This is a genomic window from Pseudonocardia humida (assembly GCF_023898865.1).
Taxonomy (GTDB): Bacteria; Actinomycetota; Actinomycetes; order Mycobacteriales; family Pseudonocardiaceae; genus Pseudonocardia; species Pseudonocardia humida.
Map to the genome: position 1 here is coordinate 1 of NZ_JAGSOV010000039.1, position 115,343 is coordinate 115,343.

General features: G+C 75.1%; 97 protein-coding genes and 2 pseudogenes (1 of these 99 running past the window's edge). 60 read left to right on the forward strand and 39 right to left on the reverse strand.

The window, feature by feature from the left end:
- Positions 1–80: 80 nt before the first annotated feature.
- Both KDL28_RS18150 and KDL28_RS18155 read right to left on the reverse strand, forming a co-directional pair.
- Positions 81–2,975: an FAD-binding and (Fe-S)-binding domain-containing protein gene (locus KDL28_RS18150; RefSeq protein ID WP_252440188.1), complete on the reverse strand. Its 2,895-nt coding sequence runs from the start codon at positions 2,973–2,975 to the stop codon at positions 81–83.
- Positions 2,972–4,135, reverse strand: a complete 1,164-nt coding sequence (locus tag KDL28_RS18155; RefSeq protein ID WP_252440190.1) for a pyridoxal-phosphate-dependent aminotransferase family protein — start codon at positions 4,133–4,135, stop codon at positions 2,972–2,974. The genes KDL28_RS18150 and KDL28_RS18155 overlap by 4 nt, the downstream gene beginning before the upstream one ends.
- 248 nt (positions 4,136–4,383) lie before the next feature.
- Here KDL28_RS18155 and KDL28_RS18160 point away from each other — a divergent pair, with 248 nt between their 5' ends.
- From KDL28_RS18160 to KDL28_RS18185, 6 genes are all read left to right on the forward strand, one after another.
- Positions 4,384–5,766, forward strand: coding sequence for an SLC13 family permease (locus tag KDL28_RS18160; RefSeq protein WP_252440192.1), 1,383 nt, complete (start codon positions 4,384–4,386; stop codon positions 5,764–5,766).
- Positions 5,757–6,977 (forward strand): CaiB/BaiF CoA transferase family protein, encoded by a 1,221-nt coding sequence (locus tag KDL28_RS18165; protein ID WP_252440194.1) that lies wholly within the window; start codon positions 5,757–5,759, stop codon positions 6,975–6,977. The genes KDL28_RS18160 and KDL28_RS18165 overlap by 10 nt, the downstream gene beginning before the upstream one ends.
- A complete protein-coding gene (locus KDL28_RS18170; RefSeq protein ID WP_252440196.1) occupies positions 6,974–7,744 on the forward strand; it encodes an enoyl-CoA hydratase/isomerase family protein in 771 nt (256 codons plus the stop codon). Before KDL28_RS18165 ends, KDL28_RS18170 begins: the two co-directional genes overlap by 4 nt.
- A gap of 42 nt (positions 7,745–7,786) precedes the next feature.
- On the forward strand, positions 7,787–8,566 hold the full coding sequence (locus tag KDL28_RS18175) for an IclR family transcriptional regulator (protein WP_252440198.1): 780 nt from the start codon (positions 7,787–7,789) through the stop codon (positions 8,564–8,566).
- A gap of 15 nt (positions 8,567–8,581) precedes the next feature.
- On the forward strand, positions 8,582–9,157 hold the full coding sequence (locus KDL28_RS18180; RefSeq protein WP_252440200.1) for a class I SAM-dependent methyltransferase: 576 nt from the start codon (positions 8,582–8,584) through the stop codon (positions 9,155–9,157).
- A 125-nt stretch (positions 9,158–9,282) separates the two neighbouring features.
- Positions 9,283–10,248 (forward strand): DUF368 domain-containing protein, encoded by a 966-nt coding sequence (locus tag KDL28_RS18185; RefSeq protein ID WP_252440202.1) that lies wholly within the window; start codon positions 9,283–9,285, stop codon positions 10,246–10,248.
- A 100-nt stretch (positions 10,249–10,348) separates the two neighbouring features.
- Here KDL28_RS18185 and KDL28_RS18190 read toward each other — a convergent pair whose 3' ends face one another.
- Positions 10,349–11,116, reverse strand: coding sequence for a MerR family transcriptional regulator (locus KDL28_RS18190; RefSeq protein WP_252440204.1), 768 nt, complete (start codon positions 11,114–11,116; stop codon positions 10,349–10,351).
- Positions 11,117–11,268: 152 nt separating this feature from the next.
- Here KDL28_RS18190 and KDL28_RS18195 point away from each other — a divergent pair, with 152 nt between their 5' ends.
- From KDL28_RS18195 to KDL28_RS18220, 6 genes are all read left to right on the forward strand, one after another.
- The gene (locus KDL28_RS18195; protein WP_252440206.1) at positions 11,269–12,093 is read left to right on the forward strand and encodes a mycofactocin-coupled SDR family oxidoreductase; all 825 of its coding nucleotides are present in this window, start codon (positions 11,269–11,271) and stop codon (positions 12,091–12,093) included.
- A 38-nt stretch (positions 12,094–12,131) separates the two neighbouring features.
- A complete protein-coding gene (locus KDL28_RS18200; RefSeq protein WP_252440208.1) occupies positions 12,132–12,968 on the forward strand; it encodes a mycofactocin-coupled SDR family oxidoreductase in 837 nt (278 codons plus the stop codon).
- 27 nt (positions 12,969–12,995) lie between these two features.
- The gene (locus tag KDL28_RS18205; protein WP_252440210.1) at positions 12,996–13,805 is read left to right on the forward strand and encodes a mycofactocin-coupled SDR family oxidoreductase; all 810 of its coding nucleotides are present in this window, start codon (positions 12,996–12,998) and stop codon (positions 13,803–13,805) included.
- Between the two features lie 3 nt (positions 13,806–13,808).
- Positions 13,809–14,765, forward strand: coding sequence for an AAA family ATPase (locus KDL28_RS18210; protein ID WP_252440212.1), 957 nt, complete (start codon positions 13,809–13,811; stop codon positions 14,763–14,765).
- Positions 14,766–14,893: 128 nt separating this feature from the next.
- Positions 14,894–15,751, forward strand: a complete 858-nt coding sequence (locus tag KDL28_RS18215) for a vWA domain-containing protein (protein WP_252440214.1) — start codon at positions 14,894–14,896, stop codon at positions 15,749–15,751.
- Between the two features lie 114 nt (positions 15,752–15,865).
- Positions 15,866–17,074, forward strand: coding sequence for a cytochrome P450 (locus KDL28_RS18220; protein ID WP_252440216.1), 1,209 nt, complete (start codon positions 15,866–15,868; stop codon positions 17,072–17,074).
- A 13-nt stretch (positions 17,075–17,087) separates the two neighbouring features.
- Here the strand turns inward: KDL28_RS18220 and KDL28_RS42140 are convergent, their stop codons facing one another.
- Positions 17,088–17,132 carry a hypothetical protein gene (locus KDL28_RS42140; protein ID WP_372497011.1) on the reverse strand — a complete coding sequence of 15 codons (45 nt, stop codon included), beginning with the start codon at positions 17,130–17,132 and terminating at the stop codon, positions 17,088–17,090.
- A 20-nt stretch (positions 17,133–17,152) separates the two neighbouring features.
- Between KDL28_RS42140 and KDL28_RS18225 the strand changes: the two genes are divergently transcribed.
- Both KDL28_RS18225 and KDL28_RS18230 read left to right on the forward strand, forming a co-directional pair.
- The gene (locus KDL28_RS18225) at positions 17,153–17,422 is read left to right on the forward strand and encodes a hypothetical protein (RefSeq protein ID WP_252440218.1); all 270 of its coding nucleotides are present in this window, start codon (positions 17,153–17,155) and stop codon (positions 17,420–17,422) included.
- Positions 17,419–17,583, forward strand: a complete 165-nt coding sequence (locus tag KDL28_RS18230; protein ID WP_252440219.1) for a hypothetical protein — start codon at positions 17,419–17,421, stop codon at positions 17,581–17,583. The genes KDL28_RS18225 and KDL28_RS18230 overlap by 4 nt, the downstream gene beginning before the upstream one ends.
- A 111-nt stretch (positions 17,584–17,694) precedes the next feature.
- Here the strand turns inward: KDL28_RS18230 and KDL28_RS18235 are convergent, their stop codons facing one another.
- Complete coding sequence (locus KDL28_RS18235) at positions 17,695–19,017, reverse strand: Nramp family divalent metal transporter (RefSeq protein WP_252440221.1); 1,323 nt, start codon at positions 19,015–19,017, stop codon at positions 17,695–17,697.
- A 195-nt stretch (positions 19,018–19,212) separates the two neighbouring features.
- Positions 19,213–20,124, reverse strand: a complete 912-nt coding sequence (locus tag KDL28_RS18240) for a dihydrodipicolinate synthase family protein (RefSeq protein WP_252440223.1) — start codon at positions 20,122–20,124, stop codon at positions 19,213–19,215.
- Positions 20,125–20,267: 143 nt separating this feature from the next.
- Between KDL28_RS18240 and KDL28_RS18245 the strand changes: the two genes are divergently transcribed.
- Entirely contained in the window at positions 20,268–21,305 is a 1,038-nt protein-coding gene (locus KDL28_RS18245; protein ID WP_252440225.1) for a LacI family DNA-binding transcriptional regulator, read from the forward strand.
- Between the two features lie 27 nt (positions 21,306–21,332).
- On the opposite strand, the gene KDL28_RS18250 is transcribed toward KDL28_RS18245, so the two are convergent.
- The 3 genes from KDL28_RS18250 to KDL28_RS18260 all read right to left on the reverse strand — a co-directional run bounded on the left by KDL28_RS18250 (position 21,333) and on the right by KDL28_RS18260 (position 24,388).
- Positions 21,333–22,190, reverse strand: a complete 858-nt coding sequence (locus KDL28_RS18250) for an MFS transporter (RefSeq protein WP_252440227.1) — start codon at positions 22,188–22,190, stop codon at positions 21,333–21,335.
- 62 nt (positions 22,191–22,252) lie between these two features.
- Entirely contained in the window at positions 22,253–23,674 is a 1,422-nt protein-coding gene (locus tag KDL28_RS18255; protein WP_252440229.1) for a CurL C-terminal domain-containing protein, read from the reverse strand.
- 201 nt (positions 23,675–23,875) lie between these two features.
- A complete protein-coding gene (locus KDL28_RS18260; RefSeq protein ID WP_252440231.1) occupies positions 23,876–24,388 on the reverse strand; it encodes a tautomerase family protein in 513 nt (170 codons plus the stop codon).
- A 91-nt stretch (positions 24,389–24,479) separates the two neighbouring features.
- Between KDL28_RS18260 and KDL28_RS18265 the strand changes: the two genes are divergently transcribed.
- A complete protein-coding gene (locus tag KDL28_RS18265; protein WP_252440233.1) occupies positions 24,480–24,998 on the forward strand; it encodes a winged helix-turn-helix transcriptional regulator in 519 nt (172 codons plus the stop codon).
- 323 nt (positions 24,999–25,321) lie between these two features.
- On the opposite strand, the gene KDL28_RS18270 is transcribed toward KDL28_RS18265, so the two are convergent.
- Entirely contained in the window at positions 25,322–25,654 is a 333-nt protein-coding gene (locus tag KDL28_RS18270) for a hypothetical protein (protein WP_252440235.1), read from the reverse strand.
- A gap of 67 nt (positions 25,655–25,721) precedes the next feature.
- Here KDL28_RS18270 and KDL28_RS18275 point away from each other — a divergent pair, with 67 nt between their 5' ends.
- The 4 genes from KDL28_RS18275 (at position 25,722) to KDL28_RS18290 (ending at position 29,336) form a co-directional block, all read left to right on the forward strand.
- Positions 25,722–25,907, forward strand: a complete 186-nt coding sequence (locus tag KDL28_RS18275; RefSeq protein ID WP_252440237.1) for a hypothetical protein — start codon at positions 25,722–25,724, stop codon at positions 25,905–25,907.
- Between the two features lie 3 nt (positions 25,908–25,910).
- The gene (locus tag KDL28_RS18280; protein WP_252440239.1) at positions 25,911–26,945 is read left to right on the forward strand and encodes a serine hydrolase domain-containing protein; all 1,035 of its coding nucleotides are present in this window, start codon (positions 25,911–25,913) and stop codon (positions 26,943–26,945) included.
- A 45-nt stretch (positions 26,946–26,990) separates the two neighbouring features.
- Positions 26,991–27,776: an alpha/beta hydrolase family protein gene (locus KDL28_RS18285; RefSeq protein ID WP_252440241.1), complete on the forward strand. Its 786-nt coding sequence runs from the start codon at positions 26,991–26,993 to the stop codon at positions 27,774–27,776.
- Between the two features lie 99 nt (positions 27,777–27,875).
- Positions 27,876–29,336 (forward strand): Nramp family divalent metal transporter, encoded by a 1,461-nt coding sequence (locus tag KDL28_RS18290; protein WP_252440243.1) that lies wholly within the window; start codon positions 27,876–27,878, stop codon positions 29,334–29,336.
- A gap of 167 nt (positions 29,337–29,503) precedes the next feature.
- Here KDL28_RS18290 and KDL28_RS18295 read toward each other — a convergent pair whose 3' ends face one another.
- From KDL28_RS18295 to KDL28_RS18315, 5 genes are all read right to left on the reverse strand, one after another.
- On the reverse strand, positions 29,504–30,208 hold the full coding sequence (locus tag KDL28_RS18295) for an RraA family protein (RefSeq protein ID WP_252440245.1): 705 nt from the start codon (positions 30,206–30,208) through the stop codon (positions 29,504–29,506).
- Between the two features lie 119 nt (positions 30,209–30,327).
- Positions 30,328–31,230: an aminoglycoside phosphotransferase family protein gene (locus tag KDL28_RS18300; RefSeq protein ID WP_252440247.1), complete on the reverse strand. Its 903-nt coding sequence runs from the start codon at positions 31,228–31,230 to the stop codon at positions 30,328–30,330.
- Between the two features lie 52 nt (positions 31,231–31,282).
- A complete protein-coding gene (locus KDL28_RS18305; RefSeq protein WP_252440249.1) occupies positions 31,283–32,170 on the reverse strand; it encodes a PfkB family carbohydrate kinase in 888 nt (295 codons plus the stop codon).
- A gap of 134 nt (positions 32,171–32,304) precedes the next feature.
- Positions 32,305–33,264, reverse strand: coding sequence for an ATP-binding protein (locus tag KDL28_RS18310; protein ID WP_252440251.1), 960 nt, complete (start codon positions 33,262–33,264; stop codon positions 32,305–32,307).
- Between the two features lie 5 nt (positions 33,265–33,269).
- Positions 33,270–34,172: an MEDS and STAS domain-containing protein gene (locus KDL28_RS18315; protein WP_252440253.1), complete on the reverse strand. Its 903-nt coding sequence runs from the start codon at positions 34,170–34,172 to the stop codon at positions 33,270–33,272.
- A 413-nt stretch (positions 34,173–34,585) separates the two neighbouring features.
- On the opposite strand from KDL28_RS18315, the gene KDL28_RS18320 reads away from it, so the two are divergent.
- Positions 34,586–35,758 carry a pyridoxal phosphate-dependent aminotransferase gene (locus KDL28_RS18320; RefSeq protein WP_252440255.1) on the forward strand — a complete coding sequence of 391 codons (1,173 nt, stop codon included), beginning with the start codon at positions 34,586–34,588 and terminating at the stop codon, positions 35,756–35,758.
- Between the two features lie 70 nt (positions 35,759–35,828).
- Here KDL28_RS18320 and KDL28_RS18325 read toward each other — a convergent pair whose 3' ends face one another.
- Complete coding sequence (locus KDL28_RS18325) at positions 35,829–36,020, reverse strand: hypothetical protein (RefSeq protein ID WP_252440257.1); 192 nt, start codon at positions 36,018–36,020, stop codon at positions 35,829–35,831.
- Positions 36,021–36,132: 112 nt separating this feature from the next.
- The gene (locus KDL28_RS18330; RefSeq protein ID WP_252440259.1) at positions 36,133–36,402 is read right to left on the reverse strand and encodes a hypothetical protein; all 270 of its coding nucleotides are present in this window, start codon (positions 36,400–36,402) and stop codon (positions 36,133–36,135) included.
- Positions 36,403–36,569: 167 nt separating this feature from the next.
- Here KDL28_RS18330 and KDL28_RS18335 point away from each other — a divergent pair, with 167 nt between their 5' ends.
- From KDL28_RS18335 to KDL28_RS18355, 5 genes are all read left to right on the forward strand, one after another.
- Positions 36,570–38,003 (forward strand): CHASE3 domain-containing protein, encoded by a 1,434-nt coding sequence (locus KDL28_RS18335; protein ID WP_252440261.1) that lies wholly within the window; start codon positions 36,570–36,572, stop codon positions 38,001–38,003.
- 22 nt (positions 38,004–38,025) lie between these two features.
- On the forward strand, positions 38,026–38,538 hold the full coding sequence (gene msrA / locus KDL28_RS18340) for a peptide-methionine (S)-S-oxide reductase MsrA (RefSeq protein WP_252440263.1): 513 nt from the start codon (positions 38,026–38,028) through the stop codon (positions 38,536–38,538).
- Positions 38,539–38,702: 164 nt separating this feature from the next.
- Positions 38,703–39,332: a tetratricopeptide repeat protein gene (locus KDL28_RS18345; protein ID WP_252440265.1), complete on the forward strand. Its 630-nt coding sequence runs from the start codon at positions 38,703–38,705 to the stop codon at positions 39,330–39,332.
- Between the two features lie 135 nt (positions 39,333–39,467).
- Complete coding sequence (locus KDL28_RS18350; protein WP_252440267.1) at positions 39,468–41,195, forward strand: PP2C family protein-serine/threonine phosphatase; 1,728 nt, start codon at positions 39,468–39,470, stop codon at positions 41,193–41,195.
- The gene (locus tag KDL28_RS18355; protein ID WP_252440269.1) at positions 41,173–41,505 is read left to right on the forward strand and encodes a hypothetical protein; all 333 of its coding nucleotides are present in this window, start codon (positions 41,173–41,175) and stop codon (positions 41,503–41,505) included. Before KDL28_RS18350 ends, KDL28_RS18355 begins: the two co-directional genes overlap by 23 nt.
- On the opposite strand, the gene KDL28_RS18360 is transcribed toward KDL28_RS18355, so the two are convergent.
- The 4 genes and pseudogenes from KDL28_RS18360 to KDL28_RS41560 all read right to left on the reverse strand — a co-directional run.
- Complete coding sequence (locus KDL28_RS18360; protein WP_252440271.1) at positions 41,492–42,604, reverse strand: MBL fold metallo-hydrolase; 1,113 nt, start codon at positions 42,602–42,604, stop codon at positions 41,492–41,494. The two genes, KDL28_RS18355 and KDL28_RS18360, sit on opposite strands and share 14 nt — an antisense overlap.
- Before the next feature lie 424 nt (positions 42,605–43,028).
- Positions 43,029–43,412 carry an ArsR/SmtB family transcription factor gene (locus tag KDL28_RS18365; RefSeq protein ID WP_252440273.1) on the reverse strand — a complete coding sequence of 128 codons (384 nt, stop codon included), beginning with the start codon at positions 43,410–43,412 and terminating at the stop codon, positions 43,029–43,031.
- Positions 43,402–43,833, reverse strand: a complete 432-nt coding sequence (locus KDL28_RS41555) for an SRPBCC domain-containing protein (protein ID WP_308216028.1) — start codon at positions 43,831–43,833, stop codon at positions 43,402–43,404. The genes KDL28_RS18365 and KDL28_RS41555 overlap by 11 nt, the downstream gene beginning before the upstream one ends.
- A gap of 477 nt (positions 43,834–44,310) precedes the next feature.
- Positions 44,311–44,490: pseudogene (locus KDL28_RS41560) on the reverse strand (TetR/AcrR family transcriptional regulator); the annotation flags it as partial.
- Positions 44,491–44,610: 120 nt separating this feature from the next.
- Between KDL28_RS41560 and KDL28_RS18375 the strand changes: the two are divergent.
- The gene (locus tag KDL28_RS18375) at positions 44,611–45,189 is read left to right on the forward strand and encodes a hypothetical protein (RefSeq protein WP_252440277.1); all 579 of its coding nucleotides are present in this window, start codon (positions 44,611–44,613) and stop codon (positions 45,187–45,189) included.
- Positions 45,190–45,196: 7 nt separating this feature from the next.
- Here KDL28_RS18375 and KDL28_RS18380 read toward each other — a convergent pair whose 3' ends face one another.
- Entirely contained in the window at positions 45,197–45,922 is a 726-nt protein-coding gene (locus tag KDL28_RS18380) for a response regulator (protein WP_252440279.1), read from the reverse strand.
- Complete coding sequence (locus tag KDL28_RS18385; RefSeq protein ID WP_252440281.1) at positions 45,919–47,505, reverse strand: sensor histidine kinase; 1,587 nt, start codon at positions 47,503–47,505, stop codon at positions 45,919–45,921. The genes KDL28_RS18380 and KDL28_RS18385 overlap by 4 nt, the downstream gene beginning before the upstream one ends.
- Before the next feature lie 139 nt (positions 47,506–47,644).
- Between KDL28_RS18385 and KDL28_RS18390 the strand changes: the two genes are divergently transcribed.
- Complete coding sequence (locus KDL28_RS18390; protein ID WP_252440282.1) at positions 47,645–49,045, forward strand: cation:dicarboxylate symporter family transporter; 1,401 nt, start codon at positions 47,645–47,647, stop codon at positions 49,043–49,045.
- A gap of 43 nt (positions 49,046–49,088) precedes the next feature.
- On the opposite strand, the gene KDL28_RS18395 is transcribed toward KDL28_RS18390, so the two are convergent.
- The 5 genes from KDL28_RS18395 to KDL28_RS18415 all read right to left on the reverse strand — a co-directional run bounded on the left by KDL28_RS18395 (position 49,089) and on the right by KDL28_RS18415 (position 54,068).
- Complete coding sequence (locus KDL28_RS18395) at positions 49,089–50,546, reverse strand: sensor histidine kinase (protein ID WP_252440283.1); 1,458 nt, start codon at positions 50,544–50,546, stop codon at positions 49,089–49,091.
- On the reverse strand, positions 50,543–51,253 hold the full coding sequence (locus KDL28_RS18400) for a response regulator transcription factor (RefSeq protein ID WP_252440285.1): 711 nt from the start codon (positions 51,251–51,253) through the stop codon (positions 50,543–50,545). The genes KDL28_RS18395 and KDL28_RS18400 overlap by 4 nt, the downstream gene beginning before the upstream one ends.
- A gap of 44 nt (positions 51,254–51,297) precedes the next feature.
- Complete coding sequence (locus tag KDL28_RS18405) at positions 51,298–52,080, reverse strand: ABC transporter permease (protein WP_252440286.1); 783 nt, start codon at positions 52,078–52,080, stop codon at positions 51,298–51,300.
- Positions 52,077–53,009, reverse strand: coding sequence for an ABC transporter ATP-binding protein (locus KDL28_RS18410; RefSeq protein ID WP_252440288.1), 933 nt, complete (start codon positions 53,007–53,009; stop codon positions 52,077–52,079). The genes KDL28_RS18405 and KDL28_RS18410 overlap by 4 nt, the downstream gene beginning before the upstream one ends.
- Positions 53,010–53,114: 105 nt before the next feature.
- Positions 53,115–54,068, reverse strand: a complete 954-nt coding sequence (locus KDL28_RS18415) for an EamA family transporter (protein ID WP_252440492.1) — start codon at positions 54,066–54,068, stop codon at positions 53,115–53,117.
- A gap of 75 nt (positions 54,069–54,143) precedes the next feature.
- Here KDL28_RS18415 and KDL28_RS18420 point away from each other — a divergent pair, with 75 nt between their 5' ends.
- From KDL28_RS18420 to KDL28_RS18450, 7 genes are all read left to right on the forward strand, one after another.
- A complete protein-coding gene (locus KDL28_RS18420; RefSeq protein WP_252440290.1) occupies positions 54,144–55,025 on the forward strand; it encodes a LysR family transcriptional regulator in 882 nt (293 codons plus the stop codon).
- A gap of 88 nt (positions 55,026–55,113) precedes the next feature.
- Positions 55,114–56,148, forward strand: a complete 1,035-nt coding sequence (locus tag KDL28_RS18425; protein ID WP_252440292.1) for a chemotaxis protein CheB — start codon at positions 55,114–55,116, stop codon at positions 56,146–56,148.
- Positions 56,149–56,227: 79 nt separating this feature from the next.
- The gene (locus KDL28_RS18430; protein ID WP_252440294.1) at positions 56,228–58,087 is read left to right on the forward strand and encodes a CheR family methyltransferase; all 1,860 of its coding nucleotides are present in this window, start codon (positions 56,228–56,230) and stop codon (positions 58,085–58,087) included.
- A gap of 82 nt (positions 58,088–58,169) precedes the next feature.
- On the forward strand, positions 58,170–58,931 hold the full coding sequence (locus KDL28_RS18435) for an ATP-binding protein (protein WP_252440296.1): 762 nt from the start codon (positions 58,170–58,172) through the stop codon (positions 58,929–58,931).
- Entirely contained in the window at positions 58,928–59,248 is a 321-nt protein-coding gene (locus KDL28_RS18440) for an STAS domain-containing protein (RefSeq protein ID WP_252440298.1), read from the forward strand. The genes KDL28_RS18435 and KDL28_RS18440 overlap by 4 nt, the downstream gene beginning before the upstream one ends.
- Before the next feature lie 270 nt (positions 59,249–59,518).
- Complete coding sequence (locus KDL28_RS18445; RefSeq protein WP_252440300.1) at positions 59,519–60,424, forward strand: Sco1979 family transcriptional regulator; 906 nt, start codon at positions 59,519–59,521, stop codon at positions 60,422–60,424.
- Between the two features lie 71 nt (positions 60,425–60,495).
- The gene (locus tag KDL28_RS18450) at positions 60,496–60,957 is read left to right on the forward strand and encodes a hypothetical protein (RefSeq protein ID WP_252440302.1); all 462 of its coding nucleotides are present in this window, start codon (positions 60,496–60,498) and stop codon (positions 60,955–60,957) included.
- Between the two features lie 6 nt (positions 60,958–60,963).
- Here KDL28_RS18450 and KDL28_RS18455 read toward each other — a convergent pair whose 3' ends face one another.
- Together KDL28_RS18455 and KDL28_RS18460 are read right to left on the reverse strand one after the other, a co-directional pair.
- Positions 60,964–61,161 (reverse strand): hypothetical protein, encoded by a 198-nt coding sequence (locus KDL28_RS18455; RefSeq protein ID WP_252440304.1) that lies wholly within the window; start codon positions 61,159–61,161, stop codon positions 60,964–60,966.
- A 38-nt stretch (positions 61,162–61,199) separates the two neighbouring features.
- Entirely contained in the window at positions 61,200–63,005 is a 1,806-nt protein-coding gene (locus KDL28_RS18460) for an ABC transporter ATP-binding protein (protein WP_305882219.1), read from the reverse strand.
- Positions 63,006–63,081: 76 nt separating this feature from the next.
- Here KDL28_RS18460 and KDL28_RS18465 point away from each other — a divergent pair, with 76 nt between their 5' ends.
- Positions 63,082–63,492: a MarR family winged helix-turn-helix transcriptional regulator gene (locus tag KDL28_RS18465; protein WP_252440306.1), complete on the forward strand. Its 411-nt coding sequence runs from the start codon at positions 63,082–63,084 to the stop codon at positions 63,490–63,492.
- A 316-nt stretch (positions 63,493–63,808) separates the two neighbouring features.
- Entirely contained in the window at positions 63,809–64,165 is a 357-nt protein-coding gene (locus KDL28_RS18470) for a histone-like nucleoid-structuring protein Lsr2 (RefSeq protein ID WP_252440308.1), read from the forward strand.
- Between the two features lie 64 nt (positions 64,166–64,229).
- Here KDL28_RS18470 and KDL28_RS18475 read toward each other — a convergent pair whose 3' ends face one another.
- Complete coding sequence (locus KDL28_RS18475; protein WP_252440310.1) at positions 64,230–64,865, reverse strand: NAD(P)-dependent oxidoreductase; 636 nt, start codon at positions 64,863–64,865, stop codon at positions 64,230–64,232.
- Between the two features lie 69 nt (positions 64,866–64,934).
- Between KDL28_RS18475 and KDL28_RS18480 the strand changes: the two genes are divergently transcribed.
- The gene (locus tag KDL28_RS18480; protein ID WP_252440312.1) at positions 64,935–65,300 is read left to right on the forward strand and encodes a winged helix-turn-helix transcriptional regulator; all 366 of its coding nucleotides are present in this window, start codon (positions 64,935–64,937) and stop codon (positions 65,298–65,300) included.
- Between the two features lie 10 nt (positions 65,301–65,310).
- On the opposite strand, the gene KDL28_RS18485 is transcribed toward KDL28_RS18480, so the two are convergent.
- Positions 65,311–66,435 carry a serine hydrolase domain-containing protein gene (locus tag KDL28_RS18485; protein WP_252440314.1) on the reverse strand — a complete coding sequence of 375 codons (1,125 nt, stop codon included), beginning with the start codon at positions 66,433–66,435 and terminating at the stop codon, positions 65,311–65,313.
- Positions 66,436–66,494: 59 nt separating this feature from the next.
- Between KDL28_RS18485 and KDL28_RS18490 the strand changes: the two genes are divergently transcribed.
- Positions 66,495–66,980 carry an NUDIX domain-containing protein gene (locus KDL28_RS18490; RefSeq protein WP_252440315.1) on the forward strand — a complete coding sequence of 162 codons (486 nt, stop codon included), beginning with the start codon at positions 66,495–66,497 and terminating at the stop codon, positions 66,978–66,980.
- Positions 66,981–67,003: 23 nt separating this feature from the next.
- Here KDL28_RS18490 and KDL28_RS18495 read toward each other — a convergent pair whose 3' ends face one another.
- Positions 67,004–68,026 carry a helix-turn-helix transcriptional regulator gene (locus KDL28_RS18495; protein WP_252440316.1) on the reverse strand — a complete coding sequence of 341 codons (1,023 nt, stop codon included), beginning with the start codon at positions 68,024–68,026 and terminating at the stop codon, positions 67,004–67,006.
- 113 nt (positions 68,027–68,139) lie between these two features.
- Between KDL28_RS18495 and KDL28_RS18500 the strand changes: the two genes are divergently transcribed.
- Positions 68,140–68,607: a VOC family protein gene (locus tag KDL28_RS18500; protein ID WP_252440317.1), complete on the forward strand. Its 468-nt coding sequence runs from the start codon at positions 68,140–68,142 to the stop codon at positions 68,605–68,607.
- 65 nt (positions 68,608–68,672) lie between these two features.
- Here the strand turns inward: KDL28_RS18500 and KDL28_RS18505 are convergent, their stop codons facing one another.
- Positions 68,673–69,008: a cupin domain-containing protein gene (locus tag KDL28_RS18505; protein ID WP_252440318.1), complete on the reverse strand. Its 336-nt coding sequence runs from the start codon at positions 69,006–69,008 to the stop codon at positions 68,673–68,675.
- A 554-nt stretch (positions 69,009–69,562) separates the two neighbouring features.
- Between KDL28_RS18505 and KDL28_RS18510 the strand changes: the two genes are divergently transcribed.
- The 9 genes from KDL28_RS18510 (at position 69,563) to KDL28_RS18550 (ending at position 80,620) form a co-directional block, all read left to right on the forward strand.
- On the forward strand, positions 69,563–70,060 hold the full coding sequence (locus KDL28_RS18510; protein WP_252440319.1) for a cysteine dioxygenase: 498 nt from the start codon (positions 69,563–69,565) through the stop codon (positions 70,058–70,060).
- A 319-nt stretch (positions 70,061–70,379) separates the two neighbouring features.
- Positions 70,380–71,318 carry an IS3 family transposase gene (locus KDL28_RS18515; RefSeq protein ID WP_252440321.1) on the forward strand — a complete coding sequence of 313 codons (939 nt, stop codon included), beginning with the start codon at positions 70,380–70,382 and terminating at the stop codon, positions 71,316–71,318.
- Between the two features lie 616 nt (positions 71,319–71,934).
- Positions 71,935–72,729, forward strand: coding sequence for a MaoC family dehydratase (locus KDL28_RS18520; protein ID WP_252440323.1), 795 nt, complete (start codon positions 71,935–71,937; stop codon positions 72,727–72,729).
- Positions 72,726–75,107, forward strand: coding sequence for a CaiB/BaiF CoA-transferase family protein (locus KDL28_RS18525; RefSeq protein WP_252440325.1), 2,382 nt, complete (start codon positions 72,726–72,728; stop codon positions 75,105–75,107). The genes KDL28_RS18520 and KDL28_RS18525 overlap by 4 nt, the downstream gene beginning before the upstream one ends.
- Entirely contained in the window at positions 75,104–76,153 is a 1,050-nt protein-coding gene (locus tag KDL28_RS18530; RefSeq protein ID WP_252440327.1) for an ABC transporter ATP-binding protein, read from the forward strand. Before KDL28_RS18525 ends, KDL28_RS18530 begins: the two co-directional genes overlap by 4 nt.
- Complete coding sequence (locus KDL28_RS18535; protein WP_252440329.1) at positions 76,150–77,154, forward strand: ABC transporter ATP-binding protein; 1,005 nt, start codon at positions 76,150–76,152, stop codon at positions 77,152–77,154. Before KDL28_RS18530 ends, KDL28_RS18535 begins: the two co-directional genes overlap by 4 nt.
- Before the next feature lie 41 nt (positions 77,155–77,195).
- Positions 77,196–78,758 carry an ABC transporter substrate-binding protein gene (locus tag KDL28_RS18540; RefSeq protein ID WP_252440331.1) on the forward strand — a complete coding sequence of 521 codons (1,563 nt, stop codon included), beginning with the start codon at positions 77,196–77,198 and terminating at the stop codon, positions 78,756–78,758.
- A gap of 12 nt (positions 78,759–78,770) precedes the next feature.
- Positions 78,771–79,715: an ABC transporter permease gene (locus tag KDL28_RS18545; RefSeq protein WP_252440333.1), complete on the forward strand. Its 945-nt coding sequence runs from the start codon at positions 78,771–78,773 to the stop codon at positions 79,713–79,715.
- Positions 79,715–80,620 (forward strand): ABC transporter permease, encoded by a 906-nt coding sequence (locus KDL28_RS18550; RefSeq protein ID WP_252440335.1) that lies wholly within the window; start codon positions 79,715–79,717, stop codon positions 80,618–80,620. Before KDL28_RS18545 ends, KDL28_RS18550 begins: the two co-directional genes overlap by 1 nt.
- A 3-nt stretch (positions 80,621–80,623) precedes the next feature.
- On the opposite strand, the gene KDL28_RS18555 is transcribed toward KDL28_RS18550, so the two are convergent.
- Complete coding sequence (locus tag KDL28_RS18555) at positions 80,624–81,937, reverse strand: FadR/GntR family transcriptional regulator (RefSeq protein ID WP_252440337.1); 1,314 nt, start codon at positions 81,935–81,937, stop codon at positions 80,624–80,626.
- A gap of 538 nt (positions 81,938–82,475) precedes the next feature.
- Positions 82,476–83,714, reverse strand: a complete 1,239-nt coding sequence (locus KDL28_RS18560) for an amidohydrolase (protein WP_252440338.1) — start codon at positions 83,712–83,714, stop codon at positions 82,476–82,478.
- 201 nt (positions 83,715–83,915) lie between these two features.
- Here KDL28_RS18560 and KDL28_RS18565 point away from each other — a divergent pair, with 201 nt between their 5' ends.
- Positions 83,916–84,320: a hypothetical protein gene (locus KDL28_RS18565; protein ID WP_252440340.1), complete on the forward strand. Its 405-nt coding sequence runs from the start codon at positions 83,916–83,918 to the stop codon at positions 84,318–84,320.
- Here KDL28_RS18565 and KDL28_RS18570 read toward each other — a convergent pair.
- The 3 genes from KDL28_RS18570 to KDL28_RS18580 all read right to left on the reverse strand — a co-directional run bounded on the left by KDL28_RS18570 (position 84,295) and on the right by KDL28_RS18580 (position 87,529).
- A complete protein-coding gene (locus KDL28_RS18570) occupies positions 84,295–85,152 on the reverse strand; it encodes a helix-turn-helix transcriptional regulator (RefSeq protein ID WP_252440342.1) in 858 nt (285 codons plus the stop codon). The genes KDL28_RS18565 and KDL28_RS18570 overlap by 26 nt on opposite strands.
- 69 nt (positions 85,153–85,221) lie before the next feature.
- The gene (locus KDL28_RS41565) at positions 85,222–86,520 is read right to left on the reverse strand and encodes a M24 family metallopeptidase (protein ID WP_252440344.1); all 1,299 of its coding nucleotides are present in this window, start codon (positions 86,518–86,520) and stop codon (positions 85,222–85,224) included.
- A gap of 28 nt (positions 86,521–86,548) precedes the next feature.
- Complete coding sequence (locus KDL28_RS18580) at positions 86,549–87,529, reverse strand: SDR family NAD(P)-dependent oxidoreductase (RefSeq protein ID WP_252440346.1); 981 nt, start codon at positions 87,527–87,529, stop codon at positions 86,549–86,551.
- A 168-nt stretch (positions 87,530–87,697) separates the two neighbouring features.
- On the opposite strand from KDL28_RS18580, the pseudogene KDL28_RS18585 reads away from it, so the two are divergent.
- The 10 genes and pseudogenes from KDL28_RS18585 to KDL28_RS18630 all read left to right on the forward strand — a co-directional run.
- Positions 87,698–87,955 (forward strand): annotated as a pseudogene (locus KDL28_RS18585) (transposase); the annotation flags it as partial.
- Positions 87,956–88,704: 749 nt separating this feature from the next.
- The gene (locus KDL28_RS18590; protein WP_252440348.1) at positions 88,705–88,929 is read left to right on the forward strand and encodes an MbtH family protein; all 225 of its coding nucleotides are present in this window, start codon (positions 88,705–88,707) and stop codon (positions 88,927–88,929) included.
- A gap of 66 nt (positions 88,930–88,995) precedes the next feature.
- The gene (locus tag KDL28_RS18595; protein WP_252440350.1) at positions 88,996–89,952 is read left to right on the forward strand and encodes a methionyl-tRNA formyltransferase; all 957 of its coding nucleotides are present in this window, start codon (positions 88,996–88,998) and stop codon (positions 89,950–89,952) included.
- A 121-nt stretch (positions 89,953–90,073) separates the two neighbouring features.
- A complete protein-coding gene (locus KDL28_RS18600; RefSeq protein ID WP_252440352.1) occupies positions 90,074–101,626 on the forward strand; it encodes a non-ribosomal peptide synthetase in 11,553 nt (3,850 codons plus the stop codon).
- 34 nt (positions 101,627–101,660) lie between these two features.
- The gene (locus KDL28_RS18605) at positions 101,661–103,016 is read left to right on the forward strand and encodes a salicylate synthase (RefSeq protein ID WP_252440354.1); all 1,356 of its coding nucleotides are present in this window, start codon (positions 101,661–101,663) and stop codon (positions 103,014–103,016) included.
- Positions 103,013–106,543, forward strand: a complete 3,531-nt coding sequence (locus KDL28_RS18610) for a non-ribosomal peptide synthetase (RefSeq protein WP_252440356.1) — start codon at positions 103,013–103,015, stop codon at positions 106,541–106,543. The genes KDL28_RS18605 and KDL28_RS18610 overlap by 4 nt, the downstream gene beginning before the upstream one ends.
- Complete coding sequence (locus KDL28_RS18615; protein WP_252440358.1) at positions 106,540–111,273, forward strand: non-ribosomal peptide synthetase; 4,734 nt, start codon at positions 106,540–106,542, stop codon at positions 111,271–111,273. The genes KDL28_RS18610 and KDL28_RS18615 overlap by 4 nt, the downstream gene beginning before the upstream one ends.
- Before the next feature lie 32 nt (positions 111,274–111,305).
- Positions 111,306–112,664: a lysine N(6)-hydroxylase/L-ornithine N(5)-oxygenase family protein gene (locus KDL28_RS18620; RefSeq protein ID WP_252440360.1), complete on the forward strand. Its 1,359-nt coding sequence runs from the start codon at positions 111,306–111,308 to the stop codon at positions 112,662–112,664.
- A complete protein-coding gene (locus KDL28_RS18625; protein WP_308216026.1) occupies positions 112,661–114,313 on the forward strand; it encodes a (2,3-dihydroxybenzoyl)adenylate synthase in 1,653 nt (550 codons plus the stop codon). Before KDL28_RS18620 ends, KDL28_RS18625 begins: the two co-directional genes overlap by 4 nt.
- Positions 114,310–115,343 carry the 5' portion of a methyltransferase gene (locus KDL28_RS18630; protein ID WP_252440362.1) on the forward strand. It continues 49 nt past the right edge of the window, so 1,034 of the gene's 1,083 nt are visible here — the first part of the coding sequence; it begins with the start codon at positions 114,310–114,312; the stop codon falls past the right edge of the window. The genes KDL28_RS18625 and KDL28_RS18630 overlap by 4 nt, the downstream gene beginning before the upstream one ends.

Below are 115,343 nucleotides of genomic sequence, written 5' to 3' on the forward strand. Positions count from 1 at the left end.
CCGCCCTGTGCTCCGCGCCCCGGGGGGGGCCCCCCCCCCCCCCCCCCCACCCCCCCCCCCCCCCCCCCCCCCGGGCCGGGTCAGGGGAGGAGGAGGGCGCGGATCAGCTCGACCGGGTGGTGGGCGCGGCGGGTGGTGCCGTGGGCGATCTGCTGGCGGCAGGAGACGCCGGTGGCGACGACGACCGTCGCCTCCGGTTCGGCGCGCACGGCGGGGAAGAGCCGGTCCTCGCCGACCCGCATCGACAGCTCGTAGTGCTCGGCCTCGAAGCCGAACGAGCCGGCCATGCCGCAGCACCCGGCGTCGAGCTCGACGACCTCGGCGCCGGGGACGCGCTCCAGCAGCGCGACGGTGGCGGCGGTGCCGACCTCGGCCTTCTGGTGGCAGTGGCCGTGGAACAGGATCCGCTTCCCGGCGGGCCAGGCGTCCTCGCGCAGCCGCAGCGAGCCGTCATCGATCGCCTCGACCAGCAGCTCGTCGACCAGCCTGGCGCGGGAGCCCACGTCGGCCACGCGCGGGTCGTCACCGAGCAGGGTGCGGTGCTCGGAGCCCAGCGTGAGCAGGCAGGACGGCTCGACGCCGACGATCGGGCCGGTCGTGCAGGCGAGCGCGTCGACCAGCCCGGAGGCCTGCTCGCGGGCCCGGTCCAGCAGGCCCTTGGAGAACGCCGCCCGCCCGCAGCACCCACCGCTCTCCAACCGCACGTCCCACCCGGCCCGCTCCAGCAGCTCGACCGCGGCGATGCCGATCGCCGGCTCGGTGAAGCTGGTGAACGAGTCGGCCAGCAGGGTCAGCGGACCGCGGGAGCCCGTGGCGGGGGAGGAGCGGCGGCGGAACCAGCGCGGCAGCGTGCGCCGGGCGAACACCGGCAGCGGGCGCTGCGGGGCGATGCCCAGTCGCCGTCCGATCAGCCCGCGCAGCGGGGGGAGCCTGCCGGGCAGGTTGGACAGCGGGGCGGTGGCCGCGCCGAGCCGGTTGAGCGCCCGGATGCCGGCGAACACCTTCGAGCGCGCGGGCACGCCGTGCGTGGCGTGCCGCTGGTGCAGGGCCTCGCTCTTGAGCGTGGCCATGTCCACGCCCAGCGGGCACTCGCTCGCGCACGCCTTGCACATCAGGCACAGGTCGAGCACCTCGTGCAGCCGCTCGTCGCCGAGCGCGGCCGCGGCGTCGGGTTCGGTGAGCGCCTTGACCAGGGCGTTGGCCCGGCCCCGGGTGGAGTCCTCCTCGCGGCGGGTGGCCATGTACGACGGGCACATCACCCCGGTGCCGCTCTTGCGGCACAGCCCGATGTTCATGCACCGGTCGGCGGCCCCGCGCATCCCGGACTCCCCGCCGCTGACCACGGTGAAGTCCAGCGCGGTGCGCAGCCGCCCCGGCGGGGGCAGCGCGGCGTCGCGCAGGTTGTCGGTCATCGAGGGCGCGTCGACGATCTTGCCGGGGTTGAGCCGGTCGTGCGGGTCGAAGATCCCCTTGACCCGGCGCATGGCCTCGTAGAGGTCGTCGCCGAACAGCCTGCGGTTGAACTCGCTGCGCGCCAGGCCGTCGCCGTGCTCGGAGGAGTTGGCCCCGCCGAACTCGGCGACCAGGTCGCGCACCTCCTCGGCGACCGCGCGCATCTTCGCCACCTCGTCGGGCCGGGTGAGGTCGACGAACGGGCGGATGTGCAGGCAGCCCACCGAGCAGTGGCCGTAGAAGCCGGCGCGCATGCCGTGGCGGTCGAGCACCGCGGCGAACCGGTCGGTGAACTCGACCAGCCGGGCCGGGTCGACCGCGGTGTCCTCGACGAAGGCCAGCGGCCGGTTCGCCCCGACGCTGGCCGCCATGAGCAGCCCGAGGCCGGCTTTGCGGACCTTGAGCAGCGCGCCCTGCTGGGCCGGGGTCTCGGCGAGCAGCGTGTGGTAGCCGTGGTCGTGCCGCTTCCACAGCGCGGTCAGCCGTTCCAGGGAGCCGGCCAGCTCGGCCGGGTCCTCCCCGCTGAACGAGACGAACAGCAGCGCGTCGGGGTCGTCGTGCAGGATCGCGCCGAGCGCGGCGTACTCGATCTTCTGCCGGGACAGGTCGAGGATCGTGCGGTCCATCAGCTCGACGGCGGCCGGGTCGCAGGCCAGCGCGTCGTCGGTGGCGGCGATGGCCGCGGCCGTGGAGCGGAAGTGCCCGACGGCGATGACGGTGTGCGCCGGCTTGGGCACCAGGCCGACCGTCGCCTCGGTGACGACGGCCAGCGTGCCCTCCGAGCCGACCACGAACGTCGCCAGGTCGAACGGGTCCCCGGAGTCCAGGGCGTCGGCGAGCCGGTCGAGCCGGTAGCCGCCGGCCCGGCGCCAGTACGACGGGAAGCCGGTCGCGATGGCCGCCCGGCTCGCCCCGACCAGCCGCGGCAGCTCCCGGTAGAGCGCCGCCTCCACCCCGGAGCCGCCCGCCCGCCGTTCCCGCTCCGCCGCGTCCACCGGCTCGAACCGCGCGGTGGAGGCGTCGGAGAGCACCACGTCGAGGGCGCGGACGTGGTCGATGGTCATGCCGTAGCGCACCGACCCGCTGCCCGCGGAGTTGTTGCCGATCATCCCGCCGAGCGTGGCCCGGTTCGCCGTGGAGGTGTCCGGACCGAACATCAGCCCGTGCGCGCTCGCGGCCCGGTTGAGCTGCTCCTGCACCACCCCGGGCTGCACCCGCGCGGTGCGCGCCCGCGGGTCGAGCTCGATGATCCGGTCCAGGTGCCGGGAGAAGTCGAGCACCACCGCGTCGGCGACGGTCTGCCCGGCCAGGCTGGTGGCCGCGCCGCGGGGCAGCACCGGGACGCCGTGCTCGGCGGCCAGCTCGAGCGCGGCGACCACGTCGCCGACGTGGCGGGGCGCGACCACCCCGCGCGGCACGATCGAGTACATGCTGGCGTCGCGGGAGTAGAGGTGGCGGGTGTAGTCGTCGAACAGGACCTCGCCCTCGATCCGCGCGTCCAGCGCCCGGGCGAGCTCGCTCACCCGGCGTCCCGCAGGTGCTCCAGCGCCACCTCGACCCCGCCGGGCTTGATCGGCACGCCGGCGAGCTGCAGGCCCATCTGCACCCCGGACAGCGTCCCGGCCAGGGACAGGTCGTTGAAGTGGCCCAGGTGCCCGATCCGGAAGACCGTGCCGGCCAGCTTGCCCAGCCCGCTGCCCAGCGACATGTCGAAGCGCTCCAGGACCACCCTGCGCACCTCGTCGGCGTTGTGGCCGGAGGGCAGCAGCACCGCGGTCAGCGAACCGCTGTACTCGCGCTCGTCGAGGCAGAGCACCTCCAGCCCCCACGCCCGCACGGCGGCCCTGGTCGCCGTCGCGTGGCGCTGGTGGCGGGCGAACACCGCGGGCAGGCCCTCCTCGGCGAGCATCGCGCAGGCCTCGCGCAGCCCGTAGAGCAGGTTCGTGGCCGGGGTGTAGGGGAAGAAGCCGCGCGCGTTGGACTCCAGGATGGGGTCCCAGTCGAAGTACGCGCTGGTCAAGCTGCCGCGATGGTCGAGGGCCTTGCGGCTGACCGCGTTGAAGCCCAGCCCGGGCGGGAGCATGAGCCCCTTCTGCGAGCCGGCCACGGTCACGTCGACGCCCCACTCGTCGTGGCGGTAGTCGATCGAGGCCAGCGAGGAGATCGTGTCGACCAGCAGCAGCGCCGGGTGCGCGGCCGCGTCGATGGCGGCGCGTACCTCGGGCACCCGGCTGGTGACGCCGGTCGAGGTCTCGTTGTGCACGACGCAGACCGCGGCGATCTCGTGGCCGGCATCGGCGTCGAGCCGCTCCCGCACGGCGGCCGGGTCGACGCCGCGGCGCCAGTCGCCGGGGATCACGTCGACCCGCAGCCCGTGCTTGGCGGCCAGCCCCGCCCACAGCGTGGAGAAGTGCCCGGTCTCGCCGATCAGGACCCGGTCGCCGGGGGAGAGCGTGTTGACCAGCGCCGCCTCCCAGGCCCCGGTCCCGGAGGCGGGGTAGATCACCACCGGGCCGGTCGTCCCGAAGACCGGTTTGACCGCGTCGAGCACCTCGGTGGTCAGCGCGGCGAACTCGGGGCCGCGGTGGTCGATGGTCGGCGCCGACATCGCCCGCAGGACCCGGTCCGGGACGTTGGTCGGGCCCGGGATCTGCAGGAAGTGCCGGCCTTCGTGGGTGACCACTGCCGCTCCGATCGTCGCGTGCGCGGATGTCGGGATGCGGAAGACATCTACCGCAGGGCGACCGACTCGTCCACTCGTGATCTGGCCGTGATGAAGGCCTGTGATCGAACGGCGGGGCCGATCGGAGCATTGACGGCCGATGTGACGCCAACCATACTCGGCGCCGAAATGGGTCTTCCGCATCCCGGAAGACGCGGAGCACCACGTCCCCTCCCGTCACCGCCTGCCGTGAGGAAGTGCGAATCCGAATGACCGTTCACGTGCTCGCGATCGTGGCCCTGGTCGCCGCGTTCGTCCTGGCCACGGTCCTGCCCATCAACCTCGGCGCGATCTCGCTGGTCGCCGCGTTCGTCGTCGGCATGTTCGTCCTGGAGGGCGATCCCGGCGACGTCGCCGACGGGATCTTCGACGGCTTCCCCGGCTCGCTGTTCGTGATCCTGGTCGGGGTCACGTTCCTGTTCGCGATCGCCCGCGCCAACGGCACCGTCGACTGGCTGGTGCACCAGGCCGTACGCGCGGTCGGCGGGCGGATCGCGCTCATCCCGTGGATCATGTTCGTGGTCACCGGGCTGCTCACGGCGTTCGGCGCGGTGGTGCCGGCCGCGGTGGCGATCATCGCCCCGATCGGGCTCGGCTTCGCCCTGCAGCACCGGATCAACCCGGTGCTCATGGGCCTGTCGATCATCAACGGGGCGAGCGCGGGCGGGTTCTCCCCGCTGGCCATCTTCGGCATCATCACCAACGGCGTCGTCGCCGAGAACGACCTGCCGGCCAACCCGCTGTTCCTGTTCCTGGGCAGCCTGGTCTTCAACGTCCTGCTCAACCTGGTGATGTTCTTCCTGTTCGGCGGCCGCGAGCTGCTGGGCAGGGTGGCCGACCCGGACGACCCGACCGACGAGCGCGAACCCGGAACGAAGGAGATCGCGGCCGGCGGCCCGGGAGCGGCCAAGGCCGCCGGGCAGCCCGGGAACGCGCGCACCACCGGGGCCACCGGCGCCGCGTTCACCGACCACGACGAAGGCAAGGTCACCACCCTCGACCTCAACCGCTCGCTCACCCTCGTCGCGCTGATCGGGCTGGCCGTGGGCGCGCTGGCCTTCCAGCTCGACGTCGGCCTGCTCGCCATCACCGCGGCCGTGCTGCTCTCGCTGCTGGCCCCGAACACCTACAAGGGTGCCGTCGCCCAGGTGGCCTGGCCGACCGTGCTGCTGATCTGCGGCATCGTCACCTACGTCAACCTGCTGCAGGAGATCGGCACCGTCGACTTCCTCGGCGAGCAGGTGGCGCGGATCGGCATCCCGCTGCTGGCCGCGCTGGTGATCTGCTACATCGGCGCGGCGGTCTCGGCGTTCGCCTCCACCACCGGCATCCTCGGCGCGCTCATCCCGCTGGCCGTGCCGTTCCTGCTGGCCGGCCAGGTCGGCGCGGTCGGGCTGATCACCGCGCTGGCGATCTCCTCGTCGGTGGTCGACTCGAGCCCCTTCTCCACCTCCGGTGCCCTCGTGACGGCCAACGCCCCGGAGGGACAGCGCGACTACGTCTACCGCAGGCTGATGCGATGGGGCTTCTCGATGGTGCTGATCGCGCCGCCGGTGACCTGGCTGCTGCTGGTGGTCCCGGGGTGGCTGTAGCGCCCCGGCCCGGGGCGCTGGCCGGGCTCACCGTCCTGGAGGTCGGGGTCTTCATGGCGGCCCCGTTCGCCACCATGCAGCTCGCCGACCTCGGCGCCCGGGTGATCAAGGTGGAGAACCCGGCCGGACCCGACCCCACCCGGACCACCGGCCCCTTCCTGCAGGACCCGGACGGCCACCGGCACAGCTCGCCGTTCGCCCGGCTCAACCGCAACAAGGAGTCGGTGGCGCTCGACCTGAAGTCCGACGCAGGCCGCTCGGCCTTCCTCCGGTTGGCCGCCCGGGCCGACGCGCTGGTGGAGAACCTGCGCCCGGGCGCCCTGCGCCGGCTGGGCCTGGGCCCCGACGAGCTGGCCGAGGTCAACCCCGGGCTGGTGTACGCCTCGGCGTCCGGGTTCGGCCAGGACGGCCCGCTGGCCGCGCTGCCCGGGCTGGACATCATGGCCCAGGCCCGGTCCGGGCTGATGAGCATCACCGGCACCCCCGACGGCGACCCGGTCAAGATCGGCGTGCCCATCTGCGACCTGGTCAGCGGCCTCTACACGGCGCTGGCGGTGGTCAGCGCGCTGCGCGCCCGCGACCGCGACGGCGCGGGCCAGAGCGTCGACGTCTCGCTGCTGGAGTCGGGGGTGTCGCTGGCGGTGTGGGAGGCCGGGAAGTACCTGGCGACCGGGGAGGTCGGGCGCCCGCTCGGCTCGGCGCACCAGACCCAGGCCCCCTACCAGGCGGTGCGCTGCGCCGACGGCTTCGTGACCCTCGGCGCGATCACCCCGAAGACCTGGGACGGCCTGTGCACCGCGCTCGACCTTCCCGCCCTGCGCGACGACCCCCGCTACCGCGACTCGTCCTCCCGCCACGCCCTGCGCGCGGAGCTGATCCCGGCGATCGAGGCGGCCACCGCTACCCGCGCCCGCGCCGAGGTCGTCGCCGCGCTGGAGGCCGCCGGCGTGCCGTGCGCGCCGATCGAGGACTACGGGCAGGTCTTCACCGACGGGCACCTGCGCGAGCGCGACTACTTCTGGGACGCCGAGCACCCCGACCTCGGCCCGGTGCGCCAGCTCGGCTCCCCGATGCGGCTGTCGGGCACACCCGCCCGGCGCGGCCCGGCCGGTCCGGTGCTCGGCGCCGACACCCGCGCCGTGCTCACCGAGGTGGGCGCGTCGCCGGAGGAGATCGACGCTGCCCTGGCGGCCCTGGCGGTGGCCCGGTGAGCGACCTGCTGGTGGAGAAGGTCGGACCGGCGTTGCGGGTCACGTTCAACCGGCCCGAAGCGCACAACGCGCTCACCTTCGAGATGTACGAGGGCCTGCACGCGGCCTGCGAGGCCGCCGACGACGACCCGGACGTGCGGGTGCTGGTGCTGACCGGGGCCGGCGGGAAGGCGTTCGTCTCGGGCACCGACATCGCCCAGTTCGCCGGGTTCGACGGCCCCGAGGGCGTGGCCTACGAGCAGCGCATCACGCGGGTGGTGCGCCGCGTGGAGGACGCCACCGTGCCCACGGTGGCCGCCATCGACGGCTACTGCATCGGCGGCGGGCTGGCCGTCGCGGCGGCCTGCGACCTGCGCATCGCCACCACCGCGTCGCGGTTCGGGGTGCCCATCGCCCGCACCCTGGGCAACTGCCTGTCGATGGACACCCAGGCGCTGCTGGTGGCCCACCTCGGCCCGGCGCGCACCCTGGACATGCTGCTGCGGGCCCGCCTGCTCGACGCCGCCGAGGTGCACGCGGCCGGCTTCCTCACCCAGCTCGCCGACGACGCCGCGGGACTGGACGAGGCGCTGGACACCACCGTCACCGCGCTGGCCGGGCACGCGCCGCTGACCATGTGGGCAGCCAAGCAGGCCGTCGTCCGGCTCCGCCGCGCCACCCTGCCCGACGGCGACGACCTGGTCGAACGGGTCTACGGCAGTGCCGACTTCGCCGCCGGGGTGGCCGCGTTCGGCACCCGGCGGCGTCCGACCTGGGAGGGCCGCTGAGCCGGCGCGGTTAGGCTCGGTGGTCCAGACGGCGGGAGAAGCATGGGTGAGGGCACGGGGTCCGAGCGCGGGGGCGGGGTGCAGTCGCTCAACCGCGCCTTCGTCCTGCTGGAGCACATGGCCGCGGCCGGCGGCGACGTGGCGCTGTCGGAGCTGGCCAACCGCTCCGGGCTCCCGCTGCCCACCATCCACCGGATCATCCGCACCCTGGTCGGCTCCGGCTACGTCCGCCAGCTGCCCTCCCGTCGCTACGCGCTGGGCCCGCGGCTGATCGGCCTGGGCGACGCCGCCTCCCGGATGCTCGGCGAATGGGCCCGCCCCCACCTGGCGCACCTCGTCGACGAGGTCGGCGAGACCGCCAACATGGCCGTCCTGGACGGCGAAGCGGTCGTCTACGTGGCCCAGGTGCCCTCCCGGCACTCGATGCGGATGTTCACCGAGGTGGGCAGGCGGGTGCCGGTGCACTGCACGGGCGTGGGCAAGGCGCTGCTGGCCCAGCTGCCCCCCGAGCGCGTGCGCGCGCTGCTGGCCGGCGCGGGGATGCCCGCCCAGACCCCGCACACCATCACCGACCCCGACCGCCTCGCCCGCGAGCTCGACCGCATCCGCCACCAGGGCTACGCCGTCGACGACGCCGAGCAGGAGCTGGGGGTGCGCTGCGTCGCCGTCGCGGTGCCCGGCGGACCGTCGATGACGGCGCTGTCGGTGTCCGGGCCGGAGAGCCGGGTCAGCTGGGCCGCGGTGGAGCGGATCGCCCCGCTGCTGCGGGAGGCGGCGCAAGCACTGGCCGGGCGCCTGGACGCGCACGGAGCGATGGCCTGACCTGGAGGAGCGGCAGTGAACGAAGAGCACCTGACGTTGTGCGCGAGCGAGGAGTGGCGCGCGCTCGTCGCCGACGAGCTGCTGCCCTGGGTGCTGGGCGACGACGACCGGGTCGAGCTGGGCGACGACGTCCTGGAGATCGGCGCCGGACCCGGCCTGGTCACCGACCTGCTGGTCGAGCGGGCGCCCCGGGTGACCGCCGTCGAGCTGGACGTCGAGCTCGCCGACGCCCTGCGCGCCCGGATGGCGGGCCGGCCGGTGGAGGTCGTCACGGCCGACGCCACCGCCCTCCCGCTGCCGTCGGACCGGTTCTCCGCGGCGGCCTGCTTCACGATGCTGCACCACATCCCCGACCCCGACCTGCAGGACCGGGCGCTGGCCGAGCTGGCCCGGGTGCTGCGCCCCGGCGGCCTGCTGCTGGGCACCGACGGCGAGGACACGCCGAAGCGGCGGGCGCTGCACGTGGACGACATCTTCACCCCCATCGACCCGGGCACGTTCACCGCCCGGATGCACGCCGCCGGCTTCACCGACGTCCTGGTCGACTCGAACGGCGACCGCTTCCGCTTCCGCGGCCGGGCCGGTAGCTGAGCGGCTCACCCCGGCGGACGGTGATCGTGGAGGGGTCGGGCCGTTTGTGCTGCTCGGACCACCCGTGAGGGGCGGTCGGACCCGTGCGGGAGTCCGACGCCGGCAGCACTCGTTAGAGTTCGACGGTGTTGTCACGAATGTCGGGGATCAACCTCGCCCGCGGCGCGGCGATCGGTGTCGTGGAGGCCGTTCCCGGGGTGAGCGGCGGGACCATGGCGCTCGTCGTCGGGATCTACGAGCGGCTGATCGCCCAGGGCGGCCACCTCGTCGGCGCCGCGCGAGCGGTGCTGCCGGGCGGCCGGGCGCGCCCCCGGGACGAGCTCCGCCGCCTGGACTGGGCCCTGCTCGTACCGGTCGCGGCCGGGATGGTCCTCGCCGTCGTCGTCGCCTCCCGGGTGCTGCCGGACCTCATCGAGGCGCACCCGGTGGGTTCGCGCGCCGTCTTCTTCGGCATGGTCGCGGCCTCGGTCGCCGTCCCGCTGCGGATCACCGGGATGCTGCGCGGAGTCCGCGAATGGGTGCTGGTCGTGGTGGCCTTCGCGGTGACGTTCGTGGTGAGCGGGTTGCCCCCGGCCGCGGGGGAGGGCCGGCCGCCGTACTGGCTGGTCGGCATCGCCGCCGCGATCGCGATCTGCGCGCTGGTCCTGCCCGGCTTCTCCGGGTCCTTCCTGCTGCTGGTCTTCGGCCTCTACGAGCCCACCCTGCGTGCGGTCGCCGAGTTCGACCTCGCCTACCTCGCGGTGTTCGGGCTGGGCGCGCTGATCGGCCTCGGCTCGTTCGTGGCGCTGCTGCAGTGGCTGCTGGAGCACCACCACCGCACCCTGATGGTGGTCGTGGCCGGCGTCCTGCTCGGCGCGCTGCGCGCGCTGTGGCCGTGGCAGGACGACGTGCGTGGGCTGCTCCTCCCGGACCCGAGCGGGATCGTGATGGTGGTGCCGGCCCTGCTGGGCGCGGCGCTCGTCGTCGGCATCATGCTGCTGGAGCGCCGCCTGGGGACCCCCGCCGCCGCCGACCCGCAGGACCTGCCCACCGTGCCCATCCCCCGGGTGCGTCACCAGCCCGACCCGTACCAGGGCAGGCGCCGGAAGTGACACCGGCATCCCGGCGGAGCGGTCGGATGGGGCCGGGCACCGACGAGCAGGTGGGCATTCTTTCGCATGCCCCCGACACGTCCGGCGCATGGTGCGCCGATCAGTCCGACCGCCTCACCGGCCGCGCTGAGCCGATCTCCGTGCCGATCTCCGTGCCGATCTCCGTGCCGATCTCCGCGCTGATGATCGCGATGTGGGCCAGCCGCTGCTCCAGCGCGGCGATCCGGCGCTGGTCGGCGACGACGGAGGCGAGCAGGTCGCGGAAGGCGTCGACCACCCGCAGCTCGCCGGGCAGCAGTTCGCGCCCGACCGGGCGGACCACGAACAGCGCGCCGTCGCCGTGGGGGAGGGCGACGGTGAGGCCGTGACCGGTCGAGCGGGGTTCGGGGAACGCGGTCGCGGCGGCGTCGAAGAACCGGGGGCGGCCGGTCTGCGCGGCGTCGACCACGGGTGGCGGCGCCGGGTCCGCGGCCAGGCGCTCGGCCAGCCAGCGGGGCACCCCGAACGCCGCGGTGAACCGCAGGCCGGTCCCGTCGCGTAGGTAGAGCCCGGCGCTGTCGGCGCCCATGGCCTGCGCGACCGGCCGGAGCGCGGCCCGCGCCGCCGCGACGAGCCCGGCGGTGGTCGGCGCGGGAGCCCGGGCCGGGTCGGGTGGGACCGGGCCGGACGCGATGAGCGGCTCGGCGCCGCTGCGGTGCACGTAGCGGTCGAGCTCGGCGGTGCTGTAGCGGCGGTGCCCGCCCGGCGTCCGCATCGGGACGAGCACGCCGGCCTCCTCGGCGGCGAGCAGCGTCGTACGGCTCATACCGAGCGTCCGCGCGGCCTCACCGACGGTCATCCAGCGGTCGGCGGACGGAGTGCGATCCACGCCCGGCACCCCCGATCCGCATGGAACCGTGCAACAACGATTCGACGACCCTCTCCACTGAGTGCTACACCTCACCTGACAGCGTGGTCAACCGCACGGAACCGCCGGACACCCGGCGGTTCCGTACGGTTCTGCACAGTTCGGGAGGTGGCGTGGCCGATCCGGCGCGCGGCCTCCCCGACCTCACCGGGCAGGTCGCGCTGGTCACCGGAGCGGCCCGCGGGCAGGGCCGGTCGCACTGCATCGCGCTGGCCGAGGCCGGGGCCGACATCGCCGCCCTCGACGTCTGCCGCGACCTCGACGTCCCCGCCTACCCGCTGGCCACCCGCGCCGACCTGGACGACGTCGTCGCAGAGGTCGAGGCGCGCGACCGGCGGGCACTGCCGCTGGTCGCCGACGTCCGCGACCCGGAAGGCGTGGAGGCGGCCGTCGCCGAGGTGGAGCGCGCGTTCGGCCGGCTCGACATCCTGGTCAACAACGCCGCCGTGGTCACCAGCGCGCCGTTCTGGGAGCTCACCGAGCCGCAGTGGGGCGCCGTCGTCGACACCAACCTGTCGGGCGTGTGGCGCACCAGCCGGGCCGCCACCGCGATGCTGCGCCGCTCCCCGCGCGGGCGCATCGTCAACATCTCCTCGACCGGCGGCGTGCGGGCGGTCGCCGAGTTCGCCCACTACGTGGCGGCCAAGCACGGCGTCGTCGGGCTGACCAAGGCAATGGCGATCGAGCTGGCGGGCGACCGGGTCACGGTCAACGCCATCCTGCCCGGCGCCGTCGACTCGCCGATGCTGGCCGGGCTGGCCGACGAGCTCGGCCTCACCCCCGACGACGTGCACAAGCGCTGGCTGCACGACCAGCTGCTGGTCGAGGTCATCGCGCCGGGCGAGGTCACCGGTGCCCTGCTCTGGCTGCTCAGCGACGCCGCCCGGCACGTCACCGGGCACTGCCTCGCCGTCGACGGAGGCGCACTGGCCCGCTGACCCCGCAGATTTTCCACCCACTGTCTCGAGGAGGAGCGATGGGCAAGTTCGACGGCAAGGTCGTGCTGATCACCGGGGGCGCGCGCGGGCAGGGCAGGTCGCACGCGCTGCGCTTCGCCCAGGAGGGCGCCGACGTCGCCTTCTGCGACATCGCCTCGCAGCTGGACACCGTCCCCTACCCGATGGCGCAGCCGAGCGACCTCGACGACACGGTCAAGATGGTCGAGGACCTGGACCGGCGCTGCGTCGCCGCGCGGGCCGACGTGCGCGACCTCGGGGAGGTCCAGGCGTTCGTCGAGCAGGCCAGCACCGAGCTGGGCCGGGTGGACTTCCTGCTGGCCAACGCGGGCATCCTGTCGATGTCGTCGATCGCGGAGATGGACTCCGCGACCTGGCAGGAGATGATCGACACCAACCTGACCGGCGTCTTCCACGCCATGCGCGCGGTCCTGCCGATCATGATCGAGCAGAACCACGGTCGGATCGTGGCCACCTCGTCGACCGCGGGCAAGATGGGCTTCCCGAACATCGGCCACTACGCCGCGGCCAAGTGGGGCGTGATCGGGCTGGTGAAGTCGCTGGCCCGGGAGGTGGCGGCGAACGGCATCACCGTCAACGCGGTCTGCCCGACCACCGTGGACACCCCGATGGTGCAGAACGAGCCGACCTACCGGCTGTTCCTGCCCGACAGCGCCGAGCCCTCCCGCGAGGAGGCGATGCCCGTCTTCCAGGCGATGAACGCGATCCCGGTCCCGTGGGTCGAGGCCGTCGACATCTCCAACGCGATGGCCTTCCTGTGCTCCGACGAGGCTCGCTACATCACCGGCGAGACGATCGCCGTCGCCGCCGGCATGACCGCCGCCAACGCCGGCTGAGCCGGCCCCACCCGGGAAGGAGACGACGTGGCAGGACGACTGGAGGGCAAGGTCGCGCTCATCAGCGGCGCGGCACGGGGGCAGGGCCGTTCGCACGCCGTGCGGCTGGCCCAGGAGGGCGCCGACATCATCGCCTTCGACGTGTGCCGCCAGCTCGGCACCGTCCCCTACCCGATGGCCACCTCCGAGGACCTCGAGGAGACCGTGCGCCAGGTCGAGGACCTCGACCGGCGGATCGTCGCCCGCGAGGCCGACGTGCGCGAGCTCGGCGCGGTCCAGGCCGTCGTCGACGAGGGCGTCGGCGAGTTCGGCCGCCTCGACGTGGTGTGCGCCAACGCCGGCATCGCCGGGTTCGCCGAGAACACCTGGTCGATGACCGAGGAGCAGTGGGACGAGATGATCGCGGTCAACCTGACCGGGGTCTTCAAGACGGTGCGCGCCGCCGCCCCGAAGATGATCGAGGCGGGCAACGGCGGGTCCATCGTCATCACCAGCTCCACCGCCGGGGTCAAGGGCATGCCCGGCACCGCCCACTACGTCGCGGCCAAGCACGGCGTGGTCGGGCTGATGCGCTCGCTGGCCAACGAGCTGGCGCCGTACTCGATCCGGGTCAACACCGTGCACCCCACCGGCGTCAACACGCCGATGATCCACAACGAGTTCATGGACCAGGTGCTGTCCAACCCCGACGGCGGGATCAACCTGACCAACGCGCTGCCGGTCAGCGAGGTCGAGGCGGTCGACATCTCCAACGCGATCCTCTGGCTGTCCTCCGACGAGGCCCGCTACGTCACCGGCGTCTCGCTGCCGGTGGACGCCGGGTTCCTGGGCAAGTAGCCGATGGCCGCATCACCGGAGGGGGCGCCCCGCGGCAGCGGGGCGCCCGCCCCCCGTTCGGGCGCCGCGGCCCGCCGCGACGACATCGCCCGCGACGTCGTCGGTCGCCGCCGCGAGCTCGACCTCGTGCTCGCCGCGGTGACCGCCGGGCGCGACATCCTGCTGGAGGGCCCGCCGGGCACGTCCAAGTCGACGATGCTGCGCGCGATCACCGCCAACTGGGGTGTGCCGTTCGTGCTGGTCGAGGGCAACGCCGAGCTCACACCGGCCCGGCTGGTCGGTCACCACAACCCGGCCCGGGTGCTCAAGGAGGACTACTCCGCGGCGAACTTCGTGCCCGGGCCGCTGGTGGAGGCCATGCGCGCGGGTGGGTTCCTCTACATCGAGGAGCTCAACCGGGCCCCGGAGGACACGCTCAACGTCCTGCTGGGGGCGATGGCCGAGCGGGCGGTCGAGGTGCCGCGGGTCGGCGGGATCCGGGCGCTGCCCACGTTCCGGGTGCTGGCCTCGATGAACCCGTTCGACGACATCGGCACCGCGCGGATCTCCGACTCGGTCTACGACCGCTGGTGCCGCCTCGCCGTCGGCTACCAGGACGAGGCCGAGGAACGGGCGATCGTCGCGGTGCGCACCGGATCCGCGGACGACCGGCTGATCGCCGACGGGGTGTCGCTCACCCGGGCCACCCGGGGCCACCCCGAGCTGCGCCGCGGCTCCAGCGTGCGCGGCGCGATCGACCTGGTGGCGATCGCCCGCGAGCTGGCCGAGCTCGACAGCTACGGCAGCGGTGCCGAGCTGGACCGACCCCGCATGGTCCTCGACGCCGCGATGCTGGCGCTCTCCGGCCGGATCGGCGTCGACGAGGCCAGCGAGCTGACCCCGGAGCAGGTGATCACCCAGATCTGGGAGGACCATTTTTTCTCGCGCCCCGGCGTGCGGCGCCGGGTCCCCATCGGCTAGCGGTCGAGAACGCCGTCCGGCTGCCCGGCTCCGGCGACGGGCCGCGCGGGCTGGCCCCGCTGCGGCGCAGGCCCAAGCAGCTCACCGAGGCGCCCGCGCTGTTCGAGACGGGGAACGGTCCGCCGCTCGTGCTCGACACCGCCGCGCTGCGGGACAAGGGCGCGCTGCCGGCCGGACCGACCGGCGGGCAGGGCGTGCTGGTCACCGGCGGGCCGGCGACCCGACGCGCCCTCGACGAGCTGCTGGAGGACGTCGTGCCCGACCGCGAGGTCGCCGCGATGGCCCAGCGGATCGGGCGCCGGCTCGCGATCAGCCGCCGTCCGCGCGCGGACCGCCCCGATAGAGGGGCCGGGAAGCTCGCCTCGGTGCCCTACCGCTACCGCTCCGACGACATCGACCTCGACCGCACCATCGAGGTGCTCACCGAGCGCCCGGTGCCCGAGGACACCGACGTCGTCGTCCGCGAGCGGATGCGCTCGCGGCGGGCGGTGGTGCTGGTCGTGGACGTGTCCGGCTCGATGCGCGGGGAGAAGGTGCGCATCGCCGCGGCCACGGTGGCCGCCCTCTCGGCCGACCTGTCCGGGCACGGCGACCAGCTCGCCCTGGTGGCGTTCTGGTCCGACGCCGCGCTGGTCAAGCCGCTGGGCGGGCACGTGCCGCCCGGACGGCTGCTCGACCGGCTGCTGCGCATCCCCGCCCGCGGGCTGACGAACGTGCGGTTCGCGCTGGAGGTCGCGCACGCCGAGCTGAGCCGCTCCTCGGCCCGGCGGCGCTCCGCGGTGCTGCTCAGCGACGCCGTGCACAACGCCGGGCCCGATCCGCGCCCGTTCGCGCGCCGGTTCCCCGAGCTGCACGTGATGCTGGAGACCGACGGCGAGCACGACCTGCCGCTCGGCGCCGACCTCGCGCGGCTCGGGCACGGCCGGTTCGCCCCGGTGGCGACGCACCGCGACGTCGCCCCGGCCCTGAACCGCCTGCTGCGCTGACCTGAGAGGGTGCACGCGGAGTCACTCAACGTGAAATTCGGTGTACCCGTTCGGGTGATCCGCCGGTAGGTTCCTGCGTGCAACCACCCGTGCACGCAGCGTCCCGGAGGACACATGACCGCGGTCCCGCAGTCCTGCCCGGTCACCACCGACTTCCGGTTCGCCGGGGTCGGCGACGTCCTCGGCGGGTTCGCCCGCTTCGACGCCCTGCAGGACGAGCACCGCGTCTGGCGGGTCGAGGAGCCGGGCGGGTCGTACTGGATGGTGCTCGACCGCGAACTCGCCCTGCGCGGGCTGCAGGACCACGAGACCTTCTCCAGCTCGGCCATCACCCCGCTGGACCCGGACCCGCAGCTGCGCATGATCCCGATCCAGCTCGACCCGCCGGAGCACGGCAAGTGGCGGCGGCTGATGTCGGGCTACTTCTCCCCGCGGCGCATCCGCGAGCTCTCCGAGCGCATCGAGGCCCGGGTCACCGAGCTGCTCGACGAGCTGGAGCCGCGCGGCGAGTGCGACTACGTGCACGACTTCGCCTTCCGGTTCCCGACGGTCATCTTCCTGGAGATCGTCGGGCTGCCCGTGTCGGAGCTGCCGACCTTCGTCGACTGGGTCACCGCGGCCCTGCACGCCGACGAGGACGGCGTGCTCGACCGGGCCAAGCAGGTCGCGGTGATGCGCCAGGTCATGGGCCGGCTCGCGGTGGAGCTGCAGCAGCGCCGGGCCGCACCCGACCCGGGAGCCGCCGACATCCTCAGCCACGCCCTGGACTGGGAGGTCGACGGGCGCCCGGCGACCGACCAGGAGGTGCTGTCCTGCTGCCTGCTGCTGTTCCTGGCCGGGCTGGACACGGTGGCCAACGAGCTGTCGATGGCCACCCACCACCTGGCCACCAGCCCCACCGACCGGGCCGCGCTCGCCGCGCACCCGGACCGCGCCGGCGCGGCCGTCGAGGAGCTGCTGCGCGCGTTCACCATCACCCAGCTGGCCCGCAAGGTCACCCGGGACACCGAGTTCGGGGGCCAGCAGCTCCGCGCGGGCGAGATGGTGGTGTTCAGCCTGGCCGCGGCCAACCGCGACACCGCGGCGCTCGACCGGGCCCGCGAGGTCGTGCTCGACCGCGAGCCCGTCCCGCACTACGCGTTCGGCGCCGGGCCGCACCGCTGCCTCGGCTCGCACCTGGCCCGCCAGGAGATGGAGATCGCGCTGCGGCTCTGGCACCAGCGCATCCCGGACTACGCACTGGCCACCGACGCTCCGGTGCGGGAGTACCGCAGCAGCGTCTACGGCGTCATCGACCTGCCGCTGCGCTGGGCGCCTACCTGAGCCCCGCCGGGGGTCAGTGCACGCAGAACTCGTTGCCCTCCGGGTCGGTCATCACCACCCAGAACTCGCTCCGCCGAGGTGCTGCGGGCGCCGGCCGCCCGGGTCAACGGCCGCAAGCGGTTCATCGTCACCGACACCGTCGACCGGACCGCCAGCGGCGACCTGATCAAGCGGTGGATCGACAAGCGGTCCAACTGGCGCTGCGGCGACGCGCCAGCGGTGCGCTGCCTGGAGTGCAACGGCTCCGGCATCCACGACCCCGCCTGCATCTGCTCGCGCGGCTCCAGCGGGAAGTGCCACTCCTGCGAAGGCCGGAAGAAGGTCCGCGTGCACAGGCCGGGGGCGTGACGGCCGACGCCTCCCTGCCGCGCTGCTCGAACTGCTGGGCGCCGCTGCGCCGCGACAAGCAGGGCCGCTGGGTCAACGACGAGGCCGTGTCCAAGCCGACCTGCATGCTGCCCGGCCGCCCCCACCGCGTCCGGACCGAGATCGAGCGGTGGGTGCGCTGATGAACTGCCGCTGAGGCGGGAGGTGCCGGCAGCCGGGGCTTGATCGCAGCTGAATGCGTGGGTCGCCCCGACCCGGCGGGTTCACCTGGTCGGGGCGGCGCGTGGTGGTCCTCAGATCAGGGTGGTCACCAGGCGGACGCAGGTGGCGAGGATGGCGACCAGGCCCACCGCGGTGATTGCGTTCTGCCACCAGGTGTTTCGCAGGTCGCCCATCAGGCGGCGGTTGTTTGCGAGGATTACCAGCAGTACTCCGAGCAGGGGTGCGACGACGACGGTGAGTGCCTGGGCGCCGATGATGAGCTGCACCGGAGATGCGCCGCCTGCGGCGACGGTGACGATGGCCCCGAAGGCGAGCACGCCCAGGATACCGAGCCGGACCCGGCGGGAGGAGAGCCGGTTGTCCCAGCCGAGGCCGTCGGCCAGCAGAGTGCCGCCAGCGGTGGCGTTCGCGATCATGGAGGAGAACGCGGCACCGAAGAAGCCGAGGGCGAAGATGATCCGCCCGGTGTCACCGGCGATGGGCTCGAGGACCCCGGCGAGTTGGGCGAGGCTGGCGCCTTCCTGGCCGGACCCGCCGAGCACGGCGGCGGCGGCGACGATGACCAGGGCGGTCATGACGCCGGGGGCGACGATGCCGGGGATAGTGTCGACGAGGGTGGTCTCGCGGTACTGGTCGCGGCGCAGGCCGCGTTCGCGGGAGGCGTAGCCGGTGTAGAAGGCGGCGTTGATGGAGAAGTTGGTGCCGACCAGGGCGACGAGGAGCAGGCCGGTGCCGGCCGGGAGGTTGGGTAGGAGCCCGGCGGCCGCCCCGGTCCAGTCGGGCCGGCTGAGGATCGCGGTGGCCACGAAGGAGATGCCCATGATGACGACGACCGCGAGCAGGATCTTCTCGATGACGCCGTAGAGCCTGCGGGCGAACAGGACCGACGCGACGACTGCGGTGCAGGCGAGTGTCCACCACATCGGGGAGCCGCCGAACACCAGTGACAGGCCGAGGCCGGAGCCGACGGCGTTGCCGACGGCGAACATCAGGGTGATCGCGAAGACGCCGAGTCCGGCGGCGCTGCCGGTGATGCGGCCGAGGGTCTGCTTGACGGTCTCGACCACCGAGTCGCGGGAGACGATCGCGATGCGGACGCTCATGTCGGTGAACGCGATCATGAGGACGGTGGAGATGGCGATGACCCAGATGAGTGAGTAGCCGAAGCGGCTGCCGGCCTGGACGGCGGAGGTGAGGTTACCCGGGCCGAACTGCCAGGCGCCGACGACGAACGCCGGGCCCATGAGGGCCAGCAGTCGCATGGCGGTCGCGCGGCGCCCGGGGTGCGCAGCGGCGTCGGGGTGGGGCGGTGCGGGGTGTTCGGACGAGTTTCCGGGGCGGGATTCGGCCGGCGTCCCAGTGGGGCTGGTGGGGGTCGTGTCGGGCATGTCCATCTGTTCCTCGCCCTCCGCGTGCGGTTCGCGGAGTTCGTCGGGGACTGCGTTGTCACCGGCCGGGCAGCGGGAAGGGGCGCGCCGGCAAGGGGCGAGCAGGTGGACGCGATGCACGTCGATCCTGCCCTGCTCCGCTCGGGGGTGACCCGACCGGAGGCCGTGTGGTGTTGTCGTCTTGTGGTCCGTCACACCAGCTCAGGCGAGCTGGGCGGCCTTGATGGCGTCGGCGATCTCCTGCTCGGCCTCGGGCGTGAGGTCGGCCAGCGGCGAGCGGACGACGGCGTTGGGCAGGATGCCGCGGGTGCGCAGGCCGATCTTGAGGGCGACGGTGCCCTCCATGTGCGAGCCGCGGTGGTAGACGGCCCTGGTGACCGGCAGCAGGCGGTCGTGCACCTTGCGGGCGGCGTTGTAGTCGTGGGCCTTGCCAGCGGCAATGAGCTCGAGCAGCGGCTCGGGCGCGAGACCGCCGTAGCCAACCAGCAGCCCGTCGACGTCGAACATGGTGTGCAGCAGGTACTCGTCGTGGCAGGACAGGATCTGCAGACCGGGCTGCTCACGGCGGAGCACCGGGATCTCGGTGTCCCAGCGGCGCATGTTGCGCACGCCGTTCTTGGTGGCGAACACGCCGGGCTGGGCGGCGATCTCGAGCTGGGTGTCGAGGTTGTAGTTGGCCTTGGTGTTGTCCGGGTACTGGAACAGGATCAGCGGCAGGCCGGTCTCCTCGAAGATGGCCTTGTAGCGGTCCTGCGGGGCGCCGGCCTGGTAGCCGAAGCGCAGCCAGCCGTGCGAGGGGTAGACCAAACCGGCCGAGGCACCGGCGTCGACGGCGCGCTTGGCCTCCTCGACGGCGACCTTGGTGCCCTCACCGGTGATCCCGGCGATGATCGGCACCGCGACCTCGGCGACCAGATTGCGGACCAGGGCGACCTGCTCGTCCTGGGTGAGGAAGGTGCCCTCACCGGCGTGGCCCAGTACGACCAGGCTCTTCACGCCGTCGTGTCCGGCCAGCCATTTTCCCAGGCCGGCCATGGCGGCGTGGTCGACGTCGCCGTCCGGGGTGAACGGGGTGACCGGCGCCGGGTTCAATCCGCGGAGATCGAGAGACATGTCGTTGGCCCTTCGAGTGTCTGAGCGTCGCGTTAGGAACGGTTGCGGGAACGTTCCCAAGTCTGCGATGCGCGACGCAAGCAGTCAAGGGGATGTGCCAAGATCGTTCCCGGGAACGTTCCCCTTCCGGTATGCTGTCGACCGTGGTGACGATCGTGGACGTGGCCAGGGCGGCCGGGGTGAGCAAGTCGACGGTGTCCCGGGTGCTCGACGAGCGCCTGCCCCGCTCGCACAGCGCGACCGCCGAGCGGGTCCGGCAGGCCGTGGCCGAGCTCGGCTACGTCCGCGACCCCCTGGCATCCGGGCTGCGGCGGGTGGGGACCAGCACCGTCGGCGTGGTCGTCCCGCGCCTGACCGACACGGTCATGGCCGTGTTCTACGAGGAGATCGCCGCAGCGGCCGCTAGCCGCGGGCTGTTCGCCGTGGTCGCTACCACCGACGATCAGCCCGAGACCGAACGGGTCGCCGTCGAGTCACTGGTCCGCCGCCGCGTGGACGGGCTGATCCTCACCACCGCCCGCATCGATGCTCCAACCCCGCTGGGGCAGGCGGGTGCCGCGATCCCGCACGTACTGGCCCTGCGCACCAACGGCACCAGTGCCGCATCGCTCGGCGACGACCGCCTCGGCGCCCACCTCGCCACCCGCCACCTGCTCGACCTCGGCCACAGCCGGATCGGCCTGGTCTGTGGCCCCTCGTACGCCTCCAGCGCCCGCGACCGCCACGCCGGCTACTGCAATGCCCTCGCCGAAGCCGGCGTGCCCATCGACGACACCCTGCTGGCGGGCGACTCCTTCTCCATGGAAGCCGGCGAAACCGCCGGCCGCACCCTGCTCGACCACCCCGACCCGCCCACCGCCATCTTCGCCGTCAACGACAACACCGCCATCGGCGTCATGGCCGCCGCCCACAACCTCGGCCTGCGCATCCCCGAGGACCTGTCCCTCGTCGGCTACAACGACATCCCCATCGTCAGCCGACTCCCCGTCCCCCTCACCACCGTCCGCGTCCCCTTCCAGCCGATCGCCCTCGGCGCGCTCGACCTCCTCCACGACGCCGGCAACGGCAACCCGCCCCGCACCCTCATCGCCGCACCCACCCTCATCCCGCGCAGGTCGACGAGCGCTCCCGGTCAGAGCGGGCGCCCGCTGCCCGTCACCGCGACGTCGAAGTCCGCGTAGAGCAGGCGGGACAGCTCGAGTCGAGACTCATAGGAGACGTGCGTCTGCATCGTTGCGGACAGTAGACGCCCGAGTAGTGCTGCTGCCCCTTACGCAGCGAGTCGATCGGCTTCCCGCCGGGGTCATCACCCGGAGCGGGCCGAGGGCCTTCGGGTAGCGCTTGGCCGAGACGTTGATCGGCGCGGTGAAGATGTGCAGGTGCTTGGAGTGGCCGAACACGAACCGGATCCCCTCGCGGATCTCCCGACGCAGGTCCATCCGCTCGACCGGGCGGTCGCGCCGTGGCGGCTTGCGGATGCGGAGCACGAAGTACGCCGAGGTCAGGTAGGTCACGGCGTCGGCGAGCAGGGCCAGCGGACCGGTCAGCAGCTGCACCAGGACACCACCGATGCCCGGGCCGCCGACCTGGGCCAGCGAGCGGGAGACCTCCAGCTTGCCGTTGGCGTCGACGAGCCGCCGCTCCTCCACCAGCTCGGGGAGGATGGACAGCTGGGCGACGTCGAAGAAGAGCGTGCCGAGGCCGATCCAGAAGGCCACCGCGTACATCAGGGGCATGGACAGCACGTCCAGCCACACGGCGAGCGGCACCACCAGCAGCGCCAGCGCGCGCCCGACGTCGGCGACGACCATGACCAGGCGCAGCGGGAGCCGCTCCACCCACGCCCCCGCGGGCAGCCCGACGAGCAGGATCGGCAGGTACTCCACCGCCCACAGGAGGCTGATCTCGAACGGCGAGGCGTCCAGCAGGAACAGCGACACCAGCGGCAGGGCCAGCAGCGTGATCCCGGTGCCGACCAGGCTGACGGTCTGGGACAGCCAGAGGTCGCGGAAGTCGGCGACGTTCCACAGGCTGGCTCGCAGGTTCGGCCTCCAGCGCAGCGTCATCGGGGGGCTCGGCAGGGCATGGGGTGTGTCCTCTCATCCGGTGGAGCGTGGGCCGGCGCGGGTCATCCGGACCGGGCCGGCGGTCCGTCGGCGGTCCGGTCCGCGGGGTCGGGCGTCAGCAGGTGGGTCGTGCGCTCGAACGGGTAGGTGGGCAGGCGCACCCGACGCCGGCGCTCGCCGGAGTGCATCGCCGCGAAGTCCACCGGCGCGCCCGCGGCCCACAGCCGGCCCGCGGCCGTCGCGAGGGCGCGGGCTCCTGCGGCGGCGGACCCGTCCGGTCCGGTCCGGCCGGGTCCGACGGTCACCGGCAGGTACCGGTGGCCGGGTGGGGCGGCCCACGGGTCGGCGGCGGGCCGGTCGGGTGCGGCCAGCAGGCGGACGGCGGCGGCCGGCGTGGACGCCCCGGCGAGGCAGGCCGCCGTGTGCGCGCCGACCCCCCGCCCGGCCACGGCCGCAGGCGCCGCGCCCCACGAGGTCAGCAGCGCGGCGGTCGCGTACTCCAGGGCGAAGACGGCGACCGGACCGATCGACGCCGTGAGCGCGGGGGCGGGGGAGAGCAGGGCGTCCCGAAGGTCGGCGCCCAGCACCGGGACGGCCGTCTGGGCCACCTCGTCGAGCGCGGCGCGGAACGCGGGCTCGGTGGCGTGCAGCTGCGCGCCCGCGCCGGGAGGGGGCCACGGGTCGTCGTCGAACTCGAACAGCAGCCCCGCGTCCGCCGCGGTGGACACCGGGAGGGCGGGGTGCTCGCCGCGCAGGGCGGTGACGGCCTCGGCGGCTTCGGCCGCCACGACGAACCGGCGCAGCGGGTGAGCGGTGCGCCCGGTCTGCAGCGTCCAGGCGACGTCGGCGAGCACGGCGTCGGGGTGCCGCTCCAGGTGCTCGGCCAGCCGCAGCGCGGTCCGGTCGAGCGCGCTCGGCGTCCGGGCGGACAGCGCCAGCAGCTGCACGGGCCGGGCCGGGCCGGGCTCGGGGGCGGGCGGGGCCTGCGCCACGACCGCGTGCGCGTTGGTGCCACCGACGCCGGTGGCGTGGGTGCCCGCGATCCGGGGCCGCCCGTCCGTGGTCCAGGGGCGGGTGCGGTCGTTGACCACGAAGGGCGACGACGCGAAGTCGATCTCCGGGTTCGGCTCGGTGAAGTGCAGGCTGGCCGGTAGCGCGCCGTGCTCGACGCACAGGACGGTCTTGATCAGGCCGACGATCCCGGCAGCGGCGTCGGCGTGGCCGATGTTGGACTTGACCGAGCCGATCCGGCACGGGCCCGCATCCGGGCCGAACGCCTCGGTGAGCGCCGCGACCTCGATCGGGTCGCCGAAGGGGGTCGCCGTGCCGTGCGCCTCGACGTAGCCGATCTCGTCGGGCCGCACGCCCGCGACGAGGTGGGCGGTGCGCACGACCTCGGCCTGCCCGCGGACGCCGGGCGCGCCGAAGCCGACCTTGGCGCGGCCGTCGTTGTTGACCGCCGTGCCGCGCAGCACGGCGTGCACGAACCAGGAGCACCTCTCAGGTGAGCAAGAGTAGTGGGTTCACCCGCGCCCGGTCGTCGACACCGCCGCAACCGGGGGCGTGTCCCACGCCAGTGGCGTGTTGTTGACCGAGGCCGCCCGCATCGTCGTGCTCGATCTCGCCGTGACTCTCGCCGTGGGTGGGGACTGCCTGGCCGACACCGGAGGCGGCGCCGGTGACCGTCAGCCGGAGACGGGTTCGGCGGGCTCGCCCGCGCGTTCGGCGCGGGCGCGGCGCAGGCGGTCGTGGGCGTACTCGGCGGCTGCGGTGGGATCCCCGAGCAGGCGGTCGGCGATGGCGGACAGCGGGTGGATCTGCCCACCGGCGCCCCACGTGCCCTCCGGGACCTCGGTGGGGAACACCCAGACCCGGCGGGGGTCGCGCGGACGCGATCCGCGTTCGGCGTCGAGGACGGCTTCGGTCACCGCAGCGACCACGCCGGCGCGTCGCTCGGGATCCCACTGGCCCTCGGGGACTGTCGCGATGACCTTGTAGCGCGGGTTGGCAGGTTCCCGGCCGCCCACGGTGACCAGGGCGGGGCGGTGCAGGAACAACCAGGCCGCGGCCTGCGCGGCCGGGTCGCCGGGATCGGCGCCCTCCCAGGTGAGCACGATGTCGGTGAGGGTGGCCAGCAGTTCCCGCTCGGCGTCGTCATCGAGCGCGCCGGCGGGGATGTGGACGTCGAGCATGGGCATGCGGGCTCCCCGAGCATCTGAGTTTACTTACGCAACGCAGGTGCACTGTGCTCGGCTGGGTTCGGACTGTCAACCCAGGTAGGCTCGGCGCATGGCGGATCGCGCTCGGGCCGGCCGTGCCGACGCGGCGCGGCCCGATCCTGAGATCGACCCCTGCTCCGTCGCCCGCACGCTGGCGGTGGTGGGGGAGAGGTGGACGCTGCTCGTGCTGCGCGAGGCCTTTTACGGCGTGCGGCGGTTCGCCGACATCCAGGCCCGCCTCGGCGTCGCGCGCAACCTGCTGGCCGCCCGGCTCGCCACCCTGGTCGAGCACGGCATCCTCGTGCGGTCCCCGTACCGGGACCCGGGTAGCCGGGTACGTGAGGAGTACCGGCTCACCGACCGGGGCCGCGAGCTGTTCCCGATCCTGGTCGCCCTGATGCAGTGGGGCGACGCCCACCTCGCCGATCCGACCGGGCCGAGCGTGCTCATCGAGCACCGGGATTGCGGCCGCCCCGTGCGCGCGGAGCTGCGCTGCACCGCCGGGCACAAGGGGTTGGGCGCTCGCGACACGCGCGCGGTACACCGGTCCGGGAGCGAATCCGGCCCCGGTAGGCCGGCACGGTGCTGACCTGGCCGGTGGCCAGGACGTGGTCGGCGGCCACGGCCGCGGTGTCCGGGCTGTGGCGCACCCCGTCGGGGCCGCCGTAGAACCCGGCTACCGAGTCGGTGTCATGGAACCAGCCGGCGACGCTCGCGAACCCGCTGACCGCCGGCCCGCCGGCGATCGCGGCCAGCACGTACTGAGCGCTCGCGCACACCCCGAGCAGCGCGGGCGGGCGCCGCGACAGCGCGGCCGAGGAACCCACCGCCGAGCTGGCGAGCAAGCCCTGCAGTCGATCCCCGCAGCCGATGTCGAGGTGTGGCTGCTCGCACTCCACGGCACCAGGGAATTCACTCGGCCGTTGATCGTCTTGGGTGCTGCGGGGAGGGATCGGCTTTACGCTCATCCGCCGCGACCGCGTCCAGGAACTCGGGCTTGTCCAACTCGGCCCACAACAACGTCACCACGTGCGTCTCTGCCGCCAGCAACAACGTTCCGGTGCATCCCCGCCCGCCCGCGGTCGGGTGGCGCTGAAGGTGCGGTGCGCTGTGGTTCTTGAACTTCTTGACCGCGCCGACCAGACGATGACCACACACTCCGCACCGCGCCAGACCACCAGTCAACAGGTACTTGCGGTCGGTAGGGGTCGTCGGCGTCGAAGGTGACCTGACGGACAGTGACATGGCCGGCGATGCTACGGCCTGCGACCGACAGCGGCCGCCCGTCGTGGACGCCCTACGGTGACCGGTGGTGGACAGCACGGGCACGGTGGCCGAACGCCTGGCCGCGCACCTGCGCGCCGGCACTCGGCTCGACCTGTTGGCGGGCACGGCCGAGGGCGAGCTGCTCGACGCCGACACCATGCACGGCTGGGGCGACGGGTGCGTCGGCGCGCTGTTCGTCACCGGGTTCACCGGCATCGTCCGGCGGACCTGAGCGGTGCCCACCGAGCCCGACCACTCCGGCGTCGACCTGGCCGCGATCACCCGGGCCGCGCGGGCGCAGGCGGCCCGGCCCACCGCCGGCATCGCCGACATGCCCGCCTACCTCGCCGCCCAGGTGGTCGACCGCAGCCACCGCGCGGTCGTCGGCCCCCTCCGCGCCGGTCGCGGGGCCAGCGGCGTGGTCGTCCACCGGGGCCGGGTGCTGGCCGAGTGGGGCGATCCCACCACCGTGGAGATGGCGTTCAGCGTGACCAAGACCTTCCTGTCGCTGGTCGCCGGCGTCGCCTTCGACGACGGGCTGCTCCGGCTCGACGACGCCGTGCGCGACGCCGTGGCGCTGCCCGAGTTCCGCGTGCCGCCGGCGCACGCGATCACCTGGCGGCACCTGCTCCAGCAGACCAGCGGCTGGCGCGGGACGGTGTGGGGCAAGCCCGACACCGCCGACGCCCAGTCGGTGGGGGAGCCGGGCCCGCCGGGCACCTCGTGGGCCTACAACGACGTCCGGGTCAACCTGCTCGCCCTGGCGCTGACCGCGCTGCTGGGCCGCGAGCTGCCCGACGTCCTGCGCGAGCGGGTCACCGATCCGATCGGTGCCACCCGCAGCTGGTCCTGGCACGGGTACGCCGGATCCCGCCTCGGCGACCTGCGGGTGGTCAGCGGCGGGGCGCACTGGGGCGGCGGGCTGTGGATCAGCGCCGCCGACCTGGCACTGGTCGGCGAGCTCGTCCGGCGGCGCGGGAGCTGGGACGGGCGCCGCGTGCTGTCCGCGCGCTGGCTCGACGAGAGCTGGGCGCCGTGCCCGGTCCGGCCCGACTACGGCCTGCTCTGGTGGCTCAACGACGGGGGCCGGGTGCTGCCGGCCGCGCCGAGCACCGGCCGCGCCGCCCGCGGCAACCGCGGCCGCCACCTGCTGTGGGTCGACCCGGCGCGCGAGCTCGTCGTGGCCTCGCACTGGGGCGACGACGTCGCCGACCTGCTCGCGGCGGTGTCGGCCGCGATCCCCCGCGGTGCGACGGAGATCGCGGGGTAGGGCCGCCGCGCCAGGGGTACTCGCATGATCGGCAGGAGGAGGATCATGTCGATACCCAGCGTGCAGTCCATGGCCGAGGTCCCGGTCACCGCGGCGCTGACCGCCGTCGCCGACGTGTGCGGGCGGCTGACCGCGCTGGCCGGCGCGGTCACCGGGCGTCCCGAGCGGCCCGCCACCGTGGACGAGCGCTGGCTCGGCAGCGGGCCCGTCGTGATCGTGGGTGGGTTCGGCACCACGCCGTTCGGCCTGCGGACCATGCGCGACTGGGTCGAGCGCCTCGGCTACCGGGCCACGGTGCACACGGCGGGCATCGGCACCGGGTGCGGCGGGCGCAGCGTGGAGCGCCTGCGCGCGGTGATCGAGCGGGCCGACGAGGGCGACGGCGTCCGGGTCGTGGCGCACAGCCGCGGCGCCCAGTTCTCCCGGGTCGCCACCGTCGGTGGTGCGCCCGTGCGCGCCCTGGTGGCGCTGGGGGCGCCGTTCGACATGGCCAGGATGAGCCCGTCGATGATCGCCGCGGCCACCGCGATCGGCGCGGTCGGCAGCCTCGGGCTGCCCGGCATCGCGACCCTCGACTGCATGCGGGGACCGTGCTGCGCCGAGTTCCGCGACGCCCTGCGCGCGCCGGTGCAGGTGCCGTTCACCTCCGTGTACACCCGCGGCGACCGGGTCGTGCCGTGGCGGGCGTCGCTGGACCACGGCGCGCGCAACGTCGAGGTCGGTGGCGGGCACCTGGGCCTGCTCGAGCGCGCCGACGCGCTGCGGGCCGTGGCCGCCGGGCTGGCGGCCCGGTCGGCGAGCCCGGCGGCGCGACTGGCGCCCACGGGATAGATCACCCGATCGGCCCCCCAAGATCACTTCTCCCGGCGGTCGTGACGGGTCCCGTCCCGACGTACGGTCTCCTGCCAGCGACGGCGTGAAGGGGGACGCATGGCGAAGCCCGGTGGTCCGGAGGTCTTCGGCGGCAGCAGCGGTGGGGACGAGGTCGTCGCGGCCTTCCCCGCGCGCCACCTGCCACCGCCCACGTTGCGCGATCTACCCGACGCGCCCCGGTCGTACTGGCGGCTGATCGGGCCCGGCATCGTGGCCGCCGGGGTCGGCCTCGCCTCCGGCGAGTTCCTCCTGTTCCCCTACATCGCCTCCCAGGTCGGGCTGGTGTTCGTGTGGGCGGCGATCGTCGGGCTGCTCACCCAGTACGTGCTCAACATGGAGATCGAGCGCTACGCCCTGGCCACCGGCGAGACCGCGCTCACCGGCTTCAGCCGGTACTGGCGGCACTGGGGCCTGGTCTTCGCGATCCTGACCTACTTCGCGAACCTCTGGCCCGGCTGGGCCACCAGCTCGGCCACCCTGGTCACCTACATGTTCGGCGGCGACGCCGTGTGGATCGCCATCGGCATGCTCCTGGCGATCGGGCTGATCCTCACCCTGGCCCCGGTGATCTACGTGGCGCTCGAGCGCGCGCAGATGGTCAAGGTGGCCGCGGTCGTGCTGCTGTTCGTGGTCGGCGCGATCTTCGCGATCGGCGCCCCGGCCTGGCGCGACCTGCCCCAGGTCGTGACCAACCCGCAGATCCCCGCCGAGCAGCTCGGCTTCGCCACGCTGCTCGGGGCGCTGGCCTTCGCCGGCGCCGGCGGCGGGCAGAACCTCGTGCAGGCCAACTGGATCCGCGACAAGGGCTTCGGGATGGGCAAGTACATCCCGCGGCTGGTCAGCCCGATCACCGGCGAGCCGGAGGCGATACCGAGCACCGGTTACGTTTTCCTGCCCGACGAGGGCAACATGAAGCGTTGGCACGGGTGGTGGCGCTTCGCCAACGTCGAGCAGCTCACGACGTTCGTGCTGATCACGTTCCTGACGATCCTGTTCACCTCGCTGCTGGCCTACGCCACGGTGTTCGGCCAGTCCGACCTGAGCAACAACATCAGCTTCATCCGGACAGAGGGCGAGGTGCTCGGCGAGCGGGTGGGCCCCTGGTTCCAGTACTTCTTCTGGTTCGTCGGGGCGCTGTCGCTGTTCGCCGCCGCGCTGGGCATCGTCGACTACACCAGCCGGCTCGCCGCCGACGTCATCACGACCTCCTACGCCCGCGACGCCAACGAGAGCAAGATCTACGCCGGGCTGGTCTGGGGTCTGGTGTTCATCGGCATCGCCGTGCTGCTGGCCGGGTTCACCCAGCCGCTCGCGCTGGTGATCGTGTCCGCGGTGGTCGGCGGGTTCATGATGTTCATCTACTCCGGGCTGCTGATCCTGATCAACCGCAAGGTGCTGCCCGCCCCGATCCGGGTGCGCGGGTGGCGGCTGGCCGGGTTGGTCTGGTCGATCCTGCTGTTCGGGGTGCTGTCGGCGCTGACCTTCCGCGACCAGCTGGCCAAGCTCTTCGGCGGGTAGGGGCTGCGCGGGCCGCGGGGGGGGGGCGGGGGCGCCGGGGGGCCCCCGGGGGCGCCCGGGGCGCCCCCGCCCCCCCACCAGCGGGGTGGCCGCGGGGTGGTCGTCCTGCCTGCGCTTCCGCGACGGGGGGCTGCGCGGGCCGCGGCGCGGCCCGGCGGCCGCCGGGGCTACCCGGCGGCGTCCGGGTCCGCGCCGCCCAGCTCGGCGATCCGCGCGTCGATGCCGAGCACCTGGGCGATCGAGGCGCCGCCGGCCATCTCGCGGCGCCACCCCTCCTCCTTCTCCGCGACCGCGCGCGTCCGCTCCAGCACCACGGCCGCGTGCCGGGCCGGGACGACCACGATGCCGCTGCTGTCGGCGCGGATGATGTCGCCCGGGGCCACCACGACCCCGCCGAGCTGGACCACCACGTTCAACGCGCCCGGGCCCTCGTTGGAGCGGGTGGCGGGATGGGTGCCGCGGGCGAAGGTGGGCAGCCCGACCTCCCGCAGCCCGTCCAGGTCGCGCACCGCGCCGTCCACCACCAGGCCGACGCCGCCGCGCGCGCGGATCGCCCCGCCGATGATGTCGCCGATCAGCGCGGCGTCGGTGTGGCCGCCGCCGTCGATCACCACGACGTCGCCCGCGCCGACCAGGTCGGGGGACTTGAGCACGAACAGGATGTCGCCGGGCTTGGTCCACAGGGTCACCGCCGGACCGCAGATCTCGGTCGCCGACGTCAGCGCGGTGATGCCGGGACCGACCACGCCGACCGGGGCGCCGCTGTCGGCGATCTGGGTCGTCGGGTAGCGGGCCAGTTCCCGCACCAGCTCGGCCGGCGGGCGGGGGACGTCGTGCTCGATGAGCCATTGGTCGGGGTGCCAACGACTCATCGCTCTCCCTCGCTGCGCTCGGTCGGCGCTTCGCGCGGACGCAGTGCCGATGATTCGCGCGCAAGCTCGCTCATGGCTCTCCCTCGCCGCGAGATCGGGTAGGCCCGAACGTACGCGGCTCAGCCGCCGTGCGCCGCGCGGTGCTCGGCGAGCACGTCGCGCACCACACCGGCGTGCGCGTCTGCGTCCGGGGCCACCGACCCCGGGCCGCCGGGGGCCATCGTGATCAGCGCCTTCCACAGCGCCCAGCCGCGCCCGCGCGCCCACATCGCGTCGTCGGCCGGCACCGCCTCGCGGAACTCCGCCCGCGCCGCCCCGCCCAGCAGGGTCCAGCAGACCACCAGGTCGCAGGCGGGGTCGCCGACCCCGCTGGTGCCGAAGTCGATCACGGCGGTGAGCCGGTCGGCCCCGTCGACCAGGAGGTTGCCCGCGGCGACGTCGCCGTGGAACCACACCGGCGGGCCCGTCCAGGGGGCGGCGAGGGCGCTCTCCCAGACCGCGAGCGCCAGATCGGTGTCGACCCGATCGCGCAGCGCCTGCAGGGCGGTCCGGGTCTGGGCGTCGTAGACGCGCAGATCGCCCCCCCGGTGGAAGCTGTGGGCGCCGGCGAGCGGGCCGCCGGTGGCCTCGACGCGGCGCAGCGCGCGCAGGAAGGCGGCGAGGTCGCGGGCGAAGACGACCGGATCGCCGATGCGGCCCGGGGCGGCCGGGCGCCCCTCGATCCACCGCCGCACCGACCACGGCCACGGGTACCCCTGGCCCGGCGCGCCCAGCGCGAGCGGCTCGGGCACCGCCACCGGCAGGTGGGGAGCCAGGCGCGGCAGCCAGTCGTGCTCCTTGGCCACGGCCGCGACGTAGCCCTCGGCGGTGGGCAGCCGCACCGACATGGTGGAGCCGAGGCGGAACGTGCGGTTGTCCCACCCGCCCACCTCGACGGGGCGCACCGGCAGGTCCGCCCAGCGCGGGAACTGCGCGGCGACCAGCCGGGCCGCCAGCGCGGCGTCGATCTCCTCGCGGTCCACCGTCGACGATCCTGCCCCGGCGACCGGGTCCGGGTCGCCCGAATTCGGCGCGTCAGCGGCCGTGCGGGGCGGGGCGCCCGCCGGCGTGCGAGACGGTGCCCGCGGTGGCCTCTGCCGCACGCCGCAGGGCCCGACCGGGGTCGTCGCCGTCGAGGAGGGCGACGGTGAGGACGGCCGTCAGCGTGTCGCCGCCACCGGTGGTGTCGACGACCGGCGTGTCGTCGAACGGGACGAACAGCTCGCCGTCGGCCCAGGCCACGACGTTGCCCGCGCCCTCGACCCCCAGCGCGACGACCGACGGTCCGGTGTCGAGCAGCCGGTGCGCGGCCGCGCGGACCCGCTCGACGTCGTCGGTCGCCAGGTCCTCGTCCAGCAGCAGGGCGGCCTCGGCGGGGTCGGCGCGCAGGACGTCCACCGCGGCCAGCAGCGCGGCCCGCGCGTCCGGCTCGGGGGCGCCGTCGAGCACGACGAGGGCGTCGGTCGCGGCGACCCGGGCGCACCGCAGCAGCGCCGCGCCGGGCTGCTGGGCCTGCAGCACGACCGCCCGCGCACCGGCCACGGCCGGTTCGGCCGGGCGCACGTCGTCGGGGGTCAGCAGGACGGCGTCGGGCAGGTGCTGCAGGTAGCGCCAGCGCCCGTCGTCCTCGAGGACCTCGACGATCAGGCCGGTCGCGGTGTCCGGGCGCCGGACGACGTGGCGGGTGTCGACCCCGTCGTCGGCGGCCTGCGCGAGCAGCCGGTCGGCCACCTCGTCGGAACCGGCCACGGCCAGCAGCCCGACGCGCACGCCCGCGCGGGCCACGGCGACCGCGCAGTTCGCGCCCTTCCCGCCCAGGACCTCGCGGCGCTCGCGCACGTCGGCCGCTGAGCCGGCGTCCGGGAGCCGGGGCACCCGCAGCACCAGGTCGCGGGCGAGCTGACCGACCACCACCACGTCCATGCCCATCGGTTACCCGCCCGCGCGCGGATCACCGTGCGATGCGGTCGGGATGGCGGCGCCGGCGCGGTTGATCTGATCAGGGGGGATGCCCGCGGCCCGGTTCCGCGGCCCGCGGTCGCCCGGCTGAGCGCCGGTCAGGCCGCGGTGTGCATGCGGACGTGCGTGCCGTGGCGGTCGCTCCACACGTGCAGCGCCGAGCAGGTCTGGCGGGCGATCCACACGCCCCAGCCCGAGCGCTGCGTGGAGACGGGCGGGCGCAGGCCCGGCAGCGGGTCGTCGAGGCGGCCGCGGTCGTGCACCTCGAAGACGCAGGCGCGCTCGACGACCCACATGTGCAGCTCGGCCGGGGGGGCACCGTGGTGCACCGCGTTCGTGGTGATCTCGTTGACCGCGAACACGACGTCCTCGGCCCGGGCCCGGGCGTAGCCCGCCCCGATCAGGGCCGCCTCGACCCGGCCGCGGATGTCGCTGAGCCGCGCGGACTCCACCACCAGCACCAGGTCGGGCGGGCCGAGCAGGGCGGGCGGGGGGACCGGGATCTCGGCGAGCACCTCGCGCGGTGGGCGGTGCAGCGGGTTGGGGCGCAGCTCGCCGTCCAGCACGAGGGCGGGGTGGTTGCGCAGCGTGCCGTCGGTGACCGCGCGGTGCAGCGGCTGCTCGGGGTAGAAGCAGCGCAGGTCGCTCGCCGTGCCGGCCAGCACGACGTTGAAGGCGGCCTCCAGCTCGACCCAGAACCGGCCGTCCGGGCCGTCGAACCGGCTGTCGTGCGCGGCGACCAGGCTCACCGGCCCGTCGCCCGCGAGCTCGCGCAGCCGCGCGGCCAGGCGCACGGCCATCGTCTGCCCGCAGCGCCCGGCCGGGTCGTCGGGGTGATCGAGCACGGTCACCCGGTCCAGACCGCCCAGCGCGGCGCCGACGGCGCGGGCGATCTCCGGGGGGAGGGCCAGCGCGACGGGGACGCCGCGGTCGAGCCCGGCGCGCACCACCGGCACGATCTGCGCCACCAGCGCCGCAGGCGACGCGAAGAAGGCGGCGGCGTGCCGCGGCGCCGCGCACGGGGTGCCTGCGGAGGGAGCGGACAGCGGCTCGGACACGTGGGTCACCCGCGGCCCCCGGGGGCGACCGGCTCGGTCCAGCGCGGCTCGATCGTCAGCTGCCGCGCCGCCGGGGCGCCGCAGCGCTCCAGCGCGCGGGCCACGCGCGGGCGCACGCCGGTCAGCACGAGGCGGTGGCTGTCGGGGAACTCCTCGGCCGTGTGCACCAGCCCGACCGCCCCGGAGACGTCGACGAACCGCAGCGACGAGAGGTCGAGCGTGATGTCGTTGTGCGCCGCTTCCGACCGCAGCGCCTGGTCGAGCGTCGCGTCCAGGAACCGGCGGATCACCGTGCGGTTGCTGTGGTCGGCCTCCCCGGCCAGCCGCAGCGCCACCGGGCCGGTTCGGGTGACCCGGAGCAGCCCGTCGTCGTAGAGCGACCGGGTGACCAGCTCGCTGGTGTGCACCTCGCGCACCGCGGCCATCGCGGCGGTGTCGAAGACGAGCGGGTCGAAGCGGCACAGCAGCCGGGCGATGGGGTGCTCCCGCAGCAGCCGGTCGACCACGGTCTCGTACGCGACGACCGCGTCCACGCCCATCCCGAGCTGGACGTTGACGTTCTCCCCGGCCAGCCGCAGGCCCGGCCACCCCGCCGCCTCGGTGTCCCGGATCATCTCGTCGATCATCCGCTCGAACAGGTCCAGCGGGGCGGACACCGTGGCGCGGGTCTGCTCGGTGGGCACCAGCACGAACTGGCCGTCGGCCAGCGCCCGGTCGACCGGGACGCGGTCGTCGGTCAGCCTGCCGAGCAGCGCGTCGGCGGTCTGGTCCTCGAAGTACATGACGCGCTCGCCCGCGCCCAGACCGCCGGCCAGCCAGGCCGCGGTGACCTCCCAGACGTGGTCGTCGCTGTCCGGGACGAGGCAGGTGTGGGTGACGTGATCGAGGTCCTCGACCGTGCGCGTCATCCCGTACCACCAGTGCCGGACGAGGGGGGAACGGCGAGCGGCCGTCATGACCATGGGTGATCAAGTGAATCCGGAGGGTACCGGATGTGATGCGCAGCTACTACCGCTGGGTTACCGGGATCGGCAGGTGGGTGCAGTGACCGGGCACACCGGGCTCGCGCTGGGGTGTGCAGCGCCGACTACGGGATCTCCCCGGTCGCGACGGCCGGGGTATAGCCCGCACGGCACCCGTCGGCTCCACTCGATCCGTGCCGCCGTCGGTGTCCGGCGCCGGATCGCCCTGGTGCGGCTGCGCCCCGCCGGGGCGCCCTGATCGCCCCCGGGCGGGTGTCGGCTCGACATCCGCCCGGGGATGCGGAACGGTCGAGCGGCCGCGGGCGCCGCGTCCGCGCACCGACCGCAGAGGAGGGCGGGTGCCGCGCACCAGCGCCAAGGCCGACGCGTTCACCGAGTCGGTCATCCGGGAGACCTTCCGCCTCGCCGCCCGGCACGGGGCGATCAACCTCGGTCAGGGCTTCCCGGACTTCCCGTGCCCGCCCGAGCTCAAGGAGGCGGCCTGCGCGGCCATCACGGCCGACGACAACCAGTACCCGATGACCTACGGCACGCCCGAGCTGCGCGCGGCGATCGCCGAGAAGACCGCGCGCACCTACCCGGGGTGGACCATCGACCCGGAGACCGAGCTGTGCGTGACCTGCGGGGCCACCGAGGCCCTCGTCGCGGTGACGTTCGCGCTGCTCGATCCGGGCGACGAGGTCGTCTTGTTCGAGCCCTGGTACGAGAACTACCGGCCCGACGCCATCCTGGCCGGCGCCGTGCCCCGACCGGTGCGGATGCGCGAGCCCGACTGGTCGTTCGACGAGGCCGAGCTGCGCGCCGCGTTCGGGCCGCGCACCAAGGCGGTGTTCCTCTGCCACCCGAACAACCCGACCGGCAAGGTCTACCGCGCCGAGGAGCTGGCGCTGCTGGCCGAGCTGTGCCGGCGCTGGGACGCCGTGCTGGTGGTCGACTCGATCTACGAGCACATCCACCAGCTCGGCCCGGGCGGCTACCTGCCCCCGGCGCTCGTTCCCGGCATGGAGGACCGCACGATCACGGTCAACGCGCTGTCCAAGACCTACGCGGTGACCGGGTGGCGGGTCGGCTGGACCGTGGCCCCGCCCGGGCTCACCGCGGCCATCCGCAAGGTGCACGACTTCCTCACCATCGCCGCCCCCGCCCCGCTGCAGACCGCGGGGGTGACGGCGATGGGGATGCCGCCCGAGTACTACACCGCCCTCGCCGCGGCCTACCGCGAGCGCCGCGACCTGCTCTGCGACGCGCTGGAGCGGATCGGCTTCGACCTGCGCCGCCCCGAGGGCTCCTACTACGTGCTGTGCGACACCGCAGGCCTCGACCCGGCAGCAGACGGCGTCGCGTTCGCCCGGAGGCTGATCACCGAGATCGGGGTGTCCTGCGTGCCCGCGGTCTCGTTCTGGCGCCCGGAGAACGCCGAGCACGGGCGGAGCAAGCTGCGCTTCGCGTTCCCGAAGCGGCGCGAGACACTGCTGGCCGCGATCGAACGGCTGGAGAATCTGACCGGGTGATCGCCGCCGGTGGTGCGGGAGCCGCTGTGGCGCGGCTCGTGCACCGCGCACGGTGATCAGCGGCGTGCGGCTAGTCCGCGCCGGCCGCCTTGCGGGCGAGTCGGTAGCGCAGCTCGGACTCGGTGGCGGTCTCGAACTCGGCCGGCGTCAGGTAGATCGTGCACCGGTCGTCGCTGACCGCCACCAGGTCGCCGCGGCTGCCCGGCGGGGCCGGGTGGCCGAGGGGGTTCTGCAGGAGCCGCCGGACGGCGAGCTCGGTCACCGGGGGCCCGCCGGGCGGGACCCGGGGACCCCGGACGTGAACGGCACATGACCATCGTGCCTCATCCAGGTGGCCGCGCAATGGCCACGCGGAGCTTCATGCGGACGGGTGCTCAGGCGGCGGCCGGTGCCGCGGCCCGCAGCGCCCGCAGTCCGGCCGCCGTCACGACCGCGGCGACGCGCTGGCCCACCGGGCGCACCGCGGTCGGGGCGATGAGACCGGCCCGCGCCAGCCGGTGCGCGGCCTCCTGGTCGCAGCAATACCGGCCGTCGAGCAGCAGATCGGGCTCGGCGCCCCCGGTCAGCTCGGCGGTGCCGGTCGCCACCGCGCGCAGGATCGCCCGGTCGCGGCCGGTGAGTGGATCGCAGGTCGTGCGCTCCATCGTCGTCCTCCCCCTCGTCGCGCCCCGGCGCCCTCCGCCGGTGACGTAGAACACACGTGCGCCGTGCCCGTCCGGTTCGAGGTCGTGACCGATCGGGCACCCTGCGTGATCACCAGGGGCCCTGAACGGCGGTCGTGCCGCCACGGCGGGACGTGCATGGTCGGCGCGTGGCCGGATCCCCGTCGCTGCGACGCCGGGCCGTGCTGGCGGTGGTCGGGCTGGCCGCGGTGCTCGTCGCGGCCGCCGCCGCGGCCCTGTTCGCGCAGGCGCGGGTCGACGACGCCACCACGCGGGTCACCGAGCGGGCGCTGCCCGCGCTGGTCGCGGTGGAGCGCCTGCAGCGCGCGTTCGTCGACCAGGAGACCGGCATCCGCGACTACCTGCTGACCGGCCGGGCCGCGCTGCTGCAGCCCTACCAGGACGCCGCGGCGTCGCTCGACGAGCAGGAGCGGGTGCTGCGCGGAGCGCTCGTCGACGACCCCGACGCGCTCGCCCGGCTCGACGCCGTGCTCGGCGGCCACCGGCGCTGGCTCGCCGTCGCCGAGCCGGCGATCGGGCTGCGCGCCCGGGACGACCAGGCCGGGCTCGACGACCTGGTCGTCAGGGCACCGGGTCCGCCGCTGTCCGCCGGGCTGCGCGACCACGTCGCCGGGTTGCGCGCCGCCATCGAGGCGCGCATCGCGGCCGACGCGGCGCGCGTCCGGACCGTCGGCACGACGCTGACCTGGGTCTTGAGCGGCGCGGTCGGGCTCGGCGTGCTGGGCGCGGGGCTGGCGGTGCTGGGCGTGCGGCGCGCGCTGAGCGACCCGCTCGGGAGGCTCATCGACGCCGTCGAGCGGGTGGCCGAGGGCGATCTCGACCGGCCCGTCCCCGCCGACGGCCCCGCGGAGCTGGCCGCGCTCGGCGCCGCCGTCGACCGGATGCGCACCATGCTCGACGAGCACCGCGGCGCCGCCGTGCGGGCGGCCGCGCAGCGCGAGTCGGACCGGGTGGCCGCCGACCTGCACGGCGGCGCGGTCCGCAGGCTGTTCGCCGTCACGACCACGCTGACCTCGCTCGGCGCCCGGCACCCGGAGCTCGCCGCCGACCTCGCCCGGTCGGTCGAGGAGCTCGACCGGGCGATCGCCGACGTCCGGGCGGCCGCGGTCGGCGGGCCGCGCAGTGGGGCCGGGGCGGGGCACGCGCTCGCCGCGCGCGTCGCCGAGGAGCTGGCCAGGGCGCCGGCGTTGGCGGGCGTGCACCCCGCGCTGCACGTGGGCCCCCGGGCGGCGCCCGACCTGCCTGCGCACGTCGAGGACCACCTGCTCACGGCGCTCGCGGCCACCGTCGAGGAGCTGACCGGCGCGGTCCGCGGCCCCGACGACGTCGAGGTCGAGCTGTCGATCACGGCCGACCGCGCGTGCCTGCGGCTGTTCGTGCGCGGTACCGCGGCCTGGCCGAAGGTAGCCCGGCTCCCCGAGCGCAGTCCGTCCGACGCGACCCGGTGCCGCATCCTGCCCGCCGTCGGCGGCCGGACCGTCGTGGAGTGGGCCGTGGCCTTCGCCGGGGCGGGGGTCCCGGCCGGAACATCCGCCGTGACGACCGCGTTGAACGAGCCGTAATCGACGCCGAGGAAGGCACACGATGACCGAGACTGCGATCCTGGCCGCGGGCTGCTTCTGGGGGGCCCAGGAGCTGCTCCGCGCGCGCCCCGGGGTGATCTCGACCCGGGTCGGCTACTCCGGAGGCGACACCCCGAACGCCACCTACCGCAACCACGGCGACCACGCGGAGGCCGTCGAGGTCGTGTTCGACCCCGACGTGATCTCGTTCCGCGAGGTGCTGGAGTTCTTCTTCCAGATCCACGACCCGTCCACCCGCGACCGCCAGGGCAACGACGTCGGTCGCAGCTACCGCTCGGCGATCTTCTACACCAGCGACGAGCAGCGCAGGGTCGCCCTGGACACGATCGCCGACGTCGACGCCTCCGGCCTGTGGCCGGGCCGGGTCGTCACCGACGTGGTCGCGGCCGGCCCGTTCTGGGAGGCCGAGGAGGAGCACCAGGACTACCTGCAGAAGTACCCCTACGGCTACACCTGCCACTTCGTGCGGCCCGGCTGGGTGCTGCCGCGCAGGCAGGCGGAGACCGCGAGCTGATCCCGGTCCCGAGCGACCCGCTCGCCGCACCGGCGGGCGGGTCCTTCACGCGCGCGGCCGCCCGGCTCGACGCCCTGCTGGCGCGCGCCGAGCGCTCGGGTGAGGCGGGCGACTGGCTCGCCTTCACCACGGCGCTGACCGAGTCCGGGCGTCCCCTGGACGCCGTGCGCCACCTGCGCGGGTTGTGGCGCGGCGTGCCCCGGCCCGTCGCCGTCGGGGAGGCCGGGGCGCGCGACCGGTCGGTGTTCCTGCTCGACTGCGGGGCGACGGCCGCCGACGCGGGCCTGCTCGCCCTGGGCGGCCACTGCTGCGCGCTGGCCCGGTCCTCGCCGCACCCGGACGTCCGGTACCTGGCCGAGGTGAACCTGGCCGAGATCACCGCGCTGCGCCCGCTGCCCGGCGCCCGCGACCGCGCGCTGCGGCAGTCGACGGTGCTGGACGCGACGTCCCTGCTGGTCGAGGTGGTGGCGACCGGCGACCCGGACGAGGCCGCCGCGGCCACGGCCGACCTGGAGGAGCTCGTGGCCGCGGCGCCCGACGCGCTGCCGCCGCGCATCGCGCTGGCCCGGGCGCTGGTCGAGGCCGGTCGCCCGGAGCGGGCCGCCGAGCAGGCCGAGCGGGTGGTGGCCGCGGCCGGCCCGACCCACGCCGACCAGTACAACGCCGCGGTGCTGCTGCTGGAGCGCGGCGAGCGGGGCCGGGCCGCCCGGCACGCGCGGCGGGCGCTGCGCCACGCCACCACCGACCGCGACGCGCGCGACGCGCGGGAGCTGCTGGCGCGCATCGCGCCCTGACCGCGTGCCCCCACCGACCCTCGACGGGGGCGTGCGGGTGGGGTGTCCGACGAGCTACGCTCGGTCACTGCCATGGCTGATCGACAGGACGCGCGAGCCGACCGGGTCGCAGCGCGCGGGGGAGGTGCCGGACCGGTGAGCCGCCGCCGGGTCGACGTCGACCCGCGCCGCATGGAGCGGGTGCGCCCCGCCGCGCGCCCCGAGCCGCCGCAGCCGCCGGCCGAGCCCGTCACGGCCTCGGCGCGCACCGTCGAGCACGGCCTGCTCGCCGGCGCCCCGCTCGGGGCGTTCGCCTGCGACGAGCGCGGAGTGGTGCGCACGGCCAACCCCGCCGCCCTGCGGATGCTGCCCGATCTCACCGTCGGCGAGGTGCTCGGCGGCGCGCTGGCCGTCCTCGCGCAGGCCGACCCCACCGCAGGCGAGGTCGACCTCGACGTCCCCGGCCGGGCGGTCACCGCGCGCCCGACCGCGCTGACCCGCGGCTGGACGGGCTGGTACCTCCAGGACGTCACCGAGTCCCGCACCCGGTTGGACAACCTGCTGGCCGAGCGCACCCGCTCGCGGTTCCTGGCCGCGGCGAGCACCCGGCTCGGGCAGTCGCTGCACCCCGGTCGCACCGCGCGGGCCCTCGTGGAGCTGGCCGCCGAGCTCGCCGACTCGGCGGTCGTCGTGCTGCCCGTGCAGCGGGGGACCGTCGAGTGGTTCCGCTGCGACGGCCGCGACACGACCGGCGGCCGGCTGCCGGTCACCGCGCTGCCCGAGCTGGTCGCCGCGGCGCTGCGCGGTACCGCGGCCGTCCCGGATCCGCTGCTGGGCACCGAGCTGGCCGGCGAGCCGTGGACGCCGCGGGACCCGCCGGCCGGCGCGGTGGTCTGCACGCTGCCCGGCGACGGGCACCCGGCCGGCGCCCTCGTGCTGGTCCGCGACGTCACCGCGGCGCCGTGGCAGGGTCCCGACGCCACGCTCGTGGAGGAGTTCACCGAGCGCGCGGGCGTCGCGCTCACCGCGGCGGCGCTCTACGCCCAGCGCTCCCTCGCCGCCGAGGTGCTGCGCCGGACCAACCACGAGCCGCGGCTGCCGCGCGTCGACGGGATCACGATCGCGGCCGCGTTCCGCCCCGCCGAGGAAGGGCTGCTGATCGGCTCGGACTTCTACGACGTGCACACCACCCCCGACGGCGCGGTCGCGCTGCTGATCGGCGAGGTGCGCGAGCGCGACGTCGACGCCGCGGTGACCGCCGGGCAGGTCCGTCAGTCGGTGCGGGTGCTGCGCAGGCTCGACACCGACCCGGTCCACACGCTGGAGCTGCTCAACACCATGCAGCTGGAGGCCGTCCCCGCCGACGGCGGCCCCCGGTTCGTCAGCCTGGTGCTCGGCGACGCCCGCGCGCTGCCCGACGGCGGCGTGCGCCTGCGCCTCGCCGGTGGCGGCCACCTGGCGCCGCTGGTGGTGCGCCGCGACGGCGTCGAGGTCGTGGACATCGGCGGCGGCGTGGTCGGCGCCCACCTGCCGCCCCGGTTCGTCGACCGGACCGTCGACCTCGCCCCCGGCGAGGCGTGCGTGCTGCACACCGACGGCGTCGTCGACGCGCAGGGCGGCGTGGACGGCGCCCAGTTGTTCGGCGAGCAGCGGCTGGCCGAGCTGCTGCGCGGCTGCCACATCCTGCCGGCGCCGGGCATCGTCGACCGCATCCTCGACCACACCACGCGCCGGCTCGACGAGCGCCCCCACGACGACATGGCACTGCTGGTGGTGCAGGCCCCGGCGGTGCCCACCCCGGGGCGGCGGCACCTCTACGTGGTCCGGCCGGAGGACGCCTCCCGGGAGGAGGCACCCGGCAGTGGACGGCACCGCCAGCGCTGAGTTCTTCGCGGCGCCGGCCGCCGCCGACGCGCCGCGCGCCGCCGAGATCGCCCTCGGGCTGGTGACGTCCGGCGACCCGGCCGACCCGCCGGCCGACGGTCTCGCGCACGTCGTCGACGTGCTCGCCGCCGCGGTCTACATCGGCGAGGCCGACCTCTTCGCCGAGGGCATGCGCTGGCTGGACGCCCTGCTGACCGGGCGGACGGGCTCCTGCGCTGGCGCGCACGCCGTGCTCGACGCCGGCCTGCGCGACCTCCCGACCGCCCGGGACGTCCCGGCCGCCGGCCGGGACCAGCTCACGCCGCTCTGACCAGGGCGGGGCCCTCGGTCGACGCGGTGTCCCAGCTCAGCTCCCCGCGCTCGGTGAGGTACTCGACGTGCGCCGCGGTCTCGCCCAGCGCGGCCAGGCGCATCGGCCCGATCTGCGCCCAGGTCCGCGACCAGGTGAGCCGCTCGGCCAGCTGCCACATCGTCGGTTCGCCGATCTCGGCGACCGCGGCGAGGATCTCCGCGCAGCGCTCCCGGTGGTGCTCGATCAGCTGGTCGGTGCGGGCGGCCAGGCCGCGGAAGCGGTACTGGTGGGCGGGCAGGGCGTCGTGGTCGTCGTAGGCCGCCATCCTGCGCAGCGAGTCCAGGTAGCGGGCCAGCATCGACGGGCCCTGCCCGGGGTGCGCGCTGATGTTCGGGGTGATCCCGGGCAGCACGTGGTCGCCGGTCAGCACGGCCTGGGCGGTCTCGTCGACCAGGCACAGGTGCCCGGGCGTGTGACCGGGCGTCCACACCGCGCGCAGCCGCCTGCCGGGCAGCGGCGCCAGGTCGCCGTCGGAGAGCAGGACGTCGGGCTCGGCCATCGCGCCGAACCCGGGGACGCCGTCGGCGGCGTCCCGGTCGAGGAACGCGGACATGATCTCGTCGACGGTCTCGGCGGGGGCACCGCAGACGTGCGTCAGCCAGCCGCCCGCCCCGGCCACGCCCTGGGGGCGCTCGCCGTCGCCCTGGCCGGCGCGGAAGGCGGCGGCCTGCCGCGCGGGCAGCGTCTCGGCCTCGGCCGGGTGCATCGCGACCCACGCCCCGGACGCCGCCCGCAACCGGGCGGTCAGCCCGTGGTGGTCGGGGTGGATGTGGGTGGCCACGACGCCGACGACGTCGCCAGCGCCCGCGCCCGCCGCGGCCAGGCCCGCGGTGAGCGCGGCCCAGCCCTCGTCGCTCTCCCACCCGGGGTCGACCACGACCAGCCCGGTGTCGCCGGGCACCAGGTAGCTGAGGGTGTAGCGCAGGGGGTTGTCCGGGATGGGCACGGGGACCGACCACGTGCCGTGGTCGAGCCGCTCGACCGGCGGCAGGACCCGCTCCCGCCAGGCGCGCTCCTGCAGCGGCGCGCGGACCTCCAGCGTGTCCGGGGTGAGCATGGACGCGCCCCTCCGCGGTCGACGTAGTTGAATCGATGTTCGGAAACCGACGCTACCTCGCGGTCGGCGTCCGCCGGTGCGGCGGGGCGTGGTGACGTCCATCTCCCGGCGTCGCGGTCCCCCTCGGCGGCCGCGGACCCCACCCTGAGCCGGCCGCCGCCGCGGTGGCGGCGAAAGGGCTGGTGGGAGGTGGACGGTTGCCTGCCGCGGTGCAGGCCGGGCGCAGCGACATGCTCAGGCACGTGGTGGTGCACACCATCGCCGAGCGCGAGCAGGCGCTGGCCGAGGGCGCGCCCACGGCGCCTGGCGGGTGGGACGAGGTCGCCACCCGGCTGGTCGACGCCACGGCCGGGCTGCCGCCGGCCCCGTCGTGCGGGGTCAGCGCTCCGCGGGCGGCGGGGCGTCGTCGTGCGGGGTACTCAGCTCATGCGGATCCGCGCCGGTCGAGCGGTGCGGTGTCGGGGTCAGGGGTGTCGGGCAGGTCATCCAGGTGCTTGCCGAGCGCGGCGAGCGGACCGTCCCAGTCGCGGGCCATCGCGGCCAGGAACTGCTGGGCGACCTGCATGGGCGTGGAGCGCAGCCGGTAGCGCACGCGGCGGCGCTCGCCGGGCTCGGCCGTCACCAGGCCCGCGTCGGCCAGCAGCGCGAGGTGCTTGGCGATGGCCTGGCGGGTGATGGGCAACCGGGTGGCCAGGTCGGTGGCCGTGGCCGGGCCGTGCGCGGCCAGCGCGGCCAGCAGCGCTCGCCGGCTCGGGTCGGCCAGCGCGATGAAGACCTGCTCGGCGACCGCCTCGACGTCAGGCGGCATCGAGGTGCGCGACCAGCTCGCCGAGCTCCCGGCGCCAGCCGTCGGTGTTGCCGCCGAACGCCGCGCTGTGCGCGTCGGCGGGCAGCTGGGCGAAGCCGGACTCGACGACCGTCAGGCGGGTGCCCGCGCCGGTGGGTTCGAGCGTGAACTCGACGTAGGTGCGGCGGAGGTCGTCCTCGGGCAGGCCGTTGATGCGCCAGGTGAACCCGAACACCGTCGGCTCCTCGACGCGCTCGACGCGCATCTCGGTGGCGGCGCCGTCGTCCCACTTCATCCAGGCGGCCCCGCCGGGGCGCAGGTCGATCCCGGCCTCGTGGCCGAACCACGCGGCCAGACCCTCGGCGGTGGTGATCGCGGTCCACACCCGCTGGGGCGGATGGGCGATCTCGACGGTGCGCTCGATGCGATCGGGGAAACCCACGGCAGACCTCCTGGCGGCGACCAACTGATCGTGACCGTATGGCAACCGATGAGTTGCGTCAAGCGGCGTCGCCGTCGGCCCGCCGTCGAAGCGCCGCATGTGCCGCTCGACGAGGGCGAGGGTCTCCTCGTGCCCGGTGGTCATCCCGATCGCCCGCTCCATGACCAGGCCCTGGGAGATGCTGGTCAGCAGGACGACGGCGACGAGCGGGGGCAGCTCGTCGGGGTCGAGGCCGTGGTCGGCGCAGTGGCGGGTCAGGGCGTCGAGCTGCAGCCTGCGCAGCTCCTCGGCGTAGCGGGCGATCTCCCGGCCGATGACCTCGCGGTGGTTGCCGAGCGCGATGAACTCCATGAGCAGGGTCGTGCCCGTCGAGCGGGCGCCGAAGTCCCACAGCGCGCGCAGGGGGTGGCGGTCGGCCAACCCCGAGCGCCTGCGCTGCAGCTCCTCGTCGGCGCGGCGGCGCAGCACCGCCAGCAGCAGGTCGTCCAGGGTCCGGAAGTAGTAGAGCACCAGCCCTGGGGCGACCCCGGCGGCGCGGGCCAGGCTGCGGATCCCGACCTCGGCGTAGCCCTTCTCCAGCATCAGCTGCTCGGTCGCGTCGAGCAGCCGCGACCGCGTCTTCGAGTTCTCGCTGCCCATGCGGCGCGGCGGGACCATGCGCCATTGTGCGCTCCGCCCCGGCCCCTCGGCGCGGCCGACCGCGGACCCGGTATCCGTGCCGAGGGCCCGCGCGCGGGTGCGATGATCCACCCGGGTCGGGGGGACGGGGAGCGGCGCGTGGACACCAGCACGATCATCTTCCTGAGCGCGTTCGGGTGCGGGCTGCTTTTCGCCGGGTGCGCGGTGCTCGGGCAGTGGGCGCAGAAGGGGGTGCCGCTCTGGAAGCGCTGGGTGACGCCGATCGCCGTCCTGGTCTTCTGCGCGGGATTCGGCGCGCTGGGTTACCTGATCGACGACGGCAACGCCGACACCACGCTCTTCGAGATCGAGGCCGAGGGGCCCGGGGCGCAGGTGCCGGCCGAGGTCGGGTTCGACATCGCCGTCGAGCACGCCGGCACCGAGCACGAGCTGCTGGTCGCCCCCGAGCCGACGACCGCCAGTCCCGATCCCGCGCAGCTGCGCGTGCAGGTCACCGACGCGGCCGGTCGGGTGCTGCTCGACGAGCCGGTCGCCCTCGACACGCGCTGCCCCGAGGTGGCGTTCTGCGAGTGGTACGCGTTCAGCGGTCGCTTCACCCCCGCGGAGTCGGGGGAGCACCGGCTCGTCGTGACGGTGCTGACGCCCGAGGTGTCGCTCCTGCACGTGCGGGTGGGCGACCCCCTCAAGACCGACGGCGAGCGCGCCCCCGGCTACTGAGCGCACCTCAGCCCGCGACGCCCCCCGGCTGGGCCCGGTACTCGACCTGCGGGCGCCCGGTGCTGCCGTAGCGGGCGTGCCGCACGGCGAGCCCGGTCTCGGCGATGTGCTCCAGGTAGCGGCGGGCGGTGATCCGCGACGTGCCGAGCAGCGCGCCCACCTCACTGGCCGTCAGCCCGGTCGGCCCCGCCCCGGCCAGCGCCCGCACGACGGCGTCGAGGGACTCGCGGCTGATCCCCTTGGGCAGCCCGCCCACCGGCACGGCGCCGCCGCGGACCGCGCCGAGCAGCTCGTCGACGTCGCCCTGGGCGACGACCGGCGCCCCGGCCCCGAGCCGGGCGCGGTACTCGCGGTGGGCCTCGAGCTTGGTCCGCACCACGGCCGCGGTGAACGGCTTGACCAGGTACTGGGTGGCGCCGAAGGCCACGGCGGCCTGCACGACGGCCAGGTCGCGGGCCCGGGTGACCATGATCGCGTCGACGGTGCGGCCGGTCGAGCGCAGCCTGCGCAGCACGTCCAGGCCGTTGCCGTCGGGCAGGTGCACGTCGAGCAGGAGGAGGTCGACGGGGGTGGCGGCGACGGCGCGCAGCGCATCGGCCGCGCTGCCGACCACCCCCACCACCTCGAAGCCGGCGACCCGGCGCACGTAGCCGGCGTTGGCCTCGGCGGCGATCGGGTCGTCCTCGACGACCAGCGTGCGGATCGCCGGTCCCGGACCGGTTCCGGTGGTCACGTCGTCGCCAGCGGCAGCCGCACCACGAACTCCGAACCCCGCTCCGCGGACACCCGCACGTCCCCGCCGTGGCGGCGGACCGCCCGGTCGACCAGCGCCAGCCCGATGCCCCGCGCGCGCCCGTCGACGGCGGGCTTGGTGGTCCAGCCCCGCCCGAACATCCGCTCCACGTCGTCGGCGGGCACGCCCGGCCCGCTGTCGGCGATCCGCAGGACCACCCCACCCGGCTCGACGACCTCCGCGCCGAGCCGGACCCAGCGCGGGGTCGGGGCGCCCGCGGCCGCGTCGATCGCGTTGTCGAGCAGGTTGCCGACGATGGTGACCAGGTCGTGCGGGTCGGCCAGGCCGGCGGGCAGCGCGGTGCCCTCCCGCACGACCAGCTCCACCCCGCGGGCCTCGGCCTCGCCCGCCTTGGCCAGCACCAGCGCGGCCAGCTCGGGCACCCCGATCCCGGCGACGACGCCGTCCACCAGGCGTTGGGCCGGGCTGCCGGTGGCGAACTCGAGCGCCTCCTCCGCCCGGCCCATCTCGATCAGCGCGAGCACCGTGTGCAGCTGGTTGGCCGCCTCGTGCGCCTGCGAGCTCAGCGAGTCGGCCACCCCGCGGACCGTGCGCAGCTCGGTGACGAGCTCGCGCAGCTCGGTGCGGTCGCGCAGGGTGACGACCGAGCCGAGGTGCCGCCCGCTCCAGCGGGCGGCGGCCTGGCTGACCACGACGATCCGGTCGGCGGTCAGGTAGATCTCGTCGCTGCCCCCGGTGCCCCCGGCCAGCGCCGCGCCCAGCGCGGGCGGCAGGCCCAGCCCGTCGACCGGGCGGCCGGTGACGTCCGGGGGCAGCGCGAGCAGCCGGCGGGCCTCGTCGTTGACCATCTGCACGCGGCCCTCGCGGTCGAGCAGCAGCAGCCCCTCGCGCACCGCGTGCAGGACGGCGTCGTAGTACTCGTACATGCGGGACAGCTCGGCCGGGCCCAGGTCGTGCGTCGCGCGCCGCAGCCACCGGCTCACCAGCCACGAGCCGGCCGCGGCCACCCCGAGCGCGGCCGCGCCCACGCCGACGACCACCGGGATCTGGCGCTGCAGCTCGCGGGAGACCGCGCTGAGCGTGCGCCCGGCCGAGACCAGCGCCACCACCCGCCCGCGGTCGAGCACCGGGACGACGGCGCGGACCGAGGGCCCGAGCGTGCCGGTGTAGGTCTCGGTGACGAACCCGCCGTCCGCGGCGGGCCCGATGGTGCCGATGAACCGCTCGCCGATCAGGTCCGGGTTCGGGTGCGACCAGCGCTGCCCGGTCGGGCTCATGACGACGACGAAGTCGGTGGCGGTGTCGACGCGCACCTGCTCGGCGAGCGGTTGCAGCAGGGCCGACGGGTCGGGGTCGTCGACCGCGTCGCGCACCTCGGGCGCATCGGCCAGCGTGCGGGCGATGCTCAGCATCTCCCTGGTGGCGGCGTCATCGGTGGCCTGCCCGAGCTGCAGCCAGGTGGCCGTGGTGAAGCCGGCCAGCACCACCACGACGACCGCGGCCTGCAGCGCGAACAGGCGCCCGGCCAGGCTCGGGCCGCGCCGCGGCCGGGTGCTCGCCACCGCCCGTCCAGCGGACGAAATGAACGAAACGGTGATGGCGACCACACCTCCCCGCATCCTGTGCGCCGATGGCCACCGCCCCACGGTGCCACGCAACGCCCGTCGTCAACCCGTCGTCGCCGCCGGACCTGGAGAGACTGTGACAGCCGCGAGCACACCGCCCACGAGCGCCCAGCGCCGAGACCGCACCCACTACCTCTACATCGCCGTCATCGTGGCGGTGCTGCTGGGCATCGCGGTGGGATTCCTCTTCCCCGACCTCGGCAAGGCGCTCAAACCCCTCGGTGACGGGTTCGTGAGCCTGATCAAGATGATGATCTCACCCATCATCTTCTGCACCATCGTGCTGGGCATCGGCGCGATCCGGCAGGCGGCCACGGTGGGCCGGGTCGGCCTGCTGGCGCTGGGCTACTTCCTGACGATGTCGACGTTCGCCCTGGCGATCGGCCTGGTCGTGGGCAACATCGTGCAGCCGGGTGCCGGCCTGGACATCGCCGGTGCGCCCGGCTACGAGGCGCCGGAGGCCGAGAGCACCGGCGACTTCCTGCTCAACATCATCCCGACCACCCTGTTCTCGCCGCTGGTCGGCGAGAGCGTGCTGTCCACGCTGTTCGTCGCCTTGCTGGTCGGGTTCGCCGTGCAGGCACTGGGCCGCTCGGGCGAGCCGATCCTGACCGGCATCCGCCACATCCAGCGGCTGGTCTTCCGGGTCCTCGCGATGATCATGTGGGTGGCGCCGATCGGTGCGTTCGGCGCGATCGCGGCGGTGGTCGGCTCCACCGGCGTCGACGCGCTCTACGCGCTGGCGCAGGTCATGCTGGCCTTCTACGTGACCTGCCTGCTGTTCGTGCTCGTCGTGCTCGGCGCGCTGCTGCGCTTCGCCGCGGGGATCAACATCTTCTCCCTGCTGCGGTACCTGGGCCGGGAGTTCCTGCTGATCGTGTCGACCTCCTCGTCGGAGTCGGCGCTGCCGCGGCTGATCGCGAAGATGGAGCACGTGGGCGTGTCGCGCCCGGTCGTGGGCATCACCGTGCCCACCGGCTACTCCTTCAACCTCGACGGCACCGCCATCTACCTGACGATGGCCTCGCTGTTCATCGCCGACGCGCTGGGCAGGCCGATGGCCATCGGCGAGCAGATCGGCCTGCTGGTGTTCATGGTCGTCGCCTCGAAGGGCGCGGCCGGGGTGTCCGGGGCCGGGCTGGCGACCCTCGGCGGCGGGCTGGCCGCGCACCGGCCCGACCTGGTCGAGGGCGTCGGGATCATCGTCGGCATCGACCGGTTCATGTCCGAGGCCCGCGCGCTGACCAACTTCGCCGGCAACGCGGTGGCCACCGTGCTCGTCGGCAAGTGGGTCGGGGAGTTCGACCGGGAGCGCGCCGACCGGGTGCTGGCCGGCGACGACCCCTTCGACGAGGCCACCATGCTCGACGACGAGGACGACCACGCACCCCGCGAGGACGCTCCCGACGACGACCGGTCCGCGCCGGTCGGGCAGCGCCCGTCGCTGGACAAGCAGTCGACGGGCACCAGCGTCTGAGAGGACGCCCGCCGCGCGGCGGGCGGAGCGCGGCCCGGTCCGGTCAGCTCCGGTCCGGCAGGGGGAGGGTCAGCCGGAAGCAGGCGCCCTCCCCCAGCGCGGTCTCCAGCTCGACGTCGCCGTCGTGGGCGCGGGCGAGCGACCGGGCGATGGCCAGCCCCAGTCCGGCGTTGGCGCCGCCGGAGCGGCTGCGGGAGCGGTCGGTGCGGTAGAAGCGGTCGAAGACGCGGCCGGCGTGCTCGGCCGTCATGCCCGGGCCCTCGTCCGCCACCTCCAGCACCGCACGGCCCTCCGCGGTCCCGACACCGATGCGCACCGGCGTGCCGGGCGGTGTGTGGGCGGCGGCGTTGCCCACCAGGTTGGCGACGATCTGACGCAGCCGGGCCTCGTCCGCGTGCACCGGGGCGGGGCCCGGCGGGCCGTCGCCGCCCGGACCGGTCAGGCCGACGGCCCGGGACGGGTCCAGCGCGCGCAGGTCGTGGCCGGCGTCGGTGGCGAGCGTGCGCAGGTCCATCGGGGTCCGGTCGAGGTGCCCTTCGGAGGCGTCGTCGAGCTGGGCGAGCAGCAGCAGGTCCTCGGTGAGGGCGGTGAGCCGGGTGGCCTCGCGGTCGATGCGGTGCATCGCCTCGTCGACGTCGGCGCGCTCGGCCAGCGCACCCATCCGGTTCAGCTGGGCCGAGCCCTTGATCACGAACAACGGGGTGCGCAGCTCGTGGCTGACGTCCGAGACGAAGGTCCGCATCCGCGCCTCGGAGGCCGCCCGCTCGGCGAAGGCCCGCTCCAGCTGGCCGAGCATCACGTTCAGCGACGTCGCGAGGTGCCCGATCTCGGTCCCGGGTGCCGCGACCACGGGGACGCGCCGGCTCAGGTCACCGGAGGCGATGGCAGCCGCCGTGTGTTCGATGCGGCGCAACGGCCGCAGGCCCCGGCCGAGGGCGTACCAGCCGGCCGCCGTCAGCAGCACGAGCAGCGCGGCGCCGCTGATCATGGTGGTGGCCCGCAGCCGGGCCGCCGTGGCGTCGATCTCGGCCAGCGGCGCGGCCGCGACCACCGTCCCGTCCCGGCCGGCCGTCGGCCCGGCGACGGCGCGCCAGCGCGACGAGCCGTCGGCGGCGTCGAGGTCGACGGCCGTGCCGCTGGTGGGGACCCCGCGCAGCGCGCTGCCGGCCGGTAGCGCGGCCTCGGCCAACCGGGACGAGTGGACACCGCGCACCACCGCGCCGGCGGCGTCGAGGTACGCCAGGTACGGGGTGCCGATCAGGCCGAGGGCCGGGTCGGTCACCGCGAGCGACGCGGTGCCCATCGGGTCGTCGAGCCCGATCGCCGGTGCCTGCGCCAGCAGGGTGGTGAACGACCGCAGCTGGGTGTCGAGCCGGTCCAGCTGGTAGCGCCGCAGCTGGTCGGTCGCGACGACGCTGACCAGGCTCAGCCCGGCCAGCAGCAGCGCCGCGGTGAGCAGCAGCAGCCGCAGTCGCAGCGACAGCAGCCGCGGCGACCTCATCGCCGGGGCTCGCGCATCACGTAGCCGACGCCGTGCACGGTGTGGATGAGCCGGGGCTCCTCGACGTCGACCTTGCGCCGCAGGTAGGAGATGTAGGTGTCGACGATGCCGGCGTCGCCGGCGAAGTCGTAGTGCCAGACGCGGTCCAGGATCTGCGCCTTGGACACCACCTGACCGGCGTTCTCCATCAGGTAGCGCAGCAGCCGGAACTCGGTGGCGGTCACCCGCAGCGGCCGGCCTCCCCGGGTCACCTGGTGCCCGTCGGGGTCGAGCGCCAGCGCGCCCACGGTCAGCACCCCGGTGTGGTGACCCGCGGTCCGCCGCAGGATCGCCCGGATCCGGGCGATCAGCTCCTCCAGGTCGAACGGCTTGGTGACGTAGTCGTCGGCGCCGAGGGACAGCCCGGTCACCTTGTCGGCCTGCCGGTCGCGGGCGGTGAGGAACAGGACCGGCACGGGCCCGCCGGGCCCGGACACCCGCAGGTCGCGCAGGCGCCGGACCACCTCGAAGCCGTCCATGTCCGGCAGCATCACGTCGAGCAGGACGAGGTCGGGCGGTTCCCGGGTGGCCGTGGCGACCGCCTCGCCCGCGGTCGCCACGGAGGTCACCTCGAAACCGGCGAACCGCAGCGTGGCCGCGAGCAGCTCCCGCACGGTCGCCTCGTCCTCGACCACGAGCAGCCGCCCGCCGCCGGTCCCGCGCGTCATCTCCGGCTCGCTCTCGGCATGCGGATCACAATAGGAACAGCGCCTCACACGTCGCGGCGCTCGAACAGCACGAAGGCGACGGCGAGCACGGCGAGGGCGCCGGCACCCATGCCGGCGAGGTTCAGCCAGGGATGGGGGTGGTCGGGGTTGACCACGGTCTCCATGACGGCGGCGCCGCCCAGCGTCGGCCAGAAGGCGAACAGCCCGTCGAGCCACGGGAAGAGGTCGGCCAGCGGGGGCACCAGCAGCACGATCCCCACCAGGGTGGCCAGGGCGCCCGCCGTGGCCCGCATGATCGTGCCGAGGCCCACCGTGAGCAGCCCGATCACCGCGAGGTAGAGGCCACCGCCGACCACCGCGGAGAGCGCACGCGGATCATCGAGGGTCGCGTACGGCAGGCCCGATGCGACGAAGCGGGCCTGCCCGATGAGGAAGGACGTGAGCATCAGCACCTGCCCGGACACCACCGCGACGGCCGTGACCACCGCCACCTTCGCCCCGAGCAGCCGGTGCCGGCGCGGTGTGGCGCTCAGCGACGTCTGCATCAGGCCGGTCGCGTACTCGGAGGTGACCACGAGGATCCCCAGCACCCCGATGACCAGCTGGGCGACCATGTACATCAGCAGGCTGCGGTTCGTCGGGTCCCAGTCCTGCCGTTCCTCGACCGTTGCCGTCGGGTACGACGCCACGGAGGCGTCCGCCGACAGCACCGTGATGCCGAGCCCGATCACGACGAGGCCGCCGAGGGTGAGCCAGGTCGAGCGCAGGCTGCGGAACTTGATCCACTCGCCGCGCAGGGTGTCGGCGAAGGCGGGGTGTGTGCTCATGCCGCGGCTCCGTGGTACTCGACGGCCCCGTGGTACTCGACGCTGTCGCTGGTCAGCTCCATGAAGACGTCCTCGAGCGAGGCGCGCTGCGGCACGAGCTCGCTGAGCGCGACCCCGTGGAAGGCGGCGAGCTTGCCGATCTGCGCGCCGGTCATGTCCGAGACCACCAGGGACGATTCCGGCCCTTCCCGGACGGTCGCACCCGCGGCCGACAGGTGGAGGGCGAACGTGTCGGCGTCGTCGGCACGCACCAGCACCGTGCCGTCCCCGTTGGTCTGCATGAACTCGCTCATGCCCGTGTCGGCGATCAGCCGGCCGCGCCCGATGACCACCAGGTGGTCGGCGGTCTGCGCCATCTCGCTCATCAGGTGGCTGGAGACCAGCACCGCCCTGCCCTCGCCGGCGAGCGAGCGCATGAACGCCCGGATCCAGCGGATGCCCTCCGGGTCGAGCCCGTTCACCGGCTCGTCGAAGATCAGCACCCGCGGGTCCCCGAGCAGCGCCGCCGCGATCCCGAGCCGCTGCCGCATGCCGAGGGAGAAGCTCCCGGCGTGCTCGCCGGCCACGCTCTCCAGACCGACGCGGGCCAGTACCTCGTCGACCCGGCGGCGGGGGAGGCCGTTGCTCGCGGCCAGCGCGAGCAGGTGGTTGCGCGCCGTCCGGGCGGCGTGCACCGCCCCGGCGTCCAGCAGCGCGCCCACCTCGGTCAGCGGCACGGGCAGGTCGCGGTAGCGCCGGCCGCCGATGGTGGCCGAACCCCCGTCCGGGGCGGCCAACCCCAGGATCATCCGCATGGTGGTGGACTTGCCGGCGCCGTTGGGACCGAGGAACCCGGTCACCCGCCCGGCGGGGACGGTGAACGACAGGTCGTCCACCACGGTCCGCGGCCCGTACCGCTTGGTCAGCCCGCGCACGTCGATGTTCGTCATGGCCCGGATCGTGGCCGGCCGGACCGGGAGGCCCCTGGGAGCTCCTGAACGAACCCTGGGAATCCAGGGCCCGGCCCGCCCGGCGGGCCCCCGCGGCCGCGGGATTCACAGGAAGGTCTGCGGGCGTCCGGCGATCGTCCGGCGCGGCGGCCGGGTGACGAGCACGGCGGCGGTGTTCGCCGTGACGATCAGCCCGACGGCCAGCCAGTCGAGCGCGGCGAGCGCCTGGCCGAGCACCAGCGCGCCGATCGCGGCGGCCAGCACCGGGCTCGCGCTCATGAAGATCCCGAAGGAGTGCGCGGGCACCCGGCGCAGGGCCAGCAGGTCGGACAGGAAGGGCACCACCGAGGCCAGCAGCCCGGCGGACACCGCGCAGGCCAGCGCGGCCGGGGTCGGGGGGTGGGCGATCAGCACGGCGATCCCCACCGGTAGGTACACCAGCCCGGACGCCGCCCCGGCCGCGGCCGACCCCTGCACGCCGGGCAGCCGCCGTCCCAGGGTGCGGTTGAGCAGGATGTAGCTCGCCCAGCACAGCGCGGCGAGCAGGCCGAGCCCGACGCCGAGGTAGTCGGTGCTCGGTCGCGGGCGGGTCAGCAGGACGACGCCGGCGCCGGCCAGCACCGCGCAGCCCAGCGTGACGCGGCGCCGGGGGCCGGCCGGCGTGGCCGTGCGGGCGCCGAGCAGCGCGACGCCCAGCGGGCCGAGGAACTCCAGGGTCACCGCCAGGCCCAGCCCGATGCGGTCGATCGCGGTGTAGAGGGAGACGTTCATGGTCGCGAAGACCCCGGCGAGCCCCAGCACGGGCCACCACTCCCGGCGGGTGAAGGCGCGCAGCCGCGGCCGGCCGACGGCCAGCATGACCAGCCCGGCCACCCACTGGCGCACGGCGACCACCCCGACCGGCCCGATCACCGGGAAGGCGAGCGCACCGATCGCGGCCCCGGACTGGCTCGACAGCGCGCTGCCGAGCATCAGCGCCACCCCGGCGCCGCGCCCGGGCCGGTCGGCGCTCGCCGTGTCGGTGTCGGTCGAGCTCGGTTCCCGGGTCGGGGTCGCCATGTCCACGCCGATCAGCATGGGCGGGCGCCGACCATCCACAAAATGCATCGGGTGGCTCAGCGATACGTTGTTCGCATGGATATCGAGCTGCGGCACCTGCGCTGCCTGGTCGCGATCGTCGACGCGGGCGGCTTCACCGGCGCGGCCGCCGACCTCGGCGTCTCCCAGCCCTCGGTGTCCCGCGCGCTGGCCGCCCTGGAGGACGCGCTCGGCGTGCGCCTGCTGCGCCGCACCAGCCGCGAGGTCGCGCTGACCGCGGCGGGGGAGCGGGTGCTGGTCCGGGCGCGGCGGGTGCTCGCCGAGGTCGAGGACCTGGCCCGGGAGGCGCGCAGCGGGCGGGGCAGGCTGCGCGTCGGCCACGCCTGGGCGGCGATGGGCGCGCACACCGTCGAGTTCCAGCGCCGCTGGGCCGCCCGGCACGGGGACACCGCCCTGCACCTGGTGCGCACCAACTCGGCGACCGGCGGGCTCGCCGAGGGCGCCTGCGACGTCGCCGTGACCCGCGTGCCCCCGGAGACCGGCGGCGAGCGGCGCTTCGCCGGGACCGTGGTGGGTCTGGAGGCTCGCTGCTGCGCGCTGGCCGCCGACGACCCGCTGGCCCGGCGCCGCCAGCTGCGCCTGTCCGACCTCACCGGCCGGGTGCTCGCCGTCGACCCCCGCACCGGGACCACCACGCCCGAGCTCTGGCCGGCCGGCAGCCGCCCGGAGATCGAGGAGATCCACGACGTGGACGACTGGCTCGCGGTGATCGCCGCCGGGCGGTGCGTCGGGGTGACCGCGGAGGGCACGTCGACCCAGTACCAGCGCCAGGGGGTGGTCTTCCGCAGGCTGCGCGACGCGCCGCCGGTGCCGGTGCGGGTCATCTGGTGGCGCGTCGACCCGCACCCCGCCGCCCGCGACGTCGTGGGCCTGCTCGCCGAGCTCTACCGCCGCCCGGCGGCCCCGCCGTCGCGCTGAGGCGGTGGTCGGAGGGTGCGCGCAGTACCATGCGCGCACCGCCGACCGGGCTGGCCGTGGCGGGGTGGAAGGACGTGATGGTCGTCGGATGACGGTCGCCGGGATCGTGGTGGTGGGGGCGTCGGCGGGCGGCGTCGAGGCGCTGCGCGCGCTGGTCGGTGGTCTGCCGACCGACCTGCCGGCACCGGTGGTCGTGGTGCTGCACATCGCCCGGCACGCCCCGAGCGCGCTGCCTGCCATCCTGGACCGGGCCGGGCCGCTGCCGGCGGTGGCCGCGACGCACGGCGCCCGGCTGGAGGCCGGGGTGGTGTACGTCGCCCCCGCCGACGTGCACGTCCTGGTGGTCGACGAGCACCTGCACCTGTCGCGCGGGCCGTCGGAGAACGGGCACCGACCGGCGATCGACCCGCTGTTCCGGTCGGCGGCCGCGGGGTTCGGGCCGCGGGCGGTGGGCGTGGTGCTGTCGGGCACGCGCGACGACGGCGCCGCGGGGCTGGCGGCCGTCGCCGAGGCGGGGGGCGGCGCGCTGGTGCAGGAACCGGAGGAGGCGCTCTACCCCGGGATGCCCCGCAGCGCCCTCGAGCACGTGCGCAGCGCGAGCAGCCACCCGGCGGACAAGCTCGGGGCCGTGCTGGCCGAGCTGCTGCGGGTGGCCGCGGACCGGTCTGTCGCGCCGGTCCTGGACGAGCGGCTCCTGGCCGAGACCCGCATCTCGGCGATGACCGTCGCGCCCGACGAGACGGTCGCGCTGTCCGGCGCGACCTCGTCGGGCCTGTCGTGCCCCAGCTGCGAGGGTGTGCTGTTCGAGCTGCCCGGCGAGCCGGCGCCGCGGTTCCGCTGCCGGGTCGGCCACGCCTGGTCCCCGGAGAGCCTCACCGCGGAGCAGACCAGCGGGGCCGAGCACGCCCTGTGGGTGGCGCTGCGGGCGATCGAGGAGAAGCGGGCGCTGCTGCTGCGGCTGGCCGAGAGCGCCGAGCGGTCCGGTCGCCACGGCTCCGCCTCGCGCCACCGCGACCGGGCGGCGGAGGCCGAGCGCAACGCCGCGAGCGTGCGAGCGCTGATCGTCGACGGCGTCGTTTCGGGCCCGACGGCGGACCACGCCGACCCGGCGCAGTCCGGCTGAGCCGTCCACGACCGGCCGGCCGGATAGAGTGCCCCCGCCGCCGCGGCGGCGGTCGTACCGCTTCAGGGAGTCGCCTGGCATGTCCGAGCCCGACCCGCGCTTCGAGGCGCTGCTGGACCACGTCAAGGGCAGCCGCGGGTTCGACTTCACCGGGTACAAGCGCTCCAGCCTGGTGCGCCGGGTGGAGCACCGGATGAGCCAGATCGGGATCGACGACTACGCCGACTACCTCGACTACCTCGAGATGCACCACGGCGAGTTCACCGCGCTGTTCAACACCATCCTGATCAACGTGACCGCCTTCTTCCGGGATCCCGAGGCCTGGCAGATGCTGCGCGACGAGGTCCTGCCCACCGTGCTGGCCGCGAAGACGCCGACCGCGCCGCTGCGGATCTGGAGCGCGGGCTGCGCGTCCGGGGAGGAGGCCTACACGCTGGCGATGGTGCTCGCCGAGCTGATGGGCATCACCGAGTTCCGCGACCGGGTCAAGATCTACGCCACCGACGTCGACGAGGAGGCGCTGAGCCAGGCCCGCCACGGCAGCTACAGCCCGCGCGACGTGCGCGGCATCCCGAAGGAGATGCTGGAGCGGTACTTCGAGCCGGTCGGCGGGCGCCACGTCTTCCGCAAGGACCTGCGCCGTTCGGTGATCTTCGGGCGCAACGACCTGGTCCAGGACGCCCCCATCTCCCGGATCGACCTGCTGCTGTGTCGCAACACCCTGATGTACTTCAACGCCGAGACCCAGACCCGGATCCTGGCCCGGTTCCACTTCGCGCTGGCCGACACCGGTGTGCTGTTCCTGGGCAAGGCCGAGATGCTGCTCAGCCACGCCGCGCTGTTCGTGCCGATCGACCTGCGACGACGCATCTTCCGCAAGGTGCCCCGCGTGGCCGTGTCGAGCGGGCCGATGTTCGGGGAGGCGGCCGCCGTCGGCGGCTCGCGCTCCGCGCCCGCCGCCCTCGACGCCCTGCGCGCCGAGGCCCTGCTGGCCGATCCGCTGGCCCAGGTCGTCGTGGCCGAGGACGGCGTCGTGGCGGTGGTGAACCGGCAGGCGGAGTTCCTGTTCGGGATCTCCGTGCGCGACGTCGGCCGCCCCTTCCGCGACCTCGACCTGTCCTACCGGCCGCTGGAGCTGCGCCGCTACATCGAGCAGGCGCAGGCCGAGCGGCGCAGCATCCGGGTGCCGGACGTGGCCTACTCGCGGGGCTCCGAGCCGATGGTCCTGGAGGTGCAGGTCATCCCGTTGGTCGGGAGCGGCCTGTCGGTGCTCGGGGTCAGCCTCGCGTTCCACGACGTCACCGACGCGCGCCGGCTGCAGGAGGAGCTGGAGCAGGCCAACCGGCAGCTGGAGACGGCCTACGAGGAGCTCCAGTCGACCAACGAGGAGCTGGAGACCACCAACGAGGAGCTGCAGTCCACGGTCGAGGAGCTGGAGACCACCAACGAGGAGCTCCAGTCCACGAACGAGGAGCTGGAGACGATGAACGAGGAGCTCCGCTCGACCAACGACGAGCTGCATACGATCAACGACGAGCTGCACGACCGCACCGGCGAGCTGGACCAGCTCAACGAGTTCCTCGACTCGATCCTGACCGGTCTGCGGGCCGGCGTCGTCGTGCTGAACCCCGAGCTGCACGTGCAGGTGTGGAACGAGCAGGCCCAGGAGCTGTGGGGGTTGCGCCGCGAGGAGGCGCTGGGCCGCCACTTCCTGAACCTGGACATCGGACTGCCCACCGACCGGCTCCGCCCCCTCATCCGCTCGGCGCTGGCCGACGAGCCCGGTCAGCACGAGCTCGTGGTCAAGGCGGTCAACCGGCGGGGGCGGTCGATCGCGGTGCGGGTGCTGGGCAGCCCGCTCGGCGCCCGCGAGCCCGGGGTCGCCGGGGTGATCCTGACGATGGAGGACGTCGACGGCGTCCCAGGATCACTCGAATGACGGGTGCCGCGCCGCCTGGACTGGCCATCGGGCCGCCGGACCGGGAGACTGGCCGGGCGAACTGGACCTGGGCGGTGACCGCATGAGCACCGAGGAGCTGAGCTGTCGCGTTGCGGAGGCCGGCGGGATCGCGACGGTCGAGGTGCGCGGCGAGCTGACCGCGCGATCGTCGGCGGTCACCCTGGTCCCCGTGCTGCGCAAGCTCCTGCTCGACCGCGGCCGCCTGCTGGTCGATCTCCGTGGCGTGCGCGCCGGCTGGCCCGCGGCGCTGGCCGCCTTCCCGTCGGTGCTGGCCGGGGCCGGGGGGTGGCCGCTGGCCCGCATGGTGCTGTGGGGTGCGGCCGCCGACCTGGCGACGGCGCTGCGCGTCAACGCGGTCACCGCCACGGTGCCGCTCGGCCGTGACCGCGCCGAGGCGCTCGCGCTGCTCGACCGGCGCCCGCGCCGCGTCCGGCGCGCCACCCGGCTGCCCGCGGCGCCCACCGCCGCGGCCTTCGCGCGTTCGCTGATCCGGTCCGCCTGCGACGACTGGGCCGTCGACCCGTCCGGGCGCCAGGCCGCCGTGCTGGTGGGCAGCGAGCTGGTGAGCAACGCCGTCGTGCACGCGAGGGGCACGAGCCTGCTGACCCTCGGGCTCGACGAGCGGGGCCTGCGCGTCTCCGTGCGCGACAGCGGACCGCTGTTCGAGGCGGTGGTGCCGGCGGAGCCGCGCCTCGGCCTGCGCGTCGTCGCCGAGCTCAGCACGGCCTGGGGCGTGGCCCGCCACGACTTCGGCAAGTCGGTCTGGGCCATGCTCGCGGTGGACACGGGACCCGCGGGGCCCGCCGCCGGGGAGCCGTCGTGATCGACTGCGAGCGGGTGTCCGCGGAGGGCGACGAGCGCCGCGTGCGGGTCGTCGGCGAGGTCGACCTGGCCTCCGCACCGCGGCTGCGCAGCCTCCTGCTCGACGAGCTCGAGCGGGTCGGCGGCGGCCGGTTCGTGGTCGACCTCGGCGGGATCGGCTTCTTCTCGGCGGCCGGCCTGCACGTGCTGGAGGACGTGGCCGCGGCGGCGGACGGGTGCGGTGCCGAACTGGTCCTGCGGCCCCTCTCCTCCACCGTCGCGCTCGTGCTGTCCTCGTGCGACGGCGCGCTCGCCGCGCACGGACCCACCACGGAGTGAGCCGCTCGGGTTCCGGGAGGTCCGCGGAACCCGGTCCCGTCGACGGACCGGTGCGGATCCCGTCATCAGCGCCACCGCTGACGGTCCCCGACAGATTCTTCCCGGTGAGCGCCAATCGTTCAATAGGGGGATTCCCTCCCTACGCCCGGTCTGTAGATTGATGATCTCGATTACGCCGTTCGGGGCCCGTGTACTGCCCCGGTGCGGAATGCTGCACGCTTCGTCACGCACGCAGGCACGCACCGCGGAACGAACGAGGGGACGCTGAGCATGGACGTGGCGAGGGACCACGGATCCGTCTCGGGCGGCGGGCAGGGCGCGAGCCCGCTCGACGCCGGCCCCACCGTGCTGCGGATCGGACTGGGTGGCACCCTGCGGCGGCTCCGCGAGCAGGCGGGCATCAGCCGCGACCTCGCGGGCGACACCATCCGCGCGTCCGCGGCCAAGATCAGCCGCCTGGAGCTGGGCCGCGTCGGGTTCAAGATGCGCGACGTCGCCGACCTGCTCACCCTCTACCACGTCACCGACCCGGCCCAGCGCGATGAGTTCCTGGAGCTGGCCCGGCGGGCCAACGAGCCGGGCTGGTGGCACCGCTACGCCGACCTGCTGCCCAGCTGGTTCGAGACCTACATCGGCCTCGAGCAGGCCGCCTCGCTGATCCGGACCTTCGAGCTGCAGTTCATCCCCGGCCTGCTGCAGACCCCGGACTACGCGCGCGCGGTCACCCGGCTCGCGCACACCCGCCACGACGAGATCGAGCGCCGCGTCGAGCTGCGGATGAAGCGCCAGCAGCTGCTCGGCCGGGAGTCCGCGCCGAGGCTCTGGGCGGTCGTCGACGAGTCCGCGCTGCGCCGGTCGGTCTCCAGCGACGCCGGCGTCCTGCGCGAGCAGCTGGGCCACCTCCTGCGGATGAACGAGCAGCCCAACATCTCGCTGCAGATCGTGCCGCTGAGCCGGGGCGGGCACGCCGCCGCGGGCGGCTCGTTCACGATGCTGCGCTTCGCCCAGCCCGACCTGCCCGACGTGGTCTACCTCGAGCAGCTGACCAGCGCCCTCTACCTGGACAAGCGCACCGACGTCGACCACTACGCGATGGTGATGGACCGGCTGGTGGCGAAGCTGGCGCCGCCCAGCCGCGCGGCCGACATCCTCGAGCGCCTCCTGGACGAGGTCTAGGTGACGTCCGGTCCACCGGACCGCCCTACCGCCGTCTCGGTCACGCAGCGGCGGCCCGACGCCCGCCGCTGATGCCGGCGCGGTCCACGACGTCCCCGCGGGCGGCGCTGGGGGCCGCCGGCGGGCTGGCGTGGGTCGCGAGCATGGCGCTCATCGCCGCGGTGACCCCCCGCTGGAGCGGCGCGGCCAGGCGTTTCGGGCTGGCGATGTCGGCGGTGTCGGTCGGACTGCTGGTGGGTCCGCCGGTGGCGGGCCTGCCGGGCGTGGCGATCGCGATCGTGCTGGTCCCGGCGACCGTGCTGATCGGGGAGCAGGGCGCCCGGGCGCTGCCGCCCACCGTCGGCGGGGCGTACGCGCTGTTCAACCGGGCCTACGCGGGCGGGATCGCGCTGGGGCCGATCGTCTCCGGACCCGCCGTGGAGGGCGCGGGGTTCGGCCCGGCGATGCTGCTGGTGGCGGTGGCCGCGCTGGCCGGCGGGCTCGCCTCGCTCGTGCGGATGCCGTCGGTCCGGCCGCCCTCGTCCCCCGGATGAGCGCGATCAGGTCCGGTCGGCTCGCGGGGGCGTCTCCTCCTCGGACGGGACGAGCGGCTCCCCGCAGCGCCAGCACCGCTGCGGGGCGTCGTCGGAGGGCATCGCCCCGCACTCCGGGCAGGCGTACTGCAGCCAGCAGACGGGGTCGCCGCCGATGTCGCCGCCGATGTCGCCGCCGAGGTCGCTGTCCGGACCGGTGCTCACCGCCCCAGTGAACACCGTCGCCCGGCCACCCGCCGTCCTCACGCGGCCAGCACGGCGTAGCGGCCGTGCGCGCTCATCAGGTCGTCGTGGCTGCCGGACTCGACGATCCGGCCGTGGTCGAGCACGGCGATCCGGTCGGCGTCGCGCACCGTGGAGAGCCGGTGGGCGATCGTGATCGTGGTGCGGTCGCGGGCCAGCGCGTCGAAGGCGTCCTGCACGGCGCGCTCGGTCTCGGTGTCCAGCGCGCTGGTCGCCTCGTCGAGGATCAGCACGCGCGGGTCGCGCAGCAGCGTGCGGGCGATGGCCAGGCGCTGCTTCTCGCCGCCGGAGAACCGGTGCCCGCGCGAGCCGACCACGGTGTCGTAGCCCTCGGGGAGCCCGGCGATCAGGTCGTGGATGCGCGCGGCGCGGGCCGCGGCCTCGATCTCGGCGTCGGTGGCGTCGGGCTTGGCGTAGCGCAGGTTCTCCCGCACCGTGGTGTGCAGCAGGTAGGTCTCCTGGCTGACCACCCCGACCACGGCGGCCAGGTCGGCCAGCCGCATGTCGCGCAGGTCGACGCCGTCGAGGGTGATGCGCCCGGCGCCGGGGTCGTGCAGGCGGGCGACGAGCGCGGCCAGGGTGCTCTTGCCCGAGCCGGTCTCGCCGACCAGGGCCAGCGTGCTGCCCGCCGGGACCTCCAGGTCGACCCCGGCGACCGCGGGGGCGGGGCTGGCCGGGTAGCTGAAGGTGACGCCCTCGAAGCGGACGTCCCCGCGCACCCGCGCGGGGTCGACCGGCACCGGCCGCGCCGGGTCGTCGATCTCGACGGGCAGGTCGAGGTACTCGAAGACGCGGGCGAACAGCGCCAGCGAGCTGACCAGCGAGACGCCCACGTTGAGCAGGCCCATCAGCGGCCGGAACAGCCCGGACTGCAGGGTGGTGAAGGCGATCAGGGTGCCGATCGTCATCGCGCCGCCGGTGATCGGCAGGCCGGCGCCGAGGTAGATGACCGCGGGGATGGCGGCGAAGACGACGCTGGTCGAGGCCATCCGCCAGCGGCCGGCGAGCTGCGCGCGCAGCTCCAGGTCGATCAGCCGCTCCGACGAGCCGGTGAACCGCTCGACGAGCGCCGGTCCGGCGCCCATGGTGCGGGCCAGCTGGATGCCGTTGATCGACAGCGCCTCCTCGACGGTGACGTTGAGGTCGGCCAGCTCGCGCTGCTGGGCCGAGGTGATGGTGCGCCGCAGCGCGGCCACCCGGCGGGTCAGCCAGATCGCCGGCGGCAGCACGACCAGCGAGATGAGGGAGAGCTGCCAGGACAGCGCGACCATGGCGACGGCGGTGGCCACGGCCGTGGTCAGGTTCGACGCCACGGAGGTGGCCGTGGAGGTGACCACCGACTGCATGCCGCCGATGTCGTTGGTGATGCGGGACTGCACCTCGCCGGTGCGGGTGCGGGTGAAGAAGGCCAGCGACTGGCGCTGCAGGTGCGCGAACACGTCGGTGCGCAGCCGGTGCATGATCTGCTGGCCGACCTTCGTCGACAGCCAGGTCTGGACGACCCCGAGCGCCGCGGTCACGGCGGCGACGGCGACCATGGCGCCGGTCAGCCAGGCCAGCAGGGGCACGTCGCGCTCGGGGAGCGCGGTGTCGATCACCGCGCGGAGCAGGAACGGCGAGGCCATCGCCACGATCGACGAGGCCGCGATGGTCGCGATGACGACGGTCAGCGCGCGGCGGTGGGGCCGGAACAGCCGGCCGATGCGGCCCAGCGAGACCTCGCGGGCCTGGGCCTTCTCGGCGGCGGTGACGGTGGGGCGGCGCAGGTCGGAGCGGCGCGGTCCGGAGTCGGGAGCGGGGGGCAAAGGCGTCTCCTGGGTCGAAGTTGCTGAGGTAACCTCACTATGAGGCAACAACCCGACCGGTTGCTAGGGTATTCCGGTGGCCGAGGACGAGTCCCTCCCCGAGCTGTTCCGCCTGGTCAACCGGCGCCTGCGGCAGTTGGCCCGGGAGTCGCTCGACCCGTGGGACGTCACCCCCGGCCAGTCCCGGGCCTTGGGCGTGCTGCTGCGCGGCGGGCCGCTGCGGCTCAGCGAGCTCGCCGAGCGGCTGCGGATCGTCCCGCGCTCGACCACCGAGGTGGTCGACGCGCTGCAGGCCGCCGGTCTGGTCGAGCGCCGCCCCGACCCGCACGACCGCCGTGCGGTGCTGGTCGCGCTCACCGATCACGGCAGCCGGGTCGGCGAGGCCGTGCGGGCCGCGCGCGCGGCCGAGGCCGAGCGGTTCTTCGGCGCGCTCGACGAACCGGACCGGGTCGAACTGGCCCGGATCCTGCGGGCGCTGGTCGGCTAGGCGGTTCGGGGGCGCGGAATTGCCCGCGGCGGGCCGCCGGGCGGCCCGACGGTGAACATTGCTCCGGTGGACGGGAATTCGCCCGCCGCTCGTCGTCGGCGCATATCCGTGGGTTCCGGGCGCGGCGTTCCCGCCGTCGACCTGCCGTCGACCTGGTCGGGCGCGCCCGAACCGGTCGACCGAGTCTGGGAACTTCCTGTGGATTCTCCGGGACACGCAGAGCGCGCCGTGTGGCCGGTCGGGCGGATGTGGTATTCATTCGCCCTACCGGGCGGGGTCGGCCCGGAAACAAAACTTCGGAGAAGGAGTGTGACCTGTGGCGCAGAAGGTGGAAACCCGGCTGGTCGACGATCTGGACGGGTCCGAGGCCGTGGAAACGGTCCGGTTCGCGCTGGAGGGGCGCCAGTACGAGATCGATCTGTCCGAGGGCAACGCGGCGCGCCTGCGCGAGGGCCTGGCCGCCTTCGTGGCGTCGGCCCGTCGGGCCGGGGGAGCGCGCGGCGGTCGGACGGCCGTCCCGGCGTCCACGGGTGCCGCGGTCTCGAGCCGCAAGGCCACCGACCGCGAGCACGGTGCCGCGGTCCGCGAGTGGGCCCGCGCCAACGGCTTCGAGGTGTCGAGCCGCGGGCGGATCTCCACCGAGATCCTCACCGCCTACGAGCAGCGCTCGTAAGCGGCCGCGCGCGGCTCGCGGCTCCCGCCGCCTGCGGGACGACCGGAGCCGGGGCGAGCGGTGCTCACGCCTCGGGGCCGGTCGCGATCCCCACGTGGGTGCGGTGGTGGCGGGGTCGCTCGATCTCGTCGAGCACCGCGATCGCGAAGTCCGGGTAGCTCACCCGGGCGGCCGCGTCGGCCGCCGCGGTGGCGTAGCGCCCGGTGCGCGCACCGCCGTGGTCGAAGTCGCCGGACGGGCTCAGCACCAGCCAGTCCGGCGCCGGGTCCGCGGCGGCCAGCACGTCGGCGCCCGCCGCGTGCCCGAGGTAGAACGCGCGGTACTCCTGCGGGTAGCCGGGCGTGTCCATCAGCAGCGGTCCGTGCGGCGTCGGGAGCACCGGGGCCAGCCCGACGTGCACCAGCCGTCGCACCCCGCTCCGGGTCAGCCCGGCGACCAGCGCCCGCGCCGCGGCCGGGAAGAACACCGCGGGATCGGCCGTGAGGTCGGCCGCCGCGCAGACGGCCGCGTCGTGGCCGGCGGCCAGGCGGGCCACCGCGTCGGCGTCGGTGACGTCGGCCGCGGCGACCCGCCCGGGGAGGTCGGGGTGGCGCGCCGGGTCGCGCACCACGGCTGTCACCCCGTGCCCGCGCCTGCGGGCCTCGTCGAGCACGGCGCGGCCCGCGCGGCCGCCCGCTCCGAAGACGATGATCTCGTTCACCCCGCGGACGCTAGCCCGGGCCGCGGTTTCCCCCGGGATACCACGAGGTCCTCGGCTACTGTCGGCGCCGTGACCGCGCCGCTGGACCCGGACATGTTCGATCCGGTCTGCCCCTCGGACCTGTCCCCGATCCGGTTCGGCGACAAGTGGTCCGGGATGGTCATCCGCTGCCTGCGCGCGGGCCCGCGCCGGTTCTCCGAGCTGCGGGTGCCGCTGCGCGGGGTGACGGCGAAGGTGCTCACCCGGTCGTTGCGCATCCTCGAGCGCGACGGGCTCGTCCTGCGCCGCGCCGGCGCCGGGCGCGTCGAGTACGCGCTCACCGACCTCGGCCGCAGCCTGCTGGGGCCGATGGACACCGCCTGCGCGTGGACCGCGGCGCACTGGGACGAACTCCTCGACGCCCGTGAGGGCGCCGGGCCACCGGCGACGGGCTGAGCCCCGCGCCTCACCTGCTGAGCGCGTCCTGGATCGTCGTGGTGAACGCGCCGAACACCTCGGCGTCGGGCGGCAGCACCTGGGTCAGCAGGACGGCGGCGAGGTCGTGCCCGGGCCAGGAGTACCACAGGGTGCCCAGCCCGCCCGCCCAGCCGTAGCGGCGCCCGACCGGCGTCTCGACGACCCCGACGCCGTAGCCCCACCCGCCGGAGTCGAGGAAGGTCGCCGCGGACGGGCCGCCGCGCTGCTCGGGGGTGAGCCGATCGGTGGTCATCGCCGCCACCGAGGCCGGGGTGAGCAGGCCGGCGCCGTCGTCGAGCAGCATCCCGGCGAACCGGAGCAGGTCCGCCGCGGTCGAGACCAGCCCGCCGCGGGCGTCGGGGAAGGCGGGCGGGGCCAGCCAGCGGCTGTCGGACGCGCCGTCGAACACGGTGAGCGCGTCGCCGTCGCGGGCGTAGGAGGGCACCAGCCGGGCGGGATCGGCGACGAAGCCGGTGTCGACCATGCCCAGCGGCCCGCACAGCCGCTCGGCCAGCACGACGTCGAGCGGCTGCCCCGCCGCCCGCGCCAGCACCGCGCCGAGCACGGCGAAGGACATCTCGTAGCGCCACACCGCGCCCGGCTGTTCCAGCAGGGGGAGGGTCGCGAACCGGGCGACCCACTCGTCGGGCGCGGGCGGCCCGGTCGGGTCGGGCGGTCCGAAGCCGAGCCCGAGGCCGGTGGCGCGCTCGACGGTCGGGCAGTCGGACTCCCACACCCACCCGAAGCCCATGCGCATGCTCAGCAGGTCCTCGACGGTCACCGCGCGCTCCGCGGGCACGGTGTCCTCCGGTGGCCCGTCGATCGCCCGCAGCACCCTGCGGTCGGCGAGCGCGGGGAGGAACCGCTCGACCGGGTCGTGCAGCGCCAGCAGCCCGTCCTGGACCAGGCGCAGGGCCAGCGCCGCCACGACGGGCTTGGTGTTCGAGCTGATCCGCACCACGGCGTCGGCGCGCAGCGGGTCGCCGCCGGGGCCGGTGGCACCCGCGGCCTCCACGGTCGTGCGCCCACCGTGGCGCACCCCGACGATCGCGCCGGGCACCCGGCCGGCGTCCACCTGCGCGCGGATCCCGGACATCACCTCTGCGGCCCGCATGCCGGGGATTATCACGCGGACGCGGGGCGCACCGCCGATCCGGTGGTTAGGCTCCGCCGATGGTCGGTCCGCTGCGCCGCCTCCGCCTGCTCCTGCGCCGGATCGGGTCGGGTCGGTCGGCGCCGCGCAGGGCGCCCAAGCCGCGGGCGGTGGCCGTCGTCGTCGACGACGACCGGGTCCTGGTGATGAGGCGGCACAAGCGCGGGCGCGACTACGCCGTCCTGCCCGGCGGCGGCGTGGAGGAGGGCGAGACCGCGGCCGGTGCCGCGCTGCGCGAGCTGCACGAGGAGACCACCCTCGTCGCCGAGATCGATCGGCTGCTGTGGACCGGTCGGCACAACGACCGGCCGGCCTCGTACTTCCTGATGACCGCCGTGCGGGGGCGCGCCGCCCTGTCCGGGCCGGAGGCGCGGGCGAACCGGCCGGACAACCGCTACGAGCTGCGCTGGGCGACCGCCGACCAGTTCGCCGAGCTCGGCCTGCACCCGTCCGACATCCGCGGCCCGCTCGCCGAGCTGCTCAGCGGCCGTGCGCACCCGAGCTGAGGCGGACCGTTCCGACCCGCGGCTCAGTCGGCCTCGTCGCCCGGGCCGGCCGCTCGGGCGGCTCGCCGGGACAGCTCGGCGAAGGCGCGGCGGAGCTCGGGCGGGCCGATCACGTCGAGGTCGGCGTCGAACCGGGCGAGGGCGGCGGCGAGCGCGGGCCAGGACCAGGAGCCGAGGCGGACCCGGCAGCGCTCGGGCCCGTCCGGCTCGACGAGGCCGTCGCCGACGAACGGGACCACCTCGGCGACCGGGCGGTCGAGCACCACCTCGCCGGTGCAGGGCCACCGGTCGCTATCGGCCGAGCCCTTGAAGCGGGCGGCGAGGACCGTGGCGGCGTCCCCACCGGGGAGCTCGCGCGGGCTGAACCGGGGCCCGTTGGGGATCCTGAGGGTCATGCGGTCGGCGCGGAAGCTGCGCCAGTCCGCGCGCTCGGGGTCCCAGCCCAGGACGTACCACCGGCCGGACCGCGCCACCAGGTGATGGGGCTGCACCCGCCGCGCGGGCCGCGGGGCGTCAGCGCCCTCAGCGCCGTCGCCACCGGTCGTGGGCCCGCGGTAGTCGAACCGCAGCTCCTCCCGGGCGCGGATCGCGGTGCTCACCGCGACGAGCAGCCGCACGTCGGCCTGCGGGGCGCCGTGGGGTGCGCGTTCGGCCGTGGTGAACCGCAGGGCGTCGACCCGCCGGCGCAACCGGGCCGGCATGACCTGCCGCACGGTCGCCAGCGCCCGCGCCGCGCCCTCCTCGATGCCGGCGCCCGCGGTCACGGCGATCCGCAGGGCGACGGCCAGGGCGACGGCCTGGTCGTCGTCGAACAGCAGCGGGGGCAGGTCGTCGCCCGCGTCGAGCCGGTACCCGCCGTCGGGCCCCTTGGTCGCGTGGATCGGGTAGCCGATCTCGCGCAGCCGGTCGACGTCGCGCCGCACCGTCCGCGGGCTCACGTCGAGCCGGTGCGCGAGCAGCGCTCCGGGCCAGTCCCGGCGGGCCTGCAGCAGCGACAGCAGAGCGAGCAGGCGCCCGGAGGTCGCCGTCGCGGATGTGGTCGGCACGGCGCCCATCATGCCCGCAGAAGCGGACGAACCCTGTCCTGTACTACGACGAGGCTGGTCCTCGTCACCGGGTCTCCGGTGCACGCACCAGCACTCGACAGCGAGGACGCACGATGGGTCTCACCACCACCACGCACCTGAACTTCCGCGGCACCGCCCGGGAAGCCCTGGAGTACTACGGCGAGGTGTTCGACGGCGAGGTCGCCGTCACCACCTACGGCCAGGTCGGGATGCCCGCGGAGCTCCCCGACGCCGGCAAGGTCGTCTTCGGCGGCGTCCAGGCCGGCAACGGCTTCCGCGTCATGGCCTACGACGTCCCCGGGCAGCAGGCGGGCGCGGCCACCGACCCGACCGGCTCCACGCGCCGGGAGAACGGCGTGACGATCACCGACCGGCCGTTCTTCGTCTCGGTGCGCGGCGCCACCCTCGACGAGACCACGCGGTACTGGGACCGCCTCGCCGAGGGCGCCTCGATCATCGAGCCGCTGGGCGCGTCGGCGTGGTCCGCCGGGTTCGGGATGCTCACCGACCGCTTCGGGGTCACCTGGGTCCTCGACGTCGAGGCCCCCCGCGCCACCTGATCCGGCCCTTCCCGCGGCGCCGGCCCGGTGCTCCCGTCCGAGGACAGGAGCACCGGGCCGCCCCTTCAGCCGCGCACGGCGACGGTGAGCAGCACGGCGGAGTCCTCCAGCGCGTCGAGGGCGTGCCGGGCATCGGGCACGATGAGGAGGTCGCCGGGGGAACCCTCCCAGCCGACGTCACCGGCCCGCAGGCGGACGCGGCCGTGCAGCACGTGCACGGTGGCCTCGCCCGGACTCCCGTGCTCCTCCAACCCGCGCCCGGCGATCAACGCGATCAGAGTCTGCCGCAGCACGTGTTCGTGCCCGCCGAACACCGTCTGGGCACTGCGCCCGCTCGAAGCCCGGCGCGCCAGTTCCAACTGCTGGCGGGCCAGAGCGGTCAGCGACGACTTCTCTGCCATGGGGATCACCTTCCGGCCCGGTCCGGGGCACAGGGTTGGCGGGGAGACGCTGCCAGGGGCCAGGGCAGCGATGGACGTGCTGGTCTGCGATCCGAGGATGTCCCCGGTCTACTGCGTCACGGTAGGCGAGGGGTGCACCGCGGCGGGCGGGGTCCGGGTGCGTCCGCCCAGCGGTCCAGGCTTCGGTGTCGTGGCGGAGTCGACGGTGGGTGACGCTGGTTCTCAAACGGGACCCCCTTGCCGGCACGGTCCACGCCGCCGGCGCGTCCAGTGCTCAGACAGTGCGCCGGCGAGCCCGCTGTCCCCACGGCCGCAGGTCACGTCATGAGGGGGCCGTTGGTCCCGGGCCCTCGTGCAGTTCGGCCCGGCGTGCCGGATCCCGCCCAGCCCGGTGTCGAGGTCGAGCAGCAGGTCGTCGTCGGCTCACCCATCGCGGTGCCGGTCGGTCGTCCGGCCGGGCCGAGGGGTGCGACACTGAGGATCTCCCAGCGCGCCTGGACCTGCCCGGACCCCGCTGCCTCGCCGCTCACCTCGAGACCAAAGGCGGCGAAGCTGTGCCCGGCATCGATGAGACCTCGGTACGTCCGGCGACGATCAGCCTCGGCGAGCTGACCGCACTCACCCGACGCATCGCCACCGAGGTGCGAGCGGGGCTGCACCGGGTGCCCATCGACCCCGACCGCCGCTGGTACCGGCAGTTGCGCGACGACGGCGTGGTCGACGTCTGGCTGATCGGCTGGGCCACCGGGCAGTCCACGGAGCTGCACGACCACGGTGGCTCGCTGGGTGCCCTGACCGTCGTGTCGGGGATGCTCGCCGAGCACCGCTGGGCGCCGCACCGCGGTGGCATCCGGGCCCGGAGTCTGCGGACGGGGAGCAGCCAGGGCTTCCGGCTCGGGCACGTGCACGACGTCGTCAACCACGGGGTGGTGTCGGCGGTCAGCGTGCACGCCTACTCCCCGCCGCTGACTGTCATGTCGTACTACGCCCTCGACCCGGGCGCCGCCGCCCTGCGCAGGCTCCGGACGGTCCCGGACGGGTTGCCGGGATGACAGCGGGGTGCCCGCACCGATCGGCGCGCGCACCTTCCCGGTCCGCCGGTCAGCGGACCCAGTGGTTCCGCTGCGCGGGGTTGCATGTGTCGCGCGTCAGACTTCTTGGCAGGCCCGTTTCTTGCGGGTCTGACCACGGAGGAACCTGATCACCACGGCGAGACCGCCGGCGAGGCCGGCCGAGGAGAAGACCAGGATCGTGCTGTCGATCCTGGCTGACCGCTGGCCGGTCCGGCCCGTCGACGCGCGAGCAGCAACTCGAGGCCGAGGTGGCGGATCTGACCCAGGCCCTGGGTGAGGCCGCGGTGGAGCTGCGGGTGTGGAAGAAGTCCGCGTTCAGGCGGGCATGCCGACCACGAGGTTCTGCTCGCTGATCGGCGCGCCCGAACGCGCCTGGCGCCGTCATCAAGCTCGCGCTCGAGTCGGCGCCTCGGTGAAGGGACCGTGGCCCCGACCGGTTCGCGCCCGAGCGCGGGAGCCGGCGCGCCGGCACGCTTTGGCGCATCCGGCGTGGGGCCATCGCAAGGTCTGGGCGATGTGTCGCCACGACGGCCTGGTCGTGTCCCTGGCCAGCGTGCTGCGCCTGCTGCGTGACGAGGGCCTGCTGTTGGAGGCCGCCTATCAGCGTGAACGCCGACAACTCGCGGCCCGGCGCACGGCCGCGTTCGCGGTCGACCCGACCGGGGCGAACCAGGTGTGGCAGTTGGACTTCACCGAGTTCGAGACCACCGCCGGTGGGACCTGGCGGCTGGCCGGCTGCGGTGACTACTGGAGCAAGTACGAGCTGGGCTGGCACGTCTCACCGACGGCCAACCAGCACGACGCCATCGCTGCGATCCAGGTCGCCCTGGTCGAGGCGCAGCGGCCGGCCGGCGCACCGCTGGTCGACCTCGCTCAACGCGACGCCGACGGCGCGGTGCAGCCGGTGGTGACGATCGTGACCGACAACGGCGGGTTCGGCACACCACACCGGACTGGTCGACCCGCTGGTCCCCGACTTCCCGAGCCCGAAATCCCGCCAACTGCTCGACGCGGGACAGCGCCGCCCTGGTGCCCACGCATTGGACGAACCGCTGATCGCCCGCCGGTGTGCTTGATCGACCTGCCGATCTCGGCGACCGCTCGATCCAGGTCGAGTCGCACTCCCTGGGTGGCGACCTGCAGCAGGCCCGTGCCACGACCCGGGAGTCGGCTGCGGCGGTGGCCGGAGCGCTGGACGATCCGACGGCGTTCGTCCAGACCGCGCCGAGCGTGCTGAGCAGTCGCAGCGCGTGCGACCTGATCGAGCAGGTGTTGGGGGCCGTCGCCGGAGGAGTTCATCATCCACTGGCCCGACGCCGACACCTGTACCGGCGCGCCGTCGGGGGTGACGGTCAACGAAGGGCCGACCGTGGACATCGAGACCAGGACAGGACCTGATCACCCGGGTCGTCGCCAACGTCATCGCCCAGTCCCTGACCTGAGCTCCGCGTCGTCTGCCCCGGTATGCCGGAGGCCCTTCGAACATGAGTATCCCAGCGACAGTGAGCGCAGCAGGATCCACGAGTGCGACGGCGGCCGCGGCGCACAGCCCTCGAGGCACGCGACTGCACGGCCCGAGGGTCCACGGGCACCCTGCTCGGGCCGGATCCGCTTCGTAGGCGACGACCTACGTTCGGTCACCCAGCAGCTAATCAGTGGTATGAGTACTTGACACTCATCCTTCTCGGTTTCTACTCTCCCACCTCAATCAGTACCGATCAGATGCTGTCAGACCCACAACCTCCTGCATGTTCTCCGCCGCCCGAGACTCTGCCTGCAGTGGTCCGTGGCGGCGGTTGGTGCCACGCGCGCCAACATCCGAGCAGATCATACTACTCAATGAAGAGGATTTGATGGCTTTCGAGGAGCCCGTCGTCGCCCGCAACACGGCTCGGGAGTCTGCGAACGCGATCCACACCGAGCAGGCCCGCGAGTACGGGTTCCGCGGCGGGATCGTGCCCGGGGTGACCCTGTTCGGCTACGCCATGCGCGCTGTCACCGACGAGTGGGGCGAGGGTTGGCTCGGCGCCGGTGAGCTGGCCATGCGCTTCCGCCGCCCGGTGTACGACGGTGAGGTGCTGCGGGTCGGTCCTACGACTACGCCGAACGGCGGTCCGATCGAGCTGGCCGTGGTGAACGCGGCGGGCGAGCGCTGCGCCGTGGGCAGTGCGCGGCGCGACACCGCTGGCGCGCCGGACCTGGCCGACTATCCGGCCGGAGTCGTGCCCGACGAGTTGCTGCCCGCCGAGCCGGACGTGCTCGGCAGCCTGGGACCGCTGGCGGAGTACCGGATCGACACCTCCGAGCAGGCCGTTCGCGAGTACCAGGAGTCCGTCGGTCAACCCGGTGCGTACCCGGGCCGGGTGCCGCCGTCCCTGATCAGCACGGTGTCCGCGCGCATCCTCACGCTGCAGTACCGGTTCCCCGGCCCGCGCATCCACGTCCGACTGCACACCCGCTTGTTCGGCCTGCGCCCGATCGGCACCCCGCTGGTGGCCCGCGGGCGCCTGGTCGGGGTCCGTGAGCACAAGGGCAGCCACTACAGCCGGCTCGACCTGCTCGTGGTGGACGACGCCGAACGGCCGGTCATGCACATCGACACCGAGTCGATCTTCAGTCTCGGTCGTCCCGCGCGGACCTCGCCGTGACCGAGCCCGGGGCGCTCGCCGGTTTGACGGTGGTCGACCTGTCCGAGCGCATCGGCGGGCAGTTCGCCACCCGGCTGATGGCCGACTACGGAGCGGACGTCGTACTGGTGGAACCCCCGGCGGGCTCGGCGTTGCGGGCAGCGGGCGGGTCGCTGTTCCGGCACCTCAACGCGGGCAAGCGGTCCCGTGCGCTCGACCCCGACGAGGACGCGGGGTGGGCGGCACTGGTCCCGCTGTGCGCCGGGGCCGATGTCACCGTGCTGGGGGACCCCGCGCTCGCCGCGCGCCTCGCCGCCGCCTGCCCTGCCACACTCGTCGCTCTGGTGACCGACTTCGGGACCACCGGCCCCTACCGGGGCTGGCTCGGCGGCGAGCTCGTCCACCAGGCGCTGTCGGGCAGCATGTACATGAACGGGCTGGCCCACCGCGAGCCGCTGTACGGCGTCGGCGAGCGCGCCTCCTACTCGGCGGGGTTGTGGCTCTACGTCGGCGTCCTCGCCGCGCTGCACCGCCGCGAGGTGGACGGCACGCTGCCCGGCCCCGTCGAGGTCACGGTCCATGAGGCCGCGGCGGCGATGGAGCAGAACTTCTCCACCCAGTGGGCGTACAACGGCACCTTCCCCTGGCGCGGGGAGCGGGTGCGGACCAAGAGCCGGGCGCGCTGCCGGGGCGGCTGGATCAGCTACTTCGTCCAGCGCGGCCAGTGGCCGCTCTACTGCGCGCTGCTGGGCGCCCCCGATCTGGCCGACGACCCGCGTTTCCACGAATGGCCCGAGCTGGTGCGCAACTGGCGCGAGGCCGCCGAACTGCTGGCCGAACGGGCACCCTCGGTCGACCTGGAGCAGGTGCTGCGGGTGGCGGCAGAGCACCGGTTGGTCCTCGCGCCGATGCTCGGGCCCCGTGCCCTACGCCACGACGAGCACCTGGTGGCCCGGGAGTTCTGGCGCGGGGAGCCGACCCCGGACGGCCCGCGCCTCGCGCTCGGACCGGTGTTCCGGATGTCGGCCACGCCGGCCGACCGCGATCGTCCGGCGCCGGCGCTGGGCGAACTCGACGGCGACCCCGGGTGGCCGGAGCGCATGGAAGCGCCTGCCGTCGGGTCGACCGGACTGCCGCTGACCGGCATCGCGGTGCTGGACTTCACCAGTGCCTGGGCCGGGCCGATGGCCACCCGCATCCTCGCCTCGCTCGGCGCCGACATCATCAAGATCGAGGGACCGGCCCGGCCCGACGGCTGGCGGGGGGAGTGGCGGGAGCGCCCGAGCGCGACCGGCTACTACCCCGACCTCGACCCGGGCAAGCGGCCCTACGACCGCGACTGCTGGTTCAACTCGCAGAACCACGACAAGCGCTCGGTCGTGCTCGACCTGCGCCGCCCGGAGGCCGTCGAGCTCGTCCGCGCGCTGCTGCCGCGGATGGATGCGGTGATCGCGAACTTCAGCCCGGGCGTACTGGACCGCCTCGGACTCGGGTGGGAGCGGGCCTCGGGGCTGAACCCGCGGCTGGTGATGGTCGAGATGCCGGCGGCCGGCAACACCGGTCCGCGGTCCCGCCAGCGCGGGTTGGGGCCGACGATGGAGGCCATGGCCGGCATCGCCGGCCTCATCGGCTACCCGGACGAGGGCCCGGTCGGCAGCGGCACAGCCTACCTCGACCCGATCGGCGCGTTGCACGGCGCCGCCGCCCTGCTCACCGCGCTGCTGCACCGCACCCGGCACGGCCGTGCCGATCAGGGTGGCCAGTACGTGGAGGTGGCCCAGCAGGAGGCCGCGATGCACTGGATCGGCGAGATCGTGCTGGAGGCCATCGAGACCGGCGCCGACCCCGTCCTGCAGGGCAACGCCCGCCCCGACGCCTGCCCGCACGGGGCGTTCCGCACCGCGGGCGACGACGAGTGGATCGCGGTCGCGGCCGCCTCCGACGACCAATGGCGGGCGCTGTGCGCGGAGCTCGGCCTCGACGACCTCGGCGCGGATCCGGAGCTCGACGCGGTCGCCGGCCGGGTCGCCGCGCGGGACCGGATCGAGGCGGAGCTGGCCGAGGCCGTGCGCGACGCGGACAAGCACGCACTGGCCGAGCGGCTGCAGCGCGCCGGGGTACCGGCCGCGCCCGTGCAGAACGGCCGCGACCTGCACGCCGATCCGCACCTGCGGGAGCGGGACTGGTTCGCCCGGCTGCACCACCCCGAGGCCGGCACGCACGACTACCCGGGCCTGCCCATCCGCTTCGCCGGGCGGCGGCCGCGGCCGGCGCACCCGTCGCCGACCTTCGGCCAGCACACGGCCGAGGTGCTCTCCGAGTACCTGGGTCTGGACGACGACGACCTGGCCCGGCTGGCCGCCGACCGGGTGACCGCGACCGAACCGGGGCGCCGATGACCGAGACCCTGCTGGACGTCCGCAACCTGAGCCTGTACCTGGACACCCCCGACGGCGACGTGCAGATCCTCGACGACGTCAGCTTCACCGTCGAGCGCTCCACGACCGTCGGGATGATCGGGGAGAGCGGCAGCGGCAAGTCGATGACCGCGCTGGCCGTGCTGGGCCTGCTGCCGCCGCGGGCCCGGGTCACCGGCGAGATCCGGTTCCGCGGCACCGACCTGCTGGCGATGTCGCGAGCCGAGCTGGCCCGGCTGCGCGGCACCGGGATCAGCATGATCTTCCAGGAGCCGATGACCGCGCTGGACCCGGTGTTCACCATCGGCCAGCAGATCAGCCAGGTGCTGCGCAGCCACCGCAGGGTCACCCGGCGCGAGGCGCGCGAGAAGACGATCGAGATGCTGGACGCGGTCGGCATCCCGGACCCGGCCCGGCGCTCCGGCGAGTACCCCCACCAGCTCTCCGGCGGCATGCGGCAGCGGGCGATGATCGCCATGGCGCTGATCGGCGAGCCCGAGCTGCTGATCGCCGACGAGCCGACCACGGCCGTCGACATCACCATCCAGGCCCAGCTGCTCGACCTGCTGGAGACGCTCGGTCGCGAGCGCGGCACATCGATCATGCTCATCTCGCACGACATCGGGGTGGTCGCCGAGCTGTGCCGGCGCGTCGTCGTGCTCTACGCCGGGCAGGTCGTGGAGGCGACGACCACCGACGCGCTGCTGGAGCGGCCGGGGCACCCCTACACGTCCGGGCTGATGTGGGCGGTACCCCGGCTGGGCACCCGCCGCCAGCGGCTGCACGCCATCCGCGGCCGGGTGCCCCAACCCGACCAGCTGCCGACGGGGTGCCGGTTCCGGCCGCGCTGCGACTTCGCGGTGCCCGAGTGCGCCGAGCCGATCGCGCTCGCACCGGTCGGGGACGGGGGGCCGGAGCACGACGTCCGGTGCCGGCGGGCCGACGAGCTCGACCTGCCCGGCCTGGTCCACGACGGAGCGGAGGCGACCGTGGAGAACGCGCCCGTGGTGCAGGGGAGCGGCTCGTGACCACCGTGAGCACCGCGCAGGCCGGCACCGCGCCGAAGCCGGCGCCGCCCTTGCTCGAGGTCGACGACCTCGTCGTGCACTTCGAGGGCAGGCGCCGCCAACAGCCCATCCGGGCGGTCGACGGGGTGTCGCTCGGCATCGGCCGCGGCGAGACCCTCGGCTTGATCGGCGAGTCCGGCTCGGGCAAGTCGACCATCGGCCGGGCAGTGCTCGGCCTGCTGCGTCCGAAGGCGGGCGCGGTCCGCTTCGAGGGCGAGGACCCGTGGACCCAGCCCGGCCGGCGCCGCCGCGAGCTCCGCCGCCGGATGCAGGTCGTCTTCCAGGACCCGCACGAGGCGCTCGATCCGCGGATGACCGTCGAGCAGAGCGTGGCCGAGCCGCTGCTGATGACCGGCGTGCGGCGACCGGAGCGGCTGCGTCGGGCGGCCGACCTGCTGGAGCGGGTCGGGCTCGGCGACGCGCACCGGTACCGCCGCCCGCACGAGCTGTCCGGCGGTCAGAAGCAGCGGGTCAACATCGCACGCGCGCTGGCCAGCGACCCCGACCTGATCGTCTGCGACGAGAGCGTCTCCGCGCTCGACGTGTCCATCCAGGCCGAGATCCTCAACCTGCTGGTCGACCTGCAGGACGAGCGCGGGCTGTCCTACCTGTTCATCTCCCACGACATCAGCGTCGTCGCGCACCTGTCGCACCGGGTGACCGTGCTCTACCTGGGCATGGTCATGGAGTCCGGGGCGGTCGGCGCGGTCGTGGACCGGCCGGCGCACCCCTACACCCGGGCCCTGCTGGCCGCCCAGCCCCGGGCGCTGCCCAGCTACCTGCGCACCGAGCGACGCGAGGTGCTGCGCGGCGACATCCCCAGCCCGGCCGCACCGCCCTCCGGGTGCCGCTTCCGCACCCGCTGCCCCTTCGCCCGCGACCGCTGCGCGCAGGAGATCCCCGCCGTCCGGGAGCTGGAACCCGGGCGGACCGTCGCCTGCCACTTCGCCGAGCAGCTGTGAGCCACTCCCACCCCCGCACCCCTTCGAACGGCAGGACACCGATGTCCCACCCCCCACTCCGCAGGCTCGTCATGGCGCTGGCCTGCCTGCTCCTCCTCGCCGGCCTCGCCGCCTGCGGCACCCGCGACGGCGCCAGTGCTGATCCCGCCGCCGCGGCCGGACCGCCGGTCGCCGGCGGGATCCTGCGCGCGGTCACCGAGGGCGACCCACGGCTCGACCCGCACCTGGGCACCCTGGGCACCGACCACTACGTGCTCTACCCGCTCTACGACCGGCTGGTCGAGTTCAACCCCGAGGACCTCACGGCGGTGCCCGGACTGGCCTCGAAGTGGGAGTACACGACCCCGAGCACCCTGGTGCTCACCCTCAACCAGGGCGTGACCTTCCACGACGGGACCCCGTTCGACGCCGAGGCGGTCAAGTTCAACATCGAGCGGGCCAAGAACGAGGAGAAGTCCTCGGTCAAGGCCGACCTCAAGAGCATCGACTCGGTGGAGGTCGTGGACGCCTCGACGGTGCAGCTCAACCTGAACCGGCCCGACACCGCGCTGCCGCTGGTGTTCAGCGACCGCGCCGGGATGATGGTCTCGCCGACCGCGGTGCAGAACGGGACCAACCTCGACGACAACCCGGTGGGCACCGGGCCGTTCCAGTTCGTCAGCCGGGTGCCCGGCGAGTCGCTGGAGTACGAGCGCTACCCGGCCTACTGGCGGCCGGGCCCGCACCTCGACGGCATCAAGATCACTCTGCTGGACGACAGCCGCACCGCCACCAACGCGCTGGTGTCCGGCCAGCAGGACTTCATCATGCAGCTCGACGTGGCCGACAAGGCCCGCGTCGACAGCTCGGACGCCGCACGCGTCGTCGTCGGGCCGTCGCTCGCGGTGGCCCGCTGCACGTTCCGGTTCGAGAAGGGCCCGTTCTCCGACGTCCGCATCCGGGAGGCGGTCAACTACGGCATCGACCGCGACGCCATCAACAAGGTCAACACCCAGGGCCTGGGGGAGCCGGCCAACGCCGCCGTGCCGTCCTCGCACTGGGCCTACCCGGGTGCCGCGGCTCAGGTCTACACCCACGACGTGGCCAAGGCCAAGCAGTTGGTCACCGAAGCCGGCTACCCGAACGGGCTGACCATCCAGACGGTCGTGGTCACCTCGCAGGACGACCGCAGCATGGTCGAGGCGATGCAGGCCCAGCTGGCCGAGGCCGGCATCACCCTGAACGTGACGGTGCTCGACGCGGCCGAGGCGCAGCCGGCGTTCCGCGAGCGCGGGGAGTTCGACATGTTCTGCATCGGCTGGAGCGGGCGCCCCGACCCGTACCAGACCTACGCAGCGCTCTACCCGTCCGCCTCGCCCTACGTCGTCGACTTCGCCGAGCCCGCCGAGCTGCAGGCCGATCTGGCCGAGACGGTCGCCGTGTCCGACCTCGACCAGCGCAAGGCGGCCTTCGCGAAGCTGCAGGACCTGGTGACCAGGCAGAACGCCCTGGACTTCCACGTGATCTTCCGGCCGACCGTGCAGGCGATGTCGAACAAGGTGGGCGGATACGAGCAGAACATCTACGGCAAGCCGATCATCAACAACGTCTGGCTCGCGAAGTAGCCGGGGGCGCTCATGGTCACCGCACTGCGCCGCAAGGTCGTCTCGGTCCTGCTGACCCTGCTGTTCGCCTCGGCCATGGTCTTCCTGATCACCTACCTCGTGCCGGGAGACCCGGCCGTGGTGGTGGCCGGTGAGCAGGCCACGCCCGAGCAGATCGCCCTGGTGCGCAGCGAGCTCGGGCTCGACGACCCGATCGTCGAGCAGTACGGCCGGTTCATGTGGGGCGTGCTGCACGGCGACCTGGGCACGTCGTTGTTCACCCGGGAACCGGTGGTCGACATCGTGGCCCGCACGCTGCCGCGGACGATGGAACTGGTGGTGGCGGGGCTGGTGGTGGCGATCGCGGCCGGCATCCCGCTGGGGATCGCCGCGGCGATGCGCGCCCGCACCGCCACCGACGGGGTGATCCGGGCCGTCTCCACCGCCGGGCTGGCCATCCCGAACTTCTGGTTCGGGCTGATCCTGGTGTCGATCTTCGCGCTGGAGTGGGCGGTGCTGCCGGCCACCGGCTTCGTCAGTGTGTTCGACGACCCGGTGGAAGGGCTGGCCCACCAGGTGCTGCCGGCACTGGCCATCGGGCTGACCGCGATGGCCGCCATCGCCCGGCAGACCCGCAGCGCGATGATCGAGGTGCTGTCCGCCGACTTCGTGCGCACGCAGCGGGCGATGGGCGTGCCCGGGCGGGCGATCGTCTGGCAGCACGCGCTGAAGAACGCCTCCATCCCGGTCGTGACGATCATCGGGCTGGACATCAGCCGGCTGATCGGCGGCGCGGTGGTCGTGGAGACCGTGTTCGGCATCTCCGGGCTGGGCGGGGCACTGGTCAGCGCGACGACGCAGCGCGACTTCCCCGTCGTGCAGGGCGTGATCCTGGTGGTGGTGTTCCTGGTGGTGATCGTCAACCTGCTGATCGACGTCCTCTACACCTGGCTCGACCCCCGCATCCAGGGGGTCTGATGGGAGCGAGCGCGATGCTCAAGGGACCGGTGCGGCGCCGCCGCAGGGCGGGTCGGGCGGGTGGTCGAGTGGCGCTGGGTTTCCTCGTGGTGCTGGGGGTGGCGACGCTGCTGGCTGGGCCGCTGGCCCCCTACGGCTACAACGACCAGGACTACGACGCCATCCTGCAGGGCATGTCCGGGGCGCACTGGTTCGGCACCGACGACCTGGGCCGCGACGTGTTCAGCCGACTGCTCTACGGAGCCCAGGTGTCGCTGGGCTCGGCCGTCGTGGCGGTGGTGGTCGCGGTCGGGATCGGGGTGCCGGTCGGGTTGGTGTCCGGCTTCGTCGGGCGCCGGGTGGACGCCGTGGTCATGCGGGTGCTGGACACCCTGCTGGCCTTCCCGACCATCCTGCTCGCGATCACGATCACCGCGGTGCTCGGCACCGGCCTGCTCACCGCCATGGTCGCCGTCGGGATCGCGTTGATGCCCTCGTTCGCCCGGATGATGCGGGCCCAGGTGCTGGTCGTGCGCGACCGGCTCTACGTCGACGCCGCCCGCACGTTCGGGCTGCCCGGGTGGTGGCTGGTGGCCCGCCACGTGGTGCCGAACTCCATCCAGCCGGTCATCGTGCTGACCGCGCACATGCTCGGGGCGGCGCTGCTGGTCGAGGCGTCGCTGAGCTTCCTGGGCCTGGGCACCCCGCCGCCGCAACCCAGCTGGGGCGGGATGCTGCGGGAGGCCTCGCGCTTCCTGGACGGGCTGGCGCCGCAGATCATCGTGCCCGGCCTGGCCATCGCGCTCACCCTGCTGGCCATCAACGTCGTCGGCGACTGGTTGCGCGACCTGCTCGACCCGCGCGTGACCTCCCGTTCGCGCCGTCGAGCCGTGCCCGAGGCGACGACCGAGGCCGCCGCCGTGTGACCGTCAGGGACGGCGGGTCCAGCCGCGGTCCAGGAAGAACCGCATGACGTCGAGGTGGCGGGCCATCTCGTGGCGGGCGCGCATCGGGTCGCGCGCGGCGACCGCGGCGACCAGCCGCTCGTGCGTCGCCCGGGCGTCCTCGCCTTCGGCGTGCGTGGGGTGGGAGTCCAACCGCGTGGTCTGGAGCCTGGTGAGGACCGCGACGAACAGCTGCAGCGGGAGGTTTCCCGACAGCTCGCCGAGGAGCCGGTGCAGTTCGGGTTGGACGGTGTAGACCCGGTCGCCCGGGACGCCGTACTCGGCACGCATCCCCGCGGCGAGCCTGGCTGAGTTGCGCTCGTCGAGGCGCGCGGCCGCGAGCTCGACGGTGGCGAGCTCGACCGCGGCCCTGGCCTGCAACAACTGCTCGGGCTCGATGCGCAGGAAGTCGAGGTAGGCCACGACCGTACCGACGACCCGGCTCGGGTCGGGTTCGCGCACGACCAGGCCCCCGCCGACTCCGCGGCGCATCGCCGCGATCCCGTAGTACTCCAGCACCCGCACCGCTTCGCGGAAGGTGCCACGGCTGATCTCCAGCGACGCGATCAGCGACGCCTCCGACCCGACCACGGTCCCCGGCGGACTGGCCGCCGCGCGGATTCGCTCATTGATCATCCGGGCGGCGCGCTCCGGGACCTTGAGCTCGTCGTCGGTGGTGACCGTGACCGGGCCGCCGTCGGTGCCCTCGGCGCTCTCGTCGACGGCATCGAGCACTCGCAGCTCCACCTCGTCGAGGTCGCCGTCCAGCACCGCCGCCACCAGCGCGTCGGTGTGCGGCAGCCGACGCCCGCCCACCGGGTGCGGTGTGACCTGCAGCAGCGCCGAGATGAAGATCGCCAGCGCTGGGTTGCCGCTGAGCCGGGCGATCGCGTGGTGCGGCCCGTCGGCCCCCTGGGCCCGGACCAGCTCCGCTCGTGCGCCGTCCGGGTCGACGCGGGCGCGTTCGACGGCGAGCCGGGCCGCCAGCACCTGCAGCGGACGCCGCGCCGTGAGCACCGCTTCGTGCGGGACCGCGCTGAACTCGAAGAACGTCGCCATGGACTCCACGACCGCGGCCGCGGCCGGGGCGTGCACCAGCAGACCGCCGTTCGGGCCGCGTCGCATCCGGGCGATCTGCTTGTGCTCGAGCAGGCGCGCCGCCTCGCGGAACGTGGCGCGGCTGACCCCGAAGCGGTTGGTCAGCTCGGACTCCGAGCCGAGGGTGTGCCCGGCCGGCCAGCCCAGGCCGATGATCTCCTTCTCCAACCGGTCGGCGATCACCGTGGCCAGTCGATCCACGTCAGCCTCTCGTCCGATGGGCGCTCCCACCGTACCGTCCCCGACCCGGAGGCTGATGCGTTCCGCGGGGGAACCGAGGCCTGGTTCGCTCGTGAAGCAGGCCGTCGAGTCGATCGCGGCGCCGGACGCAGCTCGTGCGCTGTCCTACGTTCCAGATCCACTGCGTGCAGCCGATGGGTGACGAGGTCGCCGGAGCCGATATCCAGATCTGGCGAACGTCGCCGACCTTGATCCGCCGCAGATCACTCCCTACCGGGCGGCGTGGGTCACGCGCTGCTACGCCGACCTCGACCTGGAACGCGGCTACTGGTGGGGCCGCATGCAGATCCCGGTGCGGCACCTGCCCCTGGACGGTCGGTCACCGGCCCAGCCAGACCGCCCTTGCCGTCGTCCACCGGATCGCAGCCGCCCTCGTCGCGCTAGGTGGCCCCGTCGGCCGTTCCGTCCACGCCGTCCGTGACCAGCGTCCGCCCGTCCTGGCTGAAGGCCACCGCGTTCGGGTGGCCGGTGAGGACGCGGCCGGAGCCGCGCGGCGGGCTCAGGCCGGCAACCACTCGTGGGCGGCGGCGGTGAGTGCCCGCACCCCGGTCGTGAGCGTGGGTTCGATGACCGGGGCGTAGAGCGGGGAGTGGTTGGACGGCTGCTGGGCGACCCGGGCGACGATCTCGGCCTGCGAGGCCGCTCCGGCGAACGCGGCGGGGTCGGCGCCGCCGAGCAGCCAGTACACGCACGGTGCCCCGGCGGCCGTGGCCAGCAGGCCGACGTCCTCGCTGCCGGTGACCAGGCCCGGGTCGAAGACCCGCTCGGTGCCGACGACGCTCGCCAGCGCCGGGCGGGTGCGGTCGACCGCGCGCGGATCGTTGACCACGGCGGGGAAGCCGTAGGGCGTGGTGATGTCGGGAGGCTGCTGCGCGCCCGAGGCGGCGGCCTCGGCGTTGGCGATCCGGGTGATCGCGTCGAGGGTGCGGCGGCGGACCTCGGGCTCGAAGCTGCGCACGCTGACCAGCAGCTCGGCGTCGTCGGGGATGATGTTCTCCTTGGTCCCGGCCCGCAGGGCACCCACGGTGACGATGGCGGTGTCGGTGCCGGCGATCTCCCGCGATGTGATCGTCTGCAGGCGCATGACCGTTGCGGCGGCCATCACGACGGGGTCGACCGTCGTCTCGGGTCGGGACCCGTGGCCTCCGCGGCCGTGCAGCACGACGCGCACGGCGTCCGCTGCGGCGAAGGCCGGGCCGGAGCGGATCGCCAGGCACCCCGCGGGCAGGGGTGCGACGTGCTGGCCGAGCACCACCGCCGGTGCCGGGAACCGGTCGAACAGGCCGTCGTCGATCATCGCCTGGGCGCCCTGCCCGATCTCCTCGGCCGGCTGGAACACCGCCAGCACGGTCCCCCTCCAGGCCGCCCGGTCCGTGGCGAGGTCCTGGAGGGCGCCGAGCAGGCAGGTCACATGCATGTCGTGCCCGCAGGAGTGGGCCACCGGGACGTCGTTGCCGTCCGGGTCGGTGCCGCGGGCGGTACTGGCGTAGGGCAGGCCGGTGCCCTCGAGCATCGGCAAGCCGTCCATGTCCGCGCGCAGCAGGGCGGTCGGACCGTCGCCGTTGCGCAGGACACCGACCACCCCTGTTCCGCCCACCCCTTCGGTGACCTCGGCGCCGAGGGCGCGCAACCGGTCGGCCACGACGGCGGCGGTGCGGGCCTCGGCGAACGAGAGTTCGGGATGGGCGTGCAGCTCGCGGTAGAGCTCGGCGAGCGCTTCCGGTGCCTTCGCGATCACGGGACGAGAGTAGAGGGGCTGCGACCGGTCACGGTTCGACCGAACGGGCTGCTGCGGTGGCTCGCGGGCTCGAAGATCCAAGATCGAAGCCACGCTTGTCCCACCTGAAGCAGCCGCTCCTGCTCGCCAAGAACCGCAACTGTCTGCAGATCCGTTTCGGCATCGCTGCTGCTGGACATGCCGAGGACCTGCGGCAGGGCGATGCTGGCCGCCGAGCCGGCGGCCCAACGCGTCCTCAACTCCGTATCCACCAACCGGCCAACGGCCGCCGACGACCTCACTGTGCTCGGCGCGGCCCGGGCAGCGTTCGTCGATGCGGTCGCGCGGCTGCACGCGGCCGGTAGCGAAGTCAAGATCAACACCGGAGCGGCGGTGCGTGCCGCGCTGAGCGACCTCGCTGCGGCCGCCGATGATGCGCCAGTGCGCGCCGGGCTCAGGCAGCTGCAGTCCCTGATTGCACCCGCCGAGAACGCGATGCCCGTCGCCGCGCTGACCGCCGCTCGACACCGCGCTGCCGACCTGGCTGCTTCCCCGATGTGGACCGCCGGCGAGCGGGCCGCCGCGGTCACACTCGGAACGCTCAACAAAGGTCCCCTGCAGGCTTGAAGCCCTGGATGCCGATGACGCGCAGGAGGTCGAGCTTCTCGTGCGCATCGGTGCCGGGGGTCGGGAAGAAGGTGACCACCATGAGGTCCTCGGCGGGGGTCAGCAGCACCTCGCAGGTCAGGTGCAGCTCGCCGACGTCCGGGTGCAGCAGCCTCTTGCGGTCGAACCGGCGCACGGAGACGTGGTGCTGTTCCCACAGGTCGCGGAACTCGGCACTGTGCTCATGCAGGCCCCGCACGAACGTCGCTACGTCCTTGTCGCGCCCACGGCGTGCGTGCGTCGCGCGCAGGTGGCCCACGTGATCCGTCGAGTGCCGCGGCCAGTCCTCCTTCGGCACCCGGGCGCGCGTGGCCGGGTTGGTGAACCACTGCCACACGAGGTTGCGGGAGCGGGGGTCGACCTGGGGGTCCTGGGTGCCCAGGACGGCGTCGGCGAGCGCGTTCTGCCACAGCACGTCGTACAGGTCGGTGCAGATCGAGGCGGGGACGTCGGTGAGCCGGTCGAGCAGGCTGATCAGCCCTGGGCGGATGTGCCGAGACGCGAGCCTCGCCGGTGGCTCCAGCCCCGCCAGGTGGTAGAGGTGGTCTCGCTCGTCGAGGTCGCAGCGCAACACGCGGGCCAGGGAGGCCACGATCGGCTCGGAGGGGTTGGCGCCGCGGCTCTGCTCGAGCCGGGCGTAATAGTCGGTCGACATGCCGGCCAGGTGCGCCACCTCGTCCCGCCGAAGGCCAGGGGTGCGACGGCGGACGCCGTCGGGCAGCCCGACGTCGGCCGGACGCAGCATCTCCCGGCGGCGGCGGAGGAAGTCGGCGAGCCCAGGACGGTCGAGCATGTCCCCAGTGTCGGCCGCGCCGAGCCGCGTATCCAGGACCAGGTCGGTCCTGGAACGTGGCCGGCGGCGTCAGCCCGAGTACTCCCGGCTGGGCCGTGCCGTACCGGACGCCCGGAGGATCTGTGCCGTGTACGGGTTGAGCTCGATGGGCTCGTCCTCGCCGACGATCACGGTCCCCCCGACGTGGACCAGGTGGCGCCCGAAGGCGTACTGCGGCTCGAGGACGAAGGACATCCCGGGCTGGAGCACCAGGTCGGTCATGATGGCCGGGTGCGCGTTCACGGCCGGGTAGGCCTGCGCACCGACAAGCTTGCCGATGTCCCCACGGCCGCGGCCGACCACGAGGCCCGGGTTCAGCGAGTGCAGCGCGATCAGGAACATCGAACCGTCGGCCGCGTCGAGCGGCGCGTGGACCGCCTCCACGACCTCACCCCACGTGCGGCCCGGACGCAACGCTTCCAGGCCGGCGTCGTAGGCCGCGCGGGCGACGTCGCCGGCCCGGTGGAAGTCGTCGTGCACGTCGCCGACGGCGATCGTGACCTGGTTCTGTGCCTCGCGTCCGCCGAACTGTGAGAAGACCTCGGCATAGACGACCTCGCCGTCGCGCAGGACCCGGGGTGCCTGCGGGCGGTAGCCCCAGGCCGGCCAGCCGACGGCGACGGGGTCCGGGCCCGACCAGAAGTGCATCGCCGGCGGCACCGTGCCTCGCCGGTAGCCCTCGGCCATGCCCGCCGCGAACACTTCGCTCTCCGCAACGCCGGGTGCGGCGGTCTCGACCATGGCCCGCACCATGGCGTCGCCGACGCTCGCCGCGTGGCGCACGACGTCGATCTCCTCCGGACTCAGCCGGCTGACAAGCAGAGCCAACGCCATGTCGACCGACGTGAACTTCACCTCGGGGGCCTGCGCCAGGACGCTGTTCCAGAGCCGGAACCCGATGATGCCCTCCGGGTGCCACGGCATGTGCGGCCCCAGGCCGACGACACCGATGGTGGCATCGGTGAGCTCCAGCTCGTCGAGCGTCCGGACGATCGCGCCCGAGTCACGAGAGGCGCGAAGGTTCTCCGGTGGGATCCACACCGACTCGCCTCGGCGCGAGGACTCCAGGTGGTCCAAGACGTACTGCCCGGAGGGCAGGAGCGCGACCGGGTCGCCGGTCCTGGGGAACACGACCGTCATGCCGGGCCTGCCGTTGGTGAACCACCTGTCGTAGGCACCCGACGCCGGGCCGGCGTCCTCGTGCTCACCGAAGACGAGCAGCGCGTCCAGGCCCTCACGGTCCATGAGCTCGCGCGCCTGGCCCCATCGGCGATCGCGCTCGGTTGTCGAGTACGTCGGTACCGCCGGATCGGTCACGAGATTCCGCACGTCGTTCTCCTCGGGCTTCGCTGCCGCGTCAGCGGGTGGCGGACACACCGGTCAGGGCCAGGCTGTCGGTCCAGAGCTGCTCCGCGCGGGCGGCGTCGTACGACTCCTCGGACGAGGGCTTCTCCCGGCGCAGGTCGAAGTACTTGCCGGTGGTGGCGGCCAGCTCCGGCGCGGTGACGACCCAGGCGAGCGCCCGGCCGGACTCCTGGGCAGTGTTGATGTTGTCCGTGACGGTCCGGCGCAGCAGCCAGGTGATCCGCGGGAGGATGTGCTGCGCCACGAACCGCACCGGGGCGGGGAGCGAGCGCCCGAGGGCGGTCCCCAGCATCATCCCGGGGTCGAACGCGTTGGCGGTGACGCCCGCGGGCAGGCGGCGGGCCAGCGCATGGGTGAAGTAGACGTTCGCGAGCTTGGACGTGCTGTAGCGGGCCTGGCCCCGCATCAGGGCGTTGGCCCTCGCAGCCGCAGGCCCGAGCTCGCCCCGGGCGAGGGCCCGCGGGTCGTTCCAGGCCGGGGGCGGCCCCATCCTGAGCGCGGGGTCGTGGGTGCCGCTGGACACCACGACCACCCGCGACGGCGCCTCCAGCACCGGCAGCAGCCCGTTGACGAGGGCGAAGTGGCCCAGGTGGTTGACACCGAACGTGGCCTCGAACCCGTCGGCGGTCGTGGCGAGGGCCGTCCCCATCTGCACGCCCGCGTTGCACACCACGGCGTGCAGCGGGGGCAGCGCACCCGTGGCCAGCCGCTCGGTCACCTCGGCGGCGAAGGACCGGACCGAGGCGAGGGACGCCAGGTCCAGCATCATCGCCTCCACCGTGTGGCCGACGACGGCTCCGGCGGCCAGCGCGTCGACGGCGGTCTGCGCGCGGCCCGCGTGGCGGGACGCGATCACGACGTGCCACGGCCCCTCGTTCGAGCCGAGGAGGGCCTGCGCGGACCCGTAGCCGAGGCCGCTGTTGCCCCCGGTGATGACGACGGTCCGGCTGTTGCCCCTGGTGTCTTTCGACATTTCAGCTCCTGCTGCCTCATCTGTACTTCTCGCATCGGCGAGCTCACCGGACCAGCGTCGACCGCCCGGTCACGGGTAACCAGGACCACCTCAACCAGGACCGACCTGTACGCGTCTAGGCGGGCTCTGAATCGCCCCGCATGCCTGGAGACTCGATCTTGTGAGGAGATGGAGCTGCGTGAGCGCGCGGTGCGGATGGTCGTCGAGGTCACCGGGAACTACGACTCGCAGTGGGCCGCGATCGGCGCGGTCGCCCAGAAGCTGGGGGTCGGGTCGGCGGAGACGGTGCGCAAGTGGGTCCGCCAGGCCGAGACCGATGCCGGCCAGCGACCCGGTGTGACCAGCGAGGACTCGGCCGAGATCAAGCGGCTCAAGCGGGAGAACGCCGAGCTGCGCCGCGCGAACGAGATCCTCAAGGCGGCGTCGGCTTCTTCGCGTCAGTGCCACGATGATCGTGTCCGGCGGGGTTCGCTCCCCTTCTTCGCTGCCCCGGCCGTGGCTGGTGGCCTCTCGGCGATGTGCGGCCCCGCCGGGCACCTGCGTCGTCTGGCGGCGTGGCTTGATGGGAGCGTGCGCTCGGCCCTACTGAGGCGTGCTCGCAGCCAGACGATCCAGGCCCGTGACCGTCTCGCAGCGTGGAGCTCCCCTTGATCATGATCGGCGCTGACTCACACAAGCGCACTCACACCGTCGCCGCCCCCGCCGCCGGACACCTCGCGCTGCTCGCGTGGGCAGCCCGATGGGAGCAGGTCAACTTCGCCCTCGAGGACTGCCGCTGAGCAGCCGACAGGCGCCGATGCTGCCAGTCTCGGGATCGGCACGGCGGCGTTGTTGCGGCAGGTCGAAGGTCGGGCCGGCGCCGGGCGCCGTCCGACGAGCGGCGTCATAGCCCTTCCGTACATGGGCGCGCCGCCGCCGCCGTACGGAGCGCGATCGGGCGGACGGGGCGGATCGGGCGCGGGTGCGGTTCCCGCTGGCCACGTGCCCGGCGTCGGTCGCGTCCCGGGCGGGCGACGATCCGGCTGCTGCGCCGTTCGTGGGTTAGGGCCTCCGAACAATTCCCGGGCGGCACCGCTGCGCTCTCGCGGTTCACCGGATCGGCCTATTTAGGGTAGGCTAAGTGAAGCTTACGGTGGGGGAGTCCAGAGGCCGTGGAATCGGGGGAGCTCTCAGTCGTGAATCCGTTCGACGATGACTCGGGTGAGTTCCTGGGATTGCGCAACTCCGAGGGGCAGTATTCGCTGTGGCCGGCTTTCGCAGCTGTTCCCGACGGGTGGACGGTGGTAGTCGGGCCGGCGTCTCGAGCTGCGGTGCTAGCGTTCATCGAGGAGTCCTGGGTGGACATGCGGCCGCGGAGTCTGGCAGCGGTGCTCGACGCCGGAAATGGCGTCGACGCCTGACCGACGGTTCGTGCGTTCGGCCTCGAAGGGTCGACGGAAACAATTCTCTCGGGAGCGGAGTGCGTCTTGCGCGTCGTGGCGTTCGGTTACATGACCTGGGGGCGTCGGACGATCGAGGCGGTGCTCGACGCCGGGCACAAGGTCGCGCTGATCGTGACCCACCCGCAGAGCGACAACGCCTACGAGAAGATCTTCAACGAGTCCGTGGCGGAACTGGCCGACGAGCGCGGGATCCCGCTGCTGGTCCGCAACCGGGCGGGCGACGCCGAGGTCCGGGAGGCCGTGCGGGCCGCCGAGGCGGACGTGGCGGTGGTGTCGAACTGGCGGACCTGGCTGCCCCCGGAGGTGTACTCCATCCCCCGGCTCGGCACCCTGAACGTGCACGACGCACTGCTGCCGGCCTACGCCGGGTTCGCCCCGCTGAACTGGGCGCTGATCAACGACGAGCCCGAGGTCGGGGTCACCGCGCACATGATGGACGCCGAGTTCGACGCCGGCGACATCGTCCTGCAGCGGGCCACCCCGGTGTCGGACTCCGACGTCATCACCGACCTGTTCGACCGCACCCTGGCGATGTTCGGACCGATCACCGTCGACGCGCTGGCCCTGCTCGCCTCCGGGCGCACCGACTGGACCCCGCAGGACCGGCGGGCGGCCTCCTACTTCCACCGGCGCACCGACGAGGACAACCGGATGGACTGGACCTGGTCGGCGCGTGAGCTGTTCAACCTGGTCCGCGCGCAGGCCGACCCGTACCCGAACGCCTACTGCTACCAGGGCACCCGGCGTCTGCGGGTGCTCAAGGCGAGGGTGACCGACCAGCCCTACGGCGGCACCCCCGGGCGGATCTTCATCCGGCGCGGCACGGGGGTGGTGGTCGTCGCCGGGGCGCAGGCCCGCCGCGGCCGCAGCCCGGGGCTGCTCGTCGAGCGGGTCCGCCTCGACGACGGCCGCGACGTCGACGCCCTCGACCACTTCACCCGCATGGGCGGCTACCTGACCTCCCACCCGGTGGCGGACTGACCCCTTCCGCCGGACAGCGCCCGCCGCAACCGGTGCCCCCCGGCACCGGGCGTCCCGGCGCGCCCCGCCCCCACCCGCCATCGCCGCGCCCGTCGGGCGCCCGAGGGAGATCCCTGCTGCCATGACCGCGAGCCCGAGCCTCGACGACGTCCTGCCGCTGACCCCGCTGCAGGAGGGCCTGCTCTTCCACCACCGGCTCGACGACGCCGCCGACACCGACGTCTACACCGTCCTCACCGTCGTCGAGCTGACCGGGCCGGCGGACCCCGGATCGCTGCGCGCGGCGGTGTCCCGGCTGGCCGGGCGGCACGCCGTGCTGCGCTCGTGCTTCCTCGCCGAGGACGGCGACGACCCGGTGCAGGTGGTGTTGCGCGCCGTCGAACCGGTGTGGCGGGAGGTCGACCTGTCCGCCGCGCCCGCCGCCGAGCGGGACGCGGCGCTGGAGCGGCTGCTCGACCGGGAGCGGGCCACCCGGTTCGACCTGGCGCAGGCCCCGCTGTGGCGGTGCGTGCTGGTCCGGCTCGGGCCGGACGTGTACCGGCTCGTGCTGGCCAGCCACCACATCCTGGTCGACGGCTGGTCCACCCAGCTGCTCGTGGCCGACCTCGTCGCGCTGTGCCGGGGCGAGGCCGCGGCGATCGGGCACCGCCCGTACCGGGACTACGCCCGGTGGGCCGCGGAGCAGGACCGGGCCGCAGCGCTGGCCGCCTGGAGCGGCGCGCTCGACGGCCTGCCCGGGCCGTTCCTGCTGGCCGGGCCGGGCGCCGGTGGGGCCCCCGAGCTGCCGGCGGACATCGACATCACGCTGCCCGACGCCGTGCAGGACGGGATCGAGGCCCTGCGCCGCACCGTCGGCGTCACCCCCAACACCGTCGTGCAGGCCGCCTGGGGGCTGCTGCTGGGCGGCGAGCTGGGCGGCGACGACGTCGTGTTCGGCACGACCGTCGCGGGCCGCCCGCCCGAGGTGCCCGGCAGCGGGTCGCTGGTCGGCATGTTCGTCAACACGCTGCCCGTGCGGGTGCGGCTGCACCCCGCCGAGGCGGTGGGGGAGCTGCTCGCGCGGCTGCAGCACGAGCAGGCCCGGCTGCTGGAGCACCAGCACGTCGGGCTGGCCGCCGTCCAGCGCGCGGTCGGGGTGCGGGAGCTGTTCGACACGCTGGTGGTCTTCGAGAGCTACCCGCCCGCGGTGGACCGGCCGGGCGCGGGCCGGATCCGGCTGGCCGGCGTGCGGATCGAGGACGCCACGCACTACCCGGTGGCGCTGGTGGCCGCGCCGGCCGGGCGCGGCATCGCGCTGCGGCTGCGCCACCAGCCCGGCCGGGTCGACCCGGCGCGCGCCGGGCTGCTCGCCCGGCGGCTGGTGCGGATCCTCACCCAGGTCGTGACCGACCCGGCCGTCCCGGTCGGCCGGCTGGACCGCCTCACCGCCGACGAACGCCGGCGGGTCGTGCACGACTGGAACGTCACCGCCGCCCCCGCCCCGGCGCGCACGGTGCCGGAGCTGTTCGCCGCACAGGCCCGCCGGGCGCCGCGGGCCCGGGCCGTGGTCGACGGCGGGCGGCAGCTGACCTACCGCGAGCTCGACCTGCGCTCCGGGCAGCTCGCCGCCCGGCTGCGCCGGCAGGGCGCGGGACCGGAGGCGGTCGTGGCGCTGCTGCTCCCGCGCGGCGCGGAGCTGGTGGTCGCGGCGCTGGCCGCGCTGCGCGCCGGCGCGGTGTTCGTGCCCGTCGACCCGGACTGGCCGCCTGCCCGCCGCGACCAGGTGCTGGCCGCGGCCGGCGCCGTCGCGGTGCTGACCGGGCCGGCGCGCCCGGCGGTGCCCGACCGGCCGGTGCTCGTCGTCGACCTGGGCGACTGGGCCTTCGACGACGAGCGCGTGGCCGGCGACCCGCCGCTGGAGGGAGCCCGGCTCGCCTACGTGATGTTCACCTCCGGGTCGACCGGGACGCCCAAGGGCGCGATGCTGCGCCACGACGCCATCGCCGAACGGCTCGTGTGGCAGACCGGCCTGCTGGGCTTCGGCCCCGACGACGCGGCCCTGTTCAAGGCGCCCACCACGTTCGACATCTCGGTCAACGAGTACCTGCTGCCGCTGGTGGCCGGGGGCGCGGTGGTGGTGGCCGCGCCGGGCACCGAGCGTGACCCGTCGGCGCTGCTGGAGCTGGTGCGCGCAGGCGGGGTCACCTTCACCTACCTGGTCCCGTCGATGCTCGACGCGATGCTGGCCCTGCCCGGTGCGGGCGAGGTCCTGCCCGCGGTGCGGCACGTCTGGTGCGGTGGCGAGGTGCTCACCCCGGAGCTGTTCGAGCGCTTCCGGGCGCTGAGCCGGGCCACGATGTACCACGGCTACGGGCCGGCGGAGACCACGATCGGCGTGTCGCACGTGGTGTACCGCGAGGGCGGGCGCCGGATGCGCACCTCGATCGGGCGGCCCAACCCGAACACCCGGCTGCACGTGCTCGACGGCTGGCTGCGCCCCGTCCCGCCGGGCGTCGACGGCGAGCTGTACGTGGCCGGGTCGCTGCTGGGCCGCGGCTACGTCGGCGACCCCGCCGGCACGGCGGCCCGGTTCGTCGCCGACCCGTTCGGCCCACCCGGCACCCGGCTCTACCGCACCGGCGACATCGTGCGCTGGGCCGGGGACGGAACCCTGGAGTTCGTCGGCCGCGCCGACAACCAGGTCAAGGTCGGCGGGATGCGACTGGAGCTGGAGGAGGTCGAGGTCGCGCTGGCCGCGAGCCCGGCGGTGGCCGCCGCCGTGGCCAGCGCCCCGGTCGGCCCGACCGGGCAGCGCCGGCTCGTCGCGCACGTGGTGCTGCAGGCCGGGGCCACGGTCGCCGAGGTCGAGGACTGGGCGCGCTCGGCGCTGCCGGCCTACATGGTGCCGTCGGCGACCGTCGTGCTCGACGCGCTGCCGATGACCCCGAGCGGCAAGCTCGACCGGCGCGCGCTGCCCGAGCCGCGGCACACCGCGTCCGGGCGCGCGCCGGGCGCGCCGGTCGAGGAGATCCTGGCCGGGCTGGTCGCCGACCTGCTCGGCGTGCCCGCGGTGGGCGCCGACGACGACTTCTTCGCCGCCGGCGGCGACTCGCTGCTGGTCACCCGGCTGGTCGGGCGGGTGCGCGCCGTGCTGGAGGCCGACCTGTCGATCCGGCAGGTCTTCGCCGCGCCGACGGTCGCCGGGATGGCCGCGGCGCTGGCCGGCGAGCGCCCGAAGCGGACCCGGCTGCAGCGGGGTGCGCCGGCCCCGGCCGGCGCGGCCGTCGAGGCGCCGATGTCGCACGCCCAGCAGCGGCTGTGGTTCCTCGACCGGCTCGACGGCCCGGGCACGGCCTACACCATCCCGATCGCCTTCGACGTCGACGGCCCGCTGGACCTGGCCGCGCTGCGGCTGGCCTTCGGCGACCTGGTCGCCCGGCACGAACCGCTGCGCACCCTGCTCGACGACCGCGACGGGACCGGTGTGCAGGTGGTCGCCCCGCCCACCGGCGTCCCGATCGAGGTCGTCGACGTCGACCCGGCGCCGGAGGCCGTGCAGCGGGCGGTCGCCCGGGCCGCGGGGCGGGCGTTCGACCTGGCGGCCGAGCCGCCCCTGCGGATCACCGTGCTGCGGCTGTCCCCGGACCGCGCCGTACTGGTCGTGCTGCTGCACCACGTGGCCGCCGACGAGGGCTCGGTCGGCCCGCTGTTCACCGACCTCGCCGCGGCCTACCGGGCCCGCGCCGCGGGGCGCGACCCCGCCCTGCCCCCGCCGCCGGTGCACTACCGCGACTACGCGGTGTGGCAGCGCGCGCTGGTGGACGAGGCGGGCGAGGAGTTCCGCGCCGGGCTGGACTTCTGGCGGGCGGCGCTGCGCGACCTCCCGGCCGAGATGGCGCTGCCCACCCCGGTCCCGGTCCCGGCCGAGCGCAGCGGGGCAGGCGGCCACGTGCTCCAGCGGCTCCCCGAGGAGGTCGCCACGGGCCTGCGCCGGCTGGCCCGGGCGAGCGCGGCGACCGGGTTCATGGTCGTGCACGCGGCGCTCGCGGCGCTGCTGGCCCGGTCGGGCGCCGGCCCGGACGTCGTCGTGGGCAGCCCGGTGTCGGGCCGCGACGACCCCGCCCTCGACGAGCTGGTCGGCTTCTTCGTCAACACCCTCGTGCTGCGGGCCGACGTCTCGGGCGACCCGACGTTCCGCGAGCTGCTCGCCCGCGTCCGGGCCGCCGACCTGGCCGCCTACGCCCACCAGGACGTGCCCTTCGACCGGGTCGTCGACGCCGTGGCCGCGGACCGCGGCACCGGGCGCTCCCCGCTGTTCCGGGTCCTGCTGGCCTACGAGCGCCCGCCCGCGCTCGCCCCGCAGCTGGGCGGGCTGGCCGTGGCGCCCCGCCCGGTGCCGATCACCGCGGCGAAGTTCGACCTGACGGTCACGGTCACCGAGCAGCCGACGGGGGAGCTGGACCTGCGCGTCGAGTACGCCCGGGACCTGTTCGACGCCGACGCCGCGGCCGCGTTCGCCGGGCGGCTGGCCCGGCTGCTCGGCGCCGCGGTCGCCGACCCCGACCGGCCCGTGCGCGCGCTGCCCGTGCTGCTGCCCGGCGAGGAGCCCGCCGTCGCCGCGGCGCCCGTGCCGCAGCCGGCGACCGTGCCGGACCGGATCCGGGCGGTCGCCCGGCTGGTCCCGGACGCCGTCGCGGTCGAGGGCGCCGACGGGGCGCTGACCTACGCGCGACTGCTGGCCCGGGCCGATGAGCTGGCCGGGCGGCTGCGCTCCGCCGGGGTCGGCCGCGGCGACGTCGTGGGGCTCGCGCTGCCGCGCGACACCGGCCTGGTGGTCGCCGTGCTGGGCGTCTGGGCGGCGGGGGCGGCCTACCTGCCGCTGGACCCCGGCCACCCGCTGGAGCGCACCGCGTTCGTGCTCGCCGACGCCGCCCCGGCCGTCGTGCTCACCACCCGGGCCCTGCAGGACCGGCTGCCCGCGACGCCGGAGCGGATCCTGCTGGACGACGCCGACGGGGCGACCGGCTGTGTCGACGGCTGTGTCGACGCCGGTGCCGACGGTCGCGACGTCGCCTACGTCATCCACACCTCCGGGTCGACCGGCCGACCCAAGGGCGTCGTGGTCAGCCACGCCAACCTGGCCGCGTTCGCCGACTGGCTGGACCCGGTGCTCGGACCCGGCCAGCCCGACCGGGTCGTGCTCAGCACCTCGCTGAGCTTCGACGTCTCGCTGCTGGAACTGGTCGGCGCGCTGACCCGGGGCGCCCGGTTGAGCGTGGTCGAGGACGCCGGCGCGCTGGGTGGGCCCGGCGTCGCCGAGGGCGCGTTCGTCAGCACCGTGCCCAGCCTGATGACCGCGCTGCTCGACGGCGGCCACGACGTGCGCCCGGGCGTGCTCGCCCTCGGCGGGGAGGCGTTCCCCGCGGCGCTGCTGGACGAGGTCGGCGCCCTCGTCGGGAACCGGCCGGTCTGGAACTTCTACGGACCGACCGAAGCGACCGTGTACGCGACGGTGCACCGCGCCCGACCGGGCACGGGCTCGGGTCCGCTGGTGCCGATCGGGCTGCCGCGCGGCGCCACGACGGCGCACGTCCTGGACCGGTGGCTGGCCCCGGTGCCGCCGGACGTGCCCGGCGAGCTGTACCTGGGCGGGCCGCAGGTCGCCCAGGGCTACCTGGGGCGGCCGGGGCTGACCGCGACCCGCTTCGTCGCCGACCCGTTCGGGGCGCCCGGCGCGCGGCTCTACCGCACCGGCGACGTGGCGCTGCGCCGCCGCGACGGCACCCTGGAGTTCCTCGGCCGGGTCGACGACCAGGTCAAGGTGCGCGGGCACCGGATCGAGCCGGCCGAGGTCGAGCGCGTCCTGGAGGGCCACCCGGCCGTCGCGCGGGCGATCGTCGTGGCCCGCGCGGACGGCCCCGGCGGGCTGCGGCTGGTCGGTTACGTCGCCGGCCCGGCGGGCCGCGCCCCCGACGCCGACGCGCTCGCCGCGGTCCGGGACGCGGCCGCGGCGCTGCTGCCGGACTACATGGTGCCGGCGGTCCTGGTCGGGCTCGACCGGATCCCGCTGTCGGCCAACGGCAAGGTCGACCGCGCGGCGCTGCCCGCCCCCGACGGACCGGGCGCGCCCACCCCGCGGGCGGACCGGCAGCCCCGCACGGCCGCCGAGCGCGTCCTGGCCGGGATCGTCGCCGAGGTCGTCGGCGTGCCCGCGGTCGGCGTCGACGACGACTTCTTCGCCCTCGGCGGGGACAGCATCCTGTCGATCCAGCTGGTCGGGCGGGCGCGGTCGGCGGGGCTGCAGCTGAGCCCGCGCGACGTGTTCACCCGGCGCACGGTGGCCGCGCTCGCCGCGGCGGCCGGTCCGCCGTCGGCGCACTCCGGGGAACCGGCGGCGTCCGCGGTCGGCACCGTGCCGCTGACGCCGATCATGCGCGAGCTGGTCGCGGCCGGCCCGGTCCCGGCCGGGTACACGCAGCAGCTCGTCGTCGCCACGCCGGCGGGACTGACCCGGGAGGCGCTGGATGCGGCACTGGCCGCACTCCTGGTCGCCCACGACGTGCTGCGCGCACGGCTCGTCGCCGACCGCGGCGTGCTCGACGTCCCGCCGCCCGCCGCCGGGGAGGCGGTCCTGGAACGGATCGGTGCGGAGCCCGGTGACCTCGCCGCGGCGGTCGTCGAGGCGGCGGCCCGGGCCCGCGACCGGATCGACCCGGCGGCCGGCCGGATGCTCGCCGGCGTCTGGCTGGACCGCGCCGGCGCCCCGGGACGCCTCGTGCTCGTGGCCCACCACCTGGTCGTCGACGCGGCCTCGTGGCGGATCCTGGTCGACGACCTGGCCGCCGCGGTCGAGCGGGGCGCCCGCGTCGAGCGGGCGGGCACCTCCTTCCGCGGCTGGGCCCGCGCCCTGCACGCCGCGGCCGCCGGACCGCGGGTGGTGGCCGGCCTCGACCACTGGCGCCGCGTCCTGGGCTCCGCCGAGCGGTTCCTGTCGCCCGGCCCGGTGGACCGGCGCGCGGTCGCCGGCCGGCTCACCCGGACGCTGCCCGTCGACGCCACGGCCGCGGTGCTCACGACGCTGCCCGAGCGGGTGCACGCCGGCCCCGACGACGTCCTGCTCGCCGGGCTCGCGCTGGCCGCCGCGGCCGGCGGGCGGCGCGCGCTCGTCGTCGCCCGGGAGGGCCACGGCCGCGACGAGGAGCTGGTGGCGGGCGCGGCGCTGTCGCGCGCCGTCGGGTGGTTCACCGCCGTGCACCCGGTCCGGCTCGACGTGTCCGATGTGGACGTCACCGACGCGCTGGCCGGCGGATCGGCGGCGCGCCGGGCGGTGACCGGGGTGAAGGAGGCGCTGCGCGCCGCGCCCGCCGGCACCGGCTACGGGCTGCTGCGCCACCTGGTCGGCGCGCTCGACGGGCTCGACGAACCGGAGATCCTGGTCAACTACCTGGGGCGGACCACCGCCTCGACGCGGGCCTGGGCGCCCGCCCCGGAGAACGCGGCGCTCGCGGCCGCCGCACCCGCCGTGCTCACCCACCCGGTGGAGGTCGGCGCCGTCGCCGTGGACGCCGGGCGCGGCGCCGAACTGGAGATCACCTGGACCTGGGCCGAGGGCGTCGACGCGGCCGGCGTCGAACGCCTGGCCGACGGCTGGCTGCGGGCGCTGGGCGCGCTGGCCCGCCACGCCGCCGCCGCACCGACCGGGCACACCCCGTCGGACCTGCTGGTCCGCGGGCTCACACAGGACGAGGTCGACGAGCTCGACCGGCGCCACCCCGGGCTGCGCGATGTCTGGCCGCTCACCCCGCTGCAGGAGGGCCTGCTCTTCCACGCCGAGCTCGCCGCCGCCCGCGGCCCCGACGAGCCCGACGTCTACCACCTCCAGGTGACCGCCGAGCTGCACGGCGTGGACCCCGCGCGGCTGCGCGCCGCGGCCGGGACCGTGCTCGCCCGCCACCCGCAGCTCACCGCGGTCTTCCCCCGCCGCCCCGGCGGCGACGCCGTGCAGGTCGTGCCCCGGCCGGGGCCCGTCCCCTGGCGAGAGGTCGACGTCCGCGGGGCCGACGACCCCGACGGCGAGTGCGCCCGGCTGCTCGACGAGCAGCGGCTGCGCCGCTTCGCCCTCGCCGGCCCGGACCCGCTGCTGCGGCTGCTGCTGGCCCGCCTCGACGACGGGCGGCACGTCCTGGCCCTCACCGCCCACCACCTCGTGCTGGACGGGTGGTCGGTGGCGCTGCTGCTCGGCGACCTGCTCGACGCCTACGCCGCCGGCCCGGACGCGCCGCCGCCCACCTCCGCGGCGCCCTACCGGGAGCACCTGGCCCGGCTGGCCGGGGCGGACCGGGGTGCCGCGGTCGCCGCGTGGCGCGCCGCCCTGCACGGCGTGGAGGAGAACAGCCTGCTCAGCCCGGGCGCGCCGGCCGGGGTCGCCCTGCCGGTCCGGTCCACCCGGGCGCTGCCCGACGGGGTGCGAGCGGCTGCGCGCCGGGCCGGGGTGACGGTCGCGGTCCTGCTGCACACGGCGTGGGGGTTGACGCTGGCCCGCTCGCTCGGGCGCGACGACGTGGTGTTCGGGTCGACGGTCTCCGGCCGGGCGCCGGGGGCCGGGGCGACGATCGGGCTGCTGGCCACCACCGTGCCCGTGCGGGTGCGGCTGCGCGCCGCGGAACCGGTGGACGCGCTGCTGCGCCGCGTGCAGGACGAGCAGGCCGCCCTGCTCGACCACCAGCAGGTCGGCCCGGCCGACGTCGGGGCGGGGCAGGGTCGCGCCTCGGACCTGTTCGACACCCTCGTGGTGGTCGAGAACTACCCCGTCGACCAGGACCGGATCGCGGCCGTGGCGGCCCGGTCGGGGCTGCGGATCGGCGCGGTCCGCACGGCCGACGCCACGCACTACCCGCTGGCCGTGGTCTTCGAGGGCACCGACGGCGCCGACCCCCGGGTGACGCTGGCCCGCCGGCCGGGGGCCGTCGACGCCGACCTGGCGGCTGTGCTGGCCGACCGGCTCGACACCGTGCTGCGCGCCCTGATCGGGGAGCCGCGCACGCCCGTCGGCGCCATTGGGGCGCTCGGCCCGGCCGAGCGCGAACGGGTGCTGCGGACCTGGAACGACACCGCTCGACCCGAGGTGTCCACGTCGGTGCCCACGCTGCTGGCCGCCCAGCGGGCGCGCAACCCCGACGCGGTCGCGCTCGTCGACGGCGACCGCCGGCTGACCCACGCCCAGCTGGGGAGGCGGGTGGCGACCCTGGCCGCCGAACTGCGCGCACGCGGGATCGGCATCGAGGACGTCGTCGCGATCGGGCTGCCGCGTTCGGCGGAGATGGTGGTCGGGCTGCTCGCGGTGATGGCGGCCGGCGCCGCCTTCGTGCCGCTCGAACCGGAGTGGCCGGCGAAGCGGCGCGCGGACCTGCTGGCCGAGTGCGCGGCCGCGCTGGTGCTGACCGGGCCCGGCGGCGTGGCCGACGCGCCGGTGCCGACGCTGGCGGTCGACCTCGACCGGCTCGCCCGCGCCCCTCGGGACCTGCCGCACATCCCGATCGACGGGCGCCAGATCGCCTACGTCATGTTCACCTCCGGGTCGACCGGCCGGCCGAAGGGCGTGATGATCCGGCACGAGGCGATCTGCGCCCGGCTGGGCTGGCAGCGCGAGCTGCTCGGCTTCGGCTCCCCCGACGCCACCCTGTTCAAGGCACCGCTGTCGTTCGACATCTCGGTCAACGAGATCCTGCTGCCGCTGGTCTGCGGCGGCCGGGTGGTGATCGCCGAACCGGGCGCCGAGCGCGACCCCGAGCGCCTGCTGGAGCTGATCACCACCGAGGGCGTCACCTTCGTCTACCTGGTCTCGTCGATGCTCGCGGCGCTGCTGGACGTCCTCGACGAGGACACCGGCCGGGCGGGAACCGGGTTCGGCGGCCTGCGCCACGTCTGGTGCGGCGGCGAGGTGCTCACCCCCGAGCTGTTCGCGCGCTTCCGGGCCCGCACCGCGGTGACGCTCTACCACGGCTACGGCCCGGCGGAGACCACGATCGGGGTGTCGCACGTGGTCTACCGCGACGGCGCCGACCGCATCGCCACCTCGATCGGGCGGGCCAACCCCAGCACCCGGCTCTACGTGCTGGACCCGCACCTGCAGCCGGTCGGGGTCGGCGTGGCCGGGGAGCTCTACGTCGGCGGCTTCCTGGTCGGGCGCGGCTACGCCCGCCGGCCCGGGCTGACCGCGACGCGCTTCGTCGCCGACCCGTTCGGCCCGCCCGGCGGGGTGCTCTACCGGACCGGGGACGTCGTGCGCCGCGCGCCCGACGGGACCCTCGACTTCCTGGGCCGCGCCGACCACCAGGTCAAGATCCGCGGGATGCGGGTGGAGCCCGAGGAGGTCGAGGCCGTGCTGGCCACCCACCCGCGCGTCCGCGCCGCCGCCGTCGTCGCCCGGCCCGACGCCGCGGGCCGGCCGGCTCTGCACGGCTACGTCGCCGCGCCCGGTCTGGACGCCGGGGAGCTGCGTGCCTGGGCGGGCGGCGAGCTGCCTGCGCACCTCGTCCCGTCCGCCCTCGCGGTGCTGGACGCGCTGCCGCTGACCCCGAACGGCAAGCTCGACCGGCGGGCACTGGCTGCGATCGACCCGTCCGGCGGGGGGAGCGGCGGTCCGGGCACCCCGGTCGAGGCGGTGCTCTGCGCCGTCATGGCCGAGGTGCTCGGCCGGCCCGAGGTCGGCCCGGACGACGACTTCTTCGCCCTCGGCGGCCACTCCCTGCTGCTGCTGCGGGTGCGCGCCCGCATCCGCGAGCGGCTGGGCCGCGACATCGGCATCGCGACCCTGTTCGCCGTCCCCACCGTGCGCGGCCTCGCCGCCCACGTCGAGGCGGAGCAGCCCCCCGACGGCGCGGCCGCGCTGTCGCCGGTGGTCCCGCTGCACCGCGGCGCCGACACCGAGCCGCCGCTGGTCTGCGTGCACCCGGCCGGCGGGATGAGCTGGCAGTACGCCGGGCTCAAGCGCGTGCTGCCGTCGCGGCTGCCGATCCTGGGCGTGCAGTCCCCGGAACTGCTCGGCGGCACCGCTCCCACCGGGTCGCTGACCGCGCTGGCCGCGAGCTACGTCGACGAGCTGCTGCGGGTGCGCCCGCACGGGCCCTTCCGGTTGCTGGGCTGGTCGTTCGGCGGCTGCATCGCACACGCCATGGCCGTCGAGCTCCAGGCGCGGGAGCACGAGATCGAGTTCCTGGGGCTGCTCGACGCCCTGCAATTCGACCCGGCCCACGACACCGTGCCGGCCGACGGGAGCGCCGCGCTGGTCCGGCTGCTGCGCGACACCGGCTACCCGCTCGCCGGGCCCGACCGGGAGGGCCTGACGGTCGCGCGGGCCACCCGGATCGTCCGCGCCGCGGGCGGCGTGCTGGGCGGGCTCGACGAGCGCGCGGTCGCCGCCGTGGTGCGCAGCTTCGTGGCCGGGGCCCGCATGCGCGCCGGGGCCGAGTACGGCGTGGTGCGCGGCGACGTCCTGTGCGTCGACGCGCTACGGGCCGACGACGGCACCCCGGCGACCCGGCGCGCGTCGGCGGCCTGGGCCCCGCACGTCGCCGGCCGCCTCGACGTCGTCGGCGTCGACTTCCGGCACATCGACCTGCTCACCCCCGCGGCGCTCGACGAGATCGCGCCGCTGATCACCCCACGCCTGACCCTGCGGGAGGACCTGCGATGACCGACGGCCGACCGGCGCCGGACCCGGGTGCGCGATGAGCGCGCCGACCCACGACGCCCGCACCCGCGTCGGGGAACCCCTGCCGACCGCGGCCGCGCTGCGGCTCGTGCGCGACCGACCCGGCCCCTTCGTCCTCTACGAGCGCGGCGGGAGCTGGTCGCTCGGGCTGGGCGCGCGGCACGAGGTGGTGGTCCGGGCCGGCGGGGTCGAGCTGCGCTCCGGCGGGGAGGTCCGGCGGCGGCTGCCGGCCGACCGGCACGTGCTGCGCCGGGTCGGGGAGCTGGCCGCCGAGGTCGGCGCGCCGGGCTCGCGGGCCTACGGCTGGGCGGCGTTCGAGCTGGCCCACCTGCTGCGCGGCGGCCCGGTGCCCGGCGGGCAGCCGCTGCTGCACCTGGTCCTGCCCGAGCACGAGGTCCGGTCCGGGCCCGCCGGGACCGACGTCCGCACCGGCGACGGGGCCGACCCGGGCGCGCTGCTGGCCGCGCTGACCGCCGCCCCCGGGACCGCGCCGCCCGCCCCGCTGGTGGTGGACGAGCGCCGCGGCGGCGCCGCCTACCGCGCGGCCGTCGCCGCCGCCATCGACGACATCCGGGCCGGGCGGCTGCTGAAGGTCATCCTGTCCCGGGTCGTCGAGGTCGACGAGCCGGTCGACCTCGTCGCCACCTACGCGGTGGGTCGCCGGGACAACACCCCGGCCCGGTCCTACCTGCTCGACGTCGGCGGGCTGCGGGCCGCCGGGTTCAGCCCGGAGACCGTCGTCGAGGTCGGTGCCGGCGGCGAGGTCAGCACCCAGCCGCTGGCCGGCACCCGCGCGCTGTCGGGCGACCGCGAGATCGACGGGCGGCTGCGCGCCGAGCTGGTCGACGACCCCAAGGAGGTCTTCGAGCACGCGATCTCCGTGCGCGACGCGCAGGCCGAGCTGGCCGGGCTGTGCGCCCCGGGCAGCGTGCGGGTCGCGGAGTTCATGGCGGTCAAGGCCCGGGGCAGCGTGCAGCACCTCGCCTCCCGGGTCAGCGGGCGGCTGGGCGCGGGGGTGAGCGGCTGGGACGCGCTGGGCCGGCTCTTCCCGGCGATCACCGTCACCGGGGTGCCCAAGCCGGCCGCGCTGGAGGCCATCCGGCGCTACGAGACCGAGCCGCGCGGGATGTACGGCGGGGTGGTCCTGACCGCCGACGCCGACGGCGCCCTCGACGCCGCGCTCGTGCTGCGCACGGTCTTCCAGCGCGGGGGCCGGACCTGGCTGCGCGCCGGCGCCGGGATCGTCGGGCCGTCCGATCCGGCCCGGGAGCTGGAGGAGAGCTGCGAGAAGCTGCGCAGCGTCAGCCGCTTCCTCGTGCCCGCCCGGGTCCCCGCCGAGCACACCGCACCCGTGGGAGGGAGCCGACGATGACCGGCACCGACATCGGCTGGAGCGCCGCGGACCTGCGCGCGGCGGTCGCCGCGGCGGTCGAGGAGGACGCCGCCGACCTCGCCGCCGAGGACAACCTCTTCGAGCTCGGGCTGGACTCGATGGCGCTGATCCGGCTGGTCGCGGCCTGGCGGGCCACCGGGACCGAGGTGGCCTTCGAAGAGCTGGCCGAGGACCCCACCCTGGCCGCCTGGGACCGGCTGCGGGTCGAACGTGCCGGCGCCGGGACCGCCGCGACGGCGCCGGGCCCGACCGGCGACCACCGGTCCGACGGCCCGTTCCCGCTGGCCCGGCTCCAGCACGCGTACTGGATCGGGCGCTCGCCCAGCCAGCCGCTCGGCGGCGTCGCCGCGCACCTCTACACCGAGTTCGACCGCCCGCCCGGCGCCCGGCCCCTGCAGCCCGCGCGGCTGCGGGCGGCCCTGGACGCCCTGGTGGCCCGGCACGAGATGCTGCGCGCCCGGTTCACCGACAACGGCGAGCAGGAGGTCCTGGCCGCGGCCGGCTGGCGCGGGCTGCGGGTGCACGACCTGACCGGCCTCGACGCCGCCGGGGTCGAGGCCCGGCTGGCCGAGGTCCGCGACGCGCTGTCGCACCAGCTGCTCGACGTCGAGCGCGGCGAGGTGTTCTCGGTCGCGCTGAGCCTGCTGCCCGGCGGCGCGACGCGGCTGCACGTCGACGTCGACATGCTCGCCGGCGACGCGGTCAGCTACCGCATCCTGCTGGCCGACCTCGCCCGGCTCTGCGCGGACCCCGACCGCCCCCCGGAACCCGTCGGGTACCGGTTCCGCGACTACCTCGCCGAGCTCGGGCACCGCCGCGCCGACCGGGTCGCGGCCGACGCGCGCTGGTGGGCCGAGCGGCTGGCCGACCTGCCCGGCGCCCCGGACCTGCCGCTGGCCCCGGAACGCCCGGGCGCGCCGGCGAGGTCGGTGCGCCGGCACGTGGTGCTGTCCGCGGCCGACAAGGCCGCGCTGTCCGCGGCCGCCCGCCGCCACGGCCTCACCCCGGCCATGGCCCTGGCCACGGCGTTCGCCGAGGTGGTGGGCGCCTGGAGCAGCGAGCCCCGGTTCCTGCTCAACGTGCCCACCTTCGACCGCGAGCCCCTGCACCCCGCGGTGGCCGACCTCGTCGGCGACTTCACCAGCTCGGTGCTGCTCGAGGTCGACCTGACCGAGCCGCTCGGGTTCGCCGAGCGCGCCCGGGCGCTCCAGGCCCGGATGCACTCCGCCGCCGGGCACGTGCACTACTCCGGTGTCGAGGTGCTGCGCGACCTGGCCCGCGCCCGCGGCCAGCAGATGATCGCCCCGGTCGTGTTCACCAGCGCGCTGAGCCTGGGCGAGCTCTACGACGACACCGTCCGCGAGACCCTCGGCGAGCCGGTCTGGACGCTCTCCCAGGGCCCGCAGGTGCTGCTCGACGCGCAGGTCACCGAGTTCGGCGGCGGGCTGCTGGTCAACTGGGACCTGCGCGCCGACCGGTTCGCCGACGGGGTCGTCGACGCGATGTTCGGCGCCTACCGGCGCCTGGTCGAGGCGCTGGTCGCGGGCCCGGAGGCGGCGTGGACCGGGCCGGTGCCCGACCTGCGCCCGCCCGCCCAGGCCGCGGTCCGCGCCCGGGTCAACGCCACCGCGGCCCCGCGCAGCGGCCGGTTGCTGCACCAGGGATTCTTCGCCCGCGCCGCCGACACCCCCGGGGCGCCGGCCCTGCTGTGGGGGCGCGCCGGGGTGCTGTCCTACGGCGAGCTGGCCGAGCGCGCGCTGCGCGTGGCCGGTGCGCTGCACGCCGCCGGGACCGCGCCCGGCGACGCGGTCGGCGTCCGGCTGCCCAAGGGCCCCGACCAGGTCGTCGCGGTCCTCGGGGTGCTCGCCGCGGGGGGCTGCTACGTCCCCATCGGCGTCGAGCAGCCCCCGGCGCGGGCCGGGCGCATCGTCGACACCGCAGGCGTCGGGCTGGTGCTCGGCCACGCCGACGGCGCGCCTGCGGGCGTGCGGGTCGTCGGGCTGGCCGCGGCGCTGGCCGCCGCGCCGCTGGCCGCGCCCGTGCCGGGCGACGAGGAGGACCGGGCCTACCTGCTGTTCACCTCCGGCTCGACCGGCGAGCCGAAGGGCGTGGAGGTCCCGCACCGGGCGGCGATGGCCACCCTCGACGACCTCGTCGAGCGCTTCGGGATCGGCGCCGCCGACCGCACCCTCGCCGTCTCCGCCCTCGACTTCGACCTGTCGGTGTTCGACATCTTCGCCCCGCTGGGCGAGGGTGGGGCGGTCGTGGTGGTGGGTGCGGACGAGCGGACCGACGCCACCCGGTGGGCGGCGCTGGTCCGCGAGCGCGGCGTGACCGTGCTCAACTGCGTACCCGCGCTGCTGGACATGCTGCTCAGCTGCGGCGAACCCCTCGGCGACGGGCTGCGCGCCGTGCTGCTGGGCGGCGACCGGGTCGGGGTCGACCTGCCCGGCCGGCTGCGCGCGGTGCGACCCGGGTGCCGGTTCGCCGGTCTCGGCGGCACCACCGAGACCGCGATCCACTCCACGGTCTGCGAGGTGCCCGACGGCGGGCCGGTCCCCGCGGACTGGCGCAGCGTGCCCTACGGGACGCCGCTGCACAACGTCGCGCTGCGGGTCGTCGACCGGCACGGCCGCGACGCCCCGGACTTGGTGCCCGGCGAGCTGTGGATCGGCGGCGACGGCGTCGCGCTGGGCTACCGCGGCGACCCGGAGCGCACCGCCGACCGGTTCCCCGTGCACGACGGGCGCCGCTGGTACCGCACCGGCGACCTCGCCCGCTACCGCCCCGACGGCTGCGTGGAGTTCCTCGGCCGCCGCGACAACCAGGTGAAGGTCCGCGGGTTCCGCATCGAGCTCGGTGAGATCGAGGCCGCCCTCACCGCGGACGACCGGGTCGGCGACGCGGTCGCGGCCGTCGTCGGCGGCCGGCTGGTGGCCGCGGCCACCCCGGCCGGCCCGGCACCGGATCCCGACGGGCTGCGCGCGGCGCTGCGCGACCGGGTGCCCCCGCACATGGTCCCCGACCGGGTCGTGCTGCTGGAGGCGATGCCGCTCAGCGGCAACGGCAAGGTCGACCGGGCCGCGGTGACCGCCCGGCTCACCTCGGCCGCGCCGGCGGCGGGCACCTCGGCCCCGCTCACCGATCCCGTGCAGCGGGTCGTGGCCCTGGTCTGGTCCGAGGTGCTGGCCGAGGCCGGCGCGCCCGTCGACGGGATCGGCGCCGACGACGAGTTCGTGGCGCTGGGCGGCGACTCCGTGCTGGCCACCGCCGTCGTCGCCCGGCTGCGCGAGGCGCTCGACAGCGCTGCGCCGTCGGTGCGGCTGCTGTTCGCCGCGCCCGGCGTCGCCGGGTTGGCCGCGGCGCTGCGGGCCCGCGACGCCGCCGACGGCGAGCCCGGGCGGACCGCGCGGGCCGCCGAGATCTACCTGGAGGTGGCCGGGATGAGCGACGACGAGGTCGGCGCCGCGCTCGGCGCCGCCGACGGCACCGGGGCGGGCGGGTGAGGGCCGGCACCGACCGGGCCGCGGCCCGGCGCCGGTTGCTGGAGCAGCGCCGGCGGGCCGCGGGACTGACCGCCGCGGACCCCGCCGGCCCGGTGCCCCGCGACCGCGCGCACCCGGCGCCGCTCTCGCTCGCCCAGCAGCGGATGTGGGTCCAGCAGCGGCTGCACCCCGACAGCGCCGCCTACAACGTCGCGCTGCGCGTCGACCTGCACGGGCCACTCGACGCGGCGGCGCTGCGGGCGGCGTTCACCGGGCTCGTCGCCCGGCACGAGGTGCTGCGCAGCACCGTCGAGGAGGGCCGCGACGGCGTGGCGCACCAGCGCGTGCACCCGCCCGGGCCGGTGGCGCTGCCGCTGGTGGACCTCACCGGGCACGCCCGGGCCGACGCGGAGCTGGACGCGCTGGCCGCCCGGGCGGCGGCGGGACTCTACGACCTGACCCGGGACCCGCCGATGCGGCTGACCCTGGTGCGGCGCTCGGCCGCGCACCACGTGCTCGTGCTGGTCGTGCACCACATCGCCTGGGACGGCCTGACCTGGAACGCCATCTGCGCGGACGTCGGGGCGCTGTACCGGGCCGCGGTCGCCGGGGCCCGCGCCGAGCTGCCCCCGCTGCCCCTGCAGTACGCCGACTTCGCCGCGTGGCAGCGCGGCGAGCACGGGACCGCCCGGCAGGACGCCCAGCTCGCGCACTGGCGCCGGGTGCTCACCCCGTTGCCCGAGCAGCTCGACCTGCCCACCGACCGGCCGCACCCGGCGGCGCCCACCGACCGCGGCGGGCGGCTGTCGCGGGTGCTCGACCCGCGGCTGGTCGACGGGATCGCGCGGCTGGGCCGGGAGAGCGGCCACACCCCGTTCATGGTCGTGCTGGGCGCGGTCGCGGCGCTGCTGCACCGGCACACGGGGGCCGTCGACATCCCGCTGGGCACCGCCACGATGAACCGCGACCACGCCGACCTGGAGCGGCTGGTCGGCAACTTCGGCAACAACCTGGTCCTGCGCCTCGACCTGGCCGGCCGGCCCGGGTTCCGCGACCTGCTCGGGCGCGTCGCCGGCACCGCCGTGGACGCGTTCGCCCACCAGGACCTGGCCTACGACCGGCTGGTCGCGGAGCTGCGCCCGCCGCGGGTGCCCGGGCGCAACCCGCTCTACTCGGTGATGCTGCTGTTCCTCACCCAGGGCCTGCGCGGGCTCGACCTGCCCGGGATCACCAGCGCGTTCCGCGGCATCCCGAACGGCACCACCCAGTTCGACCTCTCGCTGGAGGTGTTCCTGGTGGGGCCGCGGCTGGAGGTCGAGGCCACCTACAGCGCCGAGCTGTTCGACGAGGCGACCGTCGGCGCGCTGCTGGAGCGGCTGGAGCGGCTGCTCGCGGCCGCGCTGGCCGAGCCCGACCGGCCGGTGGCCGACCTCGACCTGCTCACCGCCGCCGACCGGGCCGCGCTGGCCGCGCTGCGGCCCGAAGCGCCCCGGGCACCGGTCGCCACCACCCTGCCCGCGCTGTTCGCCGCCCAGGTGCGCCGCACCCCGCGGGCCGCTGCGGTCGGCGCCGGAGCGGACCGGCTGAGCTACGCCGAGCTGGACGCCCGGGCCAACCGGCTGGCCCGGATGCTGATCGGGCGCGACGTCGGGCCGGGCGACCTGGTCGCCCTGGTGCTCCCGCGGGCCCCCGAGCTGCTGGTCGGGACCCTGGGCGTGCTGGCCGCCGGCGCGGCCTACCTGCCGCTCGACCCGGACCTGCCGCCCGAGCGGATGCGGGCCCTGCTCGCCGACGCCGGGCCGGCCGCGGTGGTCGCCACGGGGGAGACCACGGCGGCCGTCCCCGCGGACGCCGGCCCGATCGTCCTCGACGATCCGGGGACCGCGGCCGCCCTGGCCGCCCTCGACCCGGGCGCCGTCACCGACGCCGAGCGGACCCGTCCGCTGCGCCCCGCCGACGCCGCCTACGTGATCTACACGTCCGGCTCGACCGGCGCCCCGAAGGGCGTCGTCGTCGAGCACCGCAACGTCCTGGCGCTGCTGGAGGCCGCGCGCGACGTCGTCGAGCCCCGACCCGACGACGTGTGGACCCTGTTCCACTCGGCGGCCTTCGACTTCTCGGTCTGGGAGATCTGGGGCGCGCTGGCTCACGGCGCCCGGGTGCAGGTCGTGCCGCGGCCGGTCACCCGCTCCCCGGAGGACTTCGTGGACCTGCTGGTGGCCGCCGGGGCGACCGTGCTCAACCAGACGCCCTCGGCGTTCGCCGAGGTGGGTCCGGCGATCCTGGGCCGCCGGGTGGCCGGACGGCCGGTTCCGCCGCTGCGCGCGGTCGTGTTCGGCGGCGAGGCGCTGGACCCCTCGACCCTGCGCGAGTGGCTCGCCGCGCACGGGCCCGACGGCCCGCGCATGGTCAACATGTACGGGATCACCGAGACCACGGTCCACGTCACCCGCACCACCCTCGACCCGGCCGCGGCCCGCAGCCCGCGCAGCGTCATCGGCCGCGGGCTGCCCGGCTTCGAGGTCCACCTGCTCGACGCGGCACTGCGGCCGGTGCCCCCCGGCGTCGTCGGGGAGCTGTACCTCGGCGGCCCGCAGGTCACCTGCGGCTACCTGCACCGGCCCGGGCTCACCGCGGCCCGGTTCGTCGCCGACCCGGTCCGCCCGGGCGCGCGGCTCTACCGCTCCGGGGACACCGCCCGGCTGCGCGACGGGCAGCTGGAGTACGTCGGGCGCGGCGACGACCAGCTCAAGGTGCGCGGCTTCCGGATCGAGCCCGCGGAGATCGTCGCGGCGCTGCTGGGGCACCCCGGCGTGGAACGGGCGGTCGTGGTCCGCCGCGACGGGGGCGGCTCGCTGGTGGCCTACGTCGTCCCGTCCGGCGCGGTCGGCGAGCTGGACGTCCCCGGCGTGCGGGCCCACCTGCGGGCGCGGCTGCCCGAGCACATGGTGCCCGCGCAGGTCGTGCCCGTCGCGCGGATCCCGCTGACCGCCAACGGCAAGCTCGACCGGGCGGCGCTGCCCGGCCCCGAGCCGGCGGCCGCGACGGGTCGGGCCCCGGCCACCGGGGCCGAGGCGGTGCTCGCCGAGCTGTTCGCCACCGTCCTGGGCCGTCCCGGCGTCGACCCCGACGGGTCGTTCTTCGAGCTCGGCGGGGACAGCATCTCCGCGCTGCGGGTCGTGGCGCTGGCCCGCGAGCGCGGGCTGCGCATCCGCCCGGCCGACGTGTTCGACCAGCGCACGGCGGCCGGGGTCGCCGCGGCCGCACACCCCCTGGACGACCCGGGCGCGGCGGCACCGCTCGACGACACCGGGGTCGGGGAGGTGCCGCTCACCCCGATCACCGCCTGGCTGCTGGAGCGCGGCGGCCCGCTGCGCGGCTTCGCGCAGTCGGTGGTGGTCCCGGCCCCGGCCGGGCTCGACGCGGCGCTGCTGCGCACCGCGGTGCAGGCCCTGCTCGACCGGCACGACCTGCTGCGGGCGCGGCTGCACGGCACCGCGGAGCCGCGGCTCGTGGTGGCCCCACCCGACGCGGTGGACGCGTCCGCGGTGCTCGACCGGGTGGACTGGGACGGCGGGCCGGACGGGATCGCGGCGGCCCGGTCGGTCGCGGCCGGCATCGACCCGTCGACCGGCCCCCTGCTCCGGGTGGTCTGGCTCGACGGCCACCCGACCGGGCGGCTCGTGCTCGCCGCGCACCACCTGTGCGTCGACGGGGTGTCCTGGCCGATCCTCACCGAGGACCTGCACGCCGCCCTGGCCGGCGCGGACCTGCCCGCCGTCGGGACGTCGTTCCGGGCGTGGGCCGCCGGCCTCGCGGCCGCGGCGGCCCGCCCGGCCCGCCGCGCCGAGCTGGGCACCTGGCTCGACGTGCTTGCCCCGGGCGGGGCCCGCATCGGTGAGCGGGCCCTCGACCCCGCCCGCGACGTCGCCGGCACCGTGGTCGACACGACCGTGCGGGTGCCGGTCGCGACCGGCGAGGCCGTCCTCGGCCCGGTCGCGGCGGCCTTCCACGCCGGCCCCGACGACGTGCTGCTGGCCGCGTTCGCGCTGGCGCTGCTGCGCGGGCGCCCGGCGCGGCCGCTGGTCGTCGAGGTCGAGGGGCACGGCCGGGAGGAGGCGCTGGTCCCGGGCGCCGACCTGACCCGCACGGTCGGCTGGTTCACCGCGATCCACCCGGTCCGCCTCGACCTGGCCGGCCTCGACCTCGACGCGGCCGCCGCGGGGGCGGCGGCACTGGGCGCGGTCGTGAAGCGGGTCAAGGAGCAGCGCCGGGCCGTGCCCGACCGCGGCCGCGGCTTCGGGCTGCTGCGCCACCTGGACCCGGACGCGCGGAACCGGCTGCGCGCGCAGCCGGCACCGGCGGTCCGGTTCAACTACCTGGGCCGGTTCGCCCTGCCCGGCAGTGACACCGGCAGCGATACCGGCAGCGACCCGGCCGGGGGGTTCGGCGGGCTCGCGGTCACCGTCGACCCGGCCGTCCCGGCGACCCACGTCCTGGACGTCAACGTGCTCGCCGAGCCCACCCCGACCGGGCCGCGGCTGGCCGCGGTGTGGTCCGCGCCGGCCGGCGTGCTCGCCCCGGACGCCGTCGCGCGCCTCGCCCAGCGGTGGGTCGAGGCCCTCGACGCCCTCGCCGGGCACGTCCGCGACCCCGACAGCGGGGGCCACACGCCCTCGGACCTGACCATCAGCGGCCTCGACCAGGCCCGCGTCGACCGGCTCGAACGCCTCCTGCGGGCGCGCCGGTGAGGCGGGCGCGGGCCACGGGAGGAAGGAACACGGTGGCCACCACCACGACCGCAACGCAGATCGTCGACGTGCTCGGGATCGGCTTCGGGCCGTCCAACCTGGCCCTGGCGATCGCCCTGGCCGAGGACGCCGGCAACCCGGACGGCCCGCGGGCGGTCTTCCTGGAGCGGCAGCCGGCCTTCGGCTGGCACCGCGGCATGCTGATCGAGGACGCCCGCATGCAGGTCTCCTTCCTCAAGGACCTGGCCACCCTGCGCAACCCCTGGAGCCGCTACAGCTTCCTGTCCTACCTGCACGACCGCGGCCGGATGAGCGAGTTCATCAACACCCAGAACTTCTTCCCCACCCGCTTGGAGTTCCACGACTACCTGGAGTGGGCCGCGGCCGGTGTCGCCGAGCGGGTCCGCTACGGCACGGAGGTGCGCGGAGTCCGCCCGGTCGGCACCGGGGCCGCCGCGCGGTGGGAGGTGCACGCGGCCACCCCCGACGGCGAGGCCCGCTACCTCGCGCGGGACGTGGTCGTGGGGACCGGGCTCGCGCCGCACCTGCCGCCCGGGGTCGACCTCGACGACCGGGTCTGGCACAACTGCGACCTCGTGCACCGGGTCCGCGCGCTGGCCGGCACCCGGCCGCGGCGGTTCGTGGTCGTCGGCGCCGGGCAGAGCGCCGCGGAGTCGGTGGACTACCTGCACCGCAGCTTCCCGTCGGCGGAGGTCTGCTCGGTGTTCGCCCGCTACGGCTTCAGCCCGGCCGACGACAGCCCGTTCGCCAACCGGATCTTCGACCCGCGCGGGGTCGACGACTACTTCGACGCCCCGCAGCCGACGAAGGACCGGCTGATGGCCGACCACCGCAACACCAACTACTCGGTGGTCGACCCCGAGCTGATCCGGTCGCTGCACGACCGGCACTACGCCGAGCGGGTCGAGGGCCGCGAGCGGCTGCGGTTCCGCAACGTCTCGGCGGTCACCGCCCTGCACCGCGGCGACGACGGGGTCCGGGTCGTGGTCCGGTCGGACCTGGACGGGCAGGAGACGGCACTGGCCGCCGACGCGGTCGTGTTCGCCACCGGCTACCGCTCCGGCGACCCCGCCCGCTTCTTCGGGTCCGGCCCGCGGTGGCGCCGCGACGCGCTCGGCCGGCTCGCGATCTCCCGTGACTACCGGCTGCTCGACGAGGACGCGCTCCCCGACGCGCCCCGGCGCGTGTTCGTGCACGGCGCCACCGAGCACACCCACGGCATCGGCTCGTCGCTGCTGTCCAACGTGGCGGTGCGGGCCGGGGAGATCGCCCGGGCGCTCGTCGAGGGCCACCGCGCGCAGGCCGCGCGCGACCTGGACGAGCTGGTGACCGTCCCCGAGGGGCCGGCGCGCAACGGGCGGGCCCGGTGAGCGCCCCCGTGTCGCGGCTGCCGGCCGGTGCCTTCACCCCCTGGCCCGACGAGGCCGTGCGGCGCTACGTCGCCGAGGGGTACTGGGGTGAACGGTCCCTGGGCGAGCTGCTGCGGGAGTGGGCGGCCCGGTCGCCCGGAGCGACCGCCGTGGTCGCCGACGACCGCCGGCTCAGCTACGCCGAGCTGGACCGCGAGGCCGACGCGGTGGCCCGGGGGTTCGCCGCAGGCGGCGTCGCGCCCGGCGACCGGGTGCTCGTGCAGCTGCCCAACTGCGCCGAGTTCGTCACCGTCCTGTTCGGGCTGCTGCGCTGCGCCGCGGTACCGGTGCTGGTCCTCCCGGCGCACCGGCGCTCGGAGGTCGAGCACCTCGCCCGGCTGTCCGAGGCCGTGGGCTGCGTGGTGCCCGACCGGTTCCAGGGCTTCGACCACCGGGCGCTGGCCGAGCAGGTGCGCGCCGCCGTGCCCGGGTTCGACCTGGTCGTGGTCGTGGGCGACCCCGGCGGGGCGACCCCGTACACCGACCTCGTCGGCGCAACCGCGGCCACCGACCCGCTGCCCGTGCCCGACGCGGCCGAGGTCGCGCTGCTGCTCGTGTCCGGCGGCACCACCGGGGCGCCCAAGCTGATCCCGCGCACCCACCGCGACTACGCCTACAACGCGCTGGCCGCGGCGCGGGTCTGCGGCTTCACCGCCGCCGACGCCTTCCTGGTCTGCCTGCCGGCCGGGCACAACTTCCCGCTGTGCTGCCCGGGGATCCTGGGCACCCTCGCCGTCGGCGGCACGGTCGTGCTGACCCGCACACCGACGCCCGACGCGGTCTTCCCGCTGCTGGAGCGGGAGCCGGTCACGGTGACCGCGCTGGTCCCGCCGCTGGTCCGGCTGTGGGCCGACGCCGCCGGGGACTGGTCCGGGCGCGCCCGCAGCGCGCTGCGGCTGCTGCTGGTCGGCGGGGCCCGGCTCGACCCGTCCCTGGCCGACCGGGTCGGCGCCGACCTCGGGTGCGCGCTGATCCAGGGCATCGGCATGGCCGAGGGCCTGCTCGCCTACACCCGCCCCGACGACCCGCCCGAGCTGGTCCGGGCGACCCAGGGGCGGCCGATCTCGCCGGCCGACGAGGTCCGGGTCGTCGGCCCGGACGGCACCGACGTCGCCCCGGGCGCGACCGGCGAGCTGTGGACCCGCGGCCCCTACACGCTGCGCGGCTACTACCGCGCCCCCGAGCACAACGCCCGGGCGTTCACCCCCGACGGCTTCTACCGCACCGGCGACCTGGTGCGGGTGCTGCCGTCGGGGCACCTGGTCGTCGAGGGCCGGATCAAGGACGTGATCAACCGGGGTGGGGAGAACGTGTCGGCCGCCGAGCTGGAGGAGCACCTGCTCGACCACCCCGACGTCGTCGACGTCGCCGTGGTCGGCCTGCCCGACGACGTGCTGGGCGAGGTCGTGTGCGCGGTGCTGGTGCTCGCCGAGGGCGCGCCCGAGCCCCGCTCCAAGGACGTCACCCGGTTCCTCGGCCGGCGCGGGCTGGCCCGGTTCAAGCTGCCGGACCGGGTGGTGTGCCAGCGCGCGCTGCCGCTGACCGCGGTGGGCAAGCCCGACAAGCGGGCCCTGGTCGACCGCTACGCCCGCGCGGCGGTGCGCCGGTGAGCGCCGGATCCGCGGCGGCCCGGGCGCTGCCCCGGGAGCCGACGGCGCACCCGGACGCCGACCCCGGTCCGGCCGCGCTGATGGACTGCCTGATGGGGTTCGTGCGCACCCACGCGCTGCGCGCCGCGCTGGCCGCCGGGCTGCCCGAGGCGCTGGGCGAGCGCGCGCTGAGCGCCGGGGAACTGGCCGCGGCGTGCGGCGCCGAGCCGCGGGCGATGCTGCGCCTGGCGCGCTGCCTCGCCGAGGCCGGGGCCCTGGTGCAGACCGCCGACGGCCGGTTCGCGCTCAGCGCGTGGGGCCACGGGCTGCGCGCCGGCGTGCCCGGCTCGGCCCGGGCCTACGTCGAGTACGTCGTCGACCACGTGGTGCCCTCCGCCCGCCACCTCCCCGAACTGCTGCGCTCGGGGCGCGCAGGGGCGCCGTTCGAGCGGGAGAACGGCCGGGACTTCTTCGCCCACTTCGCCGGCGACCCGGCCGCCGGCGCCGCCTTCGACGCCGCCATGGCCGCCACCCTCGCCGCGGTCCGGGCCGCCGTCGTCGAGCAGGACTGGGCCGGGGTGGGCAGCGTGGTCGACGTGGGCGGGGGCAACGGCAGCCTGCTCGCAGCCCTGCTCGACCGGCACCGTCACCTGCGCGCGGTGCTCGCCGAGCAGCCGCACGTCCTGCCCGGCGCCGCGCGGGTCCTCGACGCCGCCGGCGTGATCGGGCGCGTCCGGCTGCAGGAGTGCGACTTCTTCACCGCGGTCCCGGCCGGGGCCGACCGCTACCTGCTGGCCCGGGTCCTGCACGACTGGGACGACGGGTCGGCGCTGCGCATCCTCACCGCGGTCCGCGCCGCGCTGCCCCCGCACGGCCGGCTGCAGGTCGTCGAGCTGGTGCTGGGCCGCGACAGCGGCTGGACGATGGCCTACGACCTGATGATGGGGATGCTGCTGCCCGGGCACGAGCGCACCGCCGCGGAGTGGCGGGTCCTGCTGGGCGCGGCCGGGCTGGTGCTGGAGCGGATCGACCCGGCGGGGTGGCGCGGGAG

Bases quoted from the DNA above. Each gene is read 5' to 3' on its own strand.
- KDL28_RS18360 (WP_252440271.1), bottom strand. From the start codon at position 42,604: ATGCTCACCCCGGACACGCTGGAGGTCCGCGCGCCGCTGCAGGAGCGC.
- KDL28_RS18485 (WP_252440314.1), bottom strand. From the start codon at position 66,435: ATGCGGGCCGCAGAGGTGATGTCCGGGATCCGCGCGCAGGTGGACGCC.
- KDL28_RS18430 (WP_252440294.1), top strand. From the start codon at position 56,228: ATGTCCGAGCCCGACCCGCGCTTCGAGGCGCTGCTGGACCACGTCAAG.
- KDL28_RS18400 (WP_252440285.1), bottom strand. From the start codon at position 51,253: ATGACGCGCGGGACCGGCGGCGGGCGGCTGCTCGTGGTCGAGGACGAG.
- KDL28_RS18600 (WP_252440352.1), top strand. From the start codon at position 90,074: ATGACCGCGAGCCCGAGCCTCGACGACGTCCTGCCGCTGACCCCGCTG.
- KDL28_RS18520 (WP_252440323.1), top strand. From the start codon at position 71,935: ATGGCTTTCGAGGAGCCCGTCGTCGCCCGCAACACGGCTCGGGAGTCT.
- KDL28_RS18490 (WP_252440315.1), top strand. From the start codon at position 66,495: ATGGTCGGTCCGCTGCGCCGCCTCCGCCTGCTCCTGCGCCGGATCGGG.
- KDL28_RS18220 (WP_252440216.1), top strand. From the start codon at position 15,866: ATGACCGCGGTCCCGCAGTCCTGCCCGGTCACCACCGACTTCCGGTTC.
- KDL28_RS18435 (WP_252440296.1), top strand. From the start codon at position 58,170: ATGAGCACCGAGGAGCTGAGCTGTCGCGTTGCGGAGGCCGGCGGGATC.
- KDL28_RS18295 (WP_252440245.1), bottom strand. From the start codon at position 30,208: ATGAGTCGTTGGCACCCCGACCAATGGCTCATCGAGCACGACGTCCCC.
- KDL28_RS18315 (WP_252440253.1), bottom strand. From the start codon at position 34,172: ATGACGCGCACGGTCGAGGACCTCGATCACGTCACCCACACCTGCCTC.
- KDL28_RS18500 (WP_252440317.1), top strand. From the start codon at position 68,140: ATGGGTCTCACCACCACCACGCACCTGAACTTCCGCGGCACCGCCCGG.
- msrA (WP_252440263.1), top strand. From the start codon at position 38,026: ATGACCGAGACTGCGATCCTGGCCGCGGGCTGCTTCTGGGGGGCCCAG.
- KDL28_RS18395 (WP_252440283.1), bottom strand. From the start codon at position 50,546: ATGAGGTCGCCGCGGCTGCTGTCGCTGCGACTGCGGCTGCTGCTGCTC.
- KDL28_RS18285 (WP_252440241.1), top strand. From the start codon at position 26,991: ATGTCGATACCCAGCGTGCAGTCCATGGCCGAGGTCCCGGTCACCGCG.
- KDL28_RS18545 (WP_252440333.1), top strand. From the start codon at position 78,771: ATGGTCACCGCACTGCGCCGCAAGGTCGTCTCGGTCCTGCTGACCCTG.
- KDL28_RS18445 (WP_252440300.1), top strand. From the start codon at position 59,519: ATGGACGTGGCGAGGGACCACGGATCCGTCTCGGGCGGCGGGCAGGGC.
- KDL28_RS18265 (WP_252440233.1), top strand. From the start codon at position 24,480: ATGGCGGATCGCGCTCGGGCCGGCCGTGCCGACGCGGCGCGGCCCGAT.
- KDL28_RS18200 (WP_252440208.1), top strand. From the start codon at position 12,132: ATGGGCAAGTTCGACGGCAAGGTCGTGCTGATCACCGGGGGCGCGCGC.
- KDL28_RS18330 (WP_252440259.1), bottom strand. From the start codon at position 36,402: ATGGAGCGCACGACCTGCGATCCACTCACCGGCCGCGACCGGGCGATC.
- KDL28_RS18240 (WP_252440223.1), bottom strand. From the start codon at position 20,124: ATGTCTCTCGATCTCCGCGGATTGAACCCGGCGCCGGTCACCCCGTTC.
- KDL28_RS18570 (WP_252440342.1), bottom strand. From the start codon at position 85,152: ATGCTCGACCGTCCTGGGCTCGCCGACTTCCTCCGCCGCCGCCGGGAG.
- KDL28_RS18410 (WP_252440288.1), bottom strand. From the start codon at position 53,009: ATGACGAACATCGACGTGCGCGGGCTGACCAAGCGGTACGGGCCGCGG.
- KDL28_RS18505 (WP_252440318.1), bottom strand. From the start codon at position 69,008: ATGGCAGAGAAGTCGTCGCTGACCGCTCTGGCCCGCCAGCAGTTGGAA.
- KDL28_RS18450 (WP_252440302.1), top strand. From the start codon at position 60,496: ATGCCGGCGCGGTCCACGACGTCCCCGCGGGCGGCGCTGGGGGCCGCC.
- KDL28_RS18305 (WP_252440249.1), bottom strand. From the start codon at position 32,170: ATGGACGTGGTGGTGGTCGGTCAGCTCGCCCGCGACCTGGTGCTGCGG.
- KDL28_RS18580 (WP_252440346.1), bottom strand. From the start codon at position 87,529: ATGTCGAAAGACACCAGGGGCAACAGCCGGACCGTCGTCATCACCGGG.
- KDL28_RS18550 (WP_252440335.1), top strand. From the start codon at position 79,715: ATGGGAGCGAGCGCGATGCTCAAGGGACCGGTGCGGCGCCGCCGCAGG.
- KDL28_RS18605 (WP_252440354.1), top strand. From the start codon at position 101,661: ATGAGCGCGCCGACCCACGACGCCCGCACCCGCGTCGGGGAACCCCTG.
- KDL28_RS18365 (WP_252440273.1), bottom strand. From the start codon at position 43,412: ATGCCGCCTGACGTCGAGGCGGTCGCCGAGCAGGTCTTCATCGCGCTG.
- KDL28_RS18425 (WP_252440292.1), top strand. From the start codon at position 55,114: ATGACGGTCGCCGGGATCGTGGTGGTGGGGGCGTCGGCGGGCGGCGTC.
- KDL28_RS18160 (WP_252440192.1), top strand. From the start codon at position 4,384: ATGACCGTTCACGTGCTCGCGATCGTGGCCCTGGTCGCCGCGTTCGTC.
- KDL28_RS18270 (WP_252440235.1), bottom strand. From the start codon at position 25,654: ATGTCACTGTCCGTCAGGTCACCTTCGACGCCGACGACCCCTACCGAC.
- KDL28_RS18210 (WP_252440212.1), top strand. From the start codon at position 13,809: ATGGCCGCATCACCGGAGGGGGCGCCCCGCGGCAGCGGGGCGCCCGCC.
- KDL28_RS18290 (WP_252440243.1), top strand. From the start codon at position 27,876: ATGGCGAAGCCCGGTGGTCCGGAGGTCTTCGGCGGCAGCAGCGGTGGG.
- KDL28_RS18250 (WP_252440227.1), bottom strand. From the start codon at position 22,190: ATGACGCTGCGCTGGAGGCCGAACCTGCGAGCCAGCCTGTGGAACGTC.
- KDL28_RS18565 (WP_252440340.1), top strand. From the start codon at position 83,916: ATGCTGGCCGCCGAGCCGGCGGCCCAACGCGTCCTCAACTCCGTATCC.
- KDL28_RS18260 (WP_252440231.1), bottom strand. From the start codon at position 24,388: ATGCCCATGCTCGACGTCCACATCCCCGCCGGCGCGCTCGATGACGAC.
- KDL28_RS18540 (WP_252440331.1), top strand. From the start codon at position 77,196: ATGTCCCACCCCCCACTCCGCAGGCTCGTCATGGCGCTGGCCTGCCTG.
- KDL28_RS18405 (WP_252440286.1), bottom strand. From the start codon at position 52,080: ATGAGCACACACCCCGCCTTCGCCGACACCCTGCGCGGCGAGTGGATC.
- KDL28_RS18175 (WP_252440198.1), top strand. From the start codon at position 7,787: ATGGGTGAGGGCACGGGGTCCGAGCGCGGGGGCGGGGTGCAGTCGCTC.
- KDL28_RS18235 (WP_252440221.1), bottom strand. From the start codon at position 19,017: ATGGACATGCCCGACACGACCCCCACCAGCCCCACTGGGACGCCGGCC.
- KDL28_RS18420 (WP_252440290.1), top strand. From the start codon at position 54,144: ATGGATATCGAGCTGCGGCACCTGCGCTGCCTGGTCGCGATCGTCGAC.
- KDL28_RS18415 (WP_252440492.1), bottom strand. From the start codon at position 54,068: ATGGCGACCCCGACCCGGGAACCGAGCTCGACCGACACCGACACGGCG.
- KDL28_RS18530 (WP_252440327.1), top strand. From the start codon at position 75,104: ATGACCGAGACCCTGCTGGACGTCCGCAACCTGAGCCTGTACCTGGAC.
- KDL28_RS18610 (WP_252440356.1), top strand. From the start codon at position 103,013: ATGACCGGCACCGACATCGGCTGGAGCGCCGCGGACCTGCGCGCGGCG.